This window comes from Acinetobacter sp. YH01005 (assembly GCF_013420465.1).
In the GTDB taxonomy this organism is placed as follows: Bacteria; Pseudomonadota; Gammaproteobacteria; order Pseudomonadales; family Moraxellaceae; genus Acinetobacter; species Acinetobacter amyesii.
Window position 1 is genome coordinate 57,672 of the sequence record NZ_VOYA01000004.1, and the last position, 115,343, is coordinate 173,014.

The window sequence follows — 115,343 nt, forward strand, 5'->3', positions numbered from 1 at the left end:
GGCATTTAGAATCTAATAAAAACCAAGTAAATTAGGTGGAAATAGTTATACAGATATAATGTATACTTCGTCACAAAATTAAAGCTGAAAAAAATTTCTGGAGATCACATGAGTATTATTCAAGAATTTAAAGAATTTGCCGTGAAAGGCAACGTGATGGACTTGGCTGTCGGTGTCATCATTGGTGGTGCTTTCGGTAAAATCATCGATTCCATGGTAAAAGACATTATCATGCCTTTTATTTCTTGGATCCTTGGTGGTGACGTTGATTATTCAAATTGGTTCTTAGTATTGGGCGATAACCCAAACAATTTAACCACGCTAAAAGCAGCACAGGATGCAGGCCTTAATGTTTTGGCTTACGGTAACTTCCTAACCATCTTAATCAACTTCTTGCTTTTGGCATGGGTCGTATTCTGGTTAGTGAAATTGATGAACAAATTGCGCCGTCAAAAAGTTGAAGAGCCAGCTCCAGAGGCGACTCCAGAAGATATCGAATTACTTCGTGAAATTCGTGATGAATTAAAACGTAAAGGTTAATCCTTTAGCATTTAAAACGGCACTTTGAAGTGCCGTTTTTTATTGAATCCCTTCCGACCTCCATTTTAAAAAGGGAGGAGAATTCCTTCTTTTCAAAGGGGGGATTTAGGAGATTAAAAATCCATCCGGAATTTAATTTCCAGTAAATGCCAGCCAAACTGGCTTTTGATTGGGCCATGTAGTTCACGTTCGGGCAAAGTAAAAACCGCCTTATCAATTGGACCAACCAGTTGGCCTTTTTTAATGTCGCCAAGCTCACCGCCTTTTTTACCCGAAGGGCATGTCGAATGCTGCTTTGCAATTTTGGCAAAGTCCGCACCGCCTTTGATTTTCTTTTTCAGTTGCTCACATAGTTCTTTATCTTTGATTAATATGTGGCGAACAATCGCAGACTTCATGCGTTATTTCCTTTCACGGTTTTCTTAGTCAGCATTTTAACCTTTTTTAAAGGCTGACACTCTGGGCAAAACACCGATGCACGTTGCCCTAGTTTGATATTTTGCAAGATGGTTTCACAGTTGATGCACATTTCACCGGCACGTCCGTAGGCGAGCAGAGTTTGTTGGAAATAACCATTTTCGCCCATCGCATTGGTGTAATCACGTAACGTCGAACCGCCTAAATCAATTGCCTGTTTTAAAATACGTTTGATTTCGATGACCATTTTTTCAACTTGTTCAAAACTCAAACTTGATGCAGGCTGCGCAGGGTGTATGCCTAAGTTAAATAAGCTTTCCGTTGCATAGATATTGCCGACACCGACTACGATATGATTGTCCATGATCGATACTTTGATACCGGTCTGCTTATTTTTAAATTTTTGGAATAAGTATTCAGCATTAAACGCATCACTCAGCGGTTCAGGGCCAAGCGTGTCAATCAGTTTGCTTTGAGATGATGCATCTAACCATAAAATACAGCCAAAACGGCGCGGATCATGATAGCGTAATTGCATATCTTCAAAATGAATCACCAGATGATCATGCTTTCGTAATGCTTCATGACCTTCACAAATCCGAAAACTGCCAGACATGCCCAAATGCCACAACATGCTGTCCTGTTCAAATTCAGCCAAAATATATTTTGATCGACGGCTGAGCTGAAGCAGCTTTTGTCCGACGAGTTTTTGAATGTCGTCAGGAATAGGCCAACGCAGGCTCGACTGAAAAACCTCAACTTTGAGAACCTTTTCATTCAATAATGGCAATAAACTGGTTTTAGTGGTTTCTACTTCTGGTAATTCAGGCATAAAGGTCGAAGCAATGGATCAGTCAAGTTATGCATACTATTGGGTCTAGCCCTACAGAATGCAAGTTTCATCGCGGCCTAAGGGAGTGTATGAATAGGTTATTGATTATTAATTGTGAGAATAATAAACCAACAAGTCACAATAATGAGTTTGAATAACCGATCAGAAGTTAAACAATTGAAATAATAGATATATAAGATATTGAAAAATAATCACTAAAAATATTGCATAACAATAGATTTATTTAAAATCACTTATTGATAAATTAAAGTTTGGTGAATGATAAAAATAATGCTGAGATAGAACGTGAAAAATTATGTAATTTTTGTGACATTAGATTTCAAGCCTTGTGGCTTGTCTAGAGACTCTCTCCAGATTTAGGTTTTACCATGAAAAAATACAGTCTAGCTCTTCTACCTGCATTTATTGCAGCAGCCATGACACATGTTCACGCCGCAGAAGCATTCGACACTAAAGGTCAGTACATGCTCGGGGATTGGGATGGTAAACGTACCGAACTTGCACAACAAGGTGTGAAGTTTGAGGCCAATATTGCTGCTGATGCTGCCTATCTTGCCGATGGCGGTCGTAATCCGGGACATTCAGCAACGGTAGCCAGCCAATTGTGGTTAGGAACACAGCTTGATATGGAAAAACTTGCAGGTTGGGATGGCGTGACTGTGCGTGCTGTAATGACTGCTCGTCAAGGTCAAAGTACCTCAGTTCGTGATTTGCAAGGGGATGTTCCTCAATTGGCAAATGCACAAGCCAATTTTGGTCGTGGTAATCAGAAAACTCGCTTATCTGAACTGTCTATTGAAAAGCAATTTAAACAGCAAGGCTTAAGCATTAAAGCAGGTCGTTTAGGTCTAGGTATGGACTTCAACGTGATGGGATGCGACTTTGCCAGTACAGCATTTTGTGCTGCCCAAATGGGTAAATGGCAAGGTAACATCTGGATGAATACGCCAGTATCTCAATGGGGTGCACGTGTTAAACAAGAACTTAACCCAGAACTTGCTGTTCAAGTGGGTGTATATGAATACAACCCTGAAAATGCGTTAGAGCGTCACGGTTGGAACCTAGATACAGACAATGCTGATGGCGTAACTATTCCGGCAGAAGTGATCTGGACACCGAAGAACTTTGTGAATGGTTTACCGGGTAGCTACCGTGTTGGTGGTATGTATAACACGGCTGATGATGCAGAGAATCAGTATGATGTCGCTAAAGGTACAGTAAATGGCGTAGGTGTTGATGGTAAAAATCGTACCTTTGCCGGCTGGTTAGCCGTAGAACAACAGTTGACTTCAACTGGTAATGGCCGCCAAGGTCTGCATTCATTTGCTAACTTTACCTGGCATGATCGTGATACCAACAAAGTAGATAACTCACAACAAATCGGTCTGAAATATATTGGTCTGGTGGATAGCCAGCCAAATGATATTTTGGGTTTAGCAGTTAACCGTGTGCATGTAAATGACCGCTTCGCAGATTCACGTCCAGTATATGATGCGAGTGCGGAATACAACATCGAGTTGAACTATAGCTACAACCCGACCAAATGGTTGATGCTACGTCCGAACCTTCAATATGTTATTAATCCAGGTTCAACGAATCGAGTTGATGATGCTTTCCTAATTGGTTTAAGCTCTAAGGTAATCTTCTAATGTCAAAATAGGTGCTCTATGCAAAGTAAATTTAACGTCACATCATTTAAGACACATTTACTTTGCCTGACGGCATGTATTAGCCAACAGCTGTATGCAGAAACAGGTTCTACGGAACCTGTTTTACTTCCTGAGATTACCATTGAAGCACCACGAACCAATACCACGTGGTTAAAAACACCTGCATCGGTATACCGTGTACAGCAGGCTGAAAATAATAACAATACGAGTGTAAATCTGTCCGAAACCTTAAAAGGTGTGCCCGGACTGCAACTGAATAACCGTGAAAACTATGCACAAGACTTGCAACTGTCTATGCGAGGCTTTGGCGCACGTTCAACATTTGGTGTGCGTGGTATCCGTTTATATGTTGATGGAATCCCTGCGACCATGCCGGATGGTCAGGGACAGACGTCAAATATCGATATGAGTAGCTTAAATCATATCGAGGTATTGGGCGGGCCATTTTCCTCTTTATATGGTAACTCTTCGGGTGGGGCGATTTTAACAACGACCAAGCAAGGTACTGGAAAAGACTCCATCGAACTCGGCTATTCAGGCGGCAGTCATAATAAAAGCCGTGCTGATATTGTGCTCCAAGGTGGCTCAGAACAGGCCAATGAACCTAGCTATGTTGTGAGTTCTTCTTATTTTGAAACCGATGGCTACCGTGATCATAGTGCTGCAAATAAGGTACTCACCAATGCAAAACTGACGTGGGATTTGGATGATGGTTCCAAGGTCAATTGGATTGTGAATCATGTGGATATCAATGCCGATGATCCACAAGGGTTGACTCGGGAGAAATTGCGTCAAAATCCGAAACAGCAAGTAGCATTTTTAAAGCAGTTTGATGTACGTAAAGAAATTAACCAAACTCAAACTGGCTTAACATGGAAAAAACCATTGAATGATCAGCATGAACTCAATGCAATGGTATATATGGGGCAACGTGATGTAACCCAGTATCAATCGATTCCTAAAGGTGAGTATTCAATCAATTTAGGCTTTGATGAAGATGGAAATCCAATATCATCAACAAGTCAAAGAAACCCTCGCCATGCAGGCGGTGTGATTGATTTTAGCCGTGACTATTATGGAACAGATATTCGCTGGACAGGCAAAGACCTCTTGCTGAATACACGTTTGACTGCAGGCTTTGCCTTTGATTACATGGATGAAGACCGTAAGGGCTATGAAAATTTTGATGCCAATGGAGATTATGGCAAGAAGGGGAATATTCGTCGAAATGAAAATAACACCTTGTGGAATTTAGACCCCTATGTACAAGCTTCGTGGAGTTTTTTACCACATTGGACATTAGATACAGGGCTACGATATAGCAATGTACACTATGAGTCTAAAGATCATTATCAGCAGCAAGCAGTATATGCAGCAGATAAAGACAATGGTGACGACAGCGGTAAAACTGACTATGACAAAGTTTTACCTTCAGCAGCGTTAAGCTGGAATATTGCACCTCAACTCAATGCCTATGTCAGTTATGCCAAAGGTTTTGAAACACCGACCTTTACAGAAATGGCCTATTCTAAAGATGACGGCATGAATTTTGATTTAAAACCGGCCAGTAGCGATAACTACGAGCTTGGGCTTAAATCACAAAATGCATGGGGGAATTTCACTGCAGCGGTATTCCAAAGCAAAACTCAAGATGACATCGTCTCTGCAGGAAGTATCAATGGTCGTGCAATCTATAAAAATGCCGATAAAACCTTACGTGAAGGTGTTGAGCTTTCATGGAATAAACAGCTATGGCGAGATTTAAGTGCGCAAGCAAGCTACAGTTATATCGATGCTACATTTGATGCCGCAATACCTGACAGTGATGTCGTCAGAGGCACCTATATTCCGGGTATTGCCAAAAACCAAGCGTTTGCCACACTGAATTGGCTGCCAGATATTGGCTTTAATGCCGGCCTAGATGTTCGCTATATGGATAAAGTCTATGTCGATGATGCCAACAGTGATGCTGCGTCGAGCTATACCGTGGTTTCTGCCAACGCTGGTTATGTGTGGAAACAAGCAGATTGGAAAGTTAAAACCTATGTACGTGTAGATAATTTGTTTGATGAAAACTATGTCGGTTCAGTGATCGTCAATGATGGAAATGGACGCTTCTTTGAACCCGCGGATGGGGTGAATTGGAGTGCAGGATTAAGTGTGACCAAAGCCTTCTAAAAGGAGAGTAATGTGGCGTTGTTATTTCAACCAATTCAGTTTGGAACATTGGGGCTGACTAATCGAATCGTGATTGCACCCATGTGTCAATATTCTGCCAATGAGCAAGGGGAGTTAAGCTATTGGCATGAACAACAATGGGCGAATTATGCCTTGTCAGGTGCCGGACTTTGTATCGTCGAGGCAACGGCTGTACAGGCAGAGGGACGCATTAGCTATGCAGACCTCGGTCTTTGGAATGATATGCAACGCGCACAGATGAAGGCACTATTGGCCAAGGTGAAATCACTTTCCCCTATGCCATTTGCTATCCAACTGGCACATGCGGGTCGTAAGGCATCGACAGATAAACCTTGGGCAGGACGTGGACAATTACCCCCAGATCATCCTCAAGGATGGCAAACTGTTTCAGCAAGTGAGTTGCCCTTTAATGTCACAGATCATGCACCCCATGCTTTAAGTCGAGATGAAATCCAGCAGATCATTCAAGACTTTGCCGATTCAGCAAAACGTGCAGTAGATGCGGGCTTTGACTTAATTGAGCTACATGCTGCACATGGTTATTTGCTGCATCAATTTATGTCACCATTGTCGAATCAACGTAGCGATGAATATGGTGGCAGTCTGGAAAATCGCATTCGGCTGACGCTTGAAGTGTTCCAAGCCATGAAAAATGCCGTTCCTGAAGATTATCCAATTGGGGTACGTATTTCCGCAACCGACTGGATGGAATATACTGAAGCACCGAGTTGGGATCTAGACTCGGCTGTTGGCTTGTCAAAAGCGCTTGCACAACTAGGCACAGCCTATATTCATGTTTCTAGTGGCGGCTTAGATGTTGCGCAAAAAATTCAATTACAAGCCAGTTATCAAGTGCCTTTTGCTGAAGCCATAAAGCAAGCCGTTCAGGTTCCCGTCATTGCTGTGGGTTTAATAACCGAAGCAATGCAAGCCGAAGGCATCTTACAATATGGCATGGCAGATGCGATTGGTCTTGCTCGTGCAATTCAATATGACCCGCGTTGGCCATGGCATGCCGCTGCTGAACTCGGTGAAAACCTAAAAATTTCTCCGCAGTACTTACGCTGTCAGCCGCATGCACAAAGAAGTCAATTTACGGCTTTCTAATTTTCAAAATTTATAGAGGTCCGATCTACACTCTCAGGTTGAGGGTGTGGATGGAAGAGTCTATTACACAGGATATTTCGTATGGTCTTTGAGGTGATTGGTCCAATCTTTTTTCTTTTGGCCTTGGGATATCTGTCGGTAAAATGCAGTTTATTGAGTAAAGAACAGGTCGGAACCATTGGCGCATTTGTGATTAAGATTGCATTGCCGACTTTGTTTTTTCAGTCATTAGCTTCTAAAGATTTGCATCAAATTTGGTATCCCGGCTATTTCTTTGTTTATACCGGAGTCACATTTTTATTGTATGGCATGGCCTATTGGCTATTGTCGACACATTTTAAAAATAATATGTCGCAAACAGCGGTACTGTCACTAGGCGCTGGTATGTCAAATACAGGTTTAATTGGCACTGCAGTGCTAAGCTTGTTGGTCGGTCAAAATGCGATGACCTATACCTCATTAATCGTCATCATTGAAAGTGTGCTACTGATTCCAACGGTACTGGTCCTTGCGCAATTAGGAAGTTCACAGCAAAAAGCCAATATTGGCGACATCATCAAAAATACCTTATTTACCCTGTTAAAAAATCCACTCTTTGCAGGGGTAATGTTAGGGATTGGATTTGCAATTTTCCAAATCCGTTTGCCACATCAAATCAATGATGTACTGGCGATGTTAGGTCAAACAGCTTCACCATTGGCGCTGTTTGCAATTGGTGGGGGAATTGTCGGTATGAGCTTAAAGTATGTGAATGCTCAGAGCTTCTATTTGGTGATTTCAAGCAACTTGGTGATGCCTTTACTGACTTATTTAGGCTTACGCTATTTGACCGATGTCAGCCAAGAGATGTTATATGCAGGGACGATTATTGCCGCATTGCCGATGCCGACGATTTTTGCCATGCTAGGACAAGTGTATGGCTTAAATGAAAAGACCTTAACGCCTTTGTTGATGAGTACCATCTTGGGCTTTGTCGTAACAGGTGTATTAATCAGTCTGTGGTGGGCGTGATTTTGATCAGCTCAAGATTTTCTTAACCCCATGAAAAAGCCCTGCATATGCAGGGCTTTTTTTAATGCTTAATTAACTCTTTTTCGCATTGGCTTTAGGTGCTTTGGCTTGTTCAGCGATCATTTTATCCACGGTTGCCAAAGATTCTTTGGCTTGCGGAATATTTTCTTTGGCTAATGCGCTAAATATTTTTTTAGCTTCAGGCAAATTTTGCGGGATGATATTGCCATTTACAAACATATTGCCCACTGCCATCAATGCAGGGACATAACCTTTTTTCGCTAACTCTTGAATGCTATTTAGACCTTGCTGAATAGGCTTTTCATTTTTAGCTTTAAAGCCAGCACTGATGTCATAAAGCGCTTTGGCATGAATCGCAGGGTAGTTGCCTTTTTTAATCAGCGGATCAAGTTTGCTGAGTGCCAATTTATCTGACTCAGGCTTATTTTCTGCAAAAAGTAAAATGGCATAGTCGATGGAGGCATCGTCAAACCCTGCCGAAGATGCGCGTTCTAAATATTGTTTGGCCTTATTGGTGTCTTGTTTTAAGCTCAGTGTGCCCGTTGCATAATTTTTACCTAAAACATAGTTAGCAACTGGGTAACCTTTGGCTGCAGCCTGTTCATAGAGTTGGATGGCTTTTTTCTCATCCTTCGCTACGCCTTGACCTGTTTGAGTAAGATAGCCCAAATTATAAATGGCCTGAGCATTACCTTTTGCTGCAAGCTTGCTCAGTGTCTGGTAGGCACCATTCATATCTTTGGCCTTGACCATAGCTTCCACTTTAGCAAATTCAGGATCGACGGCATCTGTTTTAGTTTCAGCAAAAGCCAATTGAGCGCTCATTGCTATAATGCTTGCGAGTAGGATTTTTTTCATCTTGAAACCTTTTGTAAATCATACACATAATTCCGTTTATGTGTTTTGGTGGTTATTTTTGTCGGTTTTTACATCATAGGTAGATTTACGTAAATGTAAAGTGAGGAATTGTGATTTAAAGCGTTTTTATAAAATAATGTTGATTGCCCTTAGCGCTTTAAATGCCATGACTTTATTGCATCAAAAGCCTTTGCAAAAAAGCAGGACTCTGATTTAATCGCGCATTGTTATTTTCTCAGAGGCAGCGCGATGTTTATTAAAGGCATTAAACGCAATTACGATAAAATCAATGCAGATGAATCGATTGCAGATGAAGATAAAATAGATGCGCTTTTGATGAAACTGGGTGCAGAGTTTTTAGTCAGTAAAGAGGATCGGGTTTATATTTTCAAAAAAGGCGATTTAGAAGCTAAATTTGATGCCAAACATGCGCGCGCCTATCATTTTAAAGAATATGTATGCAAAGACATGAATAAGTTGTTTCATGGATTTTGATTAAAATCATGATTTAAAAACGAAGACGTGAGGGGGAATACAGTTCCTCCTTATTTTGACTGTTGTGTACTGCAACAGCGTATGTGATTTAAAAAAACTTTAATTTTCAAAAGTATAATATTTTCTAAAAATATAAATTGAATAAAATAGATACAAGACATCTATGATGAATACAGATATACATGATTCATTGAGATGTATTTAAATATGAAAAAAATAAGCGCCATCTTGATCCTTGGTTTCGCCTGTTCAATGACCAGTTGGGCGCAACAACCCAAACTTGTACCGCATCCAATCCATTTAAAAAATGGCAAGCAGTTTTCATTAAATTTGCCTGCGCAGTATGAAATTATTCCTGCTGCCGAAGGTCTCAAACGTGTTCGTTTTTTGCGCAAGCACCTGATAGCAGAATGTTTGTCACGGATATGTATGATCTAACAGATAATAAAAAAGGTACTTTATATATATTGGATGATTGGAATGCTGACACAGGTAAATTTGGCAAAATCATTCCTTATCTGACCGGTTTGAGAAATCCAAATTCAGTTCAGTTTTATACCGATGCTCAAGGACAGGATTGGCTCTATTTGGCGGAAACGCACCAACTGACACGGCAAAAATTCAACAGAGGTGAAACTCAGCCTTCGAGTAAGGCTGAAGTTTTAGCGACATTTCCTGATTATGGTTTGAGTTATAAATACGGCGGTTGGCATCTGACGCGGACGATTGCAGTCGGTGGAAATGGAAAGATTTATGTGTCGGTTGGCTCGAGTTGTAACGCCTGTGTAGAAAAAGAAAAAGTGCGAGCCTCAGTCATCGAGATGAATCCTGATGGTTCAGAGCAACGGATGTATGCGACAGGTTTGCGTAATGCAGTTGGATTAAAATGGATCGGTAGATTTCTATTTGCGACCAATCAAGGTTCTGATCATTTGGGAAGTAAAAAGCCTGATGAAACTTTTTATGCGTTAAAGCGGGATGCCGATTATGGCTGGCCCGCATGTTATTCATGGCTGGGCAAAGTCTTAGCTGATCCGAAATTTAAACGTGCATCTGGCTGTAAAAATGTTCCATCGCCCTATGCTTATTTTCCTTCACATTCCTCTGCATTAGGTTTTGATTATTTTGATGACCCTCATACCGATGCCACTATTAAAAATGCTTTTTTAGTGGCTTTGCATGGCTCTACCGACGAGGCGATTGGTCATGGCTATCAAATTGCAATGATGCGTAAAGGACAAAAACTTGAAACCTTTATGGATGGTTTTTTAGTCGGTAAAACGGTGTATGGGCGACCCGCAGATATTTATAAGATCGATGGAAAATCATTTTATTTTTCAGATGATCGGGCAGGGGTGATTTATTATGTGAGGGAAAAAAATGAGTGATTAAAAAGCCAAAATTTTTAGGCTTTGGCTGTGGGTTTGATGTTATAAAATATGATCATTAATGAGAGATGTTTCTAACTCTTCTATTTCTATGTTTGCTGTAGAGTTTCTTTTAAAATTTTTCTAAAACGTAAGAACATAATTAACTCAATAAAATTTAAACCAAAGCCCCAAGGCAATGTTCCATCTGTATTGAATTTTATTGACGTGTTGTAGCCTATATGTGCTTTTAGTAGATAGAAAAAAGAATCAGGAGTTGCTTCTATGTAAAAACCAAAAATAAGTGCAATATTTGGAATATATAAAAAATAAGGCGTACATATAAGGAAGATCAAACTAAAACTTATCCATTTTAGGGTTATTAAACCTTTAATGTTTTGTTTCCAGTAAAGATAACTGCCAGAAATTGTAATGATAAGTTGAAGAAGGAACAGTAGATAAATAATATTGTTAATTGAGAACAGATTAAGAAAACCAATAAAATAAAATATCATTAAAACTGCTAATATTGAAAAACCACCATAGTAGAGTGCAATTAACTTATGCTTTGGGTCTTGAAATTGTGTCTGATGCATCGTTATATAGTTTATTGTTAAAATTCGGAGTGCATTTTAGTTTAAAAATAGTCAAATTAATATGATGAATTTTTAAAATTTAAAACTTAGATTTATTATAAAAGAAGATAGCTAAATGTAGCTATCTTCTGAATTTATTTAAGCTGACTGCGGACGTGCCACATCACCATTCAATGCTTCAGGCAAGGCTAAAACAGTCACGTCTAACTCTTCTAAGGCTTCAGGACGAGCAACAACCAGTGCTACATAACCATTTTCTACAGCCGCGCTATTTACCACTTGCACGCCTTTATTCAGCTGTTCGCCTTGTGCAGGAGCAGCGCCTGTACCTGAAATCGCATGCAACCAAGCTTTGGGTTTGGCTTTAAACCATAAACGTGCAATCACTTCCTGACCCAAATAACAGCCTTTGTCATAGTGTACACCTTCACGCTGATGTAAACGTAGCTCTTGCGGTTGGAACACATGTTCAAGCGCTTGGTCAATATAGGCCTGACCCGCTTGAATGGCTTGAACTTCCCATGCTGCAATATCCGTCGGCGCCGAAGCAAAAGTCGTGTCATCACCGGCTAAACTTGGAAAAACTGCACCGGCTTCTTCCAGTTTCATTTTTGAAAAAGCGCCGAATTTTTTAATATGTTTGGCAAATTCTTCGGCTTGATCTGCTGTTGTGACAATAGAAAAACTTTCAGCACTGTGTTTGGTGAGCCATAAACCAAAGTGAATACGGCCTTTGAGGTCGCAGATTGCAGTATAACGTGTTGCATTTTCTTCAAGGCGTTCAACATGCAAAGTCACTTGCCCTTGTAGAAATTTTTGTGCATCGACACCGTTGAGAGAAAAAGATGTGAATGCCATAGACGTTGTCATGACCAGCCTCAGTATAAATTTTAGATATCATTAATCATGTTATTTTGCAGCAAGCCGCAGTGTTAGGCAAACAAAAAGCCCATATTGATATGGGCTTTTGTACAGCATAGATCGGTCTTAGTGACTGTGTGTCGGCATATCGCTTGCAGTCATATCCATAGTGGAATGATGTGAAGGCGGTTCACTATTACAATCATATTGGTCGCCACAAATACGCACGGTTTCCATCATGCCTTGATCTTCATGGTCTAAAATATGGCAGTGCAGCACGAAGTCGCCTTCAAATTTTTCGTACTTGCTGCGCACAAAGATTTTATAGCCCTGTTTGACGAAGAGCGTATCTTTCCAAACGCCTTTCATTCCATGATATTGCGAGTCAATATTTCCTGCACCATCTTTATCTGAGCTGCCGATGGCACTGACATCGACACCATTTTCATTCAATATTTTCACGACTTGGAATGGATTGACATGGATATGGAAGGGATGACTTGCAACATTACTACTCAACTCCCACTCTTGGGTTTGCCCGATTGGAAGCTTGCGGACATAGCTATGGTGGGTATGGTCTTCATCATGGTAGGCATCGCCAAAGCTGATCAAGGTACCTTCTTCGGCATGACGAATACCAAATTTAAAGCTGCCATCTGCATTGAACAGAATGTCAAAGTTGGTGATTTGCTTCGCCATTGTTTTGAGCATTTCATCGACTTCAGCAGTCATTAAACTCGCATGAGAGATGAAGGCTGATAAATCACCCTGTTCGAGCTGTGCAATCACTTCTGGTGCCAGTTTCAGTTGGGTGGCCTGACTTTTTAAGAAGTTATACGGTGTTTGCTGCGGTAGTTGGGTTGCTTTTACATTGACCCAACCGAGGAGCTGTGTATTGAGTTTTTCTTCTGGTGCGCGACGAAGTAACGGACTTGATTCAGGCGCATTAATTTCATCTTCCAGATTCAGCTTGGCATCGTATACACAGTATTTATTGGTGGTCGGGAAGGCGAGCATGGCATCAAAACGATAACCCGGTTGAAAAATTTCAATCCCGTGCTTTTGGATTTTTCCCATGGTCAAGCCGTCTTGTGCAAGGGTATATAACGGTAATGTTTTCAGTGTTTTAATCTGTGAAGACATCGACTTGCTTTGATACTTTTGACATTCGCTCAGGGTTTGCTCTGCGGTAAAGAGCGCAGAATCAGGCAGTTCTTTGATGGTCAAACCAATGGTGTCACGGATACCGCCGTGAATCATGCGCCAGCGGTGGTATTGGTTCTGATCCACCTTAATTTCACCAAACATTTTGCCATTGATACTGGTAAAACGATTTTCATCCGCCCAAGAGGTCGGTATATCGAGTTTTGAATAATCTTCTAAGCTATAGATGCAGGGTGTACCATTCACTTGGCTTAAATTGCTGTCGCAATCTTCATTGTATTGAATCTGCTGGAACAGCATGATTTTTTCATGGTCATACTGCTGGGTTTTTTGATTTTTCCATAAGATGTCCAAATCTCCAGTCTGCTGAATTTGCCCCTGACGAATGGCAGGTTTCCGCTCTCCCTCAATAATCAAAGGGCCAGCCATGCCACTTGAGACCTGAATCGCGGTTGAACCATGCACATGCGAGTGATACCAAAATGTTCCCGCAGGATGATTCGGTTCGATCTTAAATTCGTAATGAAAATCTTGCTGAGGTTTTAAGCTCAAAAATACGTTGTCACTATTTCCTTGCGGGCTAACCCAGAGACCATGTGTATGTAAATTTGTGGTGTTAAAACAGTTCCCTTGGTTAATATTGGTCACTGGACTTGGACAGGTCTCCGTCGATTCAACAGGGAGATGATTGACCAGATGAATTTTTAAATTGTCACCTTGTTTCGCACGAATTTGTGGGCCAACCAACACATCCGAAACACTGCCATCGCTATTTTTCGAGTTCCAGAGTTCAGGTTTAGTCAGATAGCCTCTGACCTGTAATAGGTCATTTTCACCCGTTTCAGGGTCGTATAAGGCTTGGCGTTTATAGGCAATCAGCAGTTCATGCTCACCTTGTGCATTGGCTTTCAAACGTGGTGGATTCGAGATGACAGTCGGTGAGTCTACTTCCTCTTCTTGAATCGTCGAATCTGTTGTCGATTGGTCGTTGTCGCCACAGGCAATGAAGCTGAGACAGCTTAAGAGGCAGCCAGCCCCAATGATGGTTTTAAATTTTGTCATGATCTTTCCCCAAAGCATAATGACGGTAGAACAGTAATCGCAGATTTATTTAGCTAAGGTTTTGTAAATATTGTGATTATTTTGGCGAATACAGTGAATTACTGTGCTTGTATGTCGTGCTTTTATTATCTGAGAGTGGGGGGATTCGACGCTATCCCTGCAAATAGGGATAAATTGAGAATTAAGATAAAATAAATAATAAAACCGTGTTTTGATTCACATTATGACTTTGAGGCGCAATGAGCTAATAAAATAATTTAATGCCTTGATTATTAAATACTAAAATTGATAAGACTGATTTTTAATCAATTTGGTTGATATTTAGATTAAATATTATGCAGTGCAATTTTCCTTAGACTAAAGAATGAGGCAGATTTGCAGCTATTTTTCAAAAAAATTCACATTTAGAGCGAATATTCCAAAGTTAGTGTAACTAAATATTTCAAAAACCCCTGTTTTTATATTTAACTCTATGAAATATATGAGATTTGGGAAATGGGTTTTCGGCAGTGTAGTATGCCTATCGAACAAAGATGAATTGTCTATGAAAAAGACAACGCAAAAAAATGAAAGACCGAGGGCAGGAACGCTATGAACAACAACTACCGTAAACCGCTGCAAGGCACCCAGCTAGAATACTTCGATGTACGCCAAGCCGTAGAAGATATTCAGCCAGGCGCATACGCAAAACTCCCATATACATCTAAAGTCCTTGCAGAGCAGTTGGTTCGTAAATGCGACCCTGCAATCTTAGAACAGTCTTTAAAAGAACTGATTAACCGTAAACAAGACCACGATTTCCCTTGGTACCCTGCACGTGTGGTGTGCCATGACATCTTAGGCCAAACCGCATTGGTTGACCTTGCAGGCTTGCGTGATGCGATTGCTGACCAAGGCGGCGACCCGTCAAAAGTCAATCCTGTTGTTCCAACGCAGCTGATTGTTGACCATTCTCTAGCTGTAGAGTTTGGCGGTTTTGACCCAGACGCATTTGAGAAAAACCGCGCGATTGAAGACCGTCGTAACGAAGACCGTTTCCATTTCATTGAATGGACGAAAACAGCCTTTGAAAATGTCGATGTGATCCCTGCGGGCAACGGCATCATGCATCAAATCAACCTGGAAAAAATGTCTCCAGTGATTCAAAACCGTGAAGGCGTGGCATTCCCGGATACCTGTGTCGGTACCGATTCACATACGCCGCATACCGATGCCTTGGGCGTAATCTCTGTAGGCGTGGGTGGCCTGGAAGCTGAAAACGTAATGCTCGGTCGTGCATCTTGGATGCGTCTGCCAGACATCATTGGTGTAGAGCTTGTCGGTCAGCGTCAAGCAGGCATTACCGCAACTGATATCGTGTTGGCATTAACTGAATTCCTGCGTAAAGAACGTGTGGTAGGTGCTTACCTTGAGTTCTTTGGTGAAGGTGCAGACAGCATGTCTGTGGGTGACCGTGCGACCATTTCCAACATGACTCCTGAATACGGCGCAACAGCGGCGATGTTCTATATCGACCAGAACACCATTGATTATCTGACTTTAACCGGTCGTGAAGCAGAGCAAGTCAAACTGGTTGAAACCTATGCCAAAGAAGTGGGTCTTTGGGCGTCGGATATGACAGCGGCAGAATACCCGCGTGTACTACGTTTTGATTTATCACAAGTCACTCGTAATATTGCAGGTCCATCGAATCCACATGCACGTGTATCAACCGCTGATTTAAAAGCGAAAGGCATTGCAGGTAACTTAGAAGCGGCTAAAGCTCAGGAAGCTGAAGGTTTAATGCCTGATGGCGCAATCATCATTGCAGCAATCACCTCATGTACAAACACTTCTAACCCACGTAATACCGTGGCAGCAGGTTTGCTTGCACGTAAGGCAAATGAGCTGGGCTTGGTACGTAAACCTTGGGTGAAATCATCTTTTGCACCAGGTTCTAAAGCAGCCGCTTTATACCTCGAAGAAGCAGGTGTACTCGGTGATTTAGAAAAGCTGGGTTTTGGTATTGTGGCATATGCATGTACCACGTGTAATGGTATGTCAGGTGCTTTAGATCCAAAAATTCAACAAGAAATTATTGATCGTGATTTGTACGCAACTGCGGTACTTTCAGGTAACCGTAACTTTGACGGCCGTATCCATCCTTATGCAAAACAAGCGTTCTTGGCTTCGCCTCCACTCGTTGTGGCGTATGCCATTGCAGGGACGATTCGTTTTGATATCGAAACCGATTCACTGGGTAATGACAAAGACGGTAATCCAATTTACTTAAAAGACATTTGGCCGTCTGATGCTGAAATTGATGCATTGGTGAAAGAAGCGGTTAAACCTGAACAGTTTAAGAAAGTGTATATCCCAATGTTTGACTTGGGTGAGCGTGAAAAAGCGGCAAGCCCGTTATACGACTGGCGTCCGCAAAGTACTTATATCCGCCGTCCGCCGTATTGGGAAGGGGCTTTGGCTGCACCGCGTACACTTGCAAATATGCGTCCGCTTGCGATCTTGCCTGACAACATCACCACAGACCATTTATCGCCATCGAATGCGATCATGATGGATTCGGCTGCAGGTGAGTATCTGCATAAAATGGGCGTGCCTGAAGAAGACTTTAACTCATACGCAACCCACCGTGGTGACCATTTAACTGCACAGCGTGCGACATTTGCCAACCCGAAATTGTTTAATGAAATGGTGGTGCGTTCTGACGGTACGATCAAGCAAGGTTCAAAAGCGCGTGTAGAGCCTGAAGGCGAAGTGATGCGTATGTGGGAAGCGATTGAAACTTATATGAACCGTAAGCAGCCGCTGATCATCATTGCAGGTAAGGACTACGGTCAAGGTTCGAGCCGTGACTGGGCTGCCAAAGGTGTGCGCCTTGCGGGTGTAGAAGTAATTGTGGCAGAAGGTTTTGAGCGTATTCACCGTACTAACTTGGTGGGTATGGGTGTGTTACCGCTTGAGTTTAAAGCAGGGACTGACCGTAAAACTTTGAAGCTGGATGGTACTGAGCTTTATAGCGTGATTGGTAATATTGCACCGCGTTCTGATTTAACTTTAGTGATTGAACGTTCTACGACTGATGGCAAAAATGAAATCATTAAAGTGCCTGTGACTTGCCGTTTGGATACTGAAGAAGAAGTGCATGTGTATGAAGCGGGTGGTGTGTTGCAGCGCTTTGCACAGGACTTTTTGGAAGGGAATGTGGCTTAATGTAATTCTTTAAATCCACCCCTTACGGAATATATTCCTCACCTTTGAAAAAGGAGGGAGTTCCCCTCTTTTAAAAGATGAGAAGTATTACTTCGCAAGGGGGAGATTAAAGTAATTGATATTGTTTAAAAAACACCCTACATTTATGTGGGGTTTTTTATAGAGTAAATAAGTTGAAGCCAAGATTACCAAATATAGGATGATAAATTAGTGGGAGTTAGAAATGGCCTTAATTTAATGGTGGTGATTTAATTAATAGATTTTTTTAAATAAAAATAATAAAGCTGAGATATTTAATTTATGTATTTTAATAATGTGGAACTACTTCCTAAAAAGATTTTATCTGATATTCAATTAGGAACTATGCTTTGCTATTTTACTGTCATTTTATTTTTCAATGTAATGATAGGTGTTTTTTCTTTTGATTGTTTTTTAATCTTAATCACCAATGTTTTATTATTGTTTTTTTACTTTTTCGGCAGTATTTTTTTTAAAGAAACAGCATTAATTTTGTTTAAAGATTGGATGTCAGCATGTTTGGTAATTCTTTGTTTTATTTATATGTATTTTCTATTTGGTAAGTCTTATTTTGATTTACTTACTCTAACTATATTGCTTGTTTTTTATGTGGTTTTTGATGTTTATTATTTATACAGAAAAAATGGATGTATTATTTCGAAAGCTATTGAAGCTGGATTTGAGGGTAAGAAATTTAATTATATAAGTAGAGAAAATTATCGTTTAGAAAAACTCGTTATTCAAAGAAGCTTAATTCATAAGTTTTTCTATATTTTTATTGGTGTTTTTTTGATATTAGGTTTGTTTTTTAAGGAGAGTTTACCGTATATATTCAGTATTATTGGTTTAATGATTAATGGGGAATATAATTATTATGATTTTATGTTATTTATTATTGGAAGTTTTATCACATTTATAGGTATCACATATGTAAATATCTTAATGTTTTTTATGTTTTATTTTATCAAAATGAGTAGGTTTTTAGAAAATTCATCATGACTTAAAGTTTTCGTATTGTATTGAACCTATGTAGGTTTTTGAACCTAATGAATTCAAATTAGAAACCCACCAAAATTTCCACACGAAATTATGCTTTGCCTAAATGCCATTATCAATTGTCGAAATGACCAATAGACATTCATCACAAGAGAGTTATACTGAATCTACCATTTCTAAAAACACATGGAGAACAAAAATGGTTACTGCTGGTCAAAAACCCGGAACAGGCTTCTATTTTTGTGTTCAATGCGGACACCGCGTCTACTTAGAAATTGGTACTGATCGTTTACCACCGTGTACCAAATGCCAAGGCAATCAATTTAACAATAAGAATGCCTAAGCTGCAAAACACTAACAGTTATCCGCTGTTTAGAAAGAAAAGCCCTATCACTCGATAGGGCTTTTTGCTAACGTATAACACAGCATATATAAAAACAAATTGTACGTTTAACCGTTCGGAGAAGCCCATGGAAACAATATTAGGACTGTGTATTGGTATTGGCTTAAGTGCTGCCTGTGGCTTCCGTGTCTTTGTACCTTTATTGGTGATGAGTGTTGCCTCCATTTTAGGACTATTCGAACCAATGAAAGGATTCGAATGGCTGTCTATGCCTGCAGTTTGTATTGGCTTGGCAATTGCGACTGTCTGTGAAATCGCTGCTTACTATATTCCTTGGGTAGACAATGCCCTCGACACCATTTCAACACCCGCAGCAATGATCGCAGGGACGATTGCCACAATGGCAGTAAGCTCAGGTGAAATGTCACAGTTTGCCAGTTGGGCTGCTGCAATTATCGTGGGTGGTGGTACAGCAACAGCAGTGCAAATGAGTACCGTTGCAGCGCGTGGCGTATCTACCGCAACCACAGGTGGCGTTGCAAATCCAATCTTATCTACAGGGGAATGGATTGGTGCTGCAGTCTTGTCAGTATTGGCCTTTTTAGTCCCATTTTTCGTGGTGATCTTAGTGATTGCAATCGTGATCTGGTTGGTTCGCCGCATACGCCAAAAACGAACTGTACAGGTCGATACCCCTTTATAAACCAATCAATATTTCACTCTAAAATGAATCCATCTTTTAGAGTGAGTGATCTGCGTTTTGTTTAATAAATATAAAATTAAAAATCAGAAACTGAGTATTAGCAAAGTTTGATAAAGATTATAAAAATTATAAGAAGCGCTACTGATACACAGACCATCATACAGTTAGCGACGAGTACTATGGGTTGTCTGATTTGGACGCCGTATTTGTTGATGTCAGTTCGAGTGAAAAATACCTTTACTCAACATTCCAAGCACTTGGCTTAAGCGCAAAAAATGCAATCGAGCAATCGCACCTATCCGTCCTAAAAGAGCACATCATTATGCGTTTAAGTCATCCAAGAGACGCCTAAAAAAATCTTTAAAATTCGATTGATTTTTGAACAATAAAGGCATAATTTTATTATGTGATTATAAATCACATAATTTTTATATGGATTTATTAATCTTTTGAATTTTATAAAAAATAATGAGGGGAATGGTAGATGATTAAATTTATAGTCGATGAAAATGCCTTAACGAATGGCTCGCATTTAATTCACAATGGCACGCAAGGATGCGTAGACATGCCGCAGTTTGAGCAGCAAATATTGATTGGTTATTTTGCCAATTTTGAACTCGCTTATAAGCGTGCACGTATGAGCTGGCCAACAGAAAAAGTTGTCGGTTGTGATAAGTGTTGTAGTCAAAGCTAGAAATGCAACATGTATGTACCTTGAAATAACGCTGTATATCCAGGAAAAATGGCGCAGAAATTGCTAACTAAAACAGGTAATCGCGTTATTAACAGGATATACAGCATGACCACAGAAACCATCCGTTCTACAAAATATCCAGCAGAGGCGCATGCCTATGCAGCATGGCCTTTGATCTTGATCATCATTGGTGGTGCGATTGGACTGGTTTATGCCGTGATTGCTTATCTGATCAATCTCAAAATATATACATCAGACCTCAGTCGAATGAATAAAATTTTGGCCAATTTACTCTGTGGTATGGCGGCATGTAGTGGTTGGTGGTTTAGCGCACAGTGGGTACAAAGCTATTTAGTTCATTGACTAACAAATCGTTGAATTGATCATGAATTAAATAACTGATGTTACACACTTAAAAGTAGTTTTGCATTTTTTAAATGATTTTTAATTCTATTCGACGGCGTCTTATATCTAGGGATTGAATAAAGGGATTAGCCTTCGGCTGGAGGTACTTTTACGAAACGTTGTTTCTCATTCGGCAAAATGAGAAGCGAAGCTTCGCAAGGAAACCATCTTGCGGAGCAATGCTCCTCACCGCAAAATTCGTTCACTAGCGTCTAATTATCTAAAGTATCGCAAAAACATTTTTGATTAAAAGTAGCTCTGTTTCAAACACTTGCGGATGACGTTACCGCGTATCGTTCATTTATTTGAAGCAAATTGCGCTTCTGATGTTACTGCGTAACATCAGTTCAATAAGTAGAACAAAGATAGATCTAGATCATTAGTTACTCACTGAGCGGTGTTTTGTGAGTCATAATCAATGTAGATAATTGAAGCGTAGGGGGAATGTTCAGCGGCGATATATTTTAATTTTGACCCTGTGTTTGCACGTTTGGTCTGTTGTGAAAGAAAATTTTCTTAAAATTGACCATATCTGCAGATAAAAAACGCTGAAATGAGCTGAAAAGATAAAATATCCTGCCAAACCTAAAATGGCTGAAAAAATTTGCTGAATTTGTAGAAAATTAGAAAAACTTAGGAAATTAATCCCGATGCCCTTTGGTTAAAGTATATCTCAAGGGTGTGATAGAGATTGAAAAGAGTAGCATGCTGTCAGTGGTGCAAAACACGCGTACAGTACTCACCCAAAAGGTCTCGATTCAGCTTAGGACGCTATAAACCAGAAGTTTATAGGCTATAAGATCATGACTTACAAAGTGATGATAGTTGAAGTAAACAACATTGTTTTCTCTTATACCACCCCAAAAATTTAAGCCAAAATAAAAAACAATAATAAATCATTACTTCTTTAATCCGCACAAAACAAACCACACCAGTTAAATCAGCACAAGCTCAAAGATCGTCAGGCATCTCTCTTGCAAATTGTCCTAATCCAAGCCTTAACTCTCAACGAACTTCATTTTCATCATATTGAATAGCTTCTGTGCTTCTTACTACTTTTTTCGAACAGATCACGATTTTTCAAATCTCGCTGTGGCATAGATTGTTGACTCTGAATCCAGTTGAAACATTCATTTCAATATATGTTCTCATTGGCTAACCGTCTTGTTTGAAATTCAAATGAACTCTGTGTTTGAACGCTAAGTTGTAGCGTAAATTTTCGTAAAAATTCATTTATAAGATGGAAAAAATGCTAAAAAATGATACGAGAAGAAATAATTTTCAATATATCTTTAAATGTGAAAAATATTTTTAAAATAAGCCCAAAACAGTAATTTTCAGGGAAACAATCCCTCATCAATACCACTACTATATATCTCAAGGGTGTGATAGAGATTGAAAAGAGTAGCATGCTGTCAGTGGTGCAAAACACGAGTACAGTACTCACCCAAAAGGTCTCGATTCAGCTTAGGACGCTATAAACCAGAAGTTTATAGGCTATAAGATCATGACTTACAAAGTGACGATAGTTGAAGTAAACAACACTGTTTTCTCTTACACCCTAAAAAATTTTTAAGAATTCAATCGAATAATAAATCCTTCCATCTTTTTCAAAATTTCAAACTTCGCATTCATTCCCAACACACTTTGATTATTGCTGATGTAATAAATATCACGCAGAACAACTCAAACTTAATCTAAGCTTCGGATTGTCCTTTTTCACAAAGTTGTTATGCTTAACTATCTAAATTTTAAATAATTTTGTTATGGGTTATCTTGATCAATTGATACAGGATTGTCTGCAGGCACAGCAGACTAAAGCTGAGCGTATATTTGAGTTTTCAAGTTTTGATGATCTTACTCAACACGCACATTATATTTATGTGATACAGCAGGTTGGTGGCGATATACAGCAGACATATCAGGACTATGCTGCATTTAAGGCATTGAAAACCCATGCTTGCGCCAAGTTAAATCAACCCAATCACATTCTGTATGTTGGATCATCACGGACAGGTATAAAGAGTCGTTTAAAACAGCATTTAGGTTTTGGGCCTAAACGAACCTATGCCTTGCATTTGTCACAGTGGTTTCAGGGCGAATATCGCATCACACTACATCAGTATCCTTCAACCACGAGTGCAAGCATCTTACAGTTACTGGAGGATGATTTATCTCATTCATTAGCACCAGCCTTTGGTAAATTGGGGACCAATAATCGTTAGGGTAGAACCTGATCGGTCAAAGTCGATTGACAGCGAATTAGTCAGTTGTTATTTTGCCGACATTCTCCCAGTACACAGTCTGTCCATGCCTTTAGATCCCAACTTTGTCTATGCGCCGCCTCAAGGTCCTCTACGTATTTTGTATGAAGATGCAGACTTGGTTGTCATCGAAAAACCAGCGGAATTGTTGTCGGTTCCGGGACGTTTGCCTGAGCATCATGACAGTGCCTATCTTCGTGTTTTGGAGCAGTATCCTGCTGCAAAAATTACCCATCGTTTAGACATGGCAACATCAGGCATTTTGATGTTTGCGAAACACCGCGATGCAGAAGTGGCGGTGAGTAAAATGTTCCAAGCGAGGACGGTTCAAAAGCAATATGTGGCTTTGGTTCAAGGCAAACTCGAAGGTGAGGGTAGTGTTGAAGTGCCCCTCATTACGGACTGGGAAAATCGCCCACGACAGATGGTGCATTTTGAATTGGGCAAACCCTCAAAAACCTTGTATCAAGCCATTAGCTATGACGCAAGCAAGGACATTAGCCGAGTATTATTAACACCAGTGACAGGGCGTTCTCATCAGCTACGTGTACACATGATGCATATTGGGCACCCAATTACAGGGGATCAACTGTATCACCCGAATGCAAAACAGAGCTCACTCGGACGGATGGCGTTACATGCTTGCGATCTGGCATTTACCCAGCCTTTAACTCAACAAGCTGTTCATATTCATTGTGCGGCAGAATTTTAAAGCATATTCATGTGAATGCTCATTGTTCATAAAAACTGCTGCATTGAATTAAAACCTTTGGGACTCGTAAAAAGCGCAGAATATCTACAGCTTTAAATAGGTTTTTCTGCTTAAAAATGATTCATGATATACACTATATCCCCAATTCTGGGGATATATAAATAATTTAAATATCTCTATAAAGTATGTGAAAAATTTAGAAAGATTGATATTAAATTTCTTTGTAGCTTTTAGTAAATAAACGCCATTTTTAAGGTTTTATTATATTTTCTAATGAATATTGAATGATTACTTTTTTAATATAAAAATATTTTATTAAAATGATTTAAAACAGCATTTTAGTTAAATTGTGTGCAAGTGTGTATTTGGTCAGATAAATACAGTTTTTTGCATTTATTCTGCTAATATGAAATAAATTATTGATTTTAATTTTTATAAATTAGGTTTGTTTTGGGGAATAAACTTAAATTATTGAAGCTTATTTTGAGGATTGGCAAATGATCAATATTGCTTTAATCGTCCTTATCATCCTATTAATTGTGGCTCTCCTTTTTGTTTATAACCGCAAATTGAAAAATGATAAAACCCTACGTTCACTGCAGGAAAACTTCGATCGTGCGCGGTTAAAACTGGCTGAAACAGAGTCGCAGCAAGATGAACTGAATTATGAAATCAGTCAATTACGCATTCAAAACAGTGGCTTAAAAATCCAAGTCGATAAAGTAGCGAAATATCAACATATTGTGGATATTGAACAATATGTTGAGTATCGAACTTTACAGGCTGATGGTTTGGTGGAAGTCACCAAAGCCAATGCCGATATCATGTTGAATGATATTCGCGCACAGATCGAACAAGTGCGTCAGTATTTGAGCAAATATCAAGAAAGAGCTAAATCACAAATACAGGAACAAGCCCGTGCCGAGTTAAAGGGTTTGTATAGCCAAGCGCTGGATCAGCAGCATTTGGAAAACATCAACCGTGCTTTGGACAACAAAATACGGGGCTATCAGTCAGCATTCTTTTTACCTTTACAGAGTATTTTAGATCAGCTGATGGATGGCATGAATGAATCTGCGGCAAACCAAAATTTGACTGCGGTACGTTGCAAAATGATTGATGCAATGGAGCAGCAATCGACTGCAAAATGTAATTATGTTGATGAAGAACGTCGTTTGGCTGCGATGCAATTATTTACATTGGTGTTTAATAGTCGTGCTGATTTGTATTTAGCCCAATTAAATACCAAAAACTTAGGTGAGCTATTGCAGGCTTTGGCGGATGATTTCACCTTGCTCAATGCGCATGGTGTACATTTTAGTCAGGCACGGGTACTCGACAGTTATCTACAATTACGCTTAGAAGAATTGAAAATGGCAGCTTTGGTTTTACATCTTAAAGAAACTCAGGCCCACATGGATGTTGTGGTTTAATTTGAATTGTTATCAGAAAGATCACTTCGGCGGTCTATTTCTGATTAAAGAGATTTAGCTAATGCAAATTGCAACAATTATCCGTTAATCTAAGTCAACAGAATAAAATTCATAAACGATAAGGGAAAGTACAATGACTCGTGATTTTAAACAATTTCCAGATGATGATAATGGCAATGTGCTGTGGCAGATGCAGCAAGATGGTGACGATCTATCTGTGCCGCACGAAATCGAATATTCAATTGCCTTTTCGACTCAAGAGCAGGCTGAACAGTGTGCATTGTACTTATTGAAAGAAGAGCAAAAAATTTCATTGTTCCAAGATGAAGAATCAGATCGCGTGGAATGGATTATCACGGTCTATGTTTATATGGAACCTGATTATGAAGATATCGTTGATTTAGAGCAGTGGTTTATTAAAATTGCAGAACAACATTCAGGCGAATATGACGGCTGGGGTTGTATGGCTTATATCTATGAAGATGATGATCTGGATGAAGATGAAGCACAATTGAGCTAAGTCTCACTATTGCATCTTTAGCAACAAGAACCCAGTGATTCAACTGGGTTTTTTATTATTTAAATTTTAGAGAAATTGTGTAGAATTTTGATTTTTAAATATTTTTAATAAAAATCAATATGAATGCAGCTCACAAAACATAACACGGCATTGCGTTAAAGTGATGGGATCAATCTGTAGGATTCGCTATAGTATTGAACAGCAATGACCTTTCTCGCACGACTCAAAGCTGTTTCATTTAGAACGTTTCAGTATGATAAAAATGGACGATAAAGCGAGGGTGAATGCATGTGGATGATTCAGTGAAAACAATGACAAAAGGACATCATCATGAGCAATACTGTTCGATTACATCGTGTTTTTAGTGCGCCTGTAGAGCGCGTTTATCGTGCCTTTGTGGAGCCAGATGCTTTGGTGAAATGGATAGCACCGCATGGATTTACGGCCCATGTGGAACATTCGGATGTGCGTGTAGGTGGCTCGTACCGCATGTCGTTTCAAAATTTTTCAACAGGAACCACACACGCTTTTCATGGCGATTATCATGAAGTCGTGCCGAATCATATACTGCGTTATACAGACCAATTTGATATGCCAGAGTTAGCTGGTGAAATCGAGGTCACTGTTGAGTTTAAAGCGGTATCAGTAGGAACCGAAGTGACGATTGTACAGGCAGGGTTGCCGAGCGTTATTCCACCTGATGCCTGTTATTTGGGTTGGCAGGAATCTTTACAGTTGCTGGCTTTTTTAGTGAATCCTACGATCCCCGATGAATAATCTGACGAATGATCGAAAACTATAAATAGGCGAAGGAGGGCTTAATGACCGTACATATTAAACGTATTTATGATGAGATAAGCCCAGACGACGGTAAACGCATATTGGTCGATCGCTTGTGGCCGCGTGGTATCAGGAAAGTGAGCGCAGAGCTAGATTTGTGGCCGAAGGCATTGACGCCATCGACAGATTTACGTCGTTGGTATCATCAAGACGAGGCAATGGCTTCTCGATGGAACGAGTTTAAGCAGCGCTATTTGCAAGAAATACAGCCCCATCAAGCCGAGTTAGAACAACTGCGCGCATGGGAAAAAGAGGAGCCCCTGACCTTACTCACAGCGGCCAAACATATGGATAAAAATCATGCGCATATCTTAAAAGCGTTGATATTAAACACCTCATTAGAGATCTAAAATTTAAACCTTCAAGTGCTGTAGCGTTGTGAAATTTACGACCTTCACAAGGTGATTAAACCATACGATATTTATGGTTTTTAAGTTTATGAAATACATAAAAATGTTATATTAAGTTTTTATGGATTTTTACATCCATCTTTTTTTGAGGTCTTTTATGTCTTTACCCAATTGTCCCCAATGTAATTCTGAATATACCTATAATGATGGTGACTTACTGATTTGTCCTGAATGCTCACACGAATGGCGTGAAGGCGAAAGCGCTGCAGATGAACAGGTGCTGATTAAAGATGCCAATGGCAATGTATTGGCCGATGGCGACACGGTTACTGTGGTGAAAGATCTTAAAATTAAAGGCTCATCGTCAGTGGTGAAAGTTGGTACCAAAGTTAAAAATATTCGACTTTTAGCTGATGCAACAGATGGTCATGACATTGACTGTAAAATTGATGGTATAGGAGCAATGAAACTCAAATCTGAATACGTGAAAAAAGTTTAAGTTTCGTTATTGTTCGCTCTAAAGCAACTTCCAATCATCCTAAGCGAAGTCAACACTTGGCTTGGGATGTCTACTAAAACATGAAATTGATATCTAATCCGCTATAGATTTTACTTTTCAGCCTGCATAATAGAAGCATTACAGGTTTGAAATGTCTTTACTATGCCGCATATTCATTTGGAATATTCCAATAACCTTGAGCTTGAGCCTCGTCCTTTACTTAAAGCGCTGAACGCTGCCTTATTTGAATCGGGTCATGTCAGTGCCATCAATGATATTAAGAGCCGTGCTGTCGCTCAACAAGATTTTGTTGTGGGTTTGGATGAACACGCTCAACATGCGTATATGCATGCCAAAGTTTCATTATTGACGGGTCGAACGGTTGAAGTTCAAAAGCAAATTTCATTGTTGTTATTGGACGTGTTGAAACAACATGTCACAGCTTCAGCAATAGAAGTGCAACTTTGTGTAGAAATTTTAGAAATGAATAAAGCAACCTATTCGAAGCAGATCGTGAGTCCTTAAGGCCTTTATTCAATGCGTTGAGCAATGTACCGCTATTCACAAATACAGCATGATGAAAGAATGATGAAATCCGACTTCGGTCGGATTCTTTTTTATTGGAATTATTTATTAAAAATCATTTTCTTAGTGATTAAATTTTAAGCCTTTACACTGATCAAAAAAGACATTGAAAAATGTGACCGAGTTCATTTATATTCTGTAGATCAGGTTGAATTTCCAACAACAAATCCTGATCGAATAATAGATAAAACAATGAAAATGAAGGGGTAACATATGTCGGGATGGTACGAGATCAGTCATTCTAATGATCAGCAGTTTCGTTTTGTATTAAAAGCAGGGAACGGTGAAATCATTTTAACGAGTGAATTATATAAAGCGAAAGCATCAGCCCAAAACGGGATTGAGTCTGTACAAAAGAACAGTTCAGATGACAGTCGTTTTGAACGACTGACGGCCAAAAATGGCAAACCATATTTTAATTTGAAAGCGGCAAACCATCAAATTATTGGGACCAGCCAATTTTATGCCAGTGAGCAATCACGCGATAAAGGCATTGAATCAGTTAAAACCAATGGTGCAAGTACCCAAATTAAAGATCTAACTGCTTAAATTTGAAACAACCTGATCGAGACAGTCAACGCGGGATAAACAAAACCTGAAGGCTCGTCAAAATCACAAGATCAAAAGCAATATGGTTCTCAAATAAGCGCTGTTGGGTTGGATGCTCTTCAATCTAGATCAGGCTTATTTGACGGTACAAGGAAGTACCACAACTTCACTGGCTAGAGTGGTGAACGATGAATAAGCAGAATCATATTTTGTATTATAGGCTCATTACGATTTTGATCATCGTCATGGGTTGGATGATTGCGTCTCCGTATTGGGTGTTGTATCAAATACGTCAAGCCTATGAGCACAATCAACCTGAAAAAATTGCTCAATATATCGATTTTGCGGCAGTCAAATCGAGTCTAAAACCACAAGTTGAAGACCTCATACAACAGAAAACTGGGCTACAGCATTTACCCGAATTTGCCCAGTCTTGGGGTGGGCAGCTCAGCACAGTCCTCAGTGCAACGCTGGTCGACAGTCTGGTCAATCCAAACAGTATCATGCTGCTTTTACAAGGCAAAGCATTAAAAGAGTCGATCCAATTACCAGAAATAACCCAACTAACCAATCCGAGCATGATTAGCTCAGGGATTGAACTATTCACTCATGCTGAAAATAAGGTCGCAGAACAACCTCATACATCAACATCATCCAAAAAGGATGCAACTACAACCGCTGCAGCTTTAAAGCAAAGCCAGCCACTTGAACCCAAAGCAAGCTATAGCGCTTGGAATCGATTTGATCTGTATGTGCCGCTCCAAGGCCTAAGCGAAGAAAAATATACCGTATTTATTATGCAACGCCGAGGTTGGAGCTGGAAGATCGTTGAAATTCAACTTCCAAACGCCTCACAGAATAATACTTCATAAAAAATAAAAGAAATAGGCGCCAGAGATGCAAGATAAAATCAAAATAGTCGGTGACCAACAGGCCGCTGACGAAATTCTGCAATTTTTAGCCAATTGGGATGAGGTTATCTGCCAATTGAAAATTGAGAATATTGCTGAATCCTGCGCAGCAGATGTGTACTTTTTTGATGCCAGTTGTGAAATGCGTGGCTTAATGGCATATCAAAAAATGTGGGAATTTTATCGGGAGTATTTTCGTGAAGGCTTAAAGGTATTTAGGCGGGAACTGGTCATCCATGCAGATCCTGATATTGCCTTTCTGCATTGTTATTCTAAAATTGATGATCAGAGCGGGATACCGACACCGGGGATCTCGTGGTGTCGTAACACCATTGGGATGAAAAAAACGCAGTCTCAATGGAAGATCGTTCATCAACATATTTCTGTTCCAGTGGATATTGTGACTCATCAAAGTAAAGTGATTACCTTTTAATTCTTCTCAAAAAGCAGTATGAAAACAGAGCTATGAAGCTCTGTTTTTTTCTTTGCAAATCATTACATGAAATGCGTATGCAGCCCTAAAACTTCAGCCTAAATTAAAAAATAATGACCATCGTTCAGGATAAGAAAATGGATAATAAAAATAATAAATTAGCGCAAGAATTTGAATCATCACCATCAGGTCAAAAGCAAGGCTTGCAAGATCTGAACGCATCGAAGCAAATGCCCCCTGCAGATTTACATAAAGTGATTCGAATCACGGCAGGATTCATCATCGGCAGTTTGCTGATTGCCGCCTTATATCTTGGCAAAGATATTTTTATTCCATTGGCACTCGCAATTTTATTGGCTTTTTTAGTTGATCCTTTGGTGATGAAACTCCGTGGTTGGGGACTTCCGCAGATGCCATCTATATTTATTGTGGTCGGTTTGGCTTTGGCGATTTTATCCGGCGCGGCCTCTTATTTGGGTTATCAACTGGGGCAATTAAGCCAAGAATTACCGCAATATCAGGGCACGATTCAAAAGAAAATGGATTCTATTCGTCAATTTGCACGCGGCCCGAGTGTTTGGGATGGCGCAAAAACCACCATAGATACCGTTGAAAACTCGATAGATGATGTGGTGCCAGAAGAGAAAAATCCTAAAGTTCAGCAAGTTAAAGTAGTGGGGCAACAACAAACCACGGCTGAAGCGGTCATGGCTTGGAGCGAGCGGGTGCTCAATCCCTTGGCAACCGCAGGTATTGTATTTTTGTTTGTGATTCTGATTTTGGTCAATCGGAAAGATTTGCATGACCGTTTCCTCAAGCTGCTGGGCGGCAATTTAAATATCGGTACAGATGCACTAGATGAAGCGGCCAATCGTATCGGTAAATATTTACGTATGCAGCTGATGGTTAATGTGACCTATGGTATTCCGATGGCCTTGGGACTTTGGTTTATTGGGGTGCCGGCAGCAATTATGTGGGGAATGGTGGCGATAGTGATGCGCTTTGTTCCCTATGTCGGCCCAATGATTTCTGCGATTTTCCCCATTGCATTGGCTTTTGCGGTAGATCCCACATGGAATATGGTGCTATGGACAGTGGGTTTAATTTTGCTCTTGGAATTGGTCAGTAATAATATTTTTGAGCCTTGGTTATATGGGGAAAGTACCGGACTTTCAACCTTAGCCATTATTATTGCCGCCATGTTTTGGACGGCGGTGTGGGGGCCAATTGGTTTAATTTTATCGACGCCTTTAACCGCATGTTTATTGGTGCTTTCGAGCTATGTACCATCCTTAGGTTTTATTAAAACCCTGATCGGTAGTACGCCTGCATTGGCACCGCATGAGCGCTTCTATCAAAGATTAGTCGCTGATGATGTGCAAGATGCCATGGATGTTGCACAGACTTTTATTGCTGAAAAGTTACCGAAGGATGCGACGGATGAAATCAAGGCACGGCGGGTTAATGTGTTTTATGCCAAAGTCGCGATTCCAGCCATACGGATTTTTTCGAGAGGCCACAACACCGAGGCCAGTGCTGAACATCGACTACGTTTACATCAGGGATTAAAACTGTTTAATCATAGTTTTCAACGGGCATATCCAGTTGCACAGCAGGATCAGAAAGCAGCGGTGTTATGTATCGGGGCACGTTGGGAAATTGATGTTCAAGTATCGGCTATGTTGGCGCATAGCCTAAGCTTAAGCAGTATTCCGGCTCAGGCTTTTAGCGACGTATTGATACAAAATCAGCATCAAAGTATAGATGATATCCAAGAGGATATTCAGATCGTATGTATTTCGATTTTCCATACGGCACCAGAAGCTCAAATTCGCCTACTAAGCCATGTTTTTAAGGCACAGTTTCCGGATAAAAAACTGATTTTTGCACTTTGGAGCTGTGATGAGATATCCCAATTAGATGCGATCAAAGAAAATTTCACCGTCGATGCTGTGGTCAATAATATGAATGACTTGTTATTAACCATTGAAGCTTTTCAATTGAAGCAGGGTGAATCTTGGTTGGATGAGCCTGATCCTAGCGTTGAAGTGCAGCGCTTAAAAGCATTAGAAGAACTGGATGTTTTGGATGAGCGGAATTTGCCGATCTATGAACAATATATTGAAGAAGCCCGACAAGCCTTCGATGTGAAATATGCACAAATCTCTTGGGTCAAGCAAGACTGGGTCTATACCCCAGGTAGCCCTTTGGCTCAGGCTACCGAGCAACCGATGCAGGTGCGCCAGTCCAAGCAAGACTCGATCTGCAGCCATTTGGTGTATCAAAATGAACGCTTGATTATTGAAGACCTACAACGTGACCCACGCTTTGCGCATTTACCTGAATTGATGCATAACCGCATTCGCTTTTATGCAGGCGTTGCACTTAGAGACCGTAATGGGGTCGCGTTGGGAAGTTTTTGTGTTTTAGATCGGCAGCCGAATCAAATGACCGATGATGATATGAGTCTGTTAAAAGGCCTTGCGGCAGATTTGATGAATACGCTCAGTGATGAAAATGTGAAGCGAAAAAAATGTGAGGAGATACAGCAACTGAATGATTCGTCTTCATAATTTCAAATGATGCAGCAGATCTTTTTAGACTGGAGTTTCAGTGAAAAGCATTTTAAGATGGTTCTAATATAATTATTTTGAGCCAAAGACATGAACAAAAATAATGTCATCTGGCAACTTCTATTAGGCTACGTTGCTGCATTGGGTTGTAGTGTGAGCTTAGCTCAAATTCAAGGAAACTATTTTTCACATAAGGATTGGGAAATCGCTTGTGATAATACAGGGACTTGTCGCGTTGCAGGTTATCAGGCGGAGGGCAATCAGCCCGCTATTTCTGTATTATTACAACGTGCTGCGGGCGCTCAAGCGCAAGTCAGCGCACGAGTGAAACTCGATCCTGAAACGTTAAGTGCGGCAAATAAACCACTTCAACTTTACACTTTAGGTAAAAATCAGGGAACTGTGCAGCTTGATGCCAAAACTGCGGAAGGTCAGTTAAGTGCAGCTCAAACTCAAAAACTGATTCAAGCCTTACAAGCCAATCAACCGATTGTGTGGAAAGGCAACAACAAAACATGGTTATTGTCTGTGCAGGGCGCTAGTGCAGTTTTACTCCGTATGGATGATTTTCAAAAGCGCATAGGGACAAATTCGGCATTATTGCGTAAAGCCAATAGCAGTTCGGCCAATGTACTCAAACCTAAAAGTATTCCGAAAGTGTATATTCAAAATTATAGTAAGGGTTTACAAACGCGGTATGCCGTCAATGCTCCCACAGCCAAACAATTATTTGGATTGATAAAGAAAAAAACGACAGTGGAAGATTGTCCTCAACTCTTTGATGCAAATTTCTTAGAGGATGATCGAGTCGTGGTGTTTCCAATCAATGGAAAAAATGCCTTGGTCGAAGTGCCATGTTGGCGTGGGGCATATAACAGTGGTAATGGCTATTGGCTGATGGATCGTAACTTAAAGCAAATCAAACAACCCGTGACCTTTTCTGGAAGTGGGTTTAGTGAAGGACAAATTTTCTCCAACCAACGTGGACGAGGCATTGGTGATTGTCAAAGTAAAGGGGAAAGGTCGTGGAACGGTCAGCGCTTTATCCAAACTTATATGGCAAAAACCACACAGTGCAAAGGATTTGCTGGCGGTGCATGGGAAATTCCAACCTTAGTATATTGGGTTCAACTCGACTCTTAATTACAAAAAGCCCTGATATACAGGGCTTTTAAATCATATAAAGTAGTTTTTATCTGCTTAACATGAATAACCAACAATACTAAAAACGTTTTGGAATTTTTTGTCCGCCCACAACAGGTGATTCAGCGATTTTCAACACACCAAATAGCCATGTTTCGGCATGATGAACAGCCGCTTTGAGCTCATCACCTAAGGCTAAACGCCCAGCTATAAAACTCGCCAATGAGCAGCCTGAGCCGTGATATTCCCCATCTAGTCGTGGACAACGGGTTTCAGAAACTAATTCACCCTGAATGTACAACGAGTTTTGGATATAGTCTGGCGTATTTTCATGGCCACCTTTTACTAATACCGCTTGAGCGCCCATCGCAAAAAGTTTTGCTGTAGCTTTAGATATGTCGTCTTCACCTGTGAGTGCGCGTAATTCTACGGTATTAGGTGTAAGCACAGTGGCAAGCGGAATCAATTCCGCAAAGGCTTTGACCAACGTTGCTTGATCGCCCAAAGAACCACCACTATTGGCAACTAAAACGGGGTCGAGAACATAATGATATTCGGGATGTTCACGTAAAAACTCAGCGAGAGCCGCGATATTTTCAGTCGTTCCTAGCATTCCTGATTTTACACAGCGAATAGGGAGGTCACCGACGACAGCATGTGCTTGAGCCAACAATAACTCACGAGAGGTTGCTTCAAACGAATACACTTGTTGTGAGTTTTGAACGGTTAACGCTGTACACGCAATGGCAGCATGTGCGCCACTTTGACCAATGGCTTCAATGTCCGCTTGCAGTCCTGCACCACCTGAAGGGTCAAGACCTGAAAAGCACAGTACAGTAGGGCGCACAATGATGTCCTTATTACACAAAATTTGCGATAGTATAGGCAACTTTGAGCGAACACTCGATAGTATTTTTGCAGAAGTGATTGGATAAGGTAAAAGCTGTGATTAAGAATATATTGATCGATCTCGATGGAACATTAACAGATCCAAAAGTTGGCATTACCACTTCAGCACGCTATGGACTGGCGAAAATTGGACATCCCATTTCGGATGAGACCAATATCGATTGGATCATTGGGCCACCTTTGAAAGCCTCTTTGGCCAAAATCCTCAATGTCGATGTGCATAATGTACTTGCAGATCAGGCTTTACTAGGCTATCGCGAGCGCTTTGCAGTGACTGGCTTATTTGAAAATAAAGTCTATCCTGCCGTTGCCGACACTCTAGCAACTTTACAACAGCAAGGCTTTCACTTGTACGTCGCTACAGCAAAGCCGACGGTCTATGCCCGCCAAATTTTAGAACATTTTGATTTGGCACAATATTTTACTGTGATCTATGGCAGTGAACTGAACGGTGAGCGCACCAACAAAGGCGATTTAATTGAATACATTTTGCAGCAAGAACAGTTGGATGCGAAGGAATGTGTGATGGTGGGAGACCGTGAGTACGATATTTTAGGCGCACGCCGTAATGCAGTGCAGAGTATTGCTGTGAGCTATGGTTATGGTAGTGCAGAAGAAATTCAAACGGCTGCACCGGCACTGGTGATTGATCGTTTTAACGATTTGATTTCGAGTATTGAGCAATTGCAGCAGCAGAAAGTGTCGTAGTTGCACCTAATCAAGAGAATGATGCTGATTATTTAAAGATAATCAGCAAAATCAGAAAAATCAGCCCACAGAAAAACCATTTGAGCAAAGGTGACTCATCATTTTTGATGGTTTCTGCTTCGAGTGCGATGCCATGTTTATCGTAGACAAATACAAAATGTGCATTTGCGCTTAGAGCCATTTCTTGAATGGCTTGTAGCTCGAGTGCGCTGACTTCTTCACTTAAGCGTTCTTTTAACTGAATAAAAATAACCGGCTGTCCAAACTCATACCACTTGAAGTGGATCTGTTGTATGAGTTGGTTGAAGCACTGTTCTGCAACATGATAGTTTCGGACAAAACTTCCGCGTTCTATAAACGCCAGAGGGCAGTTTTGTTCAGCTACAATTTGATGATCGCGCGTTAAAATTTGCATTTGATCATAATGGATCTGTACCCAAACAGCGTCAGGAAAAGACGCTAATTTTTCTTTTAACATCACTTTTAGATTTCATTATTTTTTTAATTGCTAGTAGTATGTCATTAAAATTTAGAGAAAAATATAGCTGAGATATAAAAAACACATCGATCTATCGAGTTTTTGTTTAAAACGTCTTTCGCAGTTTTGTCACTTTGAATTTTTACTTCCACGATTGAAATATCTAACGCTTAAGTAGGTTTTTAAAACCATTATCCTTTTTCTAGAAAACTGTTTCTCATATGATTTATGTAATCGATCTTGTAACTGTTTCAGGCTTTTGAAAAAATTCAGACAGAAAACAATAAAGCTGAATGCTATGTCCAAATCATTTTTATTCCCTAGTCAGTGGCTCAAACCATTGCACCCACGTGATCCATATGAGCATCATCGTGTCGCGACCTCTTTAGAATTGCTTTTTGACTTGATCTTTGTCGTTGCGATCGCAACAGCAGGGCAGCAACTGCATCATGCCATTGTTGAAAATCATTTGGCTCAGGGTTTAACGCTGTATGGCATGGTGTTTTTTGCTTTGTGGTGGGCGTGGATGAACTTTAGTTGGTTTGCCTCGGCATATGATAATGATGATGCGCTCTATCGAATCTTAACTTTTGTTCAGATTATTGGCTCTTTGGTCATTGCTGCAGGTATTCCAAGCGCTTTTCAAAAGCAGGATTTTGACGTAATTGTGATTGGTTATGCCATTATGCGTCTGGGCTTAGTTACAGTAGTGGTTTCGCATTGCAAAGCATGATCTGTCCCGTCGGAAAACAGCATTACGCTATGCGTTTGGCATCATACTGGTGCAAGTGGGGTGGCTGTTCTTTCATTTTTCACCGCTGCATTTCACAGTTTATCTTTTCATTTTGCTCGCAATTGCTGAACTGTCTATCCCAGTTTTTGCAGAAGCTGCAAGCCGTACACCTTGGCATGCGCATCATATTGCAGAGCGATATTCACTGCTTACCATTATCGTTTTAGGCGAATCTATTGTCGGATGCTCGATTGCCATAACCGATGCATTAACAAATCAGCGTTTTAGTACTGAACTGATTTTTCTGATGGTGGGCGGCCTGATGATGATGTTCACCATGTGGTGGTCTTATTTTGATACCAGTATTGCAGAGCGTCTAAATAGCCGAAAAATGGCATTTACTTGGGGTTATGGACATTTCTTTGTCTTTATTAGTATCGCGGCGATTGGTGCTAGTTTAGCTGCCGCAGTCGATGTAGTTTCGCATGAGGCGCTGATTAGTTCTGAGTAAGAAAGCTACTTTGTAGCGATCAGCCTTGTGATTTATACGACAAGTTTATATTTACTCCATGAATTGCATCATCAAAGTGGCTTTAGAAAACTTTTATATCCTTTAACCGTGGTGATTGTTTTGTGTATTCCGTTGTTTATTACTCCTGCGGGTTATGCAATATTTGCGATGGCAGTGGTATATGCATTGAGATTGATGTTTACAAAATGCTATTTGGCAAGATAAGTTAATGATATGATATTCATCAATAATTCGTTATATTGCTGATGAAAATAACGTCCAAGAATCATCAAATAAAGATAAAACATAGAGGATTATATGAAAGGGCAAATACTCGATTTTTCTGTTCAAAATAATACAGGCATCATCAGTGGAGATGATCAGAATCGTTATCAATTTTCTGGAAGCGATTGGAAAGGACAAACTGTTCCTGCTCGTGGACAATTTGTTGATTTTGAGACAAGTGGATTGGGTTACGCAACCGATATTTACTTAGTCGCTGTGCCGAATGCTTTAGGCACGCAATACGGTCAAAAGAGTCGTATTGTTGCTGCACTCTTAGCATTCTTCCTTGGTGGATTTGGTATACATAAATTCTATTTGGGTCGTATTGGATGGGGGATTGTGTATCTGCTATTCTGTTGGACCTTTATTCCATCCATTGTTGCTTTTATTGAATTTATTGTTTATCTATGCACTTCAGATGAAGATTTTGCGCGTAAATATGGCTAAAGTTTTTTGTTAAAAGATAAGGCGCATTGTGCGCCTTATTTTATTGTTGCAGATCTCTAGCGGGTTGACCCCATTGGTTGTTCTCGGCTTTGGTGTCTGTAGCCCACCATATAATCAGTGGAATGATTCCGATGATTGTGAGCATTAAAAGTTGCCACCAACCTGAACGTCCCGTGTCATGTAGTCGACGTGCGCCAACAGCTAAGCTAGGAATAAGTAAAACGATATTGGTAATATTTTCTAGCCAAGGTTCACTGCCAATAACGAAATCGCAAATAGAGGCAAGTATAGTGACCAATATACAAAATAGCCAAAAGAACCAGAACTCTTTACGTCGAGCACGTCCTTCAAATTCAGCAAACTTTTTCAGTGGTTTGAATGACCACGCGAAAAAGTCATAGTTTTCCTCTTCTTCACTGTAGTTTGCTCGCGTATTCGTGGAAAAACTTTGTTGGTGTAATGCAATATAGACTTGAATCGCTTGCCCACTTTCATCCAAAGCAAAATCAACCTGTTCTCCACGTGTAGGTGGTCTTTGACCGCGCCATTCATGACCAGCAAATTGATAGTGTTTTCCATCTTCAGCACTAATCACCCCAGTATTAGTTTGAATCGAAAAATCTAGTATTTGTCCTTTCATATTTTTCCTGAGTTAATGTGCTGTAGATAGGGTGGCTACATAAATAGTAGCCACGATTTTTTATTTATTTGGCAGGTTGTCCCCATTGGTTTACTTCAGGTTTGGTTTCTGTTGCAAGCCAAATTAGAACCAGAATTGGTCCAACGAGCGGAATCATTTGTATTAACCAATACCAACCAGATTTATTAATATCATGTAAACGACGTACTGCAACAGAAAGGGACGGAATAACCATTGCTAAGATGAAAATACCTGTGAATATTCCTCTGGTTCTAAGCACTGAATCGACAATCAGAGTAATAATCATTGCGATAAGATAGACCAAAACAAAAAACCAATATTCTTTACGGCGTGCACGTCCAGTAAAGTTGGCATAATTTTTTAGACATTTGACAAACCAATCAATCATGTTGAATTTTGATTCAGCTTGGTCTTGGTTTGAAATTTTATCGAGGTGCTGTGAAATTTGTTGAATAGGATTACTGCTGCCAAGTGCATTGAATACTTGAACCGCTTGACCTTCGGGACTGATATCGAAATCTACATGATCGCCACGTTTAGGTGAGTTTTGGCCACGCCATTCTGCACCTGTAAACTCATAACGGTTTTGATCATCTCCACTGATGATGCCTGAATTGGTTTGTACTGAATAATCTAATATCTGACCTTTCATTCTGTCCTCTTTTATTATGTGATTTTTATTAATTAATGTATTTTTATACCGTTTTATATTAGCAGAATATGAATTAAATTAAATGCATAGATTTGCTTGGGTGAATGAAATTCTTCATAAAAAAAGCGGAACACTTGGTTCCGCTTTTGATATTTCGCTGAAAAATTTATTACCAGCTTAACGCGCCACCAGTTTGGTAATCCGTTACGCGAGTTTCAAAGAAGTTCTTCTCTTTACGTAAGTCCATCATTTCTGACATCCACTGGAATGGGTTATTCACACCAGCAAATTGTTCAGGTAAGCCTAATTGGCTCAAACGACGGTTACAGATGAACTTCAAGTATTCTTCCATCATGCCTGCATTCATACCCAATACACCGCGTGGCATAGTGTCACGTGCATATTCGATTTCAAGCATTGTACCTTCAAGAATCATTTGAATGATTTCTTCTTGGAACTCAGCAGTCCATAGGTGAGGGTTCTCGATCTTGATTTGGTTGATCATGTCGATACCAAAGTTCAAGTGCATAGATTCATCACGTAAGATGTATTGGAATTGCTCAGCAACACCATTCATCTTGTTACGACGACCCATAGACAAGATTTGGCTGAAACCACAGTAGAAGAAGATACCTTCAAGTACGCAGTAGAACGCGATCAAGTTGCGAAGCAAGATTTGGTCGTTTTCAGGTGTACCTGTTTTGAAAGTAGGATCACTTAAAGATTGTGTATATTTTAGGCCCCATGCCGCTTTACGAGCCACTGAAGGAATTTCACGGTACATGTTGAAGACTTCGCCTTCGTCCATGCCTAAAGATTCGATACAGTATTGGTAAGCGTGCGTGTGAATCGCTTCTTCAAATGATTGACGTAAAATGTACTGACGGCATTCAGGGTTGGTAATGTGACGGTAGATTGCAAGAACCAAGTTGTTTGCAACCAAAGAATCCGCAGTCGAGAAGAAACCTAAAGAACGCATAACAATGGTACGCTCATCTTCGGTTAAGCCATTTTCAGACTTCCAAAGTGCGATGTCATGGTTCATGTTCACTTCTTGCGGCATCCAGTGGTTTGCACAACCGTCTAGATATTTTTGCCAAGCCCATTCGTATTTAAACGGTACAAGTTGGTTTAAGTCAGCGCGGCAGTTGATCATCGCTTTATCGTCAACTTGAACACGCTGAGCACCCATTTCTAGCTCTTCTAAGCCAGGTGCAACGTCTAGATTTTCTAGAGCGTTAGATGCTCTTGCCAACGGATCGGTTGGATCTGTTGGTCGATTTGTACTGGTTCGAGCGGGTTGTGCAGCTGCCAAATTCGGCGATGAGTGCTGTGCATTAGATACCACTTGCGAATCAGTCGTTTTTTGCGGTTCGACGGGCGCAGGCTGGTGAGCTTGTGCAGCTTGTTTCGGTTCATCATCTTCGAAATCGTCCCAACTTAGGATAGACATAACAGTTCTCTCTTCGTTGCTTTATATCTTTTATAGACATCCAGCGTCGCTGAGATGTCCTACTATACGCTCAATTTGTGTAAGCAAAATTAAGTTTTGTCGATCACTGCTCTAAAATTGTTCGGTAGAGCAAATATCCCCACTACTTATTTTGATTACGCGATTTATATGCCTTGAACCAGAAATAGGCGATCGGGACATAAAAAGTCAAAATAAAGGAAACCACCAAGGCAATTAACCCTAACTGATAGTTATGCGTCATATGTGGCATGGTGGATTCCTTTATTTATTTTTAATTTTTAAATCTCCCCAAACCCCTCTTTAAAAAAGAGGGGCTTCCTTGAATCCAAAAGGGTTTTAGGAAGTCCCCCTTTACAAAGGGGGATTTAGGGGGATTAAAACCTGTCAGATTATTGACAAGCCTCACAATCAGGGTTGTCAATTGAACATGCCATTGGCACTGGAGCTGCTTGACCAAAACCTTCTTCTTCAGCAGCAACTTCAGCTTTAGGTTCTTCTTTCGCAACAGCAGTTACAGGTGCAGCAACAGTAGCAGGCTTAACCGCGTTCAATGCACCAGTGTTAATGGTTGATTTCTCAGCAGAAGTCGCACCCAATGCACGTAGGTAGTAAGTCGTTTTTAGACCACGTAACCATGCCATTTTGTACGTCATATCAAGTTTCTTACCGTTTGCACCAGAGATGTAAAGGTTAAGAGACTGAGCTTGGTCGATCCATTTTTGACGACGTGATGCAGCATCAACAATCCAACGTGGCTCAACTTCGAACGCAGTCGCGAAGATTGCTTTAAGCTCTTCAGGAATACGTGCAATTTTTTGAACCGAACCTTCGAAGTGTTTCAGGTCGTTCACCATTACAGAATCCCAAAGACCGCGATCTTTTAACGCACGTACTAGGTACGGGTTGATCACTGTGAATTCACCAGAAAGGTTAGATTTCACATACAAGTTTTGGAAAGTTGGTTCGATTGATTGAGACACGCCACAAATGTTCGAAATGGTTGCAGTCGGTGCAATCGCCATCACGTTTGAGTTACGCATACCGTCTTTTTGAACTTTAGTACGTAAAGTATCCCAGTCCAAACGTGTTGTACGGTCAACTTCGAACATACGGTCAGGACGTGCTTTTTGTACGATATCTAAAGAGTCAATTGGCAAGATACCTTGATCCCAAAGTGAACCTTTAAATGTCTCGTAAGTACCACGTTCAAGTGCCAAGTCGCTAGATGTTTGAATCGCGTAGTAAGAAATCACTTCCATAGATTCGTCAGCGAACTCAACCGCAGCATCAGAACCATAAGCCAATTTCATTTCGTATAAAGCATCTTGGAAGCCCATGATACCCATACCCACTGGACGGTGTTTCAAGTTCGAGTTACGCGCTTGAGGAACAGCGTAGTAGTTGATGTCAATCACGTTGTCGAGCATACGAACAGCAGTTTTTACTGTACGAGCAAGCTTTTCACGATCTAAAACACCACCTTGAACGTGTTGTACAAGGTTGATTGAACCTAAGTTACATACTGCGATTTCATCTTCGTTAGTGTTCAGCGTAATTTCTGTACACAAGTTAGAAGAGTGAACTACACCAACGTGTTGTTGTGGTGAACGTAAGTTACATACGTCTTTGAATGTGATCCAAGGGTGACCAGTTTCAAACAACATAGACAGCATTTTGCGCCACAAATCTTTTGCACGAATCACTTTGTGCAGCATGTTGTTTTCTTTAGCAATGCCTTCGTAGTAAGCATAACGCTCAGCGAATTCTGCACCAGTTAAATCATGTAGATCAGGCGTTTCAGAAGGTGTGAACAATGTCCAGTCGCCATCTTCAAATACACGTTGCATGAACAAGTCTGGAACCCAGTTTGCTGTGTTCATGTCATGGGTACGACGACGGTCATCACCTGTGTTCTTACGAAGTTCTAGGAATTCTTCGATGTCCAAGTGCCAAGTTTCAAGGTATGCACATACTGCACCTTTACGTTTACCACCTTGGTTGACTGCAACAGCAGTATCGTTGGCAACTTTAAGGAACGGTACAACACCTTGTGACTTACCATTCGTACCTTTGATGTACGAGTTAAGCGCACGAACAGGCGTCCAGTCATTACCTAAACCACCTGCCCATTTAGACAACATTGCGTTATCACGCATTGCGCCATAAATGTTGTAAAGGTCATCTGAAATCGTTGTTAAGTAACAGCTAGATAACTGTGGACGTAAAGTACCAGAGTTAAATAGAGTAGGCGTAGACGCCATGTAATCGAAGCTAGACAATAAGTTATAGAATTCGATTGCACGTTCTTCACGGTTTTCTTCGTTCAATGAAAGACCCATTGAAACACGCATGAAGAATAATTGTGGTAATTCGAAACGTACGCCATCTGAGTGGATGAAGTAACGGTCAAATAAGGTTTGTAGACCTAAATAAGTAAATTGGTTTGAGCGTTCTGGTTGAATCGCAGCAGCCAATTTTGCAAGGTCAAAGTTAAGTAGTTCTGGAGAAAGAAGATCAAGCTCGATACCTTTCTTCAAGAAAGTTTCTAAAGCGTCGCCTTCATTCGTGTCAGTATCTAAACCTAAGAACTCTAAACCTGTAGCAACAAGGTCATTACGCAATAAACGCGCAGTCACATATGTATAGTTTGGTTCTTGTTCGATACGTGTACGAGTAGCCATCATCATGGTCGTTGAGATGTCTGACTCTTTTACGCCGTTATAAAGGTTTTTTACAGTCTCATCGATAATCGCTCGAACATCGATGCCTTCTAAACCTTCAGCTGCTTTAACAATATTTGCCTCAAGTGCGCCAAGATCAAGCGGTTTAAGCTGACCGTTTGAACCTGTCACTTGTAAAGTAGGGTGGTGGTGAGCACCAGTTTGTTTACGAGCTTCGGCACGTTGTTCGCGGTAAATCACGTAAGAGCGAGCAACTTTTTGCTCACCTGTACGCATAAGCGCAAGTTCAACCTGATCCTGAATTTCTTCAATATGAATGGTACCGCCAGAAGGTAAGCGACGGTTAAAGGTATTCAATACCATCTCAGTTAATTGAGAGATACGGTCATGAATACGGCTGGAGTCAGCGCTTTGCTGGCCTTCAACGGCCAAGAACGCTTTACCAATCGCCACAGAGATTTTTTCTGCATCAAAAGGTGCAACGTCACCGGTGCGTTTAATCACCTGAATTTGACCAGGGGTTGAATTCGTTACGCTCATGCTAGCATAGCTCCATTTGTCATCTATTTTTATGTTAGGACCGTTTGAACTGGGCAATTTTTATGCCACAGTGTTTGAGGTTTAAACACAAGACCTAGTGGTTTAAAAATTTATTGAACACAAGATACGGGAAAATTCAGGGTATATCAATATTGACATTTTACTAAATGCTTTGAACTTTTCTGGCAGAAATCCATCTCAAAAAATCCCTATTTTTTATCTTTGTTATATATGCCTTATCCGACAAGGGCATAGCATAGCAAAGTCGAAAAAGAGTGCTTATAGATAACATTGTGGATAACTTCAGAAAGCCTAAAAAGTTGTGAATTAATCAGTCAGTTTTTATTCGATGAAAATGTATCCAAATTTATAATTGTTGGTATTGTGAGCAATAGGGCATGGAAATGATTGGTAAATACGGCTGCAAAAATGTAGCAGGTTAAAATTTATTACAAAATACGATATTGATGTATCAGTTTCGTGAATGCCATCTTGTTTACAATGTAAACGTGTGTATATTGCAAACTATGTTTAAGCGTATCTATCGGATTTCAAATAGGATACGCCCAATCAAATAAGGGGCAATCAATGAGCCAAGAAGAAAAGTTACCTAAAATTTTAATTGTTGAAGACGATGAGCGTCTTGCTCGTTTAACTCAAGAATACTTAATCCGTAACGGACTTGAAGTTGGGGTAGAACCAGACGGTAATCGTGCGATTCGCCGTATTATCGCTGAACAACCAGATATGGTATTACTCGACGTGATGCTTCCGGGTGCCGATGGTTTAACCATTTGTCGTGAAGTTCGTCCACACTACCATCAACCAATTTTAATGTTGACTGCACGTACCGAAGACATGGACCAAGTGTTGGGTCTAGAAATGGGTGCAGATGATTATGTTGCAAAACCTGTTCAACCTCGCGTTTTACTTGCGCGTATTCGTGCATTATTACGTCGTACAGACAAAGCACCAGAAGATGAGGTTGCACAGCGCATCGAATTTGATGATCTTGTAATTGATAATGGTGGTCGTTCTGTCACACTCAATAATGAGTTGGTTGACTTTACCAGTGCAGAATATGACCTTTTATGGTTGTTGGCATCTAATGCAGGTCGCATTCTTTCTCGTGAAGATATTTTTGAGCGTCTGCGTGGTATTGAATACGATGGTCAAGATCGTTCAATTGACGTGCGTATCTCGCGAATTCGTCCAAAAATTGGCGATGATCCAGAAAACCCGAAACGCATTAAGACCGTACGTAGTAAAGGTTATTTATTCGTAAAAGAAACCAACGGCATTTAATGTAAAATACCGTCCCTTAGTTTGGCAAAGTAGGACACTTTTACGTGTTTAAACACAGTATATTTTTGCGCGTTTATGCGGGGCTACTGATTTTAGTCTTTTTAGTCGCTACATTTGGCTATTTGCTGGTGCAAATCATTAACTACCAGCGCGCGCAAGAATATCGTGAATCGCTTACTGACGGTTTGGCTTTCATTATAAGTGAAGGTATTGCACGTCAGCCAAATGAACAACAAAAGTCAGATTGGGTGTCAGATGCATCTGATCTACTTGAGTTGCCTATTTATTATGTAAAAGCTAATCAGGTTGATTTAACCCGAGCGGAAACAAAACGTATAGAAGAGCGTAAAGCTGTAGTGCGTTGGGACGCACAAACCACAGCAGCTTATATTATTATTGGTTTAAAAGATGATCCTGCACATCTACTGTATATAAAAGCTGATAATATTTCAGAACGCCAAATGAAGGCGTTGCCTGTCTTTATACTGGATTATTTGGTTTATTACCCAGGTCAAGAAAAACAATATCTTGAAAAAATTCAGCATCATTTTTCATATCCAATTTCAATTCAAAATGTTCAGAGTTTGCCTTTAGATTCTGAGCAAATCGGCCGGCTACGTTTAGATCACAGTATTATTTTGTATCGTGACAGTGCGACGGAACGCGGCACGACCATTTCGATCGTATCGCCAATTCCAAGCTCAACTTCAGAAGTCTTGGTTATGGGGCCGGTACCGCTATTCAATTGGATGCCTTTTCAGTTGGCAGCCGGTATTACGCTACTGAGCTTGTTTGTCTTGAGCTTGGGTGTTTATGGTCTATTGGTGCCGATGCAACGTAAGCTGCGTGCTGTAAATTATGCGTTAAATAAAATGAAGGGCGGGGACTTATCTGTACGTCTGCCTGTCGAAAGTACCGATGAATTTGGTACCTTGGCATCGAGCTATAACTCAATGTCAGATCATATTGAACGTTTAATTGAAGCACAGCGTGAGTTGATGCGCGCGGTATCGCATGAACTGCGAACACCTGTGGCGCGGATTCGCTTTGGTGTAGAAATGATGGCGGATGAAGACGACTACGACTACCGTCAGCAGCAAGTTGAACAAATCGACAAAGATATCGAAGCTCTCAATACCTTGATTGATGAGATCATGACTTATGCCAAGCTCGAACAGGGCATGCCATCTTTAGAGTTTGAAGATGTCAGCTTGTTTGAAGTTTTAGATCAGGTCTTGATTGAAACCGAAGCCTTAAAGACAGGGAAAACCTTGGAATTGCAAGCACCACCGATTGGGGTGATTGTGGAAACCGAGCGTCGCTATTTACATCGCGTTGTACAAAACTTGGTGGGTAATGCAGTGCGTTATTGTGATGATAAAGTGCTGATCAGTGGTGGTGTGAATGATGAAGGCATGGCCTATATCTGTGTTGAAGATGATGGCCCCGGCATTCCAGAAGAAGATCGTAAGCGTATTTTTGATGCCTTTGCACGCTTAGATGATAGTCGTACCCGTGCTTCAGGGGGCTATGGTTTAGGTTTATCGATTGTTAGCCGTATTGCTTATTGGTTTGGTGGAACAGTTGGTATTGATGGAAGTCCAACATTGGGTGGGGCGCGTTTTACCATGACATGGCCTGCGACACGTTTTAAGAAGAATAAGCCGAAGCTAGATGGTAAAGAGCTTAGTGCCAATGAAAGCTAAACAGCCTAAGAAATCTAACTCAGCTGTATTTAGCGAGTGGTACATATAAAAAGCCATTCAATTTGAATGGCTTTTTTTATCAGGTTTTTACTTATTCGGTAATCGTTGCATCAGGTTCAATAATGGGTTTGCCATTTTTCAGAGCAGCAAGGGCATCTGCATTGAAATCGATGAGTAAAGAGTTGTTTTTAGCATCGATAGAATAATTGCTAATGAGTTTTTGGTCGCCGTTTAGGGTTTCAAGTTTATATTCATCTACAATATTCATAATCCCGCTAAGGTTGGTGGTTGCAGAAGCTAAATCTTGACGTAATAACTCATAGATATCACGTAAATCAAAAATGGCATTTTGAGCATCAGGATGCTTATCTAAGTAGTTTTTAATATGGTGAATCACCAATTGCGCAGATAGAAAATAATCAGGTTTATGCGTAAATTCTAAAGTCATTATTGTCTCTCCGTTGTGATTGCTTTTTGTGTTTTAACTACAAATATCACACTCTTTATAGGTCGTGTCAAAGAATTGCAAAAAAGCCACAAGAAGCTAAAAAAATGCCTTTTTACATAGAATCAATACAGCTCGGTTTTTATTTTAAGAACAGACCAAAATCAGAGGAGGTGAATAAACAAACAACAAAGTTGAGGTGGGGGAGTATTTATTTAATAAATGACACAGTTGATAAAAATGCGGCAAATTTGCTGTGTATGTTGAGAAATGAGGGGTTTGTTCATAAAACTGAACAGTCATAATTTTCTGATAAAATCACATAAATGTAATAATTAATAAAAAAATACGATCTAATCTAATTAAGCGATTAATCCTAATTTTAAGGGAGTAAACCCAATTTAAATGCTGAAATGATTAAAAAATCATCCTAAAGACGAATACCGATAAGCTAGCAAGAAGCCTCCTCAATCAGGTACAATTGGCGGGATTAATTTTGTGTTTGGTGTATTTGAAGGCCAATACATACATTCTTTGTTAATAAATAGGCCTGCCAGGAGTTATCCCCGCATGAGTGCCATTACTCCATACGATTGGGCAATTATTGCCTTCGTGATCGGCGTTACATTTCTTTGCGTCTTTATGCTGACCGTCCCTTTACTCCTTGGGGGTAAATCATGGGGTCGTGCTAAGCAAGAGCAGTTTGAGTCAGGTGTAGTAGGTGCTGGTGGTGCACGTATTCGCTTGTCTGCGAAATTCTATTTAGTTGCAATTTTCTTCGTCGTGTTTGATATCGAAGCACTTTATCTATATGCATGGTCTACTTCTGTTCGTGAAGCAGGCTGGTTTGGTTTTACTACCGTGGTTATTTTTGTGGTCGATTTATTGATTGCTTTAATTTACGCGGTAAAAGTAGGTGCATTAGATTGGGCGCCTTCTGATAAGCGTAAAGCTGCAGGTAAAGCGTTGAAAATTGGTTCACCAAATATGGACATCGCAGAAATCACACGCTTTAACTCTATTGAAGAGTTGGTTATGGACCCTACAGGTCAAATTCCAGCGCAATCATCTGGTCGTGTGAAATCTAAGTCACCGACTGCATCATCTGACAAGGAGTAAGACGGGATGAAATATACATTAACCCGTGCGAATCCGGATGCTGATCAATATCCACTTCAAGAGCGTCAAATCGTTACCGATCCGCTTGAAGAAGAAGTGAATAAAAATGTGTTCATGACTCGTTTAGAGGATGTTGCACATACAGCAGTAAACTGGGGTCGTAAAAACTCAGTTTGGCCGTTTAACTTTGGTACATCTTGCTGCTACGTAGAGTATGCAACGACTTTAACAGGCGTGCATGACTTGTCACGTTTCGGTGCCGAGGTTATTCGTGCTTCACCACGTCAGGCTGACTTGATGATTGTTGCAGGTACATGCTTCATGAAAATGGCGCCTGTAATTCAACGTTTGTACGAGCAAATGCTTGAGCCTAAATGGGTAATCTCAATGGGCGCATGTGCAAACTCTGGTGGTATGTACGACATTTATTCAGTTGTACAAGGTGTGGATAAAATCATCCCTGTCGATGTGTATATCCCGGGTTGCCCACCACGTCCTGAAGCTTTAATTCAGGCATTGATGTTATTGCAAGACCAGATTCAACTTGAGCGCCGTCCTTTATCGGCCGTGATTGGTGATGATCTTAAGCCAGTGTATAAGCCAAAGATGATGCCAGAACGTGACCGTAAGAACGCACAGCGTATTGCAGTGAAAAACTTACGCTCAATGGATGAAATTAAATAATCACTGCGACGAAATATTGATACACCCGGACTGGGTGTAATTGTCGTTTTGATTGACTGAATTTGTATTAAATAGGAAGCCAAGCCAATGGCTGAAACTGACATTGCTATGCCAGAATCAACTCCAGTTGATTCCCGCCCTGCATTTGCAATTGTAGAAGAGCTCAAAACCAAATTTGGTGAGAACTTCTACGTGCAAACGACTTTTGAAGACTTTCCAACAGTCTGGGTTGAGCGCGCACGTGTACAAGAAGTTTTAATGTTCTTGCGTACGGTGTCACGTCCATACGTGATGCTGTTTGACTTGTCTGCGGTTGATGAGCGTTTACGTACACACCGCGATGGTCTGCCTGCATCTGACTTCACTGTGTTCTATCACTTGTTATCGTTAGAGCGTAACAGTGATATTCGTATCAAGGTTGCATTAGCTGAGAATGATGTAAACATTCCAACGGCAACCAATATTTGGCCGAATGCCAACTGGTACGAGCGTGAAGCTTACGACATGTTTGGTATCAACTTCGAAGGGCATCCAATGCTCCGTCGTATCTTGTTGCCAACATATTGGGAAGGTCACCCGTTACGTAAAGAATATTCTGCACGTGCGACTGAATACACGCCTTATCGCCAAAACCAAGCGAAACAGGATTACGAACAAGAACATCTTCGTTTCGTACCTGAAGATTGGGGTATGAAGCGTGGGAACGATGATGAAGACTTCATGTTCCTAAACTTGGGTCCTAACCATCCATCTGCGCACGGTGCCTTCCGTGTAATCTTGCAGTTGGACGGTGAAGAAGTGAAAGACTGTGTTCCTGACATCGGCTATCACCACCGTGGAGTGGAAAAAATGGCTGAGCGTCAAACATGGCACTCATTCATTCCATATACAGACCGTGTTGACTACTTAGGTGGTTGTGCGCAAAACATGCCTTACGTTCTTGGCGTAGAGCAAATGGCAGGGATTACCGTTCCTGATCGTGCACAATGTATCCGTGTCATGATGTCTGAATTGTTCCGTATCAATAACCACTTATTGTTCATTGGTACTGCGATTCAGGATGCTGGCGGTATGACCCCAGTATTCTATATGTTCGCTGACCGTCAAAAAATCTATGACGCGATCGAAGCGATCACGGGTTACCGTATGCACCCAGCATGGTTCCGTATCGGGGGTACAGCGCACGACTTGCCAAACAACTGGCAGCACCTCATTCGCGAAATCCTAGATTGGATGCCGAAGCGTATGAACGAGTACTACACTGCGGCACTGAAAAACTCAGTGTTTATCGGTCGTACCCGTAATGTTGCTCAGTATGATGCAAAATCAGCATTGGCTTGGGGTGTAACAGGTACAGGCCTACGTGCTACAGGTATCGACTTCGACGTTCGTAAATATCGTCCGTATAGCGGCTACGAAAACTACGACTTCGATGTGCCTTTAGAGTACGAAGGCGATGCTTATGCACGTGTTCTTGTTCACTTCCGTGAAATTGAAGAATCACTGAAAATCATCAAACAATGTTTAGACAACATGCCTTCTGGTGCATACAAAGCAGACCATCCATTGGCTGTTCCACCACCAAAAGATAAAACTTTACAAGACATCGAAACATTGATTACGCACTTCTTGAGCGTGTCATGGGGTCCTGTAATGCCAGCAGGCGAAAGCTCTGTAATGGCGGAAGTGGTAAAAGGTGCGTCGAACTACTACTTGACTTCAGATAAGTCAACGATGAGTTACCGTACACGTATCCGTACACCAACCTTCACGCACTTACAGCAAATGCCTTCTGTGATTAACGGCAGCTTAATGTCTGACTTAATCATTTATTTAGCGACAATTGACGTCGTAATGGCTGACGTGGATCGCTAAGGGGTAATCGCATTATGATGATTTTGACTGACAAAAAACCACGTGTGAACGTTGAAGGGATTTTAACTGCGGAAGAAATCCACGATATCGAACATCACATTGGTCACTATCCGTACCCACGCGCAGCATGTCTTGATGCGTTGAAGTGTGTACAACGCCGTAATGGCTGGGTAGATGATGCACAGATGAATGCTATTGCTCAATTGCTTAGCATGAGCCTTGCAGACCTAGAAGGTGTTGCTACTTTCTATAACCGTATTTACCGTCAACCAGTTGGTCGCCACGTAATTTTATTATGTGACTCGATTGCTTGCTTCTTGATGGGCGCGGAAACACTTGCTGAAGCATTCCAGCGTGAATTAGGCATTTCATTTGGTCAAACGACTGCAGATGGTCGCTTTACTTTATTGCCAATTTGCTGCCTAGGTAACTGTGACAAAGGTCCGACGTTAATGATTGACGAAGACACTCACGGTCTAGTTGAAGTGACTTCAATTAAACAGTTATTGGAGAAGTATGTATGAATACTGAACCAAAACCAATTTATGGCGACGGTAACCCAGAAACTCACCCATTAACTTGGCGTTTGAGCAAACAGGAACACGTACGCAGTGCAGATGATTACGAAGCACTTGAAGGTTATGCTGGCTTTAAGAAAGCTGTTGGCATGCAACCGAAAGAAGTTCTTGAAGTAATCAAAGCTGCGACTGTAAAAGGTCGTGGTGGTGCGGGCTTCCCAGCAGGGATCAAATGGTCGCTTATGGCACCAAATGATAACTCAGGTCCTCGTTACCTCATCTGTAATGCCGATGAAATGGAACCTGGTACCTTCAAAGACCGTCTGTTGATGGAAAAACTTCCTCATCAGTTGATCGAAGGTATGTTGATTGCTGCTTATACATTAGAAGCAACACAGGGTTATATCTTCATCCGTGGTGAATACATCGAAGCGGCTCAATACTTAAATGAAGCATTGGACCAAATTCGTGCCAAAGGTTACTTGGGTGAAAACATCTTAGGTACAGGTTGGAACTTCGAGTTACACGTGCATACCGGTGCGGGTCGTTATATCTGTGGTGAAGAAACTGCATTGATTAACTCGCTTGAAGGTCGCCGTGCGAACCCTCGTACTAAACCGCCATTCCCACAAGTTGCAGGTGCTTGGGGTCGTCCTACGATTGTTAACAACGTAGAGACTTACAACAACTTACCCGCAATTATGCTTCGTGGTCCTGAATGGTATATCGGTTTATCTGAAGGTAAGTCGAAAGATCCAGGTACTAAAATTTATGGCGCTTCAGGCAAAGTAAAATTCCCAGGTCTTTGGGAACTTCCATTTGGTACAACTGCGCGTGAAGTGATTGAAGATCATGCGGGTGGTATGCGTGATGGTTTAAAACTCAAAGCATGGTTACCGGGTGGTGCTTCTACAGACTTCCTTGCTGCTGAACATATTGACCTTCCTATGGATGCTGAAAGCATCATGAAAGCAGGTTCACGTTTAGGTACCTGTCTATTGATGGTGGTTGATGAAACTCAATGTATGGTTTCAGCGACTCGTAACCTCGAAGAATTCTTTGCGCGTGAATCATGTGGCTGGTGTACACCTTGCCGTGATGGCTTACCTTGGGCGGTGAAAGCGCTTAAAGCCTTGGAAGATGGCACAGGTAAGAAAGAAGATATCGATCACTTACAAGAACTTACTCGTAAGCTTTGGATTGGTAAAACTTTCTGTGCGCATGCTCCAGGTGCGATGGAACCGTTAATGGGCGCACTCAAACATTTCCGTGGCGAGTTTGAAGCTAAAGTCGTAAATGCGGCAGCTCAAACTAGCAACGTAGAACAAGCTTAAGGAATTCGACTATGGCTACAATTCATGTCGATGGAAAATCGTATGAAGTCAACGGCTCAGAGAACTTGCTACAAGCATGTCTTAGCCTTGGCATCGACATCCCATACTTTTGTTGGCATCCATCCTTAGGTTCTGTCGGTTCTTGCCGTCAATGTGCTGTGACTCAATACGCGAATCCTGAAGATACTCGCGGTCGTTTAGTTATGTCATGTATGACGCCTGCATCTGACAATACCTACATCTCGATTGAAGATGACGAAGCAAAAAATTTCCGTGCTTCTGTTGTTGAATTCTTGATGACCAACCACCCACACGACTGCCCAGTCTGTGAAGAGGGTGGTCATTGTCATTTACAAGATATGACTGTAATGACTCAGCATGACCGTCGTCGTTACCGCTTCACAAAACGTACGCATTACAACCAAGAGCTAGGCTCTTTCATTTCTCATGAAATGAACCGTTGTATTGCGTGCTACCGTTGTGTGCGTTACTACAAAGATTATGCAGGTGGTACAGACTTTGGTGTGTATGCAAACGCTTCGCGTGTTTACTTTGGTCGTCCAGAATCAGGTACTTTAGAATCTGAATTCTCTGGTAACTTGACTGAAGTGTGCCCAACAGGTGTATTCACAGATAAAACTCACTCTGAACGCTATAACCGTAAATGGGACATGCAGTATGCGCCAAGCGTATGCCAAGGCTGTTCTTCAGGTTGTAACATCTCTCCAGGTGAACGTTATGGCGAACTACGTCGTGTAGAAAACCGCTTTAACGGTGACGTGAACCAATACTTCCTTTGCGATAAAGGTCGTTTCGGTACAGGTTATGTGAACCGTGAAGATCGTCCACGTCAACCACAATTCCGTTCTGGTGCAAATGTAACTACAGTTTCTGTAGACCAAGCATTGGATACCGTAATTGAAAATATCCAAGGCAAAAAAGTATTGGGTATCGGTTCACCACGTGCATCACTTGAATCAAACTTCGCGCTTCGCGAACTTGTAGGTCAAGACAACTTCTCAACGGGTATGTCTCAAAAAGAGCAAAAACTTGTTGAACTTGCAGCTTCTATTATGCAAACCGAAGGTGTTTATAACCCTGGTATGCGTGAAATCGAAAGCTACGATGCTGTGTTGATTTTGGGTGAAGATCTGACTCAAACTGCGCCTCGTATGGCTCTATCTGTTCGCCAAGCTGCGAAAAATAAAGCTAAAGAAATGGCTGCAGAGCGCCGTACGCAAGAGTGGTTGGCTGAACCTGTACAACGTATTGCTCAAGATGCCAAATCTCCGATTTACATCCTTGCTGCAACTCAAACACGTTTAGCTGATGTTGCAACAGGTGAAGTTGTTGCATCACCTAACGACATTGCACGTTTAGGTTTTGCGGTCGCTGCTGCTGTGAAAGGTGAAGTGATCTTAGGTTTAGATGACGATGCAAAAGCATTTGCACAAACTATTGCGGACACTTTAAAAGCTGCGAAAAAACCATTAATCATCTCGGGTACAAGCTTACAAGACGCATCAATCATGGAAGCTGCTGCACAAGTTGCACAGAACCTTGGTAATGCGGGCTTAACACTGACTGTTCCTGAAGTGAACTCAATGGGCTTAGCGATCTTTGGTGGTCAAAGCTTAGAACAAGCATTCGCACAAGATTACGATACCGTGATCGTGGTGGAAAATGACCTATATCGTCGTTTACCAGCCGCTCAGGTGAATGCTGCACTTTCTGGTAAAGAAGTGATTGTACTTGATCATTCTGAAACTGAAACTGTGAAGAAAGCCAACATCGTACTTTCTGCTGCTTCATTTGCTGAAGGTGACGGTACTGTTGTCTCTCAAGAAGGCCGTGCACAACGTTTCTACCAAGTGTATGACCCAAGCTACTATAAACCTGAACTTGCGATCAAAGAATCTTGGCGCTGGTTACATGCCATTGAAACTGGCGTGAAAGGCAAAGCCATTTCTTGGACACTTCTTGATGACGTGATCGAGTCAGTGGCGAAAAACGTTCCTGCACTTGAAGCGATTCAAGATGTCGCACCAGATGCTGGCTTCCGTGTACATGGTCTGAAAGTGGCACGTGAACCACGTCGTTACTCAGGTCGTACGGCAATGCGCGCACCACTTTCTATTCATGAACCAAAACAACCAGTCGATAAAGACTCTGCGTTGACGTTCTCTATGGAAGGTTATGTAGGTAACCAAACTCCAGCTTCACTTGTACCATTTGCTTGGTCTGCAGGTTGGAACTCTCCACAAGCTTGGAACAAATTCCAAGACAACGTGGGTGGTCACTTAAAAGGTGGTGATGCAGGCGTTCGTTTATTCGATCGTTTAGCGAAACGTCCAGCACGTACTTTCGTTGCACCTGCACCTGTTGCGGTTAATGGTGAAAGCTTCCGTCTTGTACCGATGCATCACATCTTCGCTTCTGGTGAATTTACAGTGAAAACACCTGCGATGGAATCACGTATTCCTGAAGCAATGTTTGCTGTGGGTGAACAAGATGCAGCACGCTTAAATGTTCAAGATGGTCAACGTATCGCTGTGAAAGCAGGGGATGCTGAAATCGTCCTTCCAGTTCAAGTGATTGAATACTTACCTACAGGTTATATCGGTTACCCAGTGGGTCTAGCACCTACAGTATCGCTTGCAGAACCTGTTTCAGTCGCGGTAGGAGTGTAATTCATGGAACAAGAATTAATCCGTCAAACGCCGCTGTGGGCTGAAAACTGGCCAATCGCCTATTCAGTTCTTCAAGCAATTGTGATCTTACTGGTTGTGGTATTGATCGCTGCGTTGATGTCTTTTATTGAACGTCGTTTACTCGGCTTGTGGCAAGACCGTTACGGTCCGAACCGTGTAGGTCCGGGCGGTATGTTCCAGATTGTTGCCGACATGCTGAAAATCATGTTCAAAGAAGACTGGACACCAAAATTTGCTGACAAATTGACTTTCCGTATGGCTCCAGCAGTTGCGATGGCAACTGCAGTGCTATCGTTCATGGTTATTCCTGTTTCACCTTATCTAGGTGTTTCAGACATGAGTATCGGTCTATTGTTCTTTATGGCAATGGCTGGTATTGCGGTATACGCAGTATTGTTCGGTGGTTGGTCATCAAATAACAAATACGCATTACTTGGTGGTTTACGTTCTGCTGCTCAAACCATTTCTTATGAAGTGTTCTTGGGTATTTCATTGATGGGTGTGGTTGCGATTGCAGGCTCATTCAACATGCGTGAAATTGTTGAAGCTCAACGTGATGTTTGGTTTGTTATTCCTCAGTTCTTAGGTTTCTTGATCTTCGTGGTTGCGGGTGTTGCGGTAACTCACCGTCATCCATTTGACCAACCAGAAGCAGAACAAGAATTGGCGGAAGGTTACCATGTCGAATACGGCGGTATGAAATGGGGTATGTTCTTCGTTGCGGAATACGTCAACGTCGTACTGATCTCTGCATTAATCGTGACTTTATTCTTCGGTGGTTGGTTAGCGCCTTTCAACCTAGATATTCCATTCATTCCAGCTGCGTTCTGGTTCATTATTAAAACAGCATTCTTTGTAATGATGTTTGTCTTGGCTCGTGGTTCTTTAATGCGTCCACGTTATGACCAAGTCATGAACTTTGGTTGGAAAATTTGCTTGCCATTGGCGTTGGTTAACCTTCTGGTAACTGGTGCTGTGATTCTGATGAATCAGGCCTAAGACAGCAGGGAGAATAAAATGTTTAAATTTCTAGCTGGATTTGGGTCAATTGTACGTTCGTTGTGGATGGTATTCTCACACGCGACACGTAAACGTGACACCATTTTATATCCAGAGGTTAAAGCGGAAGACATCGTACCACCACGTTTCCGTGGTCGTATCGTGTTAACGCGTGACCCTGATGGCGAAGAGCGCTGTGTAGCATGTAACCTTTGTGCGGTTGCATGTCCAGTCGGCTGTATTTCACTACAAAAAGCTGAAAAAGAAGATGGTCGTTGGTATCCGGAATTTTTCCGTATCAACTTCTCACGTTGTATTTTCTGCGGTATGTGTGAAGAAGCATGTCCTACGACTGCGATTCAAATGACACCTGACTTTGAGTTAGGTGAGTATGTTCGTCAGGACTTAGTATATGAGAAAGAAAACCTTCTTATCTCAGGTCCTGGTAAATACCCAGACTATAACTTCTACCGCGTAACAGGTATGGCTGTTGCTGGTAAAGATAAAGGTCAGGCTCAACGCGAAAGCACACCAGTTGATGTACGGAGTCTATTACCATGATGTGGCCATTTTATTTGATGGCGCTTGTGGCCATCGTCTCTACCGTTCGTGTTGTAACTAACACGAACCCAGTACATGCTTTATTAAGCTTGATTATCTCTTTACTTGCAGTTGCAGGTATCTTCATGATCGTGGGTGCGCCGTTTGCCGGTGCCCTCGAAATTATCGTTTACGCTGGCGCAATTATGGTGCTATTCGTATTCGTCGTGATGATGCTGAATCTTGGTCAAAATACTGTTGAACAAGAAAGCAAATGGCTGACTTCTTCAGCGTGGGCATATCCTGCGTTGATGAGCTTTCTAATGGGTCTAATCCTTGTTTGGATGTTGAAGTCAGACTACACAACTGCTGGCACTGTCATGGGTGCTCAAGTTGTCGGTCCGAAAGAAGTGGGTACTTCACTCTTTACTCAGTACTTATTGCTGGTTGAAGTTGCTGCGATGTTATTGCTTGGCGCACTTGTCGCTGCATTCCATCTTGGCAAACGTGAGCCAGGTGCAGAAGAGGACAAAGAATAATGGGCAACATCCCTTTAGAACATGGTTTGATCGTTGCAACCATTCTTTTTGCACTGGGTTTTTACGGTGTGATGGTTCGACGCAACCTACTATTTATTTTAATGAGCCTTGAAATCATGATGAACGCTGCTGCTTTAGCGTTCGTTTTGGCAGGAAGCGCATGGGCACAGCCAGATGGTCAAGTGATGTTTATCTTGATCTTAACGCTTGCTGCAGCAGAGGCGTGTATCGGTCTTGCGATCGTCCTTCAGTTCTATCATCGCTTCCATCATCTGGATGTGGATGCTGCTAGTGAGATGCGCGGATGAGTTATTTATATTTAACAGTACTTTTCCCGCTAATTGGTTTTATCCTGTTGGCGGCAGGTCGTAAAAACCTTCCTGAATCAGTTGCTGCAATTATTGGTGCAGGTTCAGTTGGTCTTTCAGCTTTATTTGCATTAATTGCCGGTATCGACTTTGTTAATAATGGTTCAGTTGCAACAACTCAGCATCTTTGGACTTGGTTCAGTGCAGGTAACTTAGCACCGGGCTTCACGCTTCATTTAGATGGCTTATCATTATTGATGATGGGCATGATTACAGGTGTGGGTTTCTTAATTCACATCTTTGCAACATGGTACATGCGTGGCGAAGAAGACTTTGCACGTTTCTTCTCATACTTCAACCTATTCGTAGCAAGCATGCTGCTTTTAGTGTTGGGTGACAACTTAGCATTGTTATTCTTGGGTTGGGAAGGTGTAGGTCTATGTTCATACCTATTGATTGGTTACTACTACCAAACACCTGCAAACGGTTTTGCTGCTATTAAAGCATTCACTGTGACACGTGTGGGTGACGTATTCCTACTGATCGCATTGTTCTTGATCTACCAACAATTCGGCACTTTAAACATTGCAGAAGTTGTAGCTGCTGCGCCAACAGTTTTGGCTCAGAGTTCTTCGATTGCGATTTGGACTGCATTGATGTTGTTCTTGGGTGCTGCAGGTAAATCTGCTCAGATCCCATTACAAACATGGTTGGCAGATGCGATGGCTGGTCCTACACCAGTATCTGCATTGATTCACGCAGCAACAATGGTAACGGCGGGTGTTTACCTATGTAGCCGTATGTTCAGCGTGTTTGAACAAGCGCCAGAAGTGATGATGTTCATCTCAATCACGGGTGCAGTGACATTGTTAGTAGCAGGCTTTGCTGCATTGGTACAAACAGACATCAAACGTATTTTGGCTTACTCTACTATGAGTCAGTTGGGTTATATGTTTATGGCTGTAGGTGCTGAAGCTTACCAAGCTGGTCTATTCCACATGCTGACTCACGCATTCTTCAAGGCATTATTATTCTTGTCTTCTGGTGCAGTGATTTTGGCTTACCATCACGAACAAAACATCTTCAAGATGGGTGGTCTATTCCACAAAAACAAATTCTTGTTTGCTTGTTTCGCGATTGGTGGTGGTGCATTGGCAGCGATTCCATTCATCACGATCGGCTTCTTCTCGAAAGATGCGATTCTTGGTGCGGTATGGGTGAAAGGTCAAGCGATTGCAGTTTATGACTGCTTGTACTGGACTGGCGTAGCAGGTGCGTTCTTAACTTCAATTTATACATTCCGTCTTATTTGGGTTGTATTCTTTGGTAAAGAAAACACGCCTTACCATGAAATCAAAGGTGTAACTTACTGGGGTCCATTGGCGATTCTTGCAGTGCTTTCAACTGGTTTAGCTTATGTCTTAAAAGCACCAGTAACGAATATTTTAAATGCTGCACAAATCCCAGCATTTAATATTCCAGAAGCACTAGAACACGGTATGCATAGCGCTGAATACACAGCTGTTGGTATTGCACTTGCGGGTCTTGCAGTAGGTGTGGTGTTATTTGCCTTTGCTTATGGTGCAGTGAAATCGTTCGCGAAAACTTCACTGGGCGCGGGTCTTGCAAATATCTGTCGTAATGCACTTGGTTTCGATGCTTTGTACAACATTGTTTTCGTTAAGCCTTATTTACTACTGGCTAAAATCTTTGGTCGTGATCCAATTGACGGCTTATGGCTTGTATTGCCTGCACTTGTTAAAGGCGGTAATAGCTTTACAAGTTCACGTCAAACAGGTTCATTGCGTGAATACGCATCTAGTATGGCATTCGGTACGTTTGCATTACTATTGATCCTGGTCGTGATTCAGGTCGTGGGGAAATAAAATGGAAACTCCAAACAATTTAATTCTACCCGCTCTGATCCTTATTCCGTTCATTGCAGGTTTTGTATGCTGGCTTGTCGATAAACTCGACAAGCACTTACCACGCTATATTGCCTTAATTGGTATGCTATTAACGTTGGTGTTAACCGTCGTTTTATGGCAAAGCGGTACTTATAACTACGAGTTGGGTACGCAAGCTCCACAGTGGGCTGCTCAATTTAACCTACCGTGGATTACCACTTTAGGGATTAACATTCACCTTGCGGTGGATGGTCTTTCACTGCTTATGGTGGGTTTAACTGCATTACTGGGTGTACTTGCAGTTGGCTGTTCATGGGGTGAGATTCAAAAGAACGTTGGTTTCTTCCACTTAAACCTACTGTGGTCTTTAGGTGGTGTGATCGGTGTATTCTTAGCAATTGACATGTTCCTATTCTTCTTCTTCTGGGAGATGATGCTGGTACCAATCTACTTCTTGATCGCACTTTGGGGTCATAAAGGGGCAGAAGGTAAGTCACGCGTTTACGCTGCAACTAAATTCTTTATCTATACTCAGGTTGCGGGTCTGATCATGTTGATCGGTATCTTGGGTCTAGTGGTTGTTGGCTTCCAACTTCACGGTCAAATCAGCTTTAACTATGACTTCTTGATGAGTGTTGCACACACTGTTGAGGCGAAAGCTCCAGCACTTGCGTATGCATTCATGATCTGTATGTTCATTGGTTTTGCGGTAAAACTTCCAGTTTTCCCTTTACACGGCTGGTTACCAGATGCACATGCGCAAGCACCTACAGCGGGTTCTGTCGACCTTGCAGGTATCTTGATTAAAACTGCGGCTTATGGTCTTTTACGTTTCGTTATTCCATTCTTCCCAGTAGCATCTGCTCAGTTTGCTGACATCGCGATCATTCTTGGTCTAATCGGTATTTTCTACGGTGCATGGTGTGCATTCCAACAAACAGACATGAAACGTCTGCTTGCGTACACATCTATTTCGCACATGGGCTTCGTACTTCTTGCTTTGTATGCAGGTAACATCCTGACATTCCAAGGCTTAATGATTATGATGCTGGCTCACGGTCTATCTTCTGCCGCATTGTTCATTATGTGTGGTCAGGTTTACGAACGTCTGCATACACGTGACATGCGTTTGATGGGCGGTATTCGTGGTCAGTTCCAATACCTTTCATTCTTCTTAATGTTCTTTGTTGCGGCACTTGTAGGTATTCCGGGTCTAGGTAACTTCATCGGTGAATTCCTGATCTTGATGGGTTCTTATGACAAGTTCCCTGTGTACACAATCCTTGCTGCAGTAAGCTTAGTATTTGCCGGCCTTTACGGTTTAATCCTGATCCACAAAGCGTTGTTTGGTACACCAAACGAAGAACAAAAACAGCATTACGCAAATCCGTTGAAAGACTTAAATGCGCGTGAAGTTGTGATTCTTTTAATCTGTGCTCTTGGTCTAGTATGGCTTGGTCTATTCCCACAAACCTTCCTTGATATTTCAAATTCAAGCATGGCGTGGATTGCAAATAGCTATATTCCAGTTCAAGAAGTCGTTGATGTTGTGCAGCAGATTGCTGTACAACCTGAAAATGTGGAGATGCAATAAGCCATGGACTTCACAATGTCATTTTCTGAGCTTATGCCATTAGCTCCTGTGATGATCGTGGCTTTAACTGCGATCGTCGTGATGTTGCTAATTGCAATCAAGCGTAACCACAATTTAGTTGCAACGACTTCCGTTATCGGTCTGAACCTTGCAGCCTTTTATATTATTTTTGTTTTCGTTGCAGGGCAGTATGCACCTGCAAACGTAATGAATTTGTTCATCGTAGATCCATTTACGATGTTGTACCAATTCGTGATTTTGATTGCAGCACTTGCTTGCTGCACATTGTCACATGCGTATATCGAAACCTATAAAGATAACCGTGAAGAACTTTATATCTTGATGCTGTGCTCTGTAACAGGTGCATTGTTAATGGTTGCAAGTTCGCACTATGCGTCTTTCTTTATCAGTCTTGAGTTAATGTCGATTCCTGTATACGGCCTATTGGCTTATACACACCAACGTTCACAGTCGCTTGAAGCGGGTGTGAAATACTTGGTGCTTTCAGCAACTGCTTCTGCGATGTTGTTGATGGGTATGGCTTATGTATATGCGTACACAGGTACAATGGCATTCGTTGCTGAACCAGGCAAAATGTTCACAACATTCAGCCAACCGGGTGTAGTCCTTGGTCTTGCACTGATTGTTTTTGCTGTTGCATTTAAATTGTCTCTTGCGCCATTCCACAAATGGACACCAGACGTGTATGCAGGTGCGCCAGCGCCAATCGCGACATTCTTAGCGACTGTGGCTAAAGTGGCAATGATCGGTCTATTCGTTCGTTACTTCTTGGCTTCTGGCTTAATCCTTTCTGACAGCTTCATCACGATCGTGACCATCATTGCAGTATTGTCTATCCTTGCGGGTAACTTACTAGCAGTACGTCAAGTGAACTTGAAACGTATCCTTGCATACTCTTCAATCGCTCACTTTGGTTACTTACTTGTTGCGATTGTCAGTGCACGTAATACTGACTTTGTTCAAGTACAAGGCTTTGCAACATTCAGCAGCGTCAACGTCTATGTGATTACTTATGTATTAACAACGATTGGTGCGTTCGGTGTTGTGACACTGATGTCTAGCCCTTACAACAACAAAGACGAAGCAGGTAGCCTTGCGGAGTACCGTGGTTTGTTCTGGCGTCGTCCAGTGTTGACTGCAACACTGACTGTCATGATGTTATCTCTTGCAGGTATCCCATTAACAGCTGGCTTTATTGGTAAGTTCCTTGTGATCAAAACAGCGGTTGCTGGTGGTTCATGGTTCTTAGCTGCGATGGTGATCCTTGGTTCAGGTATCGGTTTGTACTACTACCTACGTGTGATGATTGTGATGTACATGACTCCACCGGAAAACCCACGTATCGATGCTGTCGATCATTGGGGTCAAAAAGTGGGTGGTATTATGGTGCTTGGCGCAGCTGCACTTGTGTTGTTGATCGGTGTATATCCAGATCCAATCATTGCAGTATCTCAAGTGGCATACTTTGCGATTTCACCTGAATTACAACAGTTCATTTTTAGCTTAATTCAGAGTGGTTTTAACTAATGAATTAAGCAATTAATTTGCTTATTACAAAAAAGCCTCCTGTAAAGGGGGCTTTTTTATTTTTATCATTTGTTAAATAGCTTTATAATGGTTGAAATTTTATCTTAACCTTTTAGGTGTTCTCCCGTGGCTATCCATGAAATCCGTCATCCGCTTATTCGACATAAACTCGGCTTACTTCGTCGTGCAGATATTAGTACTAAAAACTTCCGTGAGCTTGCTCAAGAAGTGACTATGCTTCTGACTTATGAAGCAACGAAAGATTTACCAATGGTCGATCATGAAATTGATGGTTGGAATGGTAAAGTAACTGTAGATCGTATTGCCGGTAAAAAAATAACAGTCGTACCGATTTTACGTGCAGGTATTGGTATGTTGGATGGTTTCTTAAACCTGATTCCAAGTGCAAAAGTATCTGTATTGGGTTTAGAGCGTGACGAAGAAACTTTAGAAGCGCGTACTTACTACAAAAAATTAGTACCAGACGTACAAAACCGTTTAGCCATGATTATTGACCCAATGCTTGCAACAGGTTCATCGCTCGTCGCTGCTATTGACGTTCTAAAAGCCAGTGGTTGTAAAGATATTCGTGTCATGGTGCTTGTAGCAGCTCCAGAAGGCATTAAACGTGTGAATGAAGCTCACCCAGATGTGACCATTTATACAGCATCTGTAGACCAAGGTTTAAATGAAAACGGTTATATCGTTCCTGGTCTTGGCGATGCAGGCGATAAAATTTTCGGTTCAGTTCAAAAAGAATAATTTTTGCATCATGAACAGAAAAGGGGCTTTTATAGCCTCTTTTTTATATACTAAAGACATTGGCATAAATGGAATAGGGTACTTTATGAAGTCCGAACAATATAAAGGTAAAGTTAAACAGTACAATCCTGAAAAGGGCTTTGGCTTTCTTTCATGCGAAGAAGGTGATGTATTTTTCCATATCTCTGACTTTCCCGCAGATGGTGTCGAACCAAAACGTAATGATCGTGTGAAATTTAATGTGGTGAAAAATGGTGATCGTTATAAAGCCATAAACATTGAGCGTGAAGAAGACAAATCTGCAAAAGCTAAAAAATCTAAAGTAGTGGCAAATAACCAGTCAATTACTTCAGCTTTGCTTTCGAATTTGCGTAAATAATGTGATTGTAAGATTTCATGGAAATCTTTGAAATTGAAAAAGAGGTCTATAGGGTCTCTTTTTTTATTATCATAAGAGTATTAAAAGAAAAGATGAGAGACAATTTTTATGTTTAAAGAGGGGAAAATCAAAAGCTATAACGTTGAGCGCGGCTTTGGATTTATACAACAAGATCAAGCAAAGGATTTATTTTTTCATATTCGTGATTTTCCTAGCCGATACATCGAACCACGTGTTGGAGAAAATCTCAAATATAGGATTGAAGCAGATCAAGGTAAATTTAAAGCGGTAAATATCATCCGTTTAGATTTGAAAAAAGAGCAGTCCACTCATGAACAGATAAATCCGTCATTTGAATCAAGGTCGGATCGAGTGAATGACCAAGCTACTCCTCACGATACAGCCAAAGGCACAGTCTGGGGCAGTAAAATCTTCAGCATGATTGGACTCATTGTAATTGTAGTATTAGCTGTGGCTGTATATGGGAAATATCAGCAGTACCAAGAACAGAAGCAGCTACATTTACAACAGCTCATGCAAGAAAATGAAAACATCGTAAAAGAACAACGTAAAGCACAGGGGGATTTGCCCGATCGGGTGCTGTCTGAGCAAGGTGAAAAAAATCTATATGGCACAGGTTCTAGTGAATTACGTAAAGACCCAATTGTGATTCAGGCAGATGAACAACCTACTGTTGTAGCGCCCACAAAAACAGAGCAGGCTAAATATAAATGTGATGGGCGTACACATTGTAGTCAGATGCGTTCTTATGATGAAGCTGTGTTTTTCATTCGTAATTGTCCAGGTACAAAAATGGACGGAAACAACGACGGAATACCTTGCGAACGACAATTTAATAAATAAGAAAAAGCGCCATTAGGCGCTTTTTTATTTAGACAGATTTTTCACAAAATTGCATAAAGGCTTTGAGACCCGGTCCTTGGTATTTCTGACGATGTACCAACATGAATAATGGACGGGCAAGTTGCCAAAACGGCGTATCTAAAACCACCAATTGACCTTTTTCACGTAAAGGCTCAATTGCCAGTTTAGAAATACATGACATACCAAGACCACCTGCCACGATTTTTAGAATGGCTTCGTTATGACCCAAGGTTAAACGAATATTGGCATCTGGCAGGTCTTTTAAAATTGCGTTATCAAATACTTCACGTGTGCCTGAACCTTCTTCACGTAAGATCCATTCTACGTTATCAAAGTCAGCTGCAGTGAGTGCACGATCCAACTTCGCTAAGGGGTGCTCTGGTGAACAGCATACTGCAAGTTCATCGTCACGCCAGTGAATACATTGTAGCTGTGGCAGATGACATGAACCTTCAATTAAGGCCAAATCCAACTGAAATTGGTTTACCGCTTCAATCATTTGGCGGGTATTGCCGACTTGAAGTTGTAAATGTGCTTGAGGCTGAATTTGTAAGAAATCTGCCATGAGGTCTGGCATCAAGTAGTCACTGATGGTTAGGGTCGCACCCAAACGCAGATCAATACTTTGTAGTTCGCCTTTTGCTGCTTGTTCAAAAGCTTCACAGCGCCCTAAAATTTCCAAAGCTTGTGGCAATAAAAAACGACCCAAGTCATTCAATTGCAAGCGTTTACCAAGTCGGTCAAACAGTGGAGCACCGAGACCATCTTCGAGGTCTGCCAATGCCATACTTGCTGCACTTTGAGTAAGTTTGACAGCATCACTGGCTTTGGTAACGGTACCTTCTTGAGCGACTGCTACAAAAACAGCCAACTGGCGTAAAGTCATGCGCATGAATCAGGCCTTAACATTTAAAAAATATTAATAAATTATGCTGTCATGCTAACATGAGCACAGTCTGTCACGCCACGTTCAAATCATGTCAATTGAAAAATTTAGCTTAGAAAAGGTTTTATCTGTACACCGTTGGACCAATACTTTGTTCAGTTTTACCATGACACGCCCTGCACATTTTAAATTTACCGCTGGTCAGTTCGCACGAATTGGTTTGAAAGTGGGCGATGAATTGGTGGTTCGTGCCTATTCTGTGGTGTCGTCCCCCTTTGATGAAACTTTAGAGTTTTTCTCTATCGTCGTTCCTGATGGTGCGTTTACTTCAAATTTGCAGCATCTACAAGTGGGCGATGAGCTGTATTTAGAAAAAGTTCCATATGGTTTCCTTACCTTGGCGCGTTATCAGTTGCCATTGCCAAAGGACTTATGGCTGTTGGGAACAGGAACGGGTCTAGCACCATTTTTATCAATGCTACAAGACTTTGAAACGTGGTCTAAATACGAAAAAATTAATTTAGTCTACAGTGTGCGCACCGTATCAGAACTAGCTTATGTAGAGCGGATTCAAGAAATCGCTGAGACCTTTGGTGAAGGGCATACGGGCTTCAAATTTATACCTATTGTGACACGTGATCCAAATGCACCGCTGCATGACCGTTTACCAGTTTTAATTGAAAATGGCGAGTTAGAACAGGCGGCAGGCTTAGCGTTTAATGTGGAAACGACGCATGTCATGTTGTGTGGTAATCCACAAATGGTTGATGACACCAAGGCGGCATTAAAGGCGCGTGGTTTGACTATGAACCGTCGTGGTGAAGGCAATATTGCTGTAGAAAATTATTGGTAATCTGCCATGAAAAAAAGCTCATCGATGGATGAGCTTTTTATTTTCGGAAATTAAATAACTGATGTTACGCATGCAAAAGTAATTTTGCATTTTTAAAATGATTTTTAAGCCAATTCGACGGAGTCTTACATCAAGGGAATGAATAAAGTGATTAGCCTTCGGCTGGAGGTACTCTTACGAAGCACGCTTCTCATTAGGCAAAATGAGAAGCGTGCTTCGCAAAGAAACCATCTTGCGGTGCAATCACCTCACCGACAAAACTCGTTCACAAGCGTCTAATTATCTAAAGTATCGCAAAAACATTTTTGATTAGAAGAAGTTCTATCTCAAACACTTGCGGATGACGTTACCGCGTATCGTACTTTTATTTGAATCAAATTACGCTTCTGATGTTACTTCGTAACATCAGTTAAATAAACGTTTTGATGTTAATGCAGAATTTTATTTAAGAACTGCTGCGCTCGTTCACCACGAGGAGCATTAAAGAAATCATCTTTGCTGCAGTCTTCTACAATTTTTCCTTGATCCATAAAGATCACTCGGTCTGCAACCTGACGAGCAAAGCCCATCTCATGGGTTACACACATCATGGTCATACCTTCTTTGGCAAGACCCACCATTACATCAAGCACTTCGTTAATCATCTCTGGATCAAGTGCCGAAGTTGGTTCATCAAACAGCATGGCAATCGGGTCCATACTGAGCGCACGTGCAATGGCAACACGTTGTTGCTGTCCACCTGATAACTGTGCAGGAAATTTAGCGGCATGCGCACTCAAACCCACACGATCTAAATAAGCCAAACCTTTATTCTTGGCTTCGGCTTCTGATCGACCCAAGACTTTAACCTGCGCAATGGTCAGGTTTTCGGTAATGGATAAATGTGGAAACAGTTCAAAGTGCTGGAACACCATACCGACACGACTACGCAATTTATTTAAATCGGTTTTTGGGTCATTAATGGAAATACCGTCGACTAAAATCGTACCGGCTTGAAAAGGCTCAAGTCCATTGACGGTTTTAATGAGCGTTGATTTGCCTGAACCTGAAGGTCCACACACCACAACCACTTCACCTTGTTTAATTTGAGTCGTGCAATCGGTAAGCACTTGAAAATCTTTATACCATTTACTGACATTTTGGAGGTCAATCATCGTTTTTTGATCGGTCATACACTTAACCTCCGTTGTAATTTTTTAACTGCATAGGTGGCGATCATACTAATAGTGAAATACACCAAACCAGCAAACAGAATGTATTGAGTTAACAATGACATGAGATCGCCTCGAACATAGTTGGTGCGGAAAAAGTCTAAGAGCCCGATGGCATAAACCATGGTTGAATCTTGGAACAGAATGATGGTTTGCTGTAAAAGCAGTGGCGTCATTTTGCGAAAGGACTGCGGCAAAATAATTAAGCGCATCGCTTGGCTATAGCTCATACCGAGGGCATAAGCTGCAGAAGTTTGACCTTTAGGAATCGATTGAATCCCGGCACGGACAATCTCTGAAAAGTAAGCGGCTTCAAATAGCATGAAGGCCACAATACTCGACACGAGGGCAGTATCAATCGTCAGATAGTTACCTGTAATCCCTGTGTAGATAAAGGGTACGGCAAAGTAGAACCACATCAGCACCAAGAGCAAAGGAATAGAACGAAAAAGGTTCACATAGCCTTTAGCAAAAATATTAAATACTTTAATCGAGGACAGGCGCATCAGCGCCAGTAAAGTCCCAATAAAGACACCACCAATGGTTGCCGTGATCACCACTTTGAGTGTGATGCTGAAACCATGCCATAGCGCAGGGCCAGACGCTTGAAGGTCTTGAATAAAAGAACTGAGCCATTCCATTATTTATCTCCTGCAATTAAGCCAGGAACGCGTAGGCGTTTTTCCAGAAAATTCATGAAACCAATTAAACAGATATTGATCACGATGAAAATAATGGTGACGTAGGTATAAATTTCGATGGTGTTTTGCGTGTATTCACTGATGGTTTTCATCTGTGAAATGATTTCTGCAACACCGACCAAAGACGCAACTGAGGTGTTTTTGACACAGTTGGTCAACTCAGAGCTGAGAGGTGGCAAAATCGTGCGGAATGACTGCGGTAAGATCACATAGCGGTATAGTTGAGCCGTGCTAAATCCCATGGCATAACCTGCATTGGTTTGCCCCAAAGGAAGCGCTTCAATACCAGTCCTGACTTGCTCACAGACCCGTGCAGCTGTAAAAAGACCCAAGCCGACACTTGCGGAAATTAAGGCGGTCGTATTTGCCCCAAGGTCATTCATCCACCAGCTTTTAATCGCAGCAGGGAGGAAGTTAGGTACAACATAGAACCAAATAAACAGTTGAATCAATAAGGGTACATTTCGGAAAATAGTCACGTAGGCCGTACCAATACCTCGTGCTACAGGACTCGGTAGGGTACGCATAATACCCAAGATGCTGCCAAGCACCATCGCAATGCTCCATGCCACCAAAGCGATGACAAACAGCCAGCCGATCCCAATTAAAATCCAATTCAGGTAGGTCGAATCACCTACACCTGTAGATTGGAACAGCACACCCCAATTCCAGCTATAATTCATAGGAACTCCCTATAATGAGCTTAAGCCAAAATCTGTTTGGCTTAAGCATCTTTAGAATGTTTAGGGAAAGTTATTCGTCACGGTCATGTGGATTACTAATCAATGCTTTTAATTGATCAGACATCGGGAAATTCAAATTGATATTTTTTGGTGGAATTGGCGTTTGGAACCATTTTTTATACATGTCATTGATTTCACCAGAGCTATAGGTCGCTTTGATTGCATCATCAACCACTTGTTTAAAACCAGTATCGCCTTTACGTAGCATACAACCATAGATTTCATGAATCGGTGCTGTACCCACGATTTCCCATTTATTAGGATCTTTGGCTTTCGATTTTTCACCCGCCAGCAAAATATCATCCATCATAAATGCCGCTGCACGACCATTTTGTAGCATGAGGAAAGACTCAGCGTGGTCTTTGGCAGAAATGACTTCACCAATACCTAACTCTTTTTCATGTTGACGAATATAACGCTCAGATGTAGTTCCTGCCGTGGTGACTAATTTTTTACCTTTAAGGTCAGCGAAGTCTTTAATCCCAGAGTCTTTTGCAGTAAGTAAGCGTGAACCCACTTCAAAGAAACCTGTTGAGAAATCAACTTGTTGTTGGCGTTCTTTATTGTTGGTGGTTGAACCACACTCTAAGTCGACGGTGCCATTAGAAACTAATGGAATTCGGTTTTGGCTGGTCACTAAGTTATAACGGATTTTTAAATCGGGAAGATTTAATTGTTTTTTTACTGCTTCAACTACTTTTAATTGAAGATCATGCGCATAACCCACAGGTTGGTTTGGATTATCTGCGATATATGAAAATGGAATCGATGAATCGCGATAGCCTAAAACAATCGTGCCCGATTTTTTGATCTTATCTAAAGTCCCTGAGTCAGAAACAGCAGCTTCACTTCCTGCAGCTTTATCCGTTGTAGGTGCTTTATTGTCACTACATGCGCTAAGCCCTAAAGTGAGCGCACTTGCACAGAACAAAGTTGCTAAATGTTTTTTTGACGTCATCGTTAAAACTCCTTTTACCCTGATTTAATATCCACTTTTTATGATCTTGTTACGTATTTAGTTTTATTGCTTTGTTTTTAAGAATGTTTCAACAATAAAAAAGAGATCATTTTCTACATCTTAGGTGATAAATCGAACAAGGCTCAAGCAAAATTTATTGCCGAATTGTTACTAAGAAATGGGATAAGTTATGAAGATTTTTTATAAGTAAATTTGTTATAAGCGATTGAATATTAAATGAATTATATTTATTGTGAAATAGATAATGAAAATAAAAGGGCATAAAAAAACCTCCAAATGGAGGTTTTCGGGATTAAACTTTAGTTTAATCTCCGTGTTAATGCACAAACATATCCATAAATTCACGAATTTCTTGAATCGCTGTGTCTACGTCGGAAGTCAACCAAGTCGGTTCAAAAAAGCCAGCATAATGCTCCAGTCGATCTTGGGGAACAACTAAGCGAATCGGGCATTCTTCTTCGAGCAAGCGCCAAGGAATAATAGGCACTTCATTATCTAAAAAAGCCGCAATATTTCGAATATCAATCACCATCGCATTGATGCATTCAGGGAATGGCATCACTGAAAACTCTTCAGTACGTCGGCGGAAATATTCCAAATCACCCCATTTCAACACATAACTTGGCTTACTAAATTCAATAATGCCAATAAGATGCTGATCACGAGTGTAATGAAGGGAACATTGATGAGTGACGTCAGTGTCAAGATCAAGCGTTACACCTTGTTGATGGTACGCCATAGATTTGATAACAGGTGAAAAATAAGGTGCATGATTATAGCTCATTTCATCCATCAAAAGCAGAGAATTCCATCTAGCTCAAAAAAAGCATTTATTATCGCAACACTTCTCACGCTGTAAATAAATACGATTGAAATGGTGCATTCAGTTCATTGTCCGATATTTATACCTTAGCGATTGATTTTAAATCTAAAAATAAGTCATCTATCTAAACAGTAACACGGAAATAAATTGAATTGATCTTTCAAGTTACATGTTTTCACGGATTGTAATTGTTCTTCACACAACAAAGGATATTGTATTGCTAGTATAAAAAGTGAACGACGAACAACAAAATAGCGAGGGGAATATGACACACGATTTTAATAAACCGCCCCATACCACCAGCGCAGAAGAAACAACACAAAAAAAACGTATCCCAGTGTATATGCTAATTTTAGTGGGTATCTTCTTAATCGCGTTATTATTTTATATGTTTGCAGATATGAAACCGTCTGCTTCGGATGCACCACCTGATCATCCTGCACCGAATGCACAAACTGCAACTGCCAATGATACGACTAGCGGTACAGCGGGGGATGAAGCTGTTGCCAATGATTCAAATACAGCAACTGCGACAGATCATTGATGATAAATACATGAGACAGATTTACATGATTGCAAGATCTGAACCTTAAGCATCTCATCAGAATGACACAAATAAAGCCTTGGTTATGCCAAGGCTTTTTTACATTCAATTGTGAGCTTTTGTTGGAGTTATGCATACTTTGGTTGATTAAAAAATACGCAAAAACTAAGGTGGAAAAGAAAGCTCAAGTTTAAAGCACCAATGCTGTGTGATATCGCGGCATACGTAAAAATGCACATAACAACAGATCATGTATAACAATGAGGGCGAACGTATGAATGATTATCTGGGTGGTCCGCGTGGCCGTTTTGATGCCATGTATTATTGGGAACAGTTTCACCCCATTTTAAGTGCAGTAGCAATTCTCCTGATTGGTTGGGTCATTGCTTTATTGATTGCTGCTGGCGTCAAAAAAGTTCTGCAACAATTAGGTACAAATCAAAAACTTTCAAATGCAACTGGGCACCGTTCCAATGTTGAAAATATAGTCTCCAGAGTAGTGTTCTGGATTATTTTGATCATTGCCGTCATTGGTGCGCTCAATGTGCTGAATTTGACCAGTGTCAGTGGCCCATTCAGTAATATGATTCAGCAGTTCTTGTTATTTATTCCACAGCTCTTGGCTGCGGTAGCCGTGGGTTTTATTGGTTGGATCGTGGCGAGTTTGGTCAAAGTCGGTTCAAAAAAACTGCTTGATAAAACCCAACTCGATGAAAAACTTAGTTCTGAGGTTGGCGTCAGCCCTATCAGTCAAAATATCAGTGAAATTGTATATTGGCTGATTTTGTTACTTTTCCTACCGATTGTTTTATCGATCTTGGGTTTGAACGGTCTATTGTTCCCAATCCAAAATATGGTCACTGAAGTTGTTTCTTATCTTCCCAATATCTTTATTGCCGGTGTCATCGTCTTTGTGGGTTATATTTTGGCGAAGATTGTGCGAGGTATCGTGGAAGGCTTGGTGAACAGTTTGAGTTTGCAGCAGCAAGTCGAAAAAGTGGGCATGTTTAAAAACGCAAAACTTGCTCAAGTTTTGGGTAATTTTGTCTTTGCTATAGTCATTATCACTGCATTAATTGTGGCTTTCGAAGCACTTGGTATCGAGGCGATTTCTCAGCCTGCAACAGCCATGTTACATGAGATCATGTATGCGATACCGAACATCATTGCCGCAGGTTTAATCTTAATCTTGGCCTATGTGGTGTCACGCTTTGTAGCGCGTCTAGTTGTGGATGTGATCTCGGGTACAGGTGTTGATGCTGTACCAGAAAAATTAGACATACAACGCTTTTTGGGCAAAACCAAAGTGTCGGATGTTGTCGGTTGCCTCATTGTATTTTTCACAATGTTGTTTGCGGTATCTGAAGCTGCTAACCGTTTAGGCTTTGAGCAAATCAGTGCCTTGATTGCCATGTTTATCCAGTTCGGTGCAAGTATTTTACTTGGTGCTGTAATCTTGGTGGTGGGTTTCTGGCTTGCCAATATTGTGGCAAATGTGGTGCAACGAGGGGAATATAACAGTTCACGTTGGTTAGGTAATTTGGTCCGTGTGCTGATTATGGGCTTGGTTGTAGCCATGGGCTTGCGTGCCATGGGTATTGCCGACTCGATCGTGAATTTGGCCTTTGGTTTAACGCTTGGTGCGGTTGCTGTTGCATTTGCTTTGGCCTTTGGTTTAGGCGGTCGCAATCCAGCGGAACGATTGTTATCAGATCTTATTGATAAAGCAAAACGTGAAGCCAACGAACCGAATCCAGTACAGGAACAGGCGAAGGCAAAAACCACCTTTAATACGCCAACATCGTCTACAGCGAGTCCAACGCCATCAACATCTGTGATGACTTCTGAAGTGAAAACCGATGATGGCTATCCAAACATTCAACAGGCTGTTCCCGGCGTCAGTGAAAAAGAAACCGCGACGCCAGATCAGTTGGATGTAAACCCAAGTGATCAACCACAAAATAATCCATTTGGATCGACAGGCGAGGCTGAAAATTCGGCACCTTTAACCCCGCCAAAACCAGATGATCCAAATTAAACTATTCTGTCTTTAAAAAAATCGGCCACGCTTAAGTGGTCGATTTTAATGCTTTATAAGGAATATTGTATGGCAAAAGCACCGAATAAATTTTTAGCCCCAGTGATTATTGCAGGGATCACGGTGGGTTTTTTGGCAAGCGCACGACGCTTTATTTTTGCAAAACCAAAACGCACTAATTTGGAGCAGGCAGAACAATCACCGCCAAAAAGTGAAAAAAATTATACCAATCAGTCCAAAAATAATGATTGAAATTTACTCGAAAATTGGTATTTTAAGTAATAGTGATATATAGAATATTACTTAAAATATAAAAACTTAGGATTCATATTGCTGTCATGAATGACACTTATGATCCGTGCAAAGGAATGGCAAAATGGGGGTAATTTCAATGCTCAATACTTTAGTATCGACACTCAAACAAACCGCAAGCGTGCAACCACAACATATTTCAGTTGCCGTTGAAAAAATGGATATGACAATTCAACGAACTTCTTCGTCGTCAGTATCATTATTTAAAACCGACTATCTTGAATAAGTCAGATCGGGCAAGAAAAAGGGCTGAATGAATCAGCCCTTTTTTATGCAGAGATCATCTGCAGGTTATATTTAATTCATTCTATGTCGAGATCAGACGTATTCAGAAGCTGCATGCGCAGAAGCCCATGCCCATTGGAAGTTGTACCCACCTAAATGCCCCGTTACATCGAGCACTTCGCCAATAAAGTACAAGCCTTTCTGTTTTTTACTTTCCATGGTTTTTGATGAGACTTCAGTGGTATCCACACCACCGAGTGTAACTTCAGCAGTACGGTAACCTTCAGTGCCTGATGGCTTCACTTCAAAGCTTTCTAAACGGCTTGCAATAAGTTCTAGTTTTTCATCACTAATATTGCCAATGGCTAATTCAGCTTGTTCAGGCCAAATCAGATTTTGTAATTCTATAACTACACTTTTCGGTAAGTGTTCATTGAACAGTGTACGCAGTAACACTTTGGGTTGACTAGATTTCTTAGATTTGAGGAAATCTAAAACATCTAAAGCTGGCAGGAAATTGATATTAAAACGTTGACCGACATCCCAGTAGTTTGAAAGCTGCAATGAGCTTGGGCCACTTAAACCACGGTGAGTAAAGAGTAAAGCCTCAGTAAAACTGTTTAACTCATTCGATAACATCGCTTCAACAGCATTGCCACTCAAGCGTGTGGTGACTTCTTTAAAACTATCGGAGAAAGTGAAGGGTACTAAGCCAGCGCGAGTGGGGTAGACGGAATGTCCGAATTGTTTAGCAATCTCATAGCCAATTCCTGAACCGCCTAATGTAGGAATAGACAGACCACCAGTGGCAATAACCACCGATTCTGCTTCAAAATAGCCTAGATTGGTTGACACTTGAAAGCCTTGTTCAGGCAAGGCATTGACTGCTTTTACTTCACAGTTGGTTTTAATATCTACCAATCCTGTTTTGTCACATTCTGCCAATAGCATGGCGAGAATTTCTTTTGCACCATTTTGGGTAAATAACTGCCCATGTTTGCGCTCTTCGTACTCAATGCCATATTCGCAGACCATACCAATGAAGTCCCAGTTGGTATAGCGAGTTAATGCCGAAATAACAAAGTGCGGATTATGTGAAATATAATTTTCTGGTTTGACATACAAATTGGTGAAATTGCATTTACCGCCGCCAGACATTAGGATTTTTTTGCCAACTTTATTAGCTTTTTCAACCACCAAAACTTTGCGTCCACGCTGCGCCGCTTTATATGCCGTCATTAAGCCTGATGCACCAGCACCTAAAACAAGGACATCATATTGATTTTGCGACATGGTAAGTTTCCGCATGGAAGAAAGGACGCAGGATTATACGCTTTTTAGCGCTTCGGTTGAACCTTTCAAGCGACCTTGTAGGCCACCAGTATGGATCACTAAAACACGCTGATGGTTTGTAATCTGACCCCGCTCAATCATGCCGAAAATACCTCGCAGCATTTTAGCCGTATAAACCTGTTCTAATGGGATCGCATAGCGTTGTTCAAAGTCCTGCATAAACTCTAAAAGTTCCAGCGTTGTTTTGGCATAGCCACCACAGCAAAATTCATCACTGATGCTCCAATTGGTTTTCTGTGTCAACTGAGCAACATCGTCGCAAAGAAAATTGCCTTTGAGCGCTGAAAAACCTAGAACATGTTGATGTTCAGCACTGGCTTCAATCAAGCCCGTTATGGTTCCACCTGTACCGACTGCACAGCAGATGAGATCAAAATTTTTTTGATTTTCATGGCTTAAGATTTCTCTACAGCCACGGATAGCCAATGCATTGGTTCCACCTTCAGGAATGACATAATGTTCGGGAAATTCCTGTCGTAATTGCGCTAAAGCGTCTGCTTGTTTCTGTTCTCGATACTGTTGGCGTGTGACAAAACTGAGCTGCATACCAAACTGTTCGGCGGTGGCTAAAGTAGGATTTCGGGCTTGATGTTGTAATTCTTCTCCACGAATGATGCCTAGACTACCGAATCCAAATAAATGTGCAGCATATGCTGTGGCTGCAATGTGATTTGAATAAGCACCGCCAAAGCTAAGCACCTGTTTAAACCCTAATTTCTGCGCCTCAATAAAATTATATTTGAGTTTATAAAATTTATTGCCTGATATTTGTGGGTGTACCAAGTCCAAACGCTTAATACACAAATCAACCCCTTGATATTGAATAGTCTGCTCAGGAATGGCGTGGGCGATAGATTCAAACATGTTGGTAATCGTTATCTTGGTGGTTAGAGGTCAAATAGGTAGGCATTGTAAAACGGTAGGTGCGGAAGATGAAATCCTTTACATCTTGTTCAGCTCAACTTTACTTAATGCACTTCACTACCAGCATCCGCTAACTAGCAACATCAACAGAGGTCACGACAGACATACCGGGTCTTAAGTTTTCCAAACCTTGTTGATTGGGATCAATCGCAATTTTCACGGCAATGCGTTGCACGACTTTGGTGAAATTTCCTGTGGCATTGTCAGGTTTCAATACACTAAATTCAGAACCAGCCGCAGGGGAGATTTGCTCAACTTTGCCGTAAAATTTTTGATGTTTCATGCCATCGACGCTGAACCACGCTTTTTGACCAATATGCATATCTGCAATTTGCGTTTCTTTAAAGTTGGCAGTCACCCAGCGCTGCTGTGGAATCAAATACATCAGTTGAGTGCCTGCCGCAACATATTGACCAATACGCGGGCTGACTTCGCCAAGTTGACCATCCATAGGTGCCACAATCGTGCTGTAGTCTTTGGTGGTCACTGCCTGATCAAATTGTGCTTTAGCACTATTCACTTGCGCTTTAAGCCCTGTCGCTGCAACTTGTGCAGTTTTGAATGATTCTTTGGCAACCAGTAAATTGGCTTCTGCTTGATGAAGTTGGGCCAAACTATTTTTAGCGTCTGCAATCGCTTTATCTTGTTCTGATTTCGATGCAGCGCCAGTATTGCCGAGTTGTTGGTAGCGCGTCATTTGTGCAAGAGCTAATTCATAGGCCGCACGTGATTGGTCCACTTTCGCTTCGGCTGCCGTAATATCTGCTCTGCGTTGTTCAATGGCCTGGCTTTGATTGGCAAGTGAGTTCTGTGCTTGTTCCACCCCAGATTCAGCCTGTGTGACTTTTTGATCATAGGTCGTTGCATCGATATGCATAAGCACTTGACCTTTTTTCACATGATCAAAATCCGTCACCAAAACATCTTTCACATAACCATTAATTTGTGATGAAAGCACCGTGGTTTTGCCTTTGACATAGCTATTTTCAGTCGACTCGATACTGTTATGAAATGGACCAATCCGCCACGCCCATAAGATCAGTGCAATCCCCAACAAGAGGATAATCAACATGAAAACCAGGGTACGCTGCGGCGTAGAAATAAGCTTGCTCGATGGCGCAGGCATAGCGGTTGCTGTTTGTGGTTGCTGCGGTGCTGCTTGCTCAGTGGGTTTATGGTCTTCGGTCATGTTGTTCTCAATATCAATTAGGTCATTGGGCGGTTGCTTATGTTGTTTAAGTCGGGAAAATTTTAACTACTATCCGTGCGTTGCTGTTGGCGTAATTGATATTTATTTTTGCCCATCAGCAATAAACCCCAAAGCAACAATAAAACGGCGAATATGCCATTTAAAAAAATCACATCGTTATAGGCTCGAACTTGGGCTTCTCGAGTGATGGTTTGATTAAGGCTACGTATGGCTTGTTGTTGATCTAAATTAGGGTCTAAAGAATATTGATGCGCACTTTGCGCCAATTGTTGTAGGCGCTGTTCGACTATAGGGGAGGTTTGCGATAAATCATTATAAATCTGTGCCTGATAAGTTTGGGTACGCATTTGCTGATAGGTCGAAAAGAACGATGATCCAACCAGTCCCCCAAAGGTCTGTGTCGCAGAAAACAGCACGATAAACGTCACCATGTGCGATGGGCCTTTTTGCAAAGCACTGACAATGCCTGTAAGCAAAAGTGGGCCAATAAACATGCCACTAGCAAAGCCCACCAAAAACTGACTCCAATAAAAATCATGCGGTCGTACATCACTGGTCAGGTGGTAATCCAGTGCACAGGCAAAGAGCACGAGACCTGCTGCACCGAGCAGATGAAGCACAATTTTTTCTTTGGAAAAGGTCAGGGCACTAAACACTGTGCCTAAGACAATTCCGATCAGCACAACGGTATAAAAAGAAACGAATTGGTCGGGTCCCATGCCCATGGTTTTCAAAAAATTCACTGCCGCATAGCTTTGTTCAGACATGAGAAAGCGAATGGCAAAGGCACCAATAATAAAACTCACGGTAGACGATGTTCCGAGCCAGCGTGTGACAATAAGGGGGTTGACCCGAAAATGTTCATAGGTCAGACCAACAACTAAAAGAATCAAAGCGGCGATGAGTAAATAGGCCAACCATTCAGCTTCAAACCACCAAAGAATCGGGCCTTGAGTCAACACGATACATAGCAACGCAAAGCCGGGTGCCAATAATGCAAAGGTGAATAAATCTTGCTTTTCAAACACTTCGATACGTAGACTGCGTGGCAGTTTTAGAGAGACCACCATCGCCAAACAACATAAGGCTAAACCTAATTCAAAGGTATAGAAAATAGACCAATCATTTACATCGACCAGATAGGGCGACATGATCCATGCCAGCGGTATACCCAACTGCTGAAAGCCCAAAGCCAGATAAAGCCCACGACCAAAATGAGCACGTTTAAAGGCTTGCATGATGTAATACATCCCAAGCGAACTGAGTGGAGCTGCAAGTAAGCCACTGATCACCCGTGCAAAAATTGCCATTTCATAGGTATGGACAAATAAATGCAGCACCATCACCGCGATAAATAATACCAAGCCAATTTCTGAAAATAGCCTAAGTCCATATTGTTGGCGGGCTTTAAATAAGATCAGGTTAGAGCTGACATTGGCCATAACAAATGCCGCAGGGATCCATGCCGCTTCTGAAGGCGTTAATCCATATTCACCTTGTAGAAGGGGTAAATTTGCCGTGATAAATCCATTACTTAAACTCCCCGAGATCGCAACAAATAAACCGATAAAGAAGTATAAAAAACGCTTATAGGTGGGATGTGCAATGGCAGCCGGAGAGCCGGGCAAAGTCGGTTTTTCTTCGGGTGTCCAATCCGGAGCAGGTTCCAATAAACGCGGTGATTTGGACATGACGTGTTACCCGCAAATACCATGTAGTAAAAATTCCACGGCACGTTTGGCGAGTTTTTCCTGATCTGCCTCGGTATGGCCTTGCAAAGCTGCACGTAAAATGGAGGTGACCATGGCATAGTCTGCCGGTTTAAAGTCTGCTCGGCAGCGACCATTTTGAATGGCCTGATCAATCATCGGTTGCAAAATGGCATCACGTCGTTGGTATATTTCAACCATGGCAGGATCATCCCGATCGATCACACGCCAATATTCCATTAAAGCCGTGAGATAGGGAATATTATAAATATGGTCTTGAATGAGGCGAATAAATCCATCATCGAACTGTGCATAATTAAGCGCACGCTGTTCAAGTCGGTTCAAGGCAGCTTGCATTAAGGCGAGTACCAACTCACGACGGTCATTAAAATTACGATAAAACGTCGCACGTCCAACTTGAGCCTGATTGATGATGAGTTGTAAAGGCGCATTGATCCCGTGAATACGGAATACCTCAATCGCAGCTTCTAAAAGCACTTCTCGGTTTTGCGCAGCGAGTTGTTGACGTGTGGACATTATTCTTTGACATCATCATTCTAAATTTATCTAGCTATTAAACGGACAAAAGTGTCCGAAGTAAAATCGTATTCGATAGCAGTTTTGTAACTTGTCTTCTATGTGGTTATAAGAAAATGAATAAATTATTTATTTTAAAAAGAAAATATTTTTCTATCGGCATCAATCTGCATCCGCATTGGAAAGACCGCCGAGACATAATTCCTGACAATTGACCCTAAATCGGCAGATAAATAAGGTGAATATCTGCACAAAAATGCTATGCTGAATTTATAAGCAAGATAATTATAAAAATGGAGGGCATCCAATGAGCAAATTAAGTCGGGCTGTGCTGCCTATGCTGTGCCTGTGCAGTTTTTGGATGGTGGGTTGTGATACGACTGACGAATTGCATCGTCCTCAAAACGAACATCGCACCATGATCATTGGTGGTGTCCCTGTAAATGACCATGACTATAAATTACCCCGTGAGGATGTTGCACTCAATGAAGCCGCTGCGGATGACGACTAGCAGATAGATCCGTCAAAAATAGGGTGGACATACTGTCAGTACACGGTAGTGAGACGTGACATGTAAAGAGTCACAGATGCAGTGTGCTACGTCACATGTGTGAACATTTTGAAGTAGACGTCTTACTTCTGCAGTTTAGTTTGTTGGATTAAAGCCTTACAAACATTTAAAAAGGCTCTGTACTCGCCCAGTATGCCCGAACTGGAATGAACCGCGGTTCAATTGATTAAATCAGGTCAATCTATTAGGTCTATTTGCCAATTGGATGCCTGAATTTCTAAGTTATTTTGTCTAAGTTGCTGACTAATGCTATCGGCTTGTTTCTGTAAATCTGCCACTGCAATGGTTTTAATCCAACGGATTTCACTTGAGCTATAACGACCATTTTCACGGCGTGAGCTGTCAATCGCTTGTTGCAAGATACGATGCTGTTGGGTCAATAAATCACGTTCATTGAGGACCGAAAGCATGCAGCGTCCTGAACTGGTTTTAGCCTGTGCGTTGGTGGCGTGAATCTTTTCAATTAAGCCATAAAGTTCTGTATTTACAGCAAATGCTTCTTGAATTAAAGCATTTGGTTCTTCGCTGGGTGCATCACCTTCTTGAATGAGCACGTTGTTATTGATTCGTTGTTGCAGCGAGGCCAATTTAGTTTGTAAGTCACTGCGTAAAAGTAGGGCTTCGGCTAATTTCATTGTCTTGATATTAATTTGTACTTTTAGCGATCATGCGATGGATTAATGCGGTATTCAAGTTATTTATAGTGAAAAATTTGGTCAATTAAAATAAACACTGCAAATTATAGGGAGAAATTCAGAGATTCTATCTGTAAAATTGCCACGAATTTAAGTGAAAACGGTGTGACAGTGGAATCATTTTGGATATTAGGCTCGATTGCGGCAGCACTATTACTTGGTGCAATGAGCCCGGGGCCAACGTCAATTTATGTGGCGAAGAATTCCATTGCGATTTCACGTAAACACGGTTTATTTACCGCGCTTGGTACAGGTTTAGGCGCTGCAATATTTGGGCTATTAGCGGTATTGGGTTTGCAGGCATTTTTATTGGCTGTACCTTCTGCTTATTTGGCTTTAAAAATTTGTGGTGGTTTATATCTGCTTTGGATGGCATTTAAAATTATAAAACATGCCAAAGAACCCATCGAAGCAGGCGATGCGAGCAGTTCGGAAATGTCACTCCGTCGTGCATTTACCACTGGTTTAATTACCCAGTTGTCGAATCCGAAAATTGCAATTGTGTTAGCCAGTATTTTTACGGCACTTTTACCGAAAGAGATTCCAACGTATTTTTACTTTGTACTGCCAGTTTTGTGTTTCTTTATCGATGCAGGGTGGTGCTCATTGGTCGCTGTGGCTTTGTCAGCAGAAAAACCACGTAAAGTCTATTTGAAGTTTAAAGCGGGTTTTGATCGGGCAGCAGGGGCAGTGATGACAGTGCTTGGGTTAAAGCTGATTTTTGGGATGAAGTGATTGAACTTAGCTCCCCAAAAAAAGCCTCTACGAATAGAGGCTTTTTTATGCTGAAATTTTTGAGGTCAAATGTATCTTTGCAGGCTGTCGCGTATTAATTCTGCTAAATGTGTTGGTAGAGCTGAGTTAAAAACAAGTTAATTAGATCGATATTGTTGCTATTAAACGGGTAAATTTCTTCATTTATCATGTTATTTACTGTTATTATTTGTATGCTTTTTATATAAATATCAGAGGGATGATATGTCTAATAAAATTTTATTAATAGCTGCATTGGGGTGTATGTCTTTAACAGCTTGTTCAACAACAGAGACTTCTAGAACTATACAAGCGCCGCAAGTCACAGCAGCAACCGCAGCGGTTCAATATACTGGTGTAAAAACACCTGTTTCGATTGGTAAATTTGACAATCGCTCAAGCTATATGCGTGGTATTTTTTCGGATAATGTTGATCGTTTAGGTGGTCAAGCAAAAACAATTTTAGAAACGCATCTTCAGCAGTCTGGATATTTCTCTGTACTTAACCGCGATAATTTATCTGAATTACAGCAGGAATCTGGATTCAGTAAATCTGCGCAGTCGATTAAAGGTGCGCGTTTTGTATTAACTGGTGATGTGTCTGAGTTTGGTCGTAAAGAAGTGGGTGATCACCAGCTTTTTGGTGTACTAGGTCGTGGTAAAACTCAAATTGCTTATGCAAAAGTTAATCTAAACATTGTAGATGTAAAAACGGCTGAGATTGTACACTCTGTACAAGGTGCTGGTGAGTACGCACTCAGCGAACGAGAAGTACTTGGCTTTGGCTCTACTGCATCTTACGATTCAACATTAAATGGTAAAGTTTTAGATTTAGCTGTACGTGAAGCAGTGAATAATCTTGTGCTTGATTTACAGACTGGCAAGTGGTCTAACAAGTAATAGGATGTTGCTGTGAGACATATTTTTTTATTGATGAGCGGTCTTATTTCGCTAAGTTTGGTTGGGTGCGCAACTGCGCCAAAGTCATTGTACAGCTGGGGTGAATTTCCACAGCAAACTTATTTATCTTTAAGTTTGCCTGAGAAAGCGATGCCACAAGATCAAGTATTAAAACTTGAAAAAGACGTTGAAAAAGCTAAGGCGAAAAACTTAGCTGTTCCGCCTGGACTGTATGCACATTTGGGACTGCAATACCTAAATATGAATGATGCACCGCGTGCGATTCAATATTTTGAGCTTGAGCGTCAGGTCTATCCTGAGTCGACTGTATTAATGGATCGTTTATTGAAAAAAATGACGGGTCAAACTTCAGCAGGAGCAAAAAAATGAAGCATTTAAAAACTTTATTTACAGTTACTGCCGTTGTTGGCTTATTAACGGGTTGTGCAACTGCACCTAAAAATACACGTGATTTAAGTACCTATACTGCAAATATGCCAAAATCTATTTTGGTGATGCCACCTGTGAATGAATCACCTGATACTCGTGCAACCAATAGTTACTGGTCGACTGTGACGGTGCCAGTAGCTGAAGCTGGCTATTACGTTTTTCCAATCAGTGTTGTTGACACCATGTTTAAAGAAAATGGTGTTTATAACGGCGCAGATGCACAAACGATTAGCCCTAAAAAGCTTCAAGAAATCTTTGGTGCTGATGCTGCGCTTTATGTCAAAGTGAAGGAATACGGTTCTAAGTATCAAGTTATTCAAACTGTTGCAACGGTTGCTGTTGAAGCGAAGTTAGTTGATCTAAAAACAGGTGAGTTACTTTGGGAAGGAACTGAAAAGCAAGTGCTGTCTAACAGCAACAATAATGCTGGTTTAGTCGGTATGCTAGTGGGTGCTTTAGTTGACCAAATCTCGAATCATTTAAGCGATAAAGCTTATGTGTTGTCTGGGACAGTTAGTCATTTACTTTATTCACCTCGTTTAAGTGAGCAGAAGGGCTTGTTGTATGGGCCTCGTTCGCCAAACTTTGCGCAGAATGGATTAAGTCCGCAGAAATAATAAAAAGCCCCTCTAGTTAGGGGCTTTTTAGTTGTTATGTTTATGTGTTGATGAGAATACGTGCAAAGAATAGGGGTTTTATATTTTTCATGGAATTCTTATAGCTTGTAAGATAGTGGATGTTTTTAGCATACATTAGGTTGTTTTTCCTTTTAATAAAAAAATTGATCGTTTCTCGAATATAAATGTGATTATTTTTGGTTAAATTTTTATTTTTTAAGTAGGAATAATCTTATTATTGGAAGTTGCTTAGGGTAATGTGTATCTGCAAGCATAAAATATATGGAGGTGTAAATGGAAACAAGAATTGCTTGTTTGACTTGTAAAGCACTTATTTTATCTGATACGGCAATAAAGAATCAGGGTTTATGTGTTCCTTGTGCTAAAGGCTATAGAAACCAAATAGAAGCAGCTAAGAAATACTACGATGAGGAGAAAAAATATAGAGCATCTGAAGAATATGTATATTGGTTGAATTTATCACAGCAGGTATCTGATTTAGCGGATTTGAAAAAACTAAGTTTTGAGAATCAAGTCTATTTTGTTGTGAAAATATTAATTGCAGAAGTTTTTAATGGTGGATTTGATCAATATTTTCATAATAGCTCAGGCGATTATTATGCTGAAACGATACAAGCTCTAAAAGCGTTACAGGCTTTTGAAAGTTTAGAATTATTAGAAAGTGCGAAAATACTATTATTTGGTGCTTTAGAGGTTCCAGTTGAGCAAGGATTAAGATTTAATATTTTAAAAAACAGCACCGAAGCTGAAAGTATTCAATTGGATCAGTTGGATAAATTTTTTGGGGAGTTTCCAGATCAACTTGATCAAAAGCTACGTCAATTTGTCGAAATGAATCATTTATTTAAAGTATATGAGTAGCTAAAAGTGATTCTTTGCAATACGACAAGGCAAATGCTGAAGTTCTAAAATTTACAGCTGATTTGCTCGATTTCATAAAAAACAGAACTAGTCACAGAGCATTGTTTTAGATGGTAGGCGACATGGATGTCGCCGTTCACTTGTGATACATGGACGCACCATCAAGTAAACAAAAGATTTTTTGTTACCTTGCGAAGCAGTGCTTCTCATCTCCTAAAAGGAGAGGGAACTTTTAGGCATAAAAAAAGCCCCCTACAACGTAGAGGCTTTTTCCAATCTTAATCTTAAAAGTTAAGACACTTTATCACCAGCTTTAGCACCAGATTCAGGTGAAATCACCCAAACACCTTCGCCATTACCCGCAGCTAAAACCATACCGTTAGAAATACCAAAACGCATCTTACGTGGTGCAAGGTTTGCCACCATCACCACCAATTTGCCTTTAAGGTCTTCAGGTTGGTAGAACTCACGAATACCGCTAAACACGTTACGTGGCTCGGCTTCACCGACATTTAAAGTCAATTGAAGCAGCTTGTCAGAACCTTCAACGTGAGCAGCTTCTAAAACTTCCGCTACACGTAAGTCAACTTTCATAAAGTCTTCAATGCCAATAATTTCAGCTTCACCTACTTTAGGCTCAGGCTTCTTCTCGACAGCTTTTTTCTCTTTTTTCTTTTCCGCTTTTGGTGCTTCCGCAGGTGCCGCTAAAGAGTCTTTAGACGCATCAACCATCGCAGAAACGGCTTTCGGGTCTACACGCTGCATCAATGGTTGGAATTGAGCAATTTCATGATCCACCAAAATCGTTTTACCAGACGCAAAGTCGAAAGATTCTAATTTTAAGAAGCTTTGAACTTCTGCTGCCAAGGTAGGAAGTACTGGTGCAAGGTACACCGCCAATTGACGGAACAAGTTAATACCGACAGAACATACGTCATGAACTTGTTGTTCTTCGCCTTCAATTTTCGCAAGTGCCCAAGGCTTTTTCTCGTCGATATATTGGTTGGCTTTGTCAGCAAGCGCCATGATTTCACGGATGGCTGCAGAGAACTCACGTGCTTCATATTGAGCAGCGATTGAAGCGCCTGCATCAATAAAGCTTTGTACCAATTCAGGCTCAGCACAATTTGCAGAAAGTTTGTTATCAAACTTAGTATTGATGAACTTGGCACAACGGCTTGCGATGTTCACGACTTTACCAACCAAGTCAGAGTTTACTTTCTGAACGAAATCATCAAGGTTCAAGTCAGAATCTTCAACTTTGTCAGAAAGTTTAGACGCGAAGTAGTAACGTAAGTATTCAGGGTTTAAATGCTCAAGATACGTTTCCGCTTTAATGAATGTACCACGAGATTTAGACATCTTCTGACCATTTACAGTCAAGAAACCGTTTACGAATAGGCTTGTAGGGGTACGGTAGTTTGCACCTTCAAGCATTGCAGGCCAGAACAACGCGTGGAAGTAAACGATGTCTTTACCAATGAAGTGATAGACTTCATTTTGAGAATCCTTTTTCCAGTAATCGTCAAAGCTTAGGTCAGGACGTTTGGTCTTGATGTAGTTTTCAAAGCTCGACATATAGCCGATCGGTGCATCTACCCAAACGTAGAAGTATTTGTTTGGCGCATCTGGAATTTCAAAACCGAAGTAAGGCGCATCACGTGAGATGTCCCAATCAGACAGACCTGCTTCAAACCATTCATCGAGTTTGTTGGCAATCGACACAGGCAGACGACCTTCGTCACGTGTCCATTTTTGCAGGTATTCACCAAAGTTTGGCAGTTTAAAGAAGTAGTGATCTGAAGATTTCTCTACAGGTGTCGCACCGCTTAAAGTCGATTTTGGATTTAATAATTCAGTTGCGTTGTATGTTGTACCACACACTTCGCATGAGTCGCCGTATTGGTCTTCCGCTTTACATTTCGGGCATGTACCTTTAATGAAACGGTCAGACAAGAACATTGCTTTTTCAGGGTCAAACAATTGCGTCACAGGACGTACCGCAATGTTGTTCGCTTCACGGTTTTTAATATAAATCTCAGAAGCACGTGCTTGGTTTTCAGGGCTGTTGGTTGAATCGTAATGATCGAAGTCAACTTTAAAGCCCGCAAAGTCACGCTCATGTTCTTTTTGAACATTGGCAATTTGCTGTTCAGGCGAAATACCATTGGCTTCCGCACGGAGCATAATCGCTGTGCCGTGAGCATCATCCGCACATACATAAGTCACGTTATGACCCATTGCACGCATGGCACGAACCCAAATATCAGCTTGGATATAACCGAGTAAATGACCCATATGAATTGGGCCATTCGCGTATGGAAGGGCGTTAGTAACTAAAATATTACGCACGGATATGACTCTCTCATTCGTATTTATGCAATGGGCTGTAATTTTACATGAGATAGCCAGTACTTGCACAAGGGAATAGGTGAAATCTTTGCAAAAGTAAAAAATTCTATATTGCTGACACAATTACAGTGATAATAGGGCATAACTGTGATGCCTAAGAGTAACAAGCCCATGTATGAAGATGACTATGAACACGATCAGCCAATCACTCGTATTCCTCAAAATGAACAGCGTCATAAATTGGGGCATCACATTATTAAAGATGCGCAGCAATATTTAGAACAGATTTCAGCAGATGAGCATGCCTTACTGATTCAAACTCTGCGTCATTTGGCACAAGATGAGCCTTATTTCGATATTTTGGCCGATGAATTAGATCAGCCGGTAGAAATGAAAGTAGCGAATGATGCTTTAAATTTATTGTATTTTTGGCAACTGCTTCATCAACATGAAAATGATGCAGACTTTGATTTTCTGAATGTCATCAATAGCGAGTTTTTCCAAACTGAAATGTTGAAAGCCTTTGATGCTTTGAATATTGGTGAACATAAAGCAGCGCGCCGTCAGGTACTTTTAGATGCGTTTAAACTGTATAAATTAGACATTCATGCAGGCTGTATCCCAGTGTTATATGCACAGCTTGAAGGCATCTTGACAGACGTGCTGATTCAAACGGGTTTCTTAAGTCAAAATGGCACTAAATTTGTCGATGTCTATAAAATTGTACCGGGGCTTAAAGGCAGTGAAATTAAAAGCCTTTGGCACAAATCTAAAATTGCCAATGAGTTAAATCCGTATTTTGCCGAATTGGCGGCCTATCAAATGGATAACAGCTCTACCGTAGCGATGACCCGTCATAATATTTTGCATGGTACCGATGTCGCGCATTTTAATCAGGGACGGAGTTTTATCCTGTTTATTTGGCTGTTTTCCGCAGTGAGCTTTATGAGTACGGTCAGCAAATAAGTTTAATTTCAAGAGATCAATGCATAGGAGTGGCATTGATCTCTTTGCATTACATCATCCTTTAAAATTAAAAGCATAGAGTAAAATCGACCATACATATTTGTATCAAGCCATTGTGAAAATAGGCAATCACATGGCGTTTTCCTGTGGTTGATTTGTTTCTAAATGCGTCTATTTCAGGTATCTGCTTCAAATTGCGTTATAACTATTGTTAGACAATAACTGAGAATAGGGTGAGCGAGATGACAACAGAAAGCACATTAAATGATTTAAAAAATAAAGCATCAGAACTCGGTGATGACATACAACTCAAAGCCAAAGAGGCTCAACTTGAAGGTGAAAAAGCACTCGATGGTACAAAGCATAAAGTTGAAGAACTCAAGCTTGAGGGTGAAAAAACCTTAAATGACGCCAAACATGAACATGCAGAACAGCATGCTGAAACCAAAGACCGTCTAGAGCAGTTAAAAGCAGAAGCGAATCATAAATTTGATGAAGCCAAAGTCAAAGCTTCCGAACTTAAACATGAGGCTGTCGAAAAATTTGATGAACTAAAAGTGCAGGCGACAGAGAAATTTGACGAGTTAAAAAAGAAAGCCACTGACACACTGAATAAGTTTAAAAAAGATGACCAAGCTTAATTAGGTCTGATGAAAAAAGCCGTTCTATAAAGAGCGGCTTTTTTAGGTTTCATTGCTTTAATCCATCTAAATTTTCAGTCTTAATATTTTTGACTTGATCATCGACTACGGTAATCACATAGCGCATATTGGCAATTTCGTAGGTGTAATCTACCGCCAATTTTGCAGGCAGATTTTTCTCTTGCAGCGGATAGGACACCATTTTCATCGGAGAGGCTTGCATACGCGAGCGCATGAGATCGAGGCTATCACCAATCGCTACAGTTTGTCGGTCAGGTGTTTGAATGGCTTCAGTCATAACTTCTGCATGGGCTGCTGAAGTCAGGAGCATCAAGGCACATAAAGCCGTTTTATACATATTCTTCTTATACACAGTCTTCGGATACATCGTCATCCCCATTTTAAAAACTAAAAAGCACAAAATGTGCCTTTAGATTGCACATCCATCGCTATGATTATTCTGTTGAACCGACTGAAATATAAACTGAAATTACGCTGAAAATGTATGGTTGATATGTAATCAATTCAAATTTAAAGGCTTTGGTTTAGCCGCATAGATCAACTATAAGGGCATTTTAAGTGGCACACGCTTGAAAACTTGCTTGAAAGCTGACTAAATTACTCACTGATGTTACGCAGTAACATCAGACGCACCGTTTGCTTCAAATAAAAGAATGATACGCGGTAAGGTCATCCGCAAGTGTTTGAGACAGGACTCCTTCTAATCAAAAATGGTTTTGCGATACTTTGAATAATTTGACGCTAGTGAACGAGTTTTGCGGATGACAATGGTTTTGGGTACTTTTGCCAAAACAAAAGTACCTCCAGCCGAAGGCTAATCTCTTTATTCAAACCCTAGATATAAGACTCCGTTGAATAGACTTAAAAATCATTTTTAAAATGCGAAATTACTTTTAGGTGCGTAACATCAGTTACTCAACTTTATAAGCTTATAGGGATAAGTCATTCATCTCCCTCTTACTCTGTGGCAGATGAACAGGTAAACTATCGCTATTATCTTTTGATGTTCCTGTTTGGAGACAACATAATGTCGTGGCTTTCTTCTCTAAAATCTGTGTTTTCACCCTCCCAAGAGGTGAAAGAAGAGGAAATCCAACAGGTTTTACAAAACTACGTACTTCCCAATTCAAATAATGCTTTAAAAGACCGTATTACACAGGTAAATGTGCAAGGTCAGATCTTGCAGATCACGATTAATACCTTTCCTTCAGAAGCCGATGACTTACAAAAAATCCATGATGATTTGGCCGATGCATTGGAAAAATGTGGCATCACAGAATTAAATATGCACGTGATTCAGCAAAAGACTGGACATACATCGGGTGGTTGCGGTCATCACCATGCAGAAGGTGAAAGCTGTTCAACACAGCCTAAAGCTAATGAACAAACTGAGCAAAAGTCTACTACGAGTAATCTGCCACCTGTTGTGGATGCATCTGCTACTCAAGCCAAGGCTGAAGAAGATCCAAACAATCCACCAATTCAAAAAGCGGCACCTCTGCAACGTGATGTGCCGAAACATCCACGCATTCAAAATGTAATTTTAGTGTCTTCAGGCAAAGGTGGTGTGGGTAAGTCAACCACGACAGTTAACTTAGCTTTGGCATTACAGCAATTGGGGCTAAAAGTTGGCGTTTTAGATGCAGACATCTATGGTCCAAGTATTCCAACATTGCTCGGCAATGCAGGCCGCACGCCGATGATTGAAGCTGAGCAATTTGTTCCTATCGACGCATATGGTATGGCTGTGCTTTCAATTGGTCACTTAACTGGGGATAACAATACGCCAGTGGCTTGGCGTGGGCCGAAAGCGACAGGAGCGTTAATGCAGCTCTTTAACCAAACTTTATGGCCTGATCTGGATGTATTGGTCATTGATATGCCACCAGGCACAGGTGATATCCAGTTGACGCTTGCACAGCGTATACCGGTGACAGGTGCTGTGATTGTGACGACACCACAAAATGTTGCATTAATGGATGCGACCAAAGGCATTGAGTTGTTTAATCGTGTACATATTCCCGTGATGGGCGTGGTTGAAAATATGTCGACTCACATCTGTTCGAACTGTGGGCATGAAGAGCAAATCTTTGGTACAGGTGGTGGCGACCAACTTTCAGCCCAATACGACATTCCGCTCTTAGGTCGTTTACCGCTGAATGTACAAATTCGTGAAAATGCCGATGCAGGGAAACCATCTGTGATAGCAGGTGATGATGCTGCTGAAAGCTACATGGCGATTGCACAAAAAGTTGCAGATGCATTACCTCAGGCTGAAAAAGATAAAAACCGTATTTTCTAAGGGTGAACTGAAATTTAAGTTGATCGTATTAAAATCTGGCCTCGTGCCAGATTTTTTATAACGTGGTATTGGGAGTGTTTGAAAATTATGAGTACTGAACTTTAGACATTCAACGATGTCTATGAATTACACATCTAAAAAACGATTTGCACAATTTCTTATTTTTCCTGCGATTATAAGCCGTCTGCCAAGGATAAAATTCTTGAGGCATATCAAAGGATGTCGCGTTTGTACTTAGTTTTTACAAAATAGCTTTCACGATATTTCTATTATTTTGGCTAGGATCAATTCTTTGAACGGCAGTAACTGTACAAACGCATTGTGTCTTAGATTTTTTGCCAAATGTCCTCTGTTACAAGGGGCTTAGCATTGAAAAAATATAGAGGAACAAATAATTTTAAATATTATTTGAAGTCATTAAAACCCACCCATCAAATGAGGGTACGCCTTAGTCTAAGAAATTAAAAAGCCCGGTAATTACCGGGCTTTTTAATTGGTTTTTTAGGAGGAAAGAGACGGGTTTGCTTTACGTTTAGCAGTGATAATATTCACCGTAATTGCGATGATGACCATGATAATGCCTACAATATCTGTAATGGTTTCTGGAATAATCATACACAGCGCACCCACACCTAAAAAAATACGCCAGAACCAGTTGAGATAAGTCTTGAAATAACCTTCAACTGCGGAGCCTAAAGCGAGAATTCCTATCACTGAAGTGACAGTAATACTCACTATAGTTGTCCATGCAGGAAAGGCAAATTCTCGAGCATTGACTGCAACATTGGTGGTATCAATCATCAGCATGGCAGGGTTATAAACGAATAAAAATGGAACAATAAAACCAGCAAGAGATAGTTTTAAGGCCTGAAACCCAGTGCGCATTGGATCACCGCCTGCAATTCCTGCGCCCGCAAAGGCGGCAAGGGCAACTGGTGGGGTGATGTTTGCAAATAAACCAAAATAGAACACAAACATATGCGCGACTAATACAGGGATATCAAAGTTTGCGAGTGCTGGTGCTGCCATGGTGGCAGTAATGATATAGGCCGGAATAGATGGAAGCCCCATGCCTAAAATCATCGATGCAATCATGGTTAAAAATAAAGTGAGAAAGAGACTACCTGCACCTAAACTCATAATTGAAGAAGTCATTACTGAACCAAAACTTGTCAGACTTACTACGCCGATAATAATACCAACGACAGCACAAGCAGCCATCACAGATAATGATTGTTTGGCTCCATCAACGAGCGCATCTAAAATATCTTTTACACCCATTCGTGTTGATTTTCTTAAAGCTGCTACAAAGATGGTCAGGACGATGGTGTAGACAGCAGCATAGCTCACAGGAATATTTTGAAATAAGAAAAAGACCAGTGCCAAAATTGGAATAAGTAAATGTCCACGCTCTTTTAGAACTTCTTTTACTTTAGGTAAATCAGCTTTAGGTACGCCTTTCAGATCATCTTTACCCGCACGGAAATGAACTTGAGCCATGACGCCAAGGTAATACAATAAGGCAGGTAATAATGCGGCTAGTGCAATCGTGCCATAACTCACGCCAGTTGTTTCGGCCATAATGAAGGCACTCGCACCCATGACTGGCGGCAAAATTTGTCCACCGACGGATGCACTGGCTTCAACGGCACCAGCAAAATTCTTGTGATAACCAATTTTTTTCATCAATGGAATGGTAAATGAGCCTGTGCCAACAACATTGGCAACAGCAGTTCCATTAATACTGCCCATAAATCCACTTGAAATTACAGCAACTTTGGCAGGACCACCTTGTTTATGACCCGCCAATGCCATGGCAAGATCATTGAACAATTTCCCCATACCTGATTTTGCAAGAAAAGCACCAAAAAGGATAAATAAGAAAATAAAAGTGACGGATGCACCAATTGCCGAAGAATATAAGCCTTCGGTTTTTAAATACATATGTCCGAAAATGTCGCTGATGGTATAAGGGCGAGTAATTAATCGATCTGGCAACCAATCAAAGTGACTGATAAATGTATAGGTCAGGAAAATTAAACTTAAAATGGGCAGCATCCACCCCATGACCCGGCGAGTTGCTTCTATGACTAATACCACACTCATAATTGCAAACGCGATATCTAAGGTATTTGGAATACCACCTCGAGTGGTCATAATAGATTGATATTCTTTCCATAAATATAAAAAACTGAAGATGGAAAGCAAAGCCAAGAACCAATCGAGAAGTGAAATATGCTGTCGGGAGCTTGTTTGACGAGCTGGATAGAGTAAAAAAATGAGTGCTAGGCCAATAGCGACATGGGCTGCACGCTGTATTAACTCAGGTAAAGGATTAAACGTAATAAATAAATGAAATAATGAATAAAAGATCGCTACAAATGCAACAAAGTAGGTAACAGATTTGCTCATATTGATTCGAGTAACAGATTCCCGATCAAATTTTTCTAATATGGCTTGTTGTTGTTTCTCATCGAGTTGTTCTAATACAACTTTATCTTCTTTGGAATTCATAGGCATTCTCCAATCCACCAAGACTTCCATTTGGGTTGATATTGAACCGAGATGTTGACCAAACTATAGTCTGGGTAACTTTGAAAAATAGACCAAATTTTTTGGTCAGCGAGGATCGTGCCTTGCATATTTCTAGAAATCACCCAGTTGATTTCATCTATATTTTGATTGACCCGCATTCTAATCACACCATTTTTTTGAAACTCAATGGGATAATTTGAGGGTGTACCTGCACCAAATGAAATCAAATCGGTGTGGCGCAGTAAAAACTTATTCTTTTGACGCTGATATTGTTCAGACCAAGCCGTCTTTTCTACTGAATGCTTCCACTGTAAATCAAATTGATCAGTTGAAATTTTGCATATATCAGTTTCAACTCTAACCTGCGTATACAGTGTTGGATAGCTAGCATAGATTAAGAAGAACAATATAAAAAATGCAGTATAAACTGCATTTTTTTGAAGCTTATTATTTTTTAGCCACTTCATCATAGTAGCGTTTCGCGCCTGGATGTAGAGGCGCTACAAGGCCTTGTTGAGCACCTTCAAGCGTGATTTCTGTTGCTGCTTGGTGTGAAGTTGCCAATTGAGGCAAACTGTCAAAGAAAGTTTTTGTTAGTTTGTAGACATCATCATCCGATATATCTGTGCGAACAACTAATGCATTTTTAATTGCGGCAGTTTGAATGTCCGCAGTATTGCCATATGTGCCTTTTGGAATAATCATCGGTAAGAAATAACTTTGATCTTTAGCTATTTCTTTGACTTTATCTGCATTGATTGAAACTAACTGTAGATCAAAGCTTTGTTGAAGTTCCATGAGTGATGAATTTGGAATGCCACTGGTCAGGAATGCTGCATCAAGCTTGCCACCTTTTAAAGCATCAGCGGCTTCAGCATAGCCTAAATAATCAACTTTAATATCTTTATAGGTGATTCCAAAACCATTCAACAGTGTACGTGCATTTACTTCTACACCTGAATTTTGTGCACCTACAGCGATACGTTTACCTTTCAAATCTTCGATATTTTTGATCCCTGATTTTTTAGAGGTTACGATTTGTACGTAGTTGGGATAAAGCGCTGCGACTTGGCTGACATTCTCAACTTTACCATTTGCGAAACTTCCTGTTCCGTTCAGTGCTTCTGTTAAGCTGTCACTCATAACAAATGCCATTTCAACTTTATTCTGTTTCAGAAGGTTTAAGTTTTCGACGGATGCACCTGTAGTTTGAGTCTTAGAATTTACACCAAAGGTTTTGTTATAAATTTCTGCAAGACTTGTCCCAATCACATTGTAAGGTCCTGATGCTCCGCCAGTTGCAATGGTTACGAACTTGGTTTGAAGTTTGTCAGATGTAGCAGTTTCTGCGCTTTTTCCTTCCGTGGTATTTTTTGAAGTAGATTGATCATTTGAGCAAGCAGTAATACACGCCAAAGTAACCGAGAGTAACGTGAGTTTTGTCCATTGGTTCATAGAAACGTCCTTTTACACATAAATTTTGAATATTGATTTGATGAGTTTTAATTTTAATTTCCACTACTCAATTGAACATAACTTAATCAATTATTTTTGAAAAGTATTTTTTTTGATTTTTTAGTCTCCAATAAATAATGGTTATGCGTAAGAATGGCATGGAGCTATATCGTTTATTTTAATAATATTTTGTTACGTGTGAAAACTGTAGGGTATACATGGAATCATGTGAAATTTCTTTTATAAATATAAGTTCAAGATATTTCTTTGAATTGTAAGGTGCTCTGAATGACTGTTCAGCTAAGGTTTTGTTTTTCTATTTAAGTTACTGAATTTATAATTAAATAAGGAGTTTTTTATAAGCGTTTCTATTTTTTTATTTTGCTAATACGAAACAACTGAATTAATCTTCGCGGATTAAGTTTGAGGTCAAAGTATGATTTCATGGTTTTTTATTGGTCTAGTTATCAGTATTTTGTTAACGCCGGGACCAACCAATACGTTACTCGCATCTTCGGGTATTCAAGTTGGGCTACGTAAATCATTCCGACTCATTCCAGCGGAAGCCTTTGGTTATCTTATTTCGATTAGCCTATGGGGTTTTCTCATTGGTAAAATTTCCGTACATCTGCCTTTACTGCCGACCATTTTGAAATTGTTTAGTGCTGGCTATATTCTATTTTTGGCTATGCGATTATGGCGTACAGCAACTGTTGCTGAAAATTTTAATCAAAAGGGCATTCGTGCACGCGAACTTTTTGTTGCGACGTTATTAAACCCCAAAGCATTATTATTCGCATCTGCGATTTTTCCTGCATTGGCTTGGCAAAATGCGCAGTATTATGTAGCTCACATGCTGATCTTTTTGTTGTTGATCGTTCCTATTGCATTTTTTTGGACCTTCCTTGGTTCAGTTTTGGCATCGAATAAAATTAGTTGGCTCAATCAAGCCAATTTACAACGAACAGCATCGCTAGTCTTGGTTAGTTTTTCGATACCACTGAGTTATTCTGCGATTTTAAAACTTTAAATTGATTTGAAAATGACTAAATCCGCTTAGTTCGGCAAAGCTTATTTTCATTAAGTTGGATTTCAGTTAAAGTACCACGCAATAATTGATTTAAGTTTTTGGATAGAGATAAATGGCTATTAAGTCTGATCGTTGGATTCGCGAAATGAGCGAAAAACACGGCATGATTGAACCGTATGCAGAAAACCAAGTCCGTTATGATGAAAATGGCGAAAAGCTTATTTCGTATGGCGTGTCGAGCTATGGTTATGACGTGCGCTGTGCTCGTGAATTTAAAGTCTTTACCAATGTTCATTCAGCAATTGTTGACCCTAAAAACTTTGACGATAAAAGCTTTATTGATATCGAATCAGACGTTTGTATCATTCCGCCAAACTCGTTTGCACTAGCACGTACAGTCGAATATTTCCGTATTCCACGTAATGTGTTAACCGTTTGTTTGGGTAAATCAACCTATGCTCGCTGCGGTATTATTGTCAATGTGACGCCTCTTGAACCAGAGTGGGAAGGTCACGTGACTTTAGAATTTTCAAATACAACCAATTTACCTGCACGTATTTACGCGGGTGAAGGTGTCGCACAAATGTTGTTCTTTGAATCAGACGAAGTGTGTGAAACCTCTTATAAAGACCGTGGTGGTAAATACCAAGGTCAAACCGGTGTGACTTTACCTAAAGCTTAATCCTTCGGATTGAGTTTAAAAAAAGCGGGCGAATTAGCCCGCTTTTTTGTTGGGTCATTCATCGGAAAATAGACCATTCGGTGGGGAAGTTTTTGCAATTGAGTAATTATTCAGCATAATAAAAAGTTAAGTGACTGGTCTATCACAAGTCTCCATTTAAGGAATAAATGGACAATAACATCAAAGCCAGTTCTCAGGAATAAATATAAGAGAGATGCAGAGCATCTGATAAAAGGAAGGTCGAGATGACTCAATTCACCCAGGCTAAGTTATTCCGCCAGAGTTGCTTAGCAGCCGCAGTCAGCATGTTTGCTGCACCATCTGTTTATGCGCTTCAAGATTTATCAGATGAAGCACTTTCAGCCACAACAGGTGAAGGTGTTGCACTCACTTTAGAAAATTTCAAAATGGTCTTTCAAGGGCCAAATGACCGTTCTACGGCTTCTAGTTATGCGTCTGGTATGGTTGATCCTGGAAAAAACGATACAGGTTTTATTCGGATTATTCCTACTGGTGAAAACTATGAACAATTAGGGCAGCGCGCTTACGATAAAATCTACAAAGCAGCCTATGTTGATGCCTATCAGCAAGGCCGAGTTACAGGCTATAACGGTGTTTATGACTCAACTTTTACAAGTTCAAAAAGCACCTATGAGACCAATAATGCTACACGTATAACCAATGAAACCATCGCAACATATTCAACAGAATATCGTGGCCGATTAGTACAGTCTTATCTTGAATCGCCAACGATGCAGGCATATTACGATCAGCGTTATGCAGATTATAAAAATGGTACTATTATTTCGGGCTTAGAATCTGATGGAACAACAAATAAAACGTTGACAGCAGGTCAGGATAATAAATCTAAAGAATATGCACTGCAAAATACGTATGAGATGATTGAGTTACTATACGGTAACAATAGTACGGGTAATTTACCGACCACTTCGACTTTTTATAAAAATTATGTCTCAGGAAAAATTACACGTTCAAATCTTATTGATCCAACAAAAGATGCTCAGTTAAATGCCAAAGCGGCAGAAACCCTCAATCAGTTGGCAACAGACTATGCCAAGCTTGAAGCTCAAAAGGCAAGCGATGCAGCATTAGCAACGGTGAAAAAAAATGCTGAGATTACAGCCAAACAAATTGCATCTACTGCAACCGTATCGAGCCTCAGATCGAAAGCAGATGTTTTTATTTATGGTTTAGCATTATCCAATAGCAAAGACAAAAATGGAAAAAGTTCATTAGCAACGCGCTATACAGACCAAGGTTTTAATTGGGGTACAGCAGAAAACCCGTGGCTTTTTCATGCAGGAAATCAAGATGTTGAACAATTTGCGAAAGATAATAAGGGGAATGTTGGTTACTTAGCCATTGAGGCACCATTAAAGAAAATTGCAGCAGATGATGCATCTAATAACATCAAACTTGGTTTGTGGATGGATGTATTTTCACGGTCGTTGAATTCAAGCAATGTCGTCGATCCGATTACCGGTGCGCCGACTAGCGGCTTAGATAAAGACTATCGTTTACGTACTCAAATTGTTGCGAATGGCCTGAGTTTTAATGGATCACAAGTTCGAATTTTTCAAACCCTAAAATCTACAAATACAAATTACAACCAAACCTTAGGTTTAGCCAGTTTAATTCGTATTAATACCAATGATCGTGCTGAGTCACTGAGTATCAATGATGGAGATTTGGATGCTCGCGGCATGCGTATCAGTACAGCTGCACGCCCTGAATTGGATGATGGAACAGCAGCGACACCAGCGATGGATCGATCTGCAGCTCCAATCTTTCATGAAACTGAAGGTCTATATTTATATAGCCCAAATATCAATTTAGTTTTAGGAAATATGTATCAGCCCTTTATTGTGGGTTCAGAAGGTCGAAATATTATTTTGGAAGTGACACGTATTCCAAATGTACCTTCTATTTACAGTAAAATTTATACTTACTATACGGATATCGCTGGTAATACCACAGGTACATCGGGTTTAAATGCCTCAGACTTTAAAGGATCAACCTGTAACGTCTATAGTTGTGGCACGGAGTTAAAAGCAAACTCTTCAGATGCGACAGCACTATATCAAGGACGTAATGCAACACACAGTAGCATTGCGATCGGTACAGTAGAGCGCTTGCCTGGTAATCTGTTGAATGCAAAAAGTACGGATACGGCGACAGGTGTGGTGTTTAAAGGTGTCAATGGACAAAGCACGAATTTAGGATCTGTTGCCATAGATGGCGTATTGATTCAGCACTTAAAAATAAGAACAACAGGGCTGTAGGAGAAATCACATGTATAAAATTTTATGCGCTGTTGTTTGTGCTGCACTGACACAAACTCATGCAGGTTTAGTGTCTATGGATAATAGGGAACTTACCGCTGCAACCGGTCAAGGCGGTGCAGATCTCAGTTGGACGCTTTCATTAAACCATCAATACGCCAATGATATGTCAAAAAACAACATATCAATCATGGATGCGAATGGTAAAACTACTCAGGCTTTTTATGGATATCAATGTTCATCCAATGAATTTTGTCGTTTAGCACTTGCGCCCAATAATCATGTGGATGCGAATGGTAATAAGAAATGGTTGGTGTTTAAACAGTTTCAAGGAACGTTACAAATCGATCAATTTTCTTTAGATGGCGTGACGATCATCAATCGTGAAGGTAATCCACAAACGGCTATGCAGCTGACATTTTATGATAATAAACCATTAAAAATTAGAAATTTAGGTTTTGCTACCTTGGCAGTAGAAACAGGTACGACAGGTAAGGAGGGGTATGAAAATACCAGTACTTATACGACCTATACTGAAAAGAAAGCGGACGGAACGACAACAACTTTAGCAGTACCTGATTTTGATCGTGGTGCAGAACAAGGATTTATGGGTGTTAATGTGCATGGCAATATGCATATGAGTGGAAAGTTAAACATCTTCAGTTTTAACTGTACTGGAAATGGTGCAGGTCGCTGTTAATCAGCTGTGACTGAATATAAGGATATAGTGATGAAAAAAATAACAACTTTAACGGCACTCGCAACCAGTATTTTACTTGCTCAACATGCATATGCTTTTGAAGCGATGACCGATGAAAGCTTGGGTGCAGTTACGGGCCAAGATGGCATTTCGATTACCCATGAAGTTTCTAGAGTAAAAGTCGATCAGTTGAATTGGGTTGACCCGACCGACCAAAATAAGATGAAAATGGGTTTGCACAATGTACAAATAGATGGCGTTGGACAAAGTACCATTAGATCAAAATTAGATTTTGATGTGGGGACGACGGATGCAGGTGTAGGTATGCGTATTGCAGCCAGTGTCAGCCCATTTACGGCTGTTGCACAAAATATTATGCTGCTGTGTCAAGGTGCAACGTGCCAAACGCCTGCGCAAAACTTAGGTTCGCTTACGATTGCAACAACTTCACCTTTAAAAGTATTACTTGAAACCAGCAATGGTCTATTTAACCGTAATGATGCGGCTTATATGGAATTTCAATTGCAAAATGCCAGTATTAGTCATGGTATGAATGGACATAGCGTAACCTTAAAGGACTTTAACTTTAACTTTGCTGGTTCAGGTTATATGTATGTGGCTGCTGATGAAGGCATTGTTCTCACTACAAAATCTACAGGGAGCAAAGACCATGCTGTCAATTTGGGGCGGGTCAAGGACACATCAGATGTGCATAGCTCACGTAGCGATGCAACAAACCCCGGCGTTAATATCGATCTACGTTACGGTACCGATGGTGGTGCACAGCGCAATTTAATTCGTATGGGAGCATCGGGTGCTGTCACTAATGCACGAGTGGCCTTAAATGCCAATCAAGACGGAATTAAAGATTTTGGTCTAGCAACGAAGGCTTCTGGATATGAGTCCGTTGGTTCAGGTGGTTTACATTTAGGTGTGCGCGCGGATTTCACTTCAAAGGATGATCCGAGTCTTGTTGCAGGTCAAGCACCAACAACCTTAGAAATTGGCCATACGGGTATTGGTAGTTATGCCATTGAGTTTTCAAATTTAACGTCTTTAGTTGCTGATAAAAATGCCTATATTGATTTTGGCGATATTTATATCAATACCATTCAAGCGAAAAGCCTTGATTTTCTAGTGAATGATAAATTAAAAGCGACATTAGGTTTAACCAATAATGTTCTGACCCAAAACCTGTCAAATCAAACGGCAGGTGGAAATTTTGCACTTGTGGCGATTCGTGGTATGGATTTTCAGTCCATCGCACGTACAGCACGATTTATTTCTGATAACTCAATTGCTGCAATTGCAAGTAATGACAATAGTTGGGGGATTGGTATTCCAATTTACAATATGAATGCCAATGTTGCATTATCAGAGAAAAAATACAGTTATAAAAATACGACTGAAAAATCAGGTATTGGCTATAACCTCGTGATGAGCACGGATGGTTATGGTGTTGATAAAAAAACAGAAACACCAAGTACGACCTCTATTATCTTGATCGATGGTAAAAAAGGCTTAAATGGCCAAGAAGTCAATTATTATGCAGGCTTGCGAAACATCAATGCGCTGATTCAATCTGATGGTGTGATTGGCTATGAAAATGACGGTATCTATGTACGTGCAGATAATTTATTGATTGCAGCCAATGCCGAGTTAGCGATTGGTCAACTTCCGGGTTCAACCTATAACTGTGCGACTACAGCTTCTGTCAAATGTGGGACAACAGTACCTTTAGATAATTTCTCTAAACGTGATGATGTGTTGACGAATATTGCGTTTAAGCTCGATGGTAAGGGGGAGCTATTTATAGTACCGGGTCTAAATGACAGTGCAGAAAATAATTATTTGTCTTTCCGTGGAAGCTTTGAATTTAAAGCCTTAACAGATGCTGAAAAGAAAGATCAAAAAGTTATGGGAAGCTATTTAAGTTTGATGAATGAAGATGTAAATGCTAGCGGTGTCGTTTCAGCTTCAAGTATCAATATTAATAAAATGCAGGGTGAACTCGGATTTGATGCTCGGATTAAAATGAAGCAAGATTCGGTAGAGTTTGATAATCAGGTGAAATTTAATCCGACCAATAATATGTCTAAAGCATTTCGTGCAGAAGTTTCGATGTTAACAAATGGCAATATGCAGAAGATGGCTGATATAGCCCTAACCGGTGGAACAATGCGAAGTACGATGGGGATTACTCCGCGCTAGTCAATTTAAATCAATAACAAATAAATAAAATAACGAACAGGGAATTTGTTATGAAAAAGAAGTTAATCAGAGGTTTGATATTCTCGACATTTGCGATGAGTAGCTTATCTCATGCAATGATGGCTTTAGATGATGAAAGCTTATCAAAAGTTGATGGTCAAGCATTACTCTCCATGGAATATACGCAGGGGTATAATTCTGTGGATGAGAGTGGACAAGCCGTAGACCAATCCAATGTCGGCTTTTATAAGCTTGGTTTAGAAGCTGAAATGGAGCTCAATGCCAATATTAAAAAGCTGCAATTGGGTTGTGGTGGTGCAAATGGCTCAGGTGCTTGTGATATTGATATCGATCATATTTCATTGAGTGGATTGCCTGTAAATAGCAATTATACGTCTGATGAACGTGCGGCAACTTCTGCTTTGTTGACCAATCCTTTTATCGAAATTGCAATTAAAGATCCCAAATCAGCTGCAACTCGTGAAGTGATGGGCTTTCGTCTGAGCGCTGAAAAAATTTCTGGGTTAATGACATTAGGTACAGAAAATAGTAATACACCCAATGGTATCAACACCTTTAGTGGGTATATGAAAACCAAAGCGTCTGCGGGTGTTGCAACAACTGCCGAGCGTGTGATGGACTATGCTTCTACGCAGCAATACATTGAAGGGGCTGTTAAGGGGACATTATTTGGTGCTGAAGTTGATCTACCGCTTCACTACAAATCAGATAATTATTCCTTTAATTTAAAATCAACCACAGCACCTTTTACAATTCCAGCCACTGTCGTGAGCGGGAATAGAATTAAGGATAATATTGCGGTATTAAAAGGCACAGGTACAGTTGATCGTCTAGATTTTAGTGGTCCATTAGAAGCTCAGATCTCTCTACTTGGGTTAAATATTAATTTGAATAAAGACGTAACAGGCTATCTTACTGGACTACAAACCGATATTACGGTAAATCAAAGTTTAGGTTTGATCCATGCACTTTATCTAAATAACCCTGCTTCGTTATCCTTACAAGCTCAAAAAATACTCTGGCCTGGTGCTGCAGTTGCAGCAGAAAGAGGTTGGTGGTTGGCGATGGAAGATGAGGTCGATTTGGGGAGTATTACACCTTCAGATAAAGTGGCGATTACGGATGAAGTGTTGAAACAAACGATCGCTGGAATTAACCATGACTTAAGTACCAATGTTCGTAATTGTGGAGATTTAATCTTTGGTTGTGTTGCAGGTTCGGCTTTAGATGTTAAAGAAATTAAAAACCCGTCATTAATTGATTTCCCATTAAACAATTTAAAACTTTCTGGACAGGAGTTTCGTTCTAACTGCTTCGGCGGGCTGAAATTCTGTTAAGGCTTAAAGTATTTAATATAAAAAAATCCCGCACTTAGCGGGATTTTTTTATATTTAGCGCAAATTATTTTGCAATTTTCGCTAAAAGGTCTTCTTTACTGAGGTTGCTTGATTCTTCATCACGGCGACCTTTGTACTCAAATGTACCAGCATCCAAACCTTTCTCACCAATAACGATACGGTGTGGAATACCTGTTAACTCGATATCAGAGAATTTAACACCTGGACGTTCATTACGATCATCTAGAAGAACATCATAACCAGCAGCAGTTAATTCTGCATACAGTGCTTCAGCTGCTTCTAACGTGCGCGGTGATTTATGCGCATTCATTGGCACAATAGCAACTTCGAAAGGAGCAATTGCAGACGGCCAAATAATCCCTTTGTCATCGAAGTTTTGTTCAATTGCAGAAGCAACAACACGGGTTACACCAATACCATAGCAACCCATAGTCACAACGAGAGGTTTGCCGTCTTCACCTAAGACTTTACAGCCAAGTGCTTCAGAGTATTTTTGACCCAACTGGAAGATATGACCAACTTCGATACCACGTTTAATCAAGATTGTACCTTGACCGTCTGGAGAAGGGTCACCTTCAACAACATTACGAAGGTCATAAACTTCGGTGTATTGTGCATCACGTTCCCAGTTTACACCTACAGCATGTTTATCGACTTGGTTTGCACCAGCAACAAAGTCTGAAAGTACAGACGCTGCACGGTCAACAATAACTGTAATGCCTTTTTCGGTTAAGCCTTGAGGGCCACAGAAACCAGCCGTTAAACCTAAGTCAGCCAATTGTGCTTCAGTTGCAAAGGCCAATGGAGCAGCAATTAATGGGTGTTTTTCAGCTTTAATTTCATTCAGTTCATGGTCGCCACGTAGGAATAAGGCAACCACTGGCGCAGCTTTACCTTCTTCAGCAACACCTTGAACCAACAATGCTTTTACAGATTGAGCAGGTTTTGATTTAAGGAATTCAGAAACATCAGCTATGGTTTTTTGATTTGGTGTATCAATAATTTCAAGTGCTTTAGTCGGAGCAGCACGTTCACCAACTAGTACGGCTTCAGCCATTTCTACGTTAGCAGCATAATCTGACTCTGTAGAGAATGCGATGTCATCTTCACCGCTAGAAGCAAGTACGTGGAATTCATGAGAACCCGAACCACCAATTGAACCTGTATCCGCTTGAACTGGACGGAAATTTAAACCTAAACGCGTGAAAATCTTGCAGTAAGCTGCATACATGTTGTCATAGGTTTCTTGTAAAGAGGCTTGGTCAACATGGAAAGAATAGGCATCTTTCATGATGAATTCACGTGAACGCATCACACCGAAACGAGGGCGGATTTCGTCACGGAATTTGGTTTGTACTTGGTAGAAGTTTGCAGGCAATTGCTTATAGCTTTTCAACTCATTGCGAGCAAGATCTGTAATCACTTCTTCATGTGTAGGGCCAAGTACAAAGTCATTGTTATGACGGTCTTTAAAACGTAAAAGTTCTGGACCATATTGTACGAAACGACCTGATTCTTCCCATAAAGATGCGGGTTGAGTGACAGGCATCAGGACTTGAAGTGAACCAGCACGATCCATCTCTTCGCGGATAATCGCTTCAACTTTATTTAATACGCGAACGCCCATCGGCAGCCAAGTGTATAAACCTGAAGCCAATTTACGAATCATCCCGGCACGAAGCATAAGCTGATGTGAAATAACTTCAGCATCGTTTGGGGTTTCTCTTAACGTTGCAAATAAAAAGCGACTCGCGCGCATGGAAACTGTCCTAAAAAATTAAGCGTTAAAGTGGAGAGTATACAATAAAAAATGAGGTGAACATTTTCCAAAGTCACCTCATTTTAGATTTTGTCATTATGACATGATTTTTTTGGCCTGACGTGCAAGGAAGTTTCGGAAATCATCCAAATAGGTAAAAATCACTGGAACAACCACGAGTGTCAGTAAGGTAGAAGTAATCACTCCGCCAATCACGGCATGTGCCATTGGCGCGCTTTGTTCACCGCCTTCACCTAGACCAAGTGCAAGCGGAACCATACCCATCACCATTGCACTGGTGGTCATTAAAATGGGGCGTAAACGGGTTTTACCTGCTTCAATAATTGCGTCATAACGATCTACACCATGATCCATGGCTTTTTTAATAAAGTCGATGAGTAGAATTGCGTTCTTTGTCACCAAGCCCATGAGCATAATAATCCCGATAATGGAAAAGAGGTTCATGGTTGAATTAAATAAGAATAAGGCTAAGAACACCCCAATCAATGATAAGGGCAATGAAGCCATAATGGCTGCAGGGTGAATGAAGCTATTAAATTGTGAACCCAAAACAATATAAATAAATACAATAGAGAGGGTAATCGCTGTCATTGCATAACCCGCAGACTCAGCCATATCTTTATTGGCACCTTGCGTGACAAAACTATAACCTGGTGGCAAGTCGAAGTTTTTCTCTATCTCATTGATTTCGGCACCAATATCACCCGCAGGACGTCCTGCTGTGTTGGCTTCAACCATTACTTCACGTGCCAGATCACGACGGTTAATTTGTGAAGCACCAAGTGTTTCTTCAAAGCTTGCCACACTTGCCAATGGAACTAAAATAGGTAAGCCTGCAGCATCGGTTTTTTGTGATGTGATGTACATGCTTTGAATGTCAGTTGGCAGACGACGCTGATCTTCAGTGAGTCGTAAATTTACATCATAGGTTTCGCCTTTATCATCCTTCCACGTTGTTACATTATCACCCGCAAGAAGAGGGCGTAATACATTGGCGATTTGATTGACGGATAAACCTAAATCACTGGCTAAAACGCGATTGATATGTACACCTAAGGTCGGTTTAGGTTCTTTGAGTGAGCTTTCTAAGTCGACAATACCTTCGACTTTGGCAACTTCAACCAAGAATCGATCTGAAATGCGTTGTAACTCATCTAAGTCTGGTCCTTTAATCGAGATCATTACCGGCTTTTGGCCGCCCGATACTGTTTCATCAGCTGAGGCAATCGAGGTAATGGTAATACCTGCTACATGTTTTAAGCGGGTACGGAATTCATTGTTGAGATCCGTTAATGTTTGACTACGCTCCGTACGTGGTGAAACAGTGACACGAATGCTAGCATGGTTTTTACCCCGATCAGTGGCACTATTAATTGCACCATAAGTGGCTTTGACTTCTGGATGTTGGCGAATGATACGATCTACTTGCTTAAGCTTAGCCTGCGAATATTCAAGGGTTGCATCAATTGGTGTTTCAAATTTGATCCGAATTTCACCTTTGTCTGGTACGGGTACAAATTCAGTTCCGATCATTTTGGATAAACCTAATGCACCAAATAAAGACGCGACGGCGATTAAAAGGGTAATGAGCCTAAATTTTAAAGCAAGCTTGAGTAATTTTTCATAATGATGGCTTAGGTTGTCGAGCTTGCCCGAAATCCAGTTAAAAAAACGTTTGATTTTACCCGGCTTTTTATTTGGATCTTGGCGCTCTGCCCAGTGAGCAGACAACATCGGGTCAAGGGTGAAACTCACAAACATTGAAATCAGTACAGCGGTACTGACGGTTACACCAAATTGATAGAAGAAACGCCCAATAATGCCGCCCATAAATGCCACAGGTAAAAATACCGCGACAATGGTCAATGTTGTGGCCAATACAGCTAAACCAATTTCTTTCGTGCCGTCGAGTGCAGCGGTGACGTGGTCCTTGCCCATATCGGCATGGCGGACAATATTTTCGCGTACTACAATAGCATCATCAATCAGGAGACCGATACTCAGTGAGAGAGCTAGTAGGGTCATCATATTGATGGTAAAACCAAAAATCCAAACAAAGGTGAGGGTACCTAGTAGTGAAATCGGTAGAGTTAAACCTGTAATGGCTGTCGAACGAAATGAGCCGAGAAATAACAATACAATGAGTACCGCAAGTACTGCACCTTCAATTATGGTACGTGCCACGTCTTTAATGCTGCCACGAATACCTTTTGAAGAATCAACCACAATTTCTGCGGTCGTGCCTTTCGGCAATTGCTGTTGGATTTTACTTAAGGTTTTACGGGTATTATCAACTACCTCAATCACATTAGAGTCCGAACTTCTCAGAATGTCGACAGCGACGGCTGTTTTACCATTCAGATAAGCACTCGACTCCATTTCAGCTTGGCTATCTTCTATTTCGGCAATTTGTTTGAGATAAATCGGCGCGCCATTTTTATTGGCAACCACTAAATCACCGAATGAGTTTGGGTGAATAACCCGAGATTTAATTTCGACCACCAATTCTGAATTCTTTTGCTTTAAAGTCCCCCCCGGAACTTCAATATTTTCAGATTTTAGGGTGTTTATAACTTGGTCTATCCCAATCCCGAAACTTTGTAATTTTTGCGGATTTACTTGAATACGAATTTGACGCTGCGCATCACCCAATAAATTGACCGTACCGACACCGGGAACTGTTCTGAGTTGTGGCACAATCCGTTGATTCAGATAGGAACTCAAATCACGTAAAGACATGTCCTTCGATTCAAAAACAATCGACATAATTGCACTGGCAGTAGGGTCATAACGTTCTACGATGGGGTCATCAATTTCATCACGAAATTGTGCGGTTACTGGTGCAATTTTATCTCGAATATCCTGTGCAGCTACAGAGGACGAGACATCTAGATTAAATTCGACAATAACCGTGGATAAACCTTCACTGGATTGAGAAATGACTTGCTTGAGGCCTGAAATGGTATTGATCTGATCTTCAAGTTTCTTGGTGATTTCAGATTCGACAGACTCAGGAGAAGCACCCGGATAGTTGGTGTAGACAACAACAAAAGGGAAGTCGACATCAGGAAACTCTTCAACACCCATACGTTGCCAAGATGCGAGTCCTAGTACCATCAGACAGAACATCATCATGATGGTGAAAACAGGATATTTCACACTAATTCGGGTTAACCACATAACAACTGTCCTGCCTTATTCTTTTAATTTTGGCTGATACTTACATCTTGTTTGATATCTGAATCATTAAATTTAATTCGGCTGATCAGATCACTATTTTGTAAGCCCTGAACAATCGCGGTGTTATTGCTATAACTCTGATTCAAAATTTGTACAGGTACTTTGGCAATTTTATTTTGACGTATGACCCAGACATAAGGTTGGTCTTTTAAACTTTGAATGGTGTCGAGTGGAATTTTTTGGCCTGAAATGTTATCTGTACCTAAGATGTGACCTTCGACAAAAGCACCAATACTTAATGATGTAATGGTTTCATTTGGGGCTGCAAAAAATTCAATTTGACGACTGGCTTGATCGGCAATCGGTGAAATTCGGCTGATTTGTGCTGTGAGTAAATTGCTATTGCCTTGGATGTTATATTCAATCTTTTGTCCAATTTTCAGCGCTGCCTGCTGATCACTTGGTAATTTGGCTTGAATTTCTAATTGGTCTGGATTGACGATTTCAAAAAGGGTTTGTCCGGCAGCAACCGTTTGTCCCGGTTCAACATCACGTTTGGTAATCACGCCTTGGATAGGACTATAAATGGTGCCGTCTTGATTGGCTTTACGTGCAATATCGACATTGGCTTGTTGGGCACGAACATTTTCCATTTGAGCTTGGTAATCGACACGACTTTGTTCAAACTCTACTTTGGAAATAAAGCCTTGATTCAGCAAACGCTGTTTGCGCTCCATCATTAGTTTGGCTTGATTGGCTTGAGCTTGCGTGGATGCGAGGTTCGCTTGAGATTGAGCAAGACGTGCTGCGTTGTCTTGATTATTTAAATGCACCAATACTTGGCCTTTGCTGACACGTTGTCCGACCTCTGCATTAACATTGGTTGCAGTCGCAGTGACTTGGGCTTGAATACTGCTCTGATTGACCGCCCGAATGGTGCCTGTAAAGGCCGTTTTTGAAATTGCGTTGCCTTGTTCGATCGTGACCAGATCTTGTTGAATCAATTCAATCTTATTTTCTGGTTTTACACTTTGCTGCGAATCTTCTTTTTGACATGCAGCCAAAGTCAGGCTTATGCAAAGCAGGCTAAGCTTTAAAAATGGGGATGATTGCTGTGCAGATTGCATAATGGTCCTTATATCAGCGGTCTACAAAAGCAATTGAATAACAAGTTTATTCCATCGCTTTTAAACGCGTAATAATTCTGTCGTATTCAGCTTCTGTATTTCGATAGCGAGTTTGTAACGATTGAATGTATTCTTTTTTCGCTACCATATTTTTTTGATTATTATCCAACATTGTTTTTAATTTTGCCGGAACGGTTTCACCTTTTCGAAAATGTTCACGTTCTTGGCGAACAAATAATACACGATCATTTTGTAATTGTTTTAATTGTTCTTGTTCAAACACGATCTGTTTACGTATACCAGTCAGTGCATCACGCTTTTTAATGGCCGCAGTTCGGCTATTGGTATAGGCTTTTTTAAGTTTGATATCTGAAGCTTGCTGACGTGCTTGGGCAGCACGCTGAGGAGCTTGTCTAACGTCCGCTTCAGCATTGTAGGGGCGGTTACGTTTAATCACTTGCATATTTTGATCAAGTGCTTCATAACCATAGCGGATGTGATTTGGTGTCACATTGGTACTGATGTTTGCTATGCCTTTACTGTCATAGTAACGATACCAAGTCGCCTTTTGTGGTTGCTGCGTATTGGTTGGTGCAGCAAATAAAAGCGGGGTATAAGCCAGTAAACAAGTCGTCAGAATGACTTTTTTTGAGAAATGTTTAAGGCCAATCAAGTGAATTTTTTTTGTAAACGGACTCAACCTTGTACTCCCCAGTTTAAAGTTGACTAAATTACTTATTTTAAAGTAATAATCTTGCTATAATATGCTTAATTAAGACAATTAAATACTATTCCAAGTTAAAAAAAAATCGTTGGTCATCGGAAAGTGTGAAGCAGTTAATAAAAACAAGAAATCTTGTGTGTTTGCGCAGAAAATGTTCATTGAAAACGCAAGTAAAGATATGTTAAAAATGTTCACAACTTGTAAATAATAATGCTGCTAACTTAATTGTTTGTACATCCTCAATGGGTAGGGTCAATAAATGGACGATAAATTCCAAAATCTAAAAGTCATGGTAATTGATGATTCAAAAACCATTCGTCGTACGGCCGAAACGCTGCTTCAGCGTGAAGGATGTGAAGTAGTCACTGCTGTAGATGGTTTTGAAGCACTTTCAAAAATTGCAGATGCGAATCCAGATATCGTATTTGTCGATATAATGATGCCACGTCTTGATGGCTATCAAACTTGTGCCCTGATTAAAAACTCTCAAAATTATCAAAATATTCCTGTGATTATGCTTTCAAGTAAAGATGGTTTATTTGATCAGGCGAAGGGTCGTGTTGTAGGTTCGGATGAATACTTGACTAAGCCATTCAGTAAAGATGAATTGCTGAATGCAATCCGTAATCACGTTACAGCTTAATTAGATTTTTTATTTTTTGGGGAAAAAGCATGGCACGTATCCTAATCGTTGATGATTCACCAACAGAAACATTCCGTTTTAAAGAAATTTTAGGTAAACACGGATTTGAAGTGATTGAAGCTTCAAATGGGGCAGATGGGGTGACGATGGCTCAAGCTGAGTTACCTGATTTGGTCTTGATGGATGTGGTAATGCCGGGTGTGAATGGATTCCAAGCAACACGTCAAATTGCACGTGGTGCGACCACCAAACATATTCCGATTGTCATTGTAAGTACCAAAGATCAGGCAACTGACCGTGTTTGGGGTAAACGCCAAGGTGCTTCTGATTATCTAACTAAACCTGTAGACGAAAAACAATTAATTGATGTGATTAAGCAACACCTCAATGCAGGATAAAGCTCTATGGCAGCAAATGGATTTATCGAATTACTTCGAATCGCAAAACGAGGAAACAAAAACTACGTTTCCACTGAAAATGAAGTAAACCGATGGTCAGGCATTGCTTTTGAGATGATGGGGCAATATTACGTTGCTCCTTTAGGTGAAGTAGCTGAAGTGATCTACCCACCAAAATATACGCCAGTTCCCAACACCCAACCTTGGGTGATGGGATTAGCCAATATTCGGGGACGCTTACTTTCTTTGTCTGACCTAGCACAATATATAACCGGTCATCGAAGTAGTTTTTCACCCACTCAAAAAGTTTTATGTATTAGTCATAATGACCATTATGTCGGTTTGGTAGTCGATCAAGTTTTGGGTATTCAACACTTTAATAAGAAAAGTTATTTTTCTAAACATAATGAGTTGGATCGAAATTTACAGGAATATTGTCAGGGGTATTTCCACCAGCATAACCAGCAGTGGAATGTATTTCTCTTCAGTCGTTTACTGCAAAATCCAAAATACATGAACGCATCTATAAAATTTATAAATTAATTGTCGCGCACGAACGAAAGAAGGCGTAATCGGGGAGAAGCTGAATGGGCTTTAAACTTAAAAAGAAAAATACGGGTGAAAGCACCAGTGGTCGTAAAGGCGGTAATGCTTTTCTGGCAAAACTGCAATCACAGACAGATCAATTATCTCGAGTTTTTGGTGATAGTGAAAAATCCAAACCATTTATTTATGGTGCGATTGGTTCATTAGTACTGGCAACGATTATTTTATTATACCTATTCTATAGCGTTCCTCGCGGTAACCAATTAACGCAAAGTTTGGGTGAACTCCGTCTTCTTTCGCAAACAATTTCGCGTCAAGCAACTGAGGCAACTGCTTCAGGTACTGAAGATGCAATGAAAAAATTAATTGCCTCTCAAGATTCGTTCAAAGAAAACTTAGAAACTGTAAAAGACATTCATGCAAATACAGATGCGCTGAAATCTGTAGATACGCAGTGGGCTGAGGTTTCAAAAAGTATTGACTTGATTACTTCGCAACAAAAAATCATTAATAAGTTATATGACACGAACATCGCGATTGGTGAAACCATTCCGGGGATTCAGGCGGAATATAACTTGATGGTCGACCAAATGGCACGTCAAGACATGCCTTCGAACCAGGTGGTGATTGCGAAAAACCAGGTATTCATTGCAGAACGTATTTTACGTTCGATCAGTTCGGTGCTTTCAGGTTCTGATAGCTCACGTGAGTCTGCAGATGACTTCAGTGCCGATACTGAAACCTTCGGTTTGTACTTAAATGCCCAATTGGATGGTAGTACAGAGCTTGGTGTACAACGTATTGAAAGCCCTGAATTACGTGAGTCACTTGAAGGCATTAAAGCTGAATATGACGATGTATTAAAATCAGCGGCTGCGACAATTTTGAAAAACTCAACGCAAATTGTGAACGTACGTAAAGCATCTTCACAAATTTTTGCTGAGTCAGACAAATTGTTGGACAACTTAAATCAATTGTCTTCTAGCACAGGCTTGAAAACCATTTTACCTGCGGTACTGTTGATTCTTGCTTTAACAGCCTTCTTGATCTGTGTGTTCAAACTTCTTTCTTTACGTGGTCAATCGGATAAATTCCGTGTAACCCGTCTTCAAGAAGAATATGACCGTAACCAGAACGCGATTTTACGTTTACTCGATGAAATTGCCGATCTTGCAGACGGTGACTTACGTTCGTATGCGACGGTATCTGAAGACTTTACGGGTGCGATTGCCGACTCGATTAACTTCGCAATCGACCAATTACGTGACCTTGTATCGCGTATTACAGAAACTTCTCAAGAAGTTGCACAATATACGGCGAATACGCAGGGTATTACCAACCAGCTTGCAGAAGCATCTGAGCATCAGGCGCAAGAGATTGCTGGTGCATCTGCCGCGATTAACGAAATGGCAATGTCGATTGACCAAGTATCTTCGAACGCTGAAGAATCAGCTGTCGTAGCAGAACGTTCAGTACAAATTGCTGCAAACGGCGCAGATGTCGTAAACCGTTCAATTGAAGGTATGGACACGATTCGTGAGCAGATTCAAGAAACTTCAAAACGTATTAAACGTTTGGGTGAGTCTTCTCAAGAGATTGGTAACATTGTCGCACTGATTAACGATATTGCCGACCAAACGAACATCTTGGCATTAAACGCAGCAATTCAGGCGTCGATGGCGGGTGAGGCAGGTCGTGGTTTCGCCGTGGTAGCGGATGAGGTACAGCGTCTTGCGGAACGTTCAGCGTCTGCAACCAAACAGATTGAAGGCTTGGTAAAAACCATTCAAACGGATACTAACGAAGCCGTAATTTCAATGGAACAAACGACTTCGGAAGTTGTACGTGGTGCGAACTTGTCTAAGGATGCCGGCGTAGCACTGGATGAAATTCAGTCTGTATCGGGTAACTTGGCGAAACTGATTGCAAACATTTCGGATGCTGCAAAACTTCAGTCTGCTTCAGCAGGTCATATTGCGACAACGATGAACGTTGTACAAGAAATTACCTCGCAAACCACCAGTGCAACATTTGATACTGCACGTTCGGTATCTGAATTGGCGAACATGGCTGAATCATTACGTGAATCTGTATCTGACTTTAAACTCCCAGAGTAAGTCAGGCGCAAACCTGCAGTACCTTAGCTACGGTTAGGGTACTGCACCGATTACAGATAACACATCGATAAGGTGAACTTAACGTCACAGTTAAGTCTTAGGTGATGGTTACAATTAAGTTTGAGCAACCTTCTTGGTGGCAAAACATAAGAAGCCTTAGCTATGAAAGAAATATTAAAAAATTTAGTTGAAACAACTACGCTTCCTGAAGATAGTTATCTTGATCAAGATGCAGAAATTTTAGAGATTTTTGTTGAAGAAATAGAAGAGATCTTTGAAGAGCTGGCGGGTTTATTTACAACTTGGTTGGAAAATCCACAAGATAAAGACACTTTAACGACGATTCGTCGTCATTTCCATACCCTGAAAGGTTCGGGTCGTATGGTCGGGGCAAAATCGGCGGGTGAAACTGCATGGGCAGTTGAAGATACGCTGAACCGTGTTATTGCGGGTTCGGTACAGTTAACGCCGACCGTTCAAAAGTTTGCACAAACAGTTTTAAATGTTTATCAATATAAGCTCTATCCACTGTTTAAAAATGTTGCCGAATTAGATGTTGACTTACGTCCATTGGTTTTAATGGGGCAACAATTACAACAAAATATCAGCCTTGAGCCTGCACTCGAAGAATTATTAAAACTGGCAGATCAATTAAAATCTGAAGATGATGTCACTGGTTTAGAACTGACTGATGTTGAAGCTACGTCACCTGTAGAAGTGCTTGAAAGCACGATTGATGTGGTCGTTGAATCAGAACTTGCTCCTGAACAAGTGGATGCAGATGCGTCACTGGTCGAAGAGACAGTGAGCATTTTTATTGAAGAAGCTGAAGAACATCTACAAACGATTGATCAGTTCCTCCAATCTGATGACAGTAAATCACAAGACTATAATGGCTTGATTCGCGCGCTACACACCTTGCGTGGTAGTTCGTCGATGGCGCAAATCGAAGAGATTTTTGAAGCCAGTTCAAAAGTTGAAAACTTATTCAAAACCTTATTGCAAGACGAAATCGTATCGAGCTCGAAAGAAACTGCTTTATTGATTCAATATGCTGAATTTGTTCGTGATTATTTACACGTGCTGCGTTCAGGAGATAAGGCAAATCTTGCGTCTATTTATGAAACCTTTAAAGCCGCTTGGGATGATTATGGTTTTGCAAGCCAAGATCAATTGGCGCCTGAAGATAATCCGCAAGGTTTGGTTTCTAAACTAATCGAATTAAATATTGATCAGTTATTAGATGCTGAATTTGAGTTTGATAAACGTGCCCTTGCTGAATTCCCAGACTATATTCAACAGCTCAGTCAACAAGCTTTAGAGTTGATTGAACATACGGATAATCGTGCGTCTGTTGGAATCCATGATTTCACAACTCAATTGCGTGCAGCATATCAGTCTTTAGTTGAAAAGCGTGAATTACTCCATGCTGATTATGGCTATGAGTTATTTGCGCAAGCACATCAAGAGTTTATTCACTTATTTGACACTTTAGCTGCGGGTCAGCGTGTGGTGTTAAGTGAAGAGGTTCAGCGTTTCTTAAATGAGCTGACTGCATTTGTTCAACAAGACATTGAAGCAGTTGCAGCGACGACAACACCAGAAGCCCATGTAGTTGCTGAACCTGTTGCCACAGTAGAAGATAAAGCCGCTGTTGCAAATACAACAGCAGTAGACTTTGCACAATTAAGTCAGC

105 protein-coding genes and 2 pseudogenes (1 of these 107 only partly in view) are annotated in these 115,343 nt (G+C 40.9%); 73 read left to right on the forward strand and 34 right to left on the reverse strand.

The genetic code is table 11. The features are described from left to right. The first annotated feature begins 108 nt into the window (after positions 1–108). Positions 109–540, forward strand: coding sequence for a large conductance mechanosensitive channel protein MscL (gene mscL / locus FTT72_RS03090; protein ID WP_180026898.1), 432 nt, complete (start codon positions 109–111; stop codon positions 538–540). 113 nt (positions 541–653) lie between these two features. On the opposite strand, the gene FTT72_RS03095 is transcribed toward mscL, so the two are convergent. After that, the gene (locus FTT72_RS03095) at positions 654–938 is read right to left on the reverse strand and encodes a peptidylprolyl isomerase (RefSeq protein WP_180117066.1); all 285 of its coding nucleotides are present in this window, start codon (positions 936–938) and stop codon (positions 654–656) included. Beyond that, positions 935–1,789 (reverse strand): bifunctional DNA-formamidopyrimidine glycosylase/DNA-(apurinic or apyrimidinic site) lyase, encoded by an 855-nt coding sequence (mutM, locus tag FTT72_RS03100; protein ID WP_180124363.1) that lies wholly within the window; start codon positions 1,787–1,789, stop codon positions 935–937. Before mutM ends, FTT72_RS03095 begins: the two co-directional genes overlap by 4 nt. A gap of 389 nt (positions 1,790–2,178) precedes the next feature. Between mutM and FTT72_RS03105 the strand changes: the two genes are divergently transcribed. The 4 genes from FTT72_RS03105 to FTT72_RS03120 all read left to right on the forward strand — a co-directional run bounded on the left by FTT72_RS03105 (position 2,179) and on the right by FTT72_RS03120 (position 7,797). Beyond that, positions 2,179–3,459, forward strand: a complete 1,281-nt coding sequence (locus FTT72_RS03105; RefSeq protein ID WP_180177851.1) for a carbohydrate porin — start codon at positions 2,179–2,181, stop codon at positions 3,457–3,459. Positions 3,460–3,477: 18 nt separating this feature from the next. Further along, positions 3,478–5,658, forward strand: coding sequence for a TonB-dependent receptor (locus tag FTT72_RS03110; protein ID WP_180177852.1), 2,181 nt, complete (start codon positions 3,478–3,480; stop codon positions 5,656–5,658). A gap of 12 nt (positions 5,659–5,670) precedes the next feature. Next, entirely contained in the window at positions 5,671–6,786 is a 1,116-nt protein-coding gene (locus FTT72_RS03115) for an NADH:flavin oxidoreductase/NADH oxidase (RefSeq protein WP_180177853.1), read from the forward strand. Positions 6,787–6,867: 81 nt separating this feature from the next. Further along, positions 6,868–7,797, forward strand: coding sequence for an AEC family transporter (locus FTT72_RS03120; RefSeq protein WP_180177854.1), 930 nt, complete (start codon positions 6,868–6,870; stop codon positions 7,795–7,797). 72 nt (positions 7,798–7,869) lie between these two features. Here FTT72_RS03120 and FTT72_RS03125 read toward each other — a convergent pair whose 3' ends face one another. After that, positions 7,870–8,676: a tetratricopeptide repeat protein gene (locus tag FTT72_RS03125; RefSeq protein WP_180027264.1), complete on the reverse strand. Its 807-nt coding sequence runs from the start codon at positions 8,674–8,676 to the stop codon at positions 7,870–7,872. A gap of 249 nt (positions 8,677–8,925) precedes the next feature. Here FTT72_RS03125 and FTT72_RS03130 point away from each other — a divergent pair, with 249 nt between their 5' ends. Both FTT72_RS03130 and FTT72_RS03135 read left to right on the forward strand, forming a co-directional pair. Next, positions 8,926–9,171, forward strand: coding sequence for a hypothetical protein (locus FTT72_RS03130; protein WP_078191141.1), 246 nt, complete (start codon positions 8,926–8,928; stop codon positions 9,169–9,171). A gap of 207 nt (positions 9,172–9,378) precedes the next feature. Then, positions 9,379–10,559 (forward strand): annotated as a pseudogene (locus tag FTT72_RS03135) (sorbosone dehydrogenase family protein). Between the two features lie 89 nt (positions 10,560–10,648). Here FTT72_RS03135 and FTT72_RS03140 read toward each other — a convergent pair. The 3 genes from FTT72_RS03140 to FTT72_RS03150 form a co-directional block, all read right to left on the reverse strand. Then, positions 10,649–11,134 carry a hypothetical protein gene (locus FTT72_RS03140; RefSeq protein ID WP_180177855.1) on the reverse strand — a complete coding sequence of 162 codons (486 nt, stop codon included), beginning with the start codon at positions 11,132–11,134 and terminating at the stop codon, positions 10,649–10,651. Between the two features lie 138 nt (positions 11,135–11,272). Further along, positions 11,273–12,004 carry a folate-binding protein YgfZ gene (locus FTT72_RS03145; protein WP_180063923.1) on the reverse strand — a complete coding sequence of 244 codons (732 nt, stop codon included), beginning with the start codon at positions 12,002–12,004 and terminating at the stop codon, positions 11,273–11,275. Between the two features lie 117 nt (positions 12,005–12,121). After that, the gene (locus FTT72_RS03150; protein WP_180177856.1) at positions 12,122–14,221 is read right to left on the reverse strand and encodes a multicopper oxidase family protein; all 2,100 of its coding nucleotides are present in this window, start codon (positions 14,219–14,221) and stop codon (positions 12,122–12,124) included. Between the two features lie 591 nt (positions 14,222–14,812). Here FTT72_RS03150 and acnD point away from each other — a divergent pair. The 20 genes from acnD to FTT72_RS03250 all read left to right on the forward strand — a co-directional run bounded on the left by acnD (position 14,813) and on the right by FTT72_RS03250 (position 33,402). Continuing rightward, on the forward strand, positions 14,813–17,431 hold the full coding sequence (gene acnD / locus FTT72_RS03155; protein WP_180177857.1) for a Fe/S-dependent 2-methylisocitrate dehydratase AcnD: 2,619 nt from the start codon (positions 14,813–14,815) through the stop codon (positions 17,429–17,431). A gap of 300 nt (positions 17,432–17,731) precedes the next feature. After that, positions 17,732–18,448 (forward strand): hypothetical protein, encoded by a 717-nt coding sequence (locus FTT72_RS03160; protein ID WP_180177858.1) that lies wholly within the window; start codon positions 17,732–17,734, stop codon positions 18,446–18,448. Between the two features lie 124 nt (positions 18,449–18,572). Then, complete coding sequence (locus FTT72_RS03165; protein ID WP_180009912.1) at positions 18,573–18,788, forward strand: hypothetical protein; 216 nt, start codon at positions 18,573–18,575, stop codon at positions 18,786–18,788. Positions 18,789–18,915: 127 nt separating this feature from the next. Then, entirely contained in the window at positions 18,916–19,491 is a 576-nt protein-coding gene (locus FTT72_RS03170; protein ID WP_111884815.1) for a DUF4126 domain-containing protein, read from the forward strand. Positions 19,492–19,598: 107 nt separating this feature from the next. Then, a complete protein-coding gene (locus FTT72_RS16385) occupies positions 19,599–19,757 on the forward strand; it encodes a DUF2569 family protein (protein WP_180064013.1) in 159 nt (52 codons plus the stop codon). A gap of 218 nt (positions 19,758–19,975) precedes the next feature. Beyond that, positions 19,976–20,185 (forward strand): hypothetical protein, encoded by a 210-nt coding sequence (locus FTT72_RS03180; protein WP_180021366.1) that lies wholly within the window; start codon positions 19,976–19,978, stop codon positions 20,183–20,185. A 105-nt stretch (positions 20,186–20,290) separates the two neighbouring features. Beyond that, entirely contained in the window at positions 20,291–20,548 is a 258-nt protein-coding gene (locus tag FTT72_RS03185) for a hypothetical protein (RefSeq protein ID WP_180021364.1), read from the forward strand. 1,808 nt (positions 20,549–22,356) lie between these two features. Beyond that, positions 22,357–22,815 (forward strand): GIY-YIG nuclease family protein, encoded by a 459-nt coding sequence (locus FTT72_RS03190; RefSeq protein WP_180117041.1) that lies wholly within the window; start codon positions 22,357–22,359, stop codon positions 22,813–22,815. Positions 22,816–22,900: 85 nt separating this feature from the next. Continuing rightward, positions 22,901–23,566, forward strand: a complete 666-nt coding sequence (locus tag FTT72_RS03195) for a pseudouridine synthase (protein ID WP_078191125.1) — start codon at positions 22,901–22,903, stop codon at positions 23,564–23,566. Between the two features lie 497 nt (positions 23,567–24,063). After that, the gene (locus FTT72_RS03200; RefSeq protein WP_180055551.1) at positions 24,064–24,999 is read left to right on the forward strand and encodes a hypothetical protein; all 936 of its coding nucleotides are present in this window, start codon (positions 24,064–24,066) and stop codon (positions 24,997–24,999) included. Positions 25,000–25,132: 133 nt separating this feature from the next. Beyond that, entirely contained in the window at positions 25,133–25,519 is a 387-nt protein-coding gene (locus tag FTT72_RS03205; protein ID WP_078191123.1) for a ribonuclease E inhibitor RraB, read from the forward strand. Positions 25,520–25,849: 330 nt separating this feature from the next. Continuing rightward, positions 25,850–26,296, forward strand: coding sequence for an SRPBCC family protein (locus FTT72_RS03210; protein WP_180177859.1), 447 nt, complete (start codon positions 25,850–25,852; stop codon positions 26,294–26,296). A gap of 44 nt (positions 26,297–26,340) precedes the next feature. Further along, positions 26,341–26,709: a DUF488 domain-containing protein gene (locus FTT72_RS03215; protein ID WP_180177860.1), complete on the forward strand. Its 369-nt coding sequence runs from the start codon at positions 26,341–26,343 to the stop codon at positions 26,707–26,709. Positions 26,710–26,866: 157 nt separating this feature from the next. Beyond that, positions 26,867–27,208 carry a zinc ribbon domain-containing protein YjdM gene (locus FTT72_RS03220; protein WP_168378554.1) on the forward strand — a complete coding sequence of 114 codons (342 nt, stop codon included), beginning with the start codon at positions 26,867–26,869 and terminating at the stop codon, positions 27,206–27,208. A gap of 162 nt (positions 27,209–27,370) precedes the next feature. Beyond that, entirely contained in the window at positions 27,371–27,733 is a 363-nt protein-coding gene (locus FTT72_RS03225) for a 5-carboxymethyl-2-hydroxymuconate Delta-isomerase (RefSeq protein WP_180177861.1), read from the forward strand. A 273-nt stretch (positions 27,734–28,006) separates the two neighbouring features. Beyond that, on the forward strand, positions 28,007–28,342 hold the full coding sequence (locus FTT72_RS03230; RefSeq protein ID WP_168378556.1) for a YegP family protein: 336 nt from the start codon (positions 28,007–28,009) through the stop codon (positions 28,340–28,342). 188 nt (positions 28,343–28,530) lie between these two features. Beyond that, a complete protein-coding gene (locus tag FTT72_RS03235; RefSeq protein ID WP_180177862.1) occupies positions 28,531–29,214 on the forward strand; it encodes a DUF2939 domain-containing protein in 684 nt (227 codons plus the stop codon). A gap of 25 nt (positions 29,215–29,239) precedes the next feature. Next, the gene (locus tag FTT72_RS03240; protein WP_218946117.1) at positions 29,240–29,686 is read left to right on the forward strand and encodes a nuclear transport factor 2 family protein; all 447 of its coding nucleotides are present in this window, start codon (positions 29,240–29,242) and stop codon (positions 29,684–29,686) included. A gap of 137 nt (positions 29,687–29,823) precedes the next feature. After that, positions 29,824–32,259 carry an AI-2E family transporter gene (locus FTT72_RS03245; protein WP_257233394.1) on the forward strand — a complete coding sequence of 812 codons (2,436 nt, stop codon included), beginning with the start codon at positions 29,824–29,826 and terminating at the stop codon, positions 32,257–32,259. A gap of 90 nt (positions 32,260–32,349) precedes the next feature. Next, on the forward strand, positions 32,350–33,402 hold the full coding sequence (locus tag FTT72_RS03250; protein WP_180177863.1) for a DUF1176 domain-containing protein: 1,053 nt from the start codon (positions 32,350–32,352) through the stop codon (positions 33,400–33,402). Between the two features lie 79 nt (positions 33,403–33,481). On the opposite strand, the gene FTT72_RS03255 is transcribed toward FTT72_RS03250, so the two are convergent. Further along, positions 33,482–34,249 (reverse strand): hydroxymethylpyrimidine/phosphomethylpyrimidine kinase, encoded by a 768-nt coding sequence (locus tag FTT72_RS03255; RefSeq protein ID WP_078192312.1) that lies wholly within the window; start codon positions 34,247–34,249, stop codon positions 33,482–33,484. A gap of 98 nt (positions 34,250–34,347) precedes the next feature. Here FTT72_RS03255 and FTT72_RS03260 point away from each other — a divergent pair, with 98 nt between their 5' ends. After that, a complete protein-coding gene (locus FTT72_RS03260; protein ID WP_180041527.1) occupies positions 34,348–35,019 on the forward strand; it encodes an HAD-IA family hydrolase in 672 nt (223 codons plus the stop codon). A 28-nt stretch (positions 35,020–35,047) separates the two neighbouring features. On the opposite strand, the gene FTT72_RS03265 is transcribed toward FTT72_RS03260, so the two are convergent. Further along, a complete protein-coding gene (locus tag FTT72_RS03265) occupies positions 35,048–35,497 on the reverse strand; it encodes a hypothetical protein (protein ID WP_180177864.1) in 450 nt (149 codons plus the stop codon). 298 nt (positions 35,498–35,795) lie between these two features. Between FTT72_RS03265 and FTT72_RS03270 the strand changes: the two are divergent. Both FTT72_RS03270 and FTT72_RS16150 read left to right on the forward strand, forming a co-directional pair. Continuing rightward, positions 35,796–36,966 (forward strand): annotated as a pseudogene (locus tag FTT72_RS03270) (low temperature requirement protein A). A 93-nt stretch (positions 36,967–37,059) separates the two neighbouring features. Further along, a complete protein-coding gene (locus FTT72_RS16150; RefSeq protein ID WP_218947267.1) occupies positions 37,060–37,473 on the forward strand; it encodes a TM2 domain-containing protein in 414 nt (137 codons plus the stop codon). A gap of 40 nt (positions 37,474–37,513) precedes the next feature. Here FTT72_RS16150 and FTT72_RS03280 read toward each other — a convergent pair whose 3' ends face one another. The 4 genes from FTT72_RS03280 to FTT72_RS03295 form a co-directional block, all read right to left on the reverse strand. After that, on the reverse strand, positions 37,514–38,113 hold the full coding sequence (locus FTT72_RS03280; RefSeq protein WP_168378560.1) for a DUF805 domain-containing protein: 600 nt from the start codon (positions 38,111–38,113) through the stop codon (positions 37,514–37,516). A gap of 64 nt (positions 38,114–38,177) precedes the next feature. After that, positions 38,178–38,786: a DUF805 domain-containing protein gene (locus tag FTT72_RS03285; protein ID WP_180004739.1), complete on the reverse strand. Its 609-nt coding sequence runs from the start codon at positions 38,784–38,786 to the stop codon at positions 38,178–38,180. Positions 38,787–38,955: 169 nt separating this feature from the next. Further along, positions 38,956–40,239 (reverse strand): ribonucleotide-diphosphate reductase subunit beta, encoded by a 1,284-nt coding sequence (locus FTT72_RS03290; protein WP_078191110.1) that lies wholly within the window; start codon positions 40,237–40,239, stop codon positions 38,956–38,958. 410 nt (positions 40,240–40,649) lie between these two features. Beyond that, a complete protein-coding gene (locus FTT72_RS03295) occupies positions 40,650–43,481 on the reverse strand; it encodes a ribonucleoside-diphosphate reductase subunit alpha (RefSeq protein WP_180177865.1) in 2,832 nt (943 codons plus the stop codon). 588 nt (positions 43,482–44,069) lie between these two features. Here FTT72_RS03295 and bfmR point away from each other — a divergent pair. Together bfmR and bfmS are read left to right on the forward strand one after the other, a co-directional pair. Further along, complete coding sequence (gene bfmR, locus FTT72_RS03300; RefSeq protein WP_067764711.1) at positions 44,070–44,786, forward strand: response regulator transcription factor BfmR; 717 nt, start codon at positions 44,070–44,072, stop codon at positions 44,784–44,786. Between the two features lie 44 nt (positions 44,787–44,830). Continuing rightward, positions 44,831–46,492 carry a sensor histidine kinase BfmS gene (bfmS, locus tag FTT72_RS03305; protein WP_180039654.1) on the forward strand — a complete coding sequence of 554 codons (1,662 nt, stop codon included), beginning with the start codon at positions 44,831–44,833 and terminating at the stop codon, positions 46,490–46,492. 91 nt (positions 46,493–46,583) lie between these two features. Here bfmS and FTT72_RS03310 read toward each other — a convergent pair whose 3' ends face one another. Continuing rightward, positions 46,584–46,940 carry a hypothetical protein gene (locus FTT72_RS03310; protein WP_180135552.1) on the reverse strand — a complete coding sequence of 119 codons (357 nt, stop codon included), beginning with the start codon at positions 46,938–46,940 and terminating at the stop codon, positions 46,584–46,586. A 567-nt stretch (positions 46,941–47,507) separates the two neighbouring features. Between FTT72_RS03310 and ndhC the strand changes: the two genes are divergently transcribed. The 16 genes from ndhC to FTT72_RS03390 all read left to right on the forward strand — a co-directional run bounded on the left by ndhC (position 47,508) and on the right by FTT72_RS03390 (position 64,618). Beyond that, on the forward strand, positions 47,508–48,056 hold the full coding sequence (gene ndhC / locus FTT72_RS03315; RefSeq protein WP_078191106.1) for an NADH-quinone oxidoreductase subunit A: 549 nt from the start codon (positions 47,508–47,510) through the stop codon (positions 48,054–48,056). 6 nt (positions 48,057–48,062) lie between these two features. Beyond that, positions 48,063–48,740 (forward strand): NADH-quinone oxidoreductase subunit B family protein, encoded by a 678-nt coding sequence (locus FTT72_RS03320; RefSeq protein WP_078191105.1) that lies wholly within the window; start codon positions 48,063–48,065, stop codon positions 48,738–48,740. A gap of 87 nt (positions 48,741–48,827) precedes the next feature. Continuing rightward, positions 48,828–50,615 (forward strand): NADH-quinone oxidoreductase subunit C/D, encoded by a 1,788-nt coding sequence (nuoC, locus tag FTT72_RS03325; RefSeq protein ID WP_078191104.1) that lies wholly within the window; start codon positions 48,828–48,830, stop codon positions 50,613–50,615. A 14-nt stretch (positions 50,616–50,629) separates the two neighbouring features. Then, the gene (gene nuoE, locus FTT72_RS03330; protein ID WP_078191103.1) at positions 50,630–51,139 is read left to right on the forward strand and encodes an NADH-quinone oxidoreductase subunit NuoE; all 510 of its coding nucleotides are present in this window, start codon (positions 50,630–50,632) and stop codon (positions 51,137–51,139) included. Beyond that, positions 51,136–52,467, forward strand: a complete 1,332-nt coding sequence (nuoF, locus tag FTT72_RS03335) for an NADH-quinone oxidoreductase subunit NuoF (RefSeq protein WP_111884890.1) — start codon at positions 51,136–51,138, stop codon at positions 52,465–52,467. Before nuoE ends, nuoF begins: the two co-directional genes overlap by 4 nt. A gap of 11 nt (positions 52,468–52,478) precedes the next feature. After that, entirely contained in the window at positions 52,479–55,157 is a 2,679-nt protein-coding gene (gene nuoG / locus FTT72_RS03340) for an NADH-quinone oxidoreductase subunit NuoG (protein WP_180177866.1), read from the forward strand. 3 nt (positions 55,158–55,160) lie between these two features. Next, entirely contained in the window at positions 55,161–56,177 is a 1,017-nt protein-coding gene (nuoH, locus tag FTT72_RS03345; RefSeq protein ID WP_078191100.1) for an NADH-quinone oxidoreductase subunit NuoH, read from the forward strand. Between the two features lie 18 nt (positions 56,178–56,195). Next, complete coding sequence (gene nuoI, locus FTT72_RS03350; RefSeq protein ID WP_078191099.1) at positions 56,196–56,738, forward strand: NADH-quinone oxidoreductase subunit NuoI; 543 nt, start codon at positions 56,196–56,198, stop codon at positions 56,736–56,738. Then, positions 56,738–57,256 carry an NADH-quinone oxidoreductase subunit J gene (gene nuoJ / locus FTT72_RS03355; protein ID WP_171262661.1) on the forward strand — a complete coding sequence of 173 codons (519 nt, stop codon included), beginning with the start codon at positions 56,738–56,740 and terminating at the stop codon, positions 57,254–57,256. Before nuoI ends, nuoJ begins: the two co-directional genes overlap by 1 nt. Beyond that, on the forward strand, positions 57,256–57,564 hold the full coding sequence (gene nuoK, locus FTT72_RS03360) for an NADH-quinone oxidoreductase subunit NuoK (protein ID WP_067665227.1): 309 nt from the start codon (positions 57,256–57,258) through the stop codon (positions 57,562–57,564). Before nuoJ ends, nuoK begins: the two co-directional genes overlap by 1 nt. Continuing rightward, positions 57,561–59,450: an NADH-quinone oxidoreductase subunit L gene (nuoL, locus tag FTT72_RS03365; RefSeq protein WP_078191097.1), complete on the forward strand. Its 1,890-nt coding sequence runs from the start codon at positions 57,561–57,563 to the stop codon at positions 59,448–59,450. Before nuoK ends, nuoL begins: the two co-directional genes overlap by 4 nt. Position 59,451: 1 nt before the next feature. Beyond that, positions 59,452–61,065: an NADH-quinone oxidoreductase subunit M gene (gene nuoM, locus FTT72_RS03370; RefSeq protein ID WP_078191096.1), complete on the forward strand. Its 1,614-nt coding sequence runs from the start codon at positions 59,452–59,454 to the stop codon at positions 61,063–61,065. A gap of 3 nt (positions 61,066–61,068) precedes the next feature. Beyond that, complete coding sequence (nuoN, locus tag FTT72_RS03375) at positions 61,069–62,613, forward strand: NADH-quinone oxidoreductase subunit NuoN (protein ID WP_078191095.1); 1,545 nt, start codon at positions 61,069–61,071, stop codon at positions 62,611–62,613. Between the two features lie 126 nt (positions 62,614–62,739). After that, positions 62,740–63,375: a uracil phosphoribosyltransferase gene (gene upp, locus FTT72_RS03380; RefSeq protein WP_180009325.1), complete on the forward strand. Its 636-nt coding sequence runs from the start codon at positions 62,740–62,742 to the stop codon at positions 63,373–63,375. Positions 63,376–63,460: 85 nt separating this feature from the next. Next, a complete protein-coding gene (locus FTT72_RS03385) occupies positions 63,461–63,754 on the forward strand; it encodes a cold shock domain-containing protein (protein ID WP_078192288.1) in 294 nt (97 codons plus the stop codon). A 108-nt stretch (positions 63,755–63,862) separates the two neighbouring features. Then, positions 63,863–64,618 carry a cold shock domain-containing protein gene (locus tag FTT72_RS03390; protein ID WP_180177867.1) on the forward strand — a complete coding sequence of 252 codons (756 nt, stop codon included), beginning with the start codon at positions 63,863–63,865 and terminating at the stop codon, positions 64,616–64,618. 28 nt (positions 64,619–64,646) lie between these two features. On the opposite strand, the gene gigC is transcribed toward FTT72_RS03390, so the two are convergent. Continuing rightward, positions 64,647–65,531 carry a LysR family transcriptional regulator GigC gene (gigC, locus tag FTT72_RS03395; RefSeq protein WP_078191091.1) on the reverse strand — a complete coding sequence of 295 codons (885 nt, stop codon included), beginning with the start codon at positions 65,529–65,531 and terminating at the stop codon, positions 64,647–64,649. Between the two features lie 85 nt (positions 65,532–65,616). On the opposite strand from gigC, the gene FTT72_RS03400 reads away from it, so the two are divergent. Then, on the forward strand, positions 65,617–66,378 hold the full coding sequence (locus FTT72_RS03400; RefSeq protein ID WP_180021330.1) for a ferredoxin--NADP reductase: 762 nt from the start codon (positions 65,617–65,619) through the stop codon (positions 66,376–66,378). A gap of 428 nt (positions 66,379–66,806) precedes the next feature. Here the strand turns inward: FTT72_RS03400 and FTT72_RS03405 are convergent, their stop codons facing one another. From FTT72_RS03405 to FTT72_RS03425, 5 genes are all read right to left on the reverse strand, one after another. Then, positions 66,807–67,550, reverse strand: a complete 744-nt coding sequence (locus FTT72_RS03405; protein WP_373686885.1) for an amino acid ABC transporter ATP-binding protein — start codon at positions 67,548–67,550, stop codon at positions 66,807–66,809. Beyond that, on the reverse strand, positions 67,547–68,230 hold the full coding sequence (locus FTT72_RS03410; protein ID WP_168378570.1) for an ABC transporter permease subunit: 684 nt from the start codon (positions 68,228–68,230) through the stop codon (positions 67,547–67,549). Before FTT72_RS03410 ends, FTT72_RS03405 begins: the two co-directional genes overlap by 4 nt. Then, positions 68,230–68,973, reverse strand: a complete 744-nt coding sequence (locus FTT72_RS03415; protein WP_078191087.1) for an amino acid ABC transporter permease — start codon at positions 68,971–68,973, stop codon at positions 68,230–68,232. The genes FTT72_RS03410 and FTT72_RS03415 overlap by 1 nt, the downstream gene beginning before the upstream one ends. A gap of 70 nt (positions 68,974–69,043) precedes the next feature. Further along, positions 69,044–69,991: a transporter substrate-binding domain-containing protein gene (locus tag FTT72_RS03420; RefSeq protein WP_180055541.1), complete on the reverse strand. Its 948-nt coding sequence runs from the start codon at positions 69,989–69,991 to the stop codon at positions 69,044–69,046. A 337-nt stretch (positions 69,992–70,328) separates the two neighbouring features. Continuing rightward, the gene (locus FTT72_RS03425; protein WP_078191199.1) at positions 70,329–70,751 is read right to left on the reverse strand and encodes a hypothetical protein; all 423 of its coding nucleotides are present in this window, start codon (positions 70,749–70,751) and stop codon (positions 70,329–70,331) included. 349 nt (positions 70,752–71,100) lie between these two features. Here FTT72_RS03425 and FTT72_RS03430 point away from each other — a divergent pair, with 349 nt between their 5' ends. From FTT72_RS03430 to FTT72_RS03445, 4 genes are all read left to right on the forward strand, one after another. Continuing rightward, entirely contained in the window at positions 71,101–71,379 is a 279-nt protein-coding gene (locus FTT72_RS03430; protein WP_078191085.1) for a hypothetical protein, read from the forward strand. Positions 71,380–71,653: 274 nt separating this feature from the next. Continuing rightward, the gene (locus FTT72_RS03435; protein ID WP_180177868.1) at positions 71,654–73,417 is read left to right on the forward strand and encodes a mechanosensitive ion channel; all 1,764 of its coding nucleotides are present in this window, start codon (positions 71,654–71,656) and stop codon (positions 73,415–73,417) included. Positions 73,418–73,486: 69 nt separating this feature from the next. After that, positions 73,487–73,669, forward strand: a complete 183-nt coding sequence (locus tag FTT72_RS03440; protein WP_168378574.1) for a hypothetical protein — start codon at positions 73,487–73,489, stop codon at positions 73,667–73,669. 124 nt (positions 73,670–73,793) lie between these two features. Beyond that, on the forward strand, positions 73,794–73,955 hold the full coding sequence (locus FTT72_RS03445) for a hypothetical protein (protein ID WP_180059308.1): 162 nt from the start codon (positions 73,794–73,796) through the stop codon (positions 73,953–73,955). 92 nt (positions 73,956–74,047) lie between these two features. On the opposite strand, the gene FTT72_RS03450 is transcribed toward FTT72_RS03445, so the two are convergent. From FTT72_RS03450 to FTT72_RS03470, 5 genes are all read right to left on the reverse strand, one after another. Then, positions 74,048–75,247: an NAD(P)/FAD-dependent oxidoreductase gene (locus tag FTT72_RS03450; RefSeq protein WP_180177869.1), complete on the reverse strand. Its 1,200-nt coding sequence runs from the start codon at positions 75,245–75,247 to the stop codon at positions 74,048–74,050. A gap of 33 nt (positions 75,248–75,280) precedes the next feature. Next, positions 75,281–76,171, reverse strand: coding sequence for a 1-aminocyclopropane-1-carboxylate deaminase/D-cysteine desulfhydrase (locus tag FTT72_RS03455; protein WP_180177870.1), 891 nt, complete (start codon positions 76,169–76,171; stop codon positions 75,281–75,283). Between the two features lie 130 nt (positions 76,172–76,301). Next, positions 76,302–77,420, reverse strand: coding sequence for an HlyD family secretion protein (locus FTT72_RS03460; protein WP_180007511.1), 1,119 nt, complete (start codon positions 77,418–77,420; stop codon positions 76,302–76,304). 62 nt (positions 77,421–77,482) lie between these two features. Further along, positions 77,483–79,132 (reverse strand): MFS transporter, encoded by a 1,650-nt coding sequence (locus tag FTT72_RS03465; protein ID WP_078192276.1) that lies wholly within the window; start codon positions 79,130–79,132, stop codon positions 77,483–77,485. Between the two features lie 6 nt (positions 79,133–79,138). Next, positions 79,139–79,687 (reverse strand): TetR/AcrR family transcriptional regulator, encoded by a 549-nt coding sequence (locus FTT72_RS03470; RefSeq protein WP_180007512.1) that lies wholly within the window; start codon positions 79,685–79,687, stop codon positions 79,139–79,141. Positions 79,688–79,994: 307 nt separating this feature from the next. Here FTT72_RS03470 and FTT72_RS03475 point away from each other — a divergent pair, with 307 nt between their 5' ends. After that, positions 79,995–80,198 carry an NF038215 family lipoprotein gene (locus tag FTT72_RS03475; protein WP_078191077.1) on the forward strand — a complete coding sequence of 68 codons (204 nt, stop codon included), beginning with the start codon at positions 79,995–79,997 and terminating at the stop codon, positions 80,196–80,198. A gap of 236 nt (positions 80,199–80,434) precedes the next feature. Here FTT72_RS03475 and FTT72_RS03480 read toward each other — a convergent pair whose 3' ends face one another. Continuing rightward, on the reverse strand, positions 80,435–80,893 hold the full coding sequence (locus FTT72_RS03480) for a DIP1984 family protein (protein WP_168378581.1): 459 nt from the start codon (positions 80,891–80,893) through the stop codon (positions 80,435–80,437). 171 nt (positions 80,894–81,064) lie between these two features. Here FTT72_RS03480 and FTT72_RS03485 point away from each other — a divergent pair, with 171 nt between their 5' ends. The 5 genes from FTT72_RS03485 (at position 81,065) to FTT72_RS03505 (ending at position 84,555) form a co-directional block, all read left to right on the forward strand. Continuing rightward, entirely contained in the window at positions 81,065–81,688 is a 624-nt protein-coding gene (locus FTT72_RS03485; RefSeq protein WP_180007513.1) for a LysE family translocator, read from the forward strand. A gap of 243 nt (positions 81,689–81,931) precedes the next feature. Continuing rightward, on the forward strand, positions 81,932–82,606 hold the full coding sequence (locus FTT72_RS03490) for a CsgG/HfaB family protein (protein WP_180007514.1): 675 nt from the start codon (positions 81,932–81,934) through the stop codon (positions 82,604–82,606). 33 nt (positions 82,607–82,639) lie between these two features. Then, positions 82,640–82,996 carry a DUF4810 domain-containing protein gene (locus FTT72_RS03495; RefSeq protein WP_180007598.1) on the forward strand — a complete coding sequence of 119 codons (357 nt, stop codon included), beginning with the start codon at positions 82,640–82,642 and terminating at the stop codon, positions 82,994–82,996. After that, on the forward strand, positions 82,993–83,673 hold the full coding sequence (locus FTT72_RS03500) for a GNA1162 family protein (protein ID WP_180007515.1): 681 nt from the start codon (positions 82,993–82,995) through the stop codon (positions 83,671–83,673). The genes FTT72_RS03495 and FTT72_RS03500 overlap by 4 nt, the downstream gene beginning before the upstream one ends. 294 nt (positions 83,674–83,967) lie before the next feature. Next, a complete protein-coding gene (locus tag FTT72_RS03505; RefSeq protein WP_180007516.1) occupies positions 83,968–84,555 on the forward strand; it encodes a DUF4375 domain-containing protein in 588 nt (195 codons plus the stop codon). A 291-nt stretch (positions 84,556–84,846) separates the two neighbouring features. Here FTT72_RS03505 and metG read toward each other — a convergent pair whose 3' ends face one another. Next, positions 84,847–86,907, reverse strand: a complete 2,061-nt coding sequence (metG, locus tag FTT72_RS03510) for a methionine--tRNA ligase (RefSeq protein ID WP_180177871.1) — start codon at positions 86,905–86,907, stop codon at positions 84,847–84,849. Between the two features lie 171 nt (positions 86,908–87,078). On the opposite strand from metG, the gene FTT72_RS03515 reads away from it, so the two are divergent. Together FTT72_RS03515 and FTT72_RS03520 are read left to right on the forward strand one after the other, a co-directional pair. Continuing rightward, positions 87,079–87,873 (forward strand): hypothetical protein, encoded by a 795-nt coding sequence (locus FTT72_RS03515; protein ID WP_180177907.1) that lies wholly within the window; start codon positions 87,079–87,081, stop codon positions 87,871–87,873. Between the two features lie 242 nt (positions 87,874–88,115). Further along, complete coding sequence (locus FTT72_RS03520) at positions 88,116–88,514, forward strand: hypothetical protein (RefSeq protein WP_180177872.1); 399 nt, start codon at positions 88,116–88,118, stop codon at positions 88,512–88,514. 49 nt (positions 88,515–88,563) lie between these two features. On the opposite strand, the gene FTT72_RS03525 is transcribed toward FTT72_RS03520, so the two are convergent. Further along, complete coding sequence (locus FTT72_RS03525; RefSeq protein WP_180177873.1) at positions 88,564–88,902, reverse strand: hypothetical protein; 339 nt, start codon at positions 88,900–88,902, stop codon at positions 88,564–88,566. A gap of 660 nt (positions 88,903–89,562) precedes the next feature. Here FTT72_RS03525 and apbC point away from each other — a divergent pair. After that, the gene (gene apbC, locus FTT72_RS03530) at positions 89,563–90,837 is read left to right on the forward strand and encodes an iron-sulfur cluster carrier protein ApbC (protein ID WP_180177874.1); all 1,275 of its coding nucleotides are present in this window, start codon (positions 89,563–89,565) and stop codon (positions 90,835–90,837) included. A 501-nt stretch (positions 90,838–91,338) separates the two neighbouring features. Here apbC and FTT72_RS03535 read toward each other — a convergent pair. Genes FTT72_RS03535 through FTT72_RS03545 form a run of 3 tightly spaced genes read right to left on the reverse strand, consistent with a single transcriptional unit; the run spans position 91,339 to position 94,827 of the window. Then, positions 91,339–93,351: a TRAP transporter permease gene (locus tag FTT72_RS03535; RefSeq protein ID WP_180063268.1), complete on the reverse strand. Its 2,013-nt coding sequence runs from the start codon at positions 93,349–93,351 to the stop codon at positions 91,339–91,341. Beyond that, positions 93,348–93,842, reverse strand: a complete 495-nt coding sequence (locus tag FTT72_RS03540; protein ID WP_227591861.1) for a DUF1850 domain-containing protein — start codon at positions 93,840–93,842, stop codon at positions 93,348–93,350. The genes FTT72_RS03535 and FTT72_RS03540 overlap by 4 nt, the downstream gene beginning before the upstream one ends. Then, positions 93,820–94,827, reverse strand: a complete 1,008-nt coding sequence (locus FTT72_RS03545; protein ID WP_168379308.1) for a TAXI family TRAP transporter solute-binding subunit — start codon at positions 94,825–94,827, stop codon at positions 93,820–93,822. The genes FTT72_RS03540 and FTT72_RS03545 overlap by 23 nt, the downstream gene beginning before the upstream one ends. Before the next feature lie 436 nt (positions 94,828–95,263). On the opposite strand from FTT72_RS03545, the gene FTT72_RS03550 reads away from it, so the two are divergent. The 6 genes from FTT72_RS03550 (at position 95,264) to FTT72_RS03575 (ending at position 103,111) form a co-directional block, all read left to right on the forward strand. Beyond that, complete coding sequence (locus FTT72_RS03550; protein ID WP_078192265.1) at positions 95,264–95,857, forward strand: LysE family translocator; 594 nt, start codon at positions 95,264–95,266, stop codon at positions 95,855–95,857. A gap of 112 nt (positions 95,858–95,969) precedes the next feature. Then, entirely contained in the window at positions 95,970–96,539 is a 570-nt protein-coding gene (dcd, locus tag FTT72_RS03555; RefSeq protein ID WP_005008040.1) for a dCTP deaminase, read from the forward strand. A gap of 245 nt (positions 96,540–96,784) precedes the next feature. Next, positions 96,785–98,842 carry a hypothetical protein gene (locus FTT72_RS03560; protein WP_180177875.1) on the forward strand — a complete coding sequence of 686 codons (2,058 nt, stop codon included), beginning with the start codon at positions 96,785–96,787 and terminating at the stop codon, positions 98,840–98,842. A 10-nt stretch (positions 98,843–98,852) separates the two neighbouring features. Next, positions 98,853–99,542: a hypothetical protein gene (locus FTT72_RS03565; protein WP_180064934.1), complete on the forward strand. Its 690-nt coding sequence runs from the start codon at positions 98,853–98,855 to the stop codon at positions 99,540–99,542. Between the two features lie 30 nt (positions 99,543–99,572). Continuing rightward, positions 99,573–101,753: a DUF6160 family protein gene (locus FTT72_RS03570; protein ID WP_180117624.1), complete on the forward strand. Its 2,181-nt coding sequence runs from the start codon at positions 99,573–99,575 to the stop codon at positions 101,751–101,753. A gap of 50 nt (positions 101,754–101,803) precedes the next feature. Beyond that, entirely contained in the window at positions 101,804–103,111 is a 1,308-nt protein-coding gene (locus FTT72_RS03575; RefSeq protein WP_180009837.1) for a hypothetical protein, read from the forward strand. Positions 103,112–103,175: 64 nt separating this feature from the next. Here the strand turns inward: FTT72_RS03575 and FTT72_RS03580 are convergent, their stop codons facing one another. From FTT72_RS03580 to FTT72_RS03595, 4 genes are all read right to left on the reverse strand, one after another. Continuing rightward, positions 103,176–104,891, reverse strand: a complete 1,716-nt coding sequence (locus tag FTT72_RS03580) for a proline--tRNA ligase (RefSeq protein ID WP_180048961.1) — start codon at positions 104,889–104,891, stop codon at positions 103,176–103,178. Between the two features lie 96 nt (positions 104,892–104,987). Beyond that, a complete protein-coding gene (locus FTT72_RS03585; protein WP_180177876.1) occupies positions 104,988–108,092 on the reverse strand; it encodes an efflux RND transporter permease subunit in 3,105 nt (1,034 codons plus the stop codon). A 23-nt stretch (positions 108,093–108,115) separates the two neighbouring features. Beyond that, the gene (locus tag FTT72_RS03590) at positions 108,116–109,219 is read right to left on the reverse strand and encodes an efflux RND transporter periplasmic adaptor subunit (RefSeq protein WP_180117619.1); all 1,104 of its coding nucleotides are present in this window, start codon (positions 109,217–109,219) and stop codon (positions 108,116–108,118) included. A gap of 46 nt (positions 109,220–109,265) precedes the next feature. Then, a complete protein-coding gene (locus tag FTT72_RS03595; RefSeq protein ID WP_373683064.1) occupies positions 109,266–109,859 on the reverse strand; it encodes a hypothetical protein in 594 nt (197 codons plus the stop codon). Positions 109,860–110,202: 343 nt separating this feature from the next. Between FTT72_RS03595 and pilG the strand changes: the two genes are divergently transcribed. The 5 genes from pilG to FTT72_RS03620 all read left to right on the forward strand — a co-directional run. Continuing rightward, positions 110,203–110,586 (forward strand): twitching motility response regulator PilG, encoded by a 384-nt coding sequence (gene pilG / locus FTT72_RS03600; protein ID WP_078191060.1) that lies wholly within the window; start codon positions 110,203–110,205, stop codon positions 110,584–110,586. 29 nt (positions 110,587–110,615) lie between these two features. Continuing rightward, positions 110,616–110,984, forward strand: a complete 369-nt coding sequence (locus tag FTT72_RS03605; protein ID WP_078191059.1) for a response regulator — start codon at positions 110,616–110,618, stop codon at positions 110,982–110,984. Positions 110,985–110,990: 6 nt separating this feature from the next. After that, on the forward strand, positions 110,991–111,527 hold the full coding sequence (locus FTT72_RS03610) for a chemotaxis protein CheW (protein WP_078191058.1): 537 nt from the start codon (positions 110,991–110,993) through the stop codon (positions 111,525–111,527). A 44-nt stretch (positions 111,528–111,571) separates the two neighbouring features. Then, complete coding sequence (locus FTT72_RS03615; RefSeq protein ID WP_078192256.1) at positions 111,572–113,647, forward strand: methyl-accepting chemotaxis protein; 2,076 nt, start codon at positions 111,572–111,574, stop codon at positions 113,645–113,647. Positions 113,648–113,809: 162 nt separating this feature from the next. After that, positions 113,810–115,343, forward strand: the 5' portion of a protein-coding gene (locus FTT72_RS03620; RefSeq protein WP_180177877.1) for an Hpt domain-containing protein. It continues 2,981 nt past the right edge of the window; 1,534 of the gene's 4,515 nt are visible here — the first part of the coding sequence; the start codon lies at positions 113,810–113,812; the stop codon falls past the right edge of the window.

Coding starts and splice junctions, on each gene's coding strand:
- mscL (WP_180026898.1), top strand. CDS start 109: ATGAGTATTATTCAAGAATTTAAAGAATTTGCCGTGAAAGGCAACGTG.
- FTT72_RS03095 (WP_180117066.1), bottom strand. CDS start 938: ATGAAGTCTGCGATTGTTCGCCACATATTAATCAAAGATAAAGAACTA.
- mutM (WP_180124363.1), bottom strand. CDS start 1,789: ATGCCTGAATTACCAGAAGTAGAAACCACTAAAACCAGTTTATTGCCA.
- FTT72_RS03105 (WP_180177851.1), top strand. CDS start 2,179: ATGAAAAAATACAGTCTAGCTCTTCTACCTGCATTTATTGCAGCAGCC.
- FTT72_RS03110 (WP_180177852.1), top strand. CDS start 3,478: ATGCAAAGTAAATTTAACGTCACATCATTTAAGACACATTTACTTTGC.
- FTT72_RS03120 (WP_180177854.1), top strand. CDS start 6,868: ATGGTCTTTGAGGTGATTGGTCCAATCTTTTTTCTTTTGGCCTTGGGA.
- FTT72_RS03125 (WP_180027264.1), bottom strand. CDS start 8,676: ATGAAAAAAATCCTACTCGCAAGCATTATAGCAATGAGCGCTCAATTG.
- FTT72_RS03130 (WP_078191141.1), top strand. CDS start 8,926: ATGTTTATTAAAGGCATTAAACGCAATTACGATAAAATCAATGCAGAT.
- FTT72_RS03140 (WP_180177855.1), bottom strand. CDS start 11,134: ATGCATCAGACACAATTTCAAGACCCAAAGCATAAGTTAATTGCACTC.
- FTT72_RS03145 (WP_180063923.1), bottom strand. CDS start 12,004: ATGACAACGTCTATGGCATTCACATCTTTTTCTCTCAACGGTGTCGAT.
- FTT72_RS03150 (WP_180177856.1), bottom strand. CDS start 14,221: ATGACAAAATTTAAAACCATCATTGGGGCTGGCTGCCTCTTAAGCTGT.
- acnD (WP_180177857.1), top strand. CDS start 14,813: ATGAACAACAACTACCGTAAACCGCTGCAAGGCACCCAGCTAGAATAC.
- FTT72_RS03160 (WP_180177858.1), top strand. CDS start 17,732: ATGTATTTTAATAATGTGGAACTACTTCCTAAAAAGATTTTATCTGAT.
- FTT72_RS03165 (WP_180009912.1), top strand. CDS start 18,573: ATGACCAATAGACATTCATCACAAGAGAGTTATACTGAATCTACCATT.
- FTT72_RS03170 (WP_111884815.1), top strand. CDS start 18,916: ATGGAAACAATATTAGGACTGTGTATTGGTATTGGCTTAAGTGCTGCC.
- FTT72_RS03180 (WP_180021366.1), top strand. CDS start 19,976: ATGATTAAATTTATAGTCGATGAAAATGCCTTAACGAATGGCTCGCAT.
- FTT72_RS03185 (WP_180021364.1), top strand. CDS start 20,291: ATGACCACAGAAACCATCCGTTCTACAAAATATCCAGCAGAGGCGCAT.
- FTT72_RS03190 (WP_180117041.1), top strand. CDS start 22,357: ATGGGTTATCTTGATCAATTGATACAGGATTGTCTGCAGGCACAGCAG.
- FTT72_RS03195 (WP_078191125.1), top strand. CDS start 22,901: ATGCCTTTAGATCCCAACTTTGTCTATGCGCCGCCTCAAGGTCCTCTA.
- FTT72_RS03200 (WP_180055551.1), top strand. CDS start 24,064: ATGATCAATATTGCTTTAATCGTCCTTATCATCCTATTAATTGTGGCT.
- FTT72_RS03205 (WP_078191123.1), top strand. CDS start 25,133: ATGACTCGTGATTTTAAACAATTTCCAGATGATGATAATGGCAATGTG.
- FTT72_RS03210 (WP_180177859.1), top strand. CDS start 25,850: ATGAGCAATACTGTTCGATTACATCGTGTTTTTAGTGCGCCTGTAGAG.
- FTT72_RS03215 (WP_180177860.1), top strand. CDS start 26,341: ATGACCGTACATATTAAACGTATTTATGATGAGATAAGCCCAGACGAC.
- FTT72_RS03220 (WP_168378554.1), top strand. CDS start 26,867: ATGTCTTTACCCAATTGTCCCCAATGTAATTCTGAATATACCTATAAT.
- FTT72_RS03225 (WP_180177861.1), top strand. CDS start 27,371: ATGCCGCATATTCATTTGGAATATTCCAATAACCTTGAGCTTGAGCCT.
- FTT72_RS03230 (WP_168378556.1), top strand. CDS start 28,007: ATGTCGGGATGGTACGAGATCAGTCATTCTAATGATCAGCAGTTTCGT.
- FTT72_RS03235 (WP_180177862.1), top strand. CDS start 28,531: ATGAATAAGCAGAATCATATTTTGTATTATAGGCTCATTACGATTTTG.
- FTT72_RS03240 (WP_218946117.1), top strand. CDS start 29,240: ATGCAAGATAAAATCAAAATAGTCGGTGACCAACAGGCCGCTGACGAA.
- FTT72_RS03245 (WP_257233394.1), top strand. CDS start 29,824: ATGGATAATAAAAATAATAAATTAGCGCAAGAATTTGAATCATCACCA.
- FTT72_RS03250 (WP_180177863.1), top strand. CDS start 32,350: ATGAACAAAAATAATGTCATCTGGCAACTTCTATTAGGCTACGTTGCT.
- FTT72_RS03265 (WP_180177864.1), bottom strand. CDS start 35,497: ATGTTAAAAGAAAAATTAGCGTCTTTTCCTGACGCTGTTTGGGTACAG.
- FTT72_RS16150 (WP_218947267.1), top strand. CDS start 37,060: ATGAAAGGGCAAATACTCGATTTTTCTGTTCAAAATAATACAGGCATC.
- FTT72_RS03280 (WP_168378560.1), bottom strand. CDS start 38,113: ATGAAAGGACAAATACTAGATTTTTCGATTCAAACTAATACTGGGGTG.
- FTT72_RS03285 (WP_180004739.1), bottom strand. CDS start 38,786: ATGAAAGGTCAGATATTAGATTATTCAGTACAAACCAATTCAGGCATC.
- FTT72_RS03290 (WP_078191110.1), bottom strand. CDS start 40,239: ATGTCTATCCTAAGTTGGGACGATTTCGAAGATGATGAACCGAAACAA.
- FTT72_RS03295 (WP_180177865.1), bottom strand. CDS start 43,481: ATGAGCGTAACGAATTCAACCCCTGGTCAAATTCAGGTGATTAAACGC.
- bfmR (WP_067764711.1), top strand. CDS start 44,070: ATGAGCCAAGAAGAAAAGTTACCTAAAATTTTAATTGTTGAAGACGAT.
- FTT72_RS03310 (WP_180135552.1), bottom strand. CDS start 46,940: ATGACTTTAGAATTTACGCATAAACCTGATTATTTTCTATCTGCGCAA.
- ndhC (WP_078191106.1), top strand. CDS start 47,508: ATGAGTGCCATTACTCCATACGATTGGGCAATTATTGCCTTCGTGATC.
- FTT72_RS03320 (WP_078191105.1), top strand. CDS start 48,063: ATGAAATATACATTAACCCGTGCGAATCCGGATGCTGATCAATATCCA.
- nuoC (WP_078191104.1), top strand. CDS start 48,828: ATGGCTGAAACTGACATTGCTATGCCAGAATCAACTCCAGTTGATTCC.
- nuoE (WP_078191103.1), top strand. CDS start 50,630: ATGATGATTTTGACTGACAAAAAACCACGTGTGAACGTTGAAGGGATT.
- nuoF (WP_111884890.1), top strand. CDS start 51,136: ATGAATACTGAACCAAAACCAATTTATGGCGACGGTAACCCAGAAACT.
- nuoG (WP_180177866.1), top strand. CDS start 52,479: ATGGCTACAATTCATGTCGATGGAAAATCGTATGAAGTCAACGGCTCA.
- nuoH (WP_078191100.1), top strand. CDS start 55,161: ATGGAACAAGAATTAATCCGTCAAACGCCGCTGTGGGCTGAAAACTGG.
- nuoI (WP_078191099.1), top strand. CDS start 56,196: ATGTTTAAATTTCTAGCTGGATTTGGGTCAATTGTACGTTCGTTGTGG.
- nuoJ (WP_171262661.1), top strand. CDS start 56,738: ATGTGGCCATTTTATTTGATGGCGCTTGTGGCCATCGTCTCTACCGTT.
- nuoK (WP_067665227.1), top strand. CDS start 57,256: ATGGGCAACATCCCTTTAGAACATGGTTTGATCGTTGCAACCATTCTT.
- nuoL (WP_078191097.1), top strand. CDS start 57,561: ATGAGTTATTTATATTTAACAGTACTTTTCCCGCTAATTGGTTTTATC.
- nuoM (WP_078191096.1), top strand. CDS start 59,452: ATGGAAACTCCAAACAATTTAATTCTACCCGCTCTGATCCTTATTCCG.
- nuoN (WP_078191095.1), top strand. CDS start 61,069: ATGGACTTCACAATGTCATTTTCTGAGCTTATGCCATTAGCTCCTGTG.
- FTT72_RS03385 (WP_078192288.1), top strand. CDS start 63,461: ATGAAGTCCGAACAATATAAAGGTAAAGTTAAACAGTACAATCCTGAA.
- FTT72_RS03390 (WP_180177867.1), top strand. CDS start 63,863: ATGTTTAAAGAGGGGAAAATCAAAAGCTATAACGTTGAGCGCGGCTTT.
- gigC (WP_078191091.1), bottom strand. CDS start 65,531: ATGCGCATGACTTTACGCCAGTTGGCTGTTTTTGTAGCAGTCGCTCAA.
- FTT72_RS03400 (WP_180021330.1), top strand. CDS start 65,617: ATGTCAATTGAAAAATTTAGCTTAGAAAAGGTTTTATCTGTACACCGT.
- FTT72_RS03405 (WP_373686885.1), bottom strand. CDS start 67,550: ATGACCGATCAAAAAACGATGATTGACCTCCAAAATGTCAGTAAATGG.
- FTT72_RS03410 (WP_168378570.1), bottom strand. CDS start 68,230: ATGGAATGGCTCAGTTCTTTTATTCAAGACCTTCAAGCGTCTGGCCCT.
- FTT72_RS03415 (WP_078191087.1), bottom strand. CDS start 68,973: ATGAATTATAGCTGGAATTGGGGTGTGCTGTTCCAATCTACAGGTGTA.
- FTT72_RS03420 (WP_180055541.1), bottom strand. CDS start 69,991: ATGACGTCAAAAAAACATTTAGCAACTTTGTTCTGTGCAAGTGCGCTC.
- FTT72_RS03425 (WP_078191199.1), bottom strand. CDS start 70,751: ATGGCGTACCATCAACAAGGTGTAACGCTTGATCTTGACACTGACGTC.
- FTT72_RS03430 (WP_078191085.1), top strand. CDS start 71,101: ATGACACACGATTTTAATAAACCGCCCCATACCACCAGCGCAGAAGAA.
- FTT72_RS03435 (WP_180177868.1), top strand. CDS start 71,654: ATGAATGATTATCTGGGTGGTCCGCGTGGCCGTTTTGATGCCATGTAT.
- FTT72_RS03440 (WP_168378574.1), top strand. CDS start 73,487: ATGGCAAAAGCACCGAATAAATTTTTAGCCCCAGTGATTATTGCAGGG.
- FTT72_RS03445 (WP_180059308.1), top strand. CDS start 73,794: ATGGGGGTAATTTCAATGCTCAATACTTTAGTATCGACACTCAAACAA.
- FTT72_RS03450 (WP_180177869.1), bottom strand. CDS start 75,247: ATGTCGCAAAATCAATATGATGTCCTTGTTTTAGGTGCTGGTGCATCA.
- FTT72_RS03455 (WP_180177870.1), bottom strand. CDS start 76,171: ATGTTTGAATCTATCGCCCACGCCATTCCTGAGCAGACTATTCAATAT.
- FTT72_RS03460 (WP_180007511.1), bottom strand. CDS start 77,420: ATGACCGAAGACCATAAACCCACTGAGCAAGCAGCACCGCAGCAACCA.
- FTT72_RS03465 (WP_078192276.1), bottom strand. CDS start 79,132: ATGTCCAAATCACCGCGTTTATTGGAACCTGCTCCGGATTGGACACCC.
- FTT72_RS03470 (WP_180007512.1), bottom strand. CDS start 79,687: ATGTCCACACGTCAACAACTCGCTGCGCAAAACCGAGAAGTGCTTTTA.
- FTT72_RS03475 (WP_078191077.1), top strand. CDS start 79,995: ATGAGCAAATTAAGTCGGGCTGTGCTGCCTATGCTGTGCCTGTGCAGT.
- FTT72_RS03480 (WP_168378581.1), bottom strand. CDS start 80,893: ATGAAATTAGCCGAAGCCCTACTTTTACGCAGTGACTTACAAACTAAA.
- FTT72_RS03490 (WP_180007514.1), top strand. CDS start 81,932: ATGTCTAATAAAATTTTATTAATAGCTGCATTGGGGTGTATGTCTTTA.
- FTT72_RS03495 (WP_180007598.1), top strand. CDS start 82,640: ATGAGCGGTCTTATTTCGCTAAGTTTGGTTGGGTGCGCAACTGCGCCA.
- FTT72_RS03500 (WP_180007515.1), top strand. CDS start 82,993: ATGAAGCATTTAAAAACTTTATTTACAGTTACTGCCGTTGTTGGCTTA.
- FTT72_RS03505 (WP_180007516.1), top strand. CDS start 83,968: ATGGAAACAAGAATTGCTTGTTTGACTTGTAAAGCACTTATTTTATCT.
- FTT72_RS03515 (WP_180177907.1), top strand. CDS start 87,079: ATGTATGAAGATGACTATGAACACGATCAGCCAATCACTCGTATTCCT.
- FTT72_RS03520 (WP_180177872.1), top strand. CDS start 88,116: ATGACAACAGAAAGCACATTAAATGATTTAAAAAATAAAGCATCAGAA.
- FTT72_RS03525 (WP_180177873.1), bottom strand. CDS start 88,902: ATGTATCCGAAGACTGTGTATAAGAAGAATATGTATAAAACGGCTTTA.
- apbC (WP_180177874.1), top strand. CDS start 89,563: ATGTCGTGGCTTTCTTCTCTAAAATCTGTGTTTTCACCCTCCCAAGAG.
- FTT72_RS03535 (WP_180063268.1), bottom strand. CDS start 93,351: ATGAATTCCAAAGAAGATAAAGTTGTATTAGAACAACTCGATGAGAAA.
- FTT72_RS03540 (WP_227591861.1), bottom strand. CDS start 93,842: ATGATGAAGTGGCTAAAAAATAATAAGCTTCAAAAAAATGCAGTTTAT.
- FTT72_RS03545 (WP_168379308.1), bottom strand. CDS start 94,827: ATGAACCAATGGACAAAACTCACGTTACTCTCGGTTACTTTGGCGTGT.
- FTT72_RS03550 (WP_078192265.1), top strand. CDS start 95,264: ATGATTTCATGGTTTTTTATTGGTCTAGTTATCAGTATTTTGTTAACG.
- dcd (WP_005008040.1), top strand. CDS start 95,970: ATGGCTATTAAGTCTGATCGTTGGATTCGCGAAATGAGCGAAAAACAC.
- FTT72_RS03560 (WP_180177875.1), top strand. CDS start 96,785: ATGACTCAATTCACCCAGGCTAAGTTATTCCGCCAGAGTTGCTTAGCA.
- FTT72_RS03565 (WP_180064934.1), top strand. CDS start 98,853: ATGTATAAAATTTTATGCGCTGTTGTTTGTGCTGCACTGACACAAACT.
- FTT72_RS03570 (WP_180117624.1), top strand. CDS start 99,573: ATGAAAAAAATAACAACTTTAACGGCACTCGCAACCAGTATTTTACTT.
- FTT72_RS03575 (WP_180009837.1), top strand. CDS start 101,804: ATGAAAAAGAAGTTAATCAGAGGTTTGATATTCTCGACATTTGCGATG.
- FTT72_RS03580 (WP_180048961.1), bottom strand. CDS start 104,891: ATGCGCGCGAGTCGCTTTTTATTTGCAACGTTAAGAGAAACCCCAAAC.
- FTT72_RS03585 (WP_180177876.1), bottom strand. CDS start 108,092: ATGTGGTTAACCCGAATTAGTGTGAAATATCCTGTTTTCACCATCATG.
- FTT72_RS03590 (WP_180117619.1), bottom strand. CDS start 109,219: ATGCAATCTGCACAGCAATCATCCCCATTTTTAAAGCTTAGCCTGCTT.
- pilG (WP_078191060.1), top strand. CDS start 110,203: ATGGACGATAAATTCCAAAATCTAAAAGTCATGGTAATTGATGATTCA.
- FTT72_RS03605 (WP_078191059.1), top strand. CDS start 110,616: ATGGCACGTATCCTAATCGTTGATGATTCACCAACAGAAACATTCCGT.
- FTT72_RS03610 (WP_078191058.1), top strand. CDS start 110,991: ATGGCAGCAAATGGATTTATCGAATTACTTCGAATCGCAAAACGAGGA.
- FTT72_RS03615 (WP_078192256.1), top strand. CDS start 111,572: ATGGGCTTTAAACTTAAAAAGAAAAATACGGGTGAAAGCACCAGTGGT.